The following is a 115343-nucleotide window of genomic DNA, read 5'->3' as shown; positions in this document are numbered from 1 at the left end:
ATGGTTGGTAGTGACATTACGCTCTCCACATTCATTAAACAACCCAAGTGCCGCATGAATGATCTTATCTTTGGTTTTCATGGAAATGACCGCTTTGATTTATAATAGTTCTGTTAATACTCGCACATTTAGTGCGAAATGACACAGTGTAATATCTCATTGTTAGAACATTCGCTCAACATTGATAACCTGCGAGTAGCAAACCCCAGTCAGACGCCTGCCATTTAAACGCAGTGTCTTTAGTTTGTTCTTTCACAAAAGAGCGTTTAAGCCGAGCTAGATTGGCTTGTTTCCAGCTATCTGCAGCAGGTTTAAACTTGCAGCGATCAAAATCGATCAACCACCACTTACCTTGCCCATCGAGAATAATATTATGAGTATTTAAATCTGCGTGCCATAAATCAACATCATGAAAGCGTTTGATCATAATACCAATCTGCTGATACTCAACATCACTCAACGCGCGCTCTTTTAACACAGCGACTAAATCTTTGGCTCCAGAGATCTTCTCGGTAATCAAATCAGCTTGATAAAACAGCCCTTGCTTAATGATCTGACCGGCAATGGGTTTTGGCGCGGGTAAATGTTTATCTACCAGTTGCTGCGTAACAACAAACTCTTGATAGGCACGGGTATTTTTAAGTCCAGTATAAATATAAGCATCTTTAATCAACTTGGCAATAAGGCCTCCACGGTGATAATGGCGTAGTACAAATTCATCATTGTTTATTTTAAAAAACCAGGTAATACCGCGACCAAACGCGGATCCAATTATCGCATTGTTATGTTGCCAATGTGCCCCGTCAAAATATTCAGGGGTGATCTCAGCGTTTAATTCGTCCTGAAAAAATAAGACTCGATTGCCTTGTGTCTGTATTAACATGTGCTCTCCAAAAAATACTTCACCGATAAATTTTACATTACCTCAAACGATTTGCATAATAGCCTTTTACATTCAACGACTAGAAATGATGAATATGACCCCTCCACAGAGTATCTGTATTTTACGTTTTTCCGCAATTGGTGATGTTTGCCATGCTGTTTCTGTTGTACAAGCAATTCAGCGACAATACCCTAACGCAAAGATCACTTGGGTTATCGGAAAAATTGAAGCCATGTTAGTTGGGGACATCGACAATGTTGAATTCATTATTTTTGATAAAAAAACCGGTTTAAAGGGTTATTCAGATCTGCGTAAAAAATTAAAAAACCGTCAGTTTGATATACTACTGCATATGCAAGTCGCACTCAGAGCCAGCATCGCGAGTTTATGCATTAAAGCCACACAGCGCTGGGGTTTTGATAAAACCAGAGCCAAAGAAGGCCAGTGGTTATTTACCAATCATAAAATAAAACCCCAATCACAACCGCATGTACTCGATGGCTTTATGGCATTTGCCGAAGCAATAGGTGTCCCAGTCGCACCACCACAATGGAACATCCCGCTTTCAACCCAAGATAATTTATGGGCGCATTCGCAGTTAAGCCACGAAAAGAAAAATTTTATTATTTGCCCATCAGCAAGTAACGCAGAACGTAATTGGTCAACCAAAGGTTATGCTGAAATAGCCAATTATATGCATGACAATAATTATCAAGTATCTATCTGTGGCGGCCCAACTGACAGCGAAAAACAACTTGCTAAAGATATCATTCAAATTGCGACAGCACCGATTAACAACCTTGTTGGTGACACATCGTTAAAACAATTACTCGCTATTTTAAAACATGCCGACCTGGTATTAGCACCAGATACCGGTCCAGCACACATGAGTACCACAGTCGGTACACCTATAATTGGATTATATGCGCACAGCAATCCAGGCCGTACAGGCCCTTACAATAACCTTAACGATGTCGCCGAAGTCTATCACCAACATTTACCCAACAGTGAATGGGGACAACGAGCGAAAGGCGCAGACTTAATGGAAAGCATCAGTATCGCAGCGGTTAAAAATAAATTAGCACGTTTTATATAAGCGTAATATAGCGCGATGCCTTATTTAAGGGCATCTATCCTGAACTAAATTTAAGTAGAGTAAAACTATCATGACAGTAAGAGTAATTTACCCAGGTACATTTGATCCCGTCACCAATGGTCATACCGATTTAATCGCGCGCGCAGCCAAATTATTTGACCACGTGATTGTTGGTGTGGCCTTTAATTCAACCAAGAAACCCTTCTTTGACCTTGAGGAACGCGTGCAATTAGCCAAAGACGTGACAACCCATTTAGCCAATGTGGAAGTGGTCGGGTTTAGCGGTTTGTTAGTTGATTTTGCAAAAGAATATAACGCGTCAGTACTGATCCGTGGATTACGTGCGGTGTCTGATTTTGAGTACGAATTCCAACTGGCGAATATGAACCGTCGCTTAAGTCCTGATTTAGAAAGCGTATTCCTAACACCGTCGGAAGAGAATTCATTTATCTCTTCAACACTGGTGAAAGAAGTCGCTATTCACAACGGTGATGTGGCTCAGTTTGTCGATCCCATTGTGTGCCAAGCCATTTTAGATAAAATTGCAGAAAATGCAGCCCGTTAAGTAAAGCTTAGGTTAGCGCTGGCATTGATTACAATAAATCGTGTTGCGCTGACCGATCTTCATCGCTTTTAATTCCTCACCACACTTGGGACACGGTTTGCCGGCTTTGCCGTATACCTGCAATTCCTGCACAAAATAACCGGGTTTACCATCGGCCTGGGTAAAATCCTTTAACGTGGTGCCGCCTTGCGCAATCGCTTTGGCTAATACCAGTTTGACTTCCTCAACAAGTACCTTGTAACGTTGTAAAGACACCTTACCTGCCGCCCGTTTCGGACTGATCCCCGCCGAGAATAACGCTTCGTTAGCATAAATGTTACCAACCCCCACAACAATATGGTTATCCATCAGAAATGACTTAACCGGTATTTTTCGTGTACGAGAACGGTCAAACAAACGTTGTGCCGTAAAATCATCTGTTAACGGCTCTGGTCCTAAACTGGCTAATAATTTATGTTCAAGTACATCACCAACTTGCCACAACACCGAACCAAAACGTCTAGGATCGTTCAGGCGAAGACATTTACCTGAATTCAACACGATATCTACATGATCATGCTTTTCGACTGCGACGCTTGAATCAAGCACTCTTAGACTACCTGACATGCCCAAGTGAATGATGATGGTGCCTTTTTCCGTCTCTAATAATAAATATTTAGCCCGGCGACGCACACTTATCACAGTACAACCCACTGCATCTTGCAACGCCATCGGCACTGGCCAACGTAATTGCCCATTACGCACGATTATCTGCGTGATCTGGGCGTTTTCAAGATAAGGAGCAATGCCTTGACGGCTTACTTCCACTTCCGGTAATTCAGGCATGGTGACATCCAATAGGTAACAATCTAACTCAACTAATGAGATCGATTAAAGCATCGACAACAATATAAAACGATTAACGAGGTAATAACACTTGTAATTCAGACTCATCGATGAGCAACAACTGACTCTGCCAATTTTGTAACAAATAACCGCTATTAATTTGATATAAGATCAGCGTAACAGGCTCGGCTAAGTTCGCCAATTCGAAGGAAATGTTAATACCATAAGCGAGATTCGCGATGACAACATCCTCAGCCACTGGTTTAAACGTGGCCGTTTCCCACGCTTTAATGATTTGCCGCAATTGCGGCTGTGACAAGCCCAGTTCTGGTTTAGTCGCCAACTGACTACCAACACGTTGAATTTGAATATTATCAAACTGCATCGACAATACGATCGCATTCAGGGGTAGCGCAGTTTGATAATAACGAGTTGTATTACCACCGCCTATTGTTTTTCCTGAATATTGAAATATCAGCATCATCGCCAGTATTGTAAATATTAATACGTTATTCCAACCTCGTCGTGATAATTGCACGCGCCAACCCTTTCTTGCTGATTTATCAATAAGTATATGCAAATTACGTGAAAACGCCGACCAGAGCAAGTTTAACAAGATAGAATTTTAGGCAAAAAAAAACTCAGCAAAAGCTGAGTTTTAAATATCTGTACATAAAACCAAAGATTACTTGATTTTACCTTCTTTGTACATAACGTGCTTGCGAACTACGGGATCAAACTTTTTGATCTCCATTTTCTCAGGCATGTTTCTTTTATTCTTAGTAGTGGTATAGAAGTGACCAGTACCAGCAGATGAATTCAAACGAATTTTATCGCGCATAATAGAGCTCCTTAAACCTTCTCACCACGGGCACGCATTTCAGCAAGAACTGAATCGATACCCTTTTTATCAATAATACGCATACCTTTACAAGTAAGGCGTAATTTTACAAAGCGGTTTTCGCTCTCAACCCAAAAACGATGTGTATGTAGGTTTGGCAAAAAACGGCGACGTGTGCGGTTTTTTGCGTGAGAAACGTTATTACCAACAGCTGGTTTTTTACCAGTAACTTGGCATATTTTAGACATGTCGTCTTCTCCAAATATTTTCTTGCTCGAGCAAATATACAGCGTCTTGTTGGCCGTCGCCCAAGACGCGTGCTAAAGGCCGCATTTTATACAGCAAATAGAAACATAGAGCAAGCTTTTTATATTTCAACGATGAGTGAAAATCACAATTTCACATCCACCCCCGCTCTGCAAAGCTTGCTATCTCACTGTCTCCTATAACAAAATGATCGAGAACTTTAACATCAATCAATTGTAAGGCTGAGATAAGTTTATCTGTGATCATACGATCGGCATGGCTGGGTTCAGCAATACCAGAGGGATGATTATGGGCAAAAATTACGGCCGCAGCGTTTCTTTCTAACGCTTTTTTAACCACCACTCTCGGATAAACACTAGCGCTGTCTATTGTGCCATAAAACAACTCCTCAAAGCGAATAACTCGGTGCTTATTGTCTAAAAATAATACCGCGAATACTTCATTAGGTTGATCGCGCAATTTAGCGCGGATGTAATCGCGACTTTCTTGAGGGCTGGTTAACACGTTACTCCGCTCCAATTTTTCGGCTAAAAAGCGGCGTGACATTTCCACCACGGCTTGTAATTGCACATATTTAGCCACCCCCAGCCCCTTAGTTTGGCAGAACTCATGTTCACTCGCCGCCAGTAACGCCCGCAAGGTGCCAAAATCAGCTAATATATTACTCGCCAGCGCAACGACATTGGTGCCTTTGATGCCAGTGCGTAAGAATATCGCCAACAATTCTGCATCCGATAATGAAGTTGCGCCTAATTTAACCAATTTTTCGCGAGGCATTTCATCCTTAGGTAATGCTTTTAATTTCATCTTTCCACTCACCATTTAACATAACATCCAGTTAGCTTAGTCATTAGGTGAATAAAAGGAGCGGCTAATGATAAAACAGTGAAACAGTTCAAATTTATGCATTTAATAATGCGGCATATAAAATTAATAACAAACCTTAGCATCTGCGAATTTAATTATGGTATTGTTATTACGTTATTAGAATATCCTTTCAGATTTCAACGTGGAATACACCATGACTGCTATTGCCAATAAACGCATTTTGCTCGGTATTACAGGTGGCATAGCCGCTTATAAATGTGCGGAATTAACCCGTCGATTAACGGAACGCGGCGCACAAGTCCGCGTTGTAATGACTCAATCGGCGCAAGAGTTTATTACCCCGCTTACCCTGCAAGCAGTCTCTGGATTTCCCGTTTCACATAATTTACTCGACCCCGCAGCCGAAGCAGGTATGGGCCACATTGAATTAGCTAAATGGGCAGATTTAGTGCTGATCGCGCCCGCCACTGCTAACTTTATCGCCAAGTTGACCGCCGGTATTGCCGATGATTTACTCTCCACGTTATGCTTAGCGACGCCAGCACCGATTGCCATTGCACCCGCGATGAATCAAGTGATGTATCAAGCGCCAGCAACCCAAGCGAATTTAGCCACACTCAAGCAACGCCAAGTCACACTTTGGGGCCCTGCTTCAGGCGCGCAAGCTTGTGGTGATGTAGGACCCGGAAGAATGGTTAATCCAGATGAATTAGTGACCGCGGTTGTTGATTACTTTATCGACCAAGCACAACCGCAATTATTAGCGGGTAAAAATATCATGATCACCGCCGGACCAACTCGCGAGGCGATTGATCCGGTGCGTTACATCAGTAATCACAGCTCCGGTAAGATGGGTTATGCCCTTGCCCAAGCCGCGCGTTCACTCGGCGCCAATGTGACCGTCGTAAGCGGTCCAGTGGCACTAGCCGCACCTGCCAAATGTAATCTGGTTAAAGTGATCAGTGCGCTGGATATGCACGATGCGGTCATGGCTGATATTAATCAGCAAGACATTTTCATTGCTTGCGCAGCGGTCGCAGATTACCGCCCAGCAACAATTGCCGAACAAAAAATCAAAAAGACCAATAACGACGAAATGATCGTACGTATGATCAAAAATCCCGATATCGTGGCCAAGGTCGCCGCGCTCGAAAATGCTCCTTTTACTGTCGGTTTTGCTGCAGAAACACAAGATGTTGAACATTATGCACGCGACAAAATGCAACGTAAAAATCTTGCTATGATCGCTGCTAATGACGTGTCACAATCGGGCCAAGGGTTCAATGCCGAAGACAACGCATTAACCGTATTCTGGCCCCAAGGTATGACGCAAATTGCATTAGCCAGCAAACAAGATGTAGCCGCACAGTTATTACAGTTAATTGCCACGCAGTTCAATGCGAATACCTCGCCATAATTAATTTTATATTCAAAAGTTTACCGTGTGTTGCGCTAACGCAAGGCACTGTCGAGCCATCAATTGATATATTCAGTGAAGCAAACAATGAAAAAAATACAAGTTAAAATATTAAATCCACGCGTGGGTACCGAATTTCCATTACCAAGTTATGCAACACCGGGTTCGGCGGGTTTAGATCTGCGTGCTTGCCTTGCACAACCATTAACGGTTAACCCAGGCGAAACACATTTGATCCCAACGGGTATTGCCATTCATATAGCCGACCCAAGCATGGCAGCAACCATTTTACCGCGTTCAGGCTTAGGCCATAAACACGGTATTGTATTGGGTAACTTAGTGGGTTTGATTGATTCCGATTATCAAGGTGAGTTAATGATCTCATGTTGGAATCGCGGTCAAGATAGCTTCATTATTCAACCGGGCGATCGTATTGCTCAAATGATGATAGTGCCAGTGATCCAAGCAGAGCTCATCATAGTTGAAGAGTTTGATAGTAGTGAACGCGGCGAAGGTGGCTTTGGCCATTCGGGTAAGCAATAACGGTTAACACCATTCTAGGATGAAAAAGATGTCAACAAGCACTAAAAAGAATCGTCGAGAACAGATTTTACAAGCGTTAGCACATATGCTGGAGACCCATCCAGGTCAGCGTATCACGACCGCAAAACTGGCGAAAGAAGTCGGCGTGTCAGAGGCAGCCCTCTATCGTCACTTCCCAAGTAAAGCGCGTATGTTTGAAGGTTTAATTACCTTTATCGAAGATTCAATATTAGCCGGTATTAATCAAATATTAAATGAAGAGAAAGATACCATTACGCGTTGTCATCACATCCTGCATCTGCTGTTGGTCTTTACCGAGCGTAACCCCGGCATCACCCGCATTATGACTGGCGATGCACTGCAAGGTGAGCACGAGCGGCTTAGCCAGCAGATCAGCACACTGTACGCAAAGATTGAAACCCATTTAAAACAAGTGCTACGTGAAAAGAAAATGCGTGACGGCACTGGCTTTAATTTAGATGAAAGTATGTTGGCAAACTTATTACTGGCGTATGCAGAAGGGCGTATTAACCAATTTGTACGCACCCGCTTTGCGTTAAAACCAACCACAGACTTTGATCAGCAGTGGGACTTCTTACGCAAGCAGCTATTACAAAGTTAATCATTACAACGTTCAATGTGTAATACCAATTGCGAAGTGTAAAAAAAACAAAGGCTACCGAGGTAGCCTTTATTTTTTATAGCCGCTATATATTCATCACCGCTCATGCCTAACCAACAACGTCTAACCTTGCGGTTAAAGATGCTGATTAGATACCGTAGTTTTCACGGTATGTTTTTACAGTCTCAAGATGCTGTTGCATTTCAGGCTTATCCGCTAAGAAAGAAACAAGATCAGCTAACGTCACAATTGATAATACCTTACAACCATAATCACGTTCGATTTCTTGGATTGCAGATAACTCGCCTTTGCCTTTTTCTTGGCGGTCTAGCGCAATTAACACACCCGACAGTTCCGCGTTATGGGCTTGAATGATGTCCATTGATTCACGGATTGCGGTACCTGCAGTGATCACATCATCAACCAGCATAATACGACCTTCAAGCGCAGCGCCGACTAATGACCCACCTTCACCGTGGTCTTTTTTCTCTTTACGGTTAAAGCAGTAAGGTGCATCAATATCATGATGATCGTTCAGCGCCACAACAGTTGTTGTCGCAATTGGGATACCTTTGTAGGCAGGACCAAATATCACATCGTATTCGATACCAGAATCAACTAAAGCTGCCGCATAGAAACGACCAAGACGAGATAAGTCACGACCCGTGTTAAACAAACCGGCATTGAAGAAATAAGGGCTAGTACGACCAGACTTTAGAGTGAATTCACCAAACTTAAGCACTTCTTTTTCTAAAGCAAACTCAATAAATTCGCGTTGGTAATCTTTCATCGTTTTCCCCTATTATGATTAGTTAGCTAAACGCTATTCTAACAAGCTTTACGCTTTAATCAAACTATCACCGAGTGCTTTCTTTTGTTCGATAATGATCATCTCGATACCCTCTTTCGCTAACGCCAGCATGTCTAACATTTCTTCGTGGCTAAACGGCACGCCTTCCGCAGTACCTTGAATTTCGATAAATTTACCGGTTTCAGTCATCACTACATTCATGTCTGTTTCAGCATCTGAATCTTCTGCGTAATCTAAATCGCAAACCGCTTCACCTTTATAGATACCCACAGACACAGCTGCGATCATAAATTTAATTGGGCTGACAGTTAATTTACCTTTACGGATCAGAAATTCAACCGCGTCAGCCAATGCCACACAAGCGCCTGTAATAGCCGCCGTACGCGTGCCACCGTCAGCTTGAATAACATCACAATCGATGATAATGGTGTGCTCACCTAATGACTCCAGATCGATACAAGCACGTAATGAACGCGCGATCAGGCGTTGAATTTCCATCGTACGTCCAGTTTGTTGGCCACGGGCGGCTTCACGCTGCATACGTTTGTGCGTAGAGCGCGGTAACATGCCGTATTCAGCGGTCACCCAACCTTGGCCTTTACCTTTTAAGAAACGTGGTACACCCTTTTCAACAGTCGCAGTACACAATACTTTCGTACCACCGAATTCAACTAAGACAGAACCTTCTGCATGCGCGGTGAAGTTACGGGTAATTGTTACAGGTCGAACTTGACCTAATGTTCTTTGACTCGGACGCATTATTTTGACTCTTCAAGGATGATTGACCAATATTATATGAGCTAAGCTAAACTATCGCTATAGCAAGTTGTAATAACCTACAGGTATAATTAGCTTAATTTACTTAATTAACGGATTTAACATGATTCATAGTATGACGGCATATGCCCGTAAAGAGTTTAAAGGCGATTGGGGTACAGCGGTATGGGAGATCCGTTCGGTTAACCAACGCTACCTCGAAACGTACATCCGATTACCAGAGCAATTTCGTGGTTTAGAAGCGGTACTACGTGAGCGGTTCCGTAAACAATTACAACGCGGCAAAGTTGAATGTAACCTGCGTTTTGAAGCCAGCTCAGCAAACAGCGGTGCATTACAACTCAATGAAGCATTAGCCGAAAAATTAATTGAAAGCGCAAATTGGGTATCGAAAAAAGCCGGTAAAGCCAAACTAAACCCGGTAGATATTCTACGCTGGCCTGGCGTAATGGAAGCCGAAGAAAAAGACATGGGTGAGTTATCAACCGACCTATTACGCTTTTTCAACGAAACCCTGACAGAATTTTTAGAGTCGCGCGCGTCAGAAGGTGAAAAACTGCAAGCGATGCTAGAACAACGTTTAGCCGGCATCACTGAACAAGCCGCGTTTGTGCACAGTAAAATGCCAGAGATCATCGAATGGCAACGTGAGCGCATTCAAAAGAAATTTGCCGATGCGAAAATCGAATTAGATGAAACCCGCGTTGAACAAGAGCTTATTTTAATGGCACAGAAGTTAGATGTGGCCGAAGAAATCGATCGCTTAAATGCCCACGTAACAGAAACGTACAGTATTTTGAAGAAAGGTGGCGCTTGTGGCCGTCGTCTTGATTTTATGATGCAAGAATTCAATCGTGAATCAAATACCTTAGGTTCAAAATCGATTAGTACAGATATTACTAAGTCAGCGGTAGAGCTTAAAGTTTTGATTGAGCAAATGCGTGAGCAGTTACAAAATATAGAATGATGTTTTGATTCGTTTTAAATAGTACAAAGCACACTGCAAAGCCCCGTAATTACGGGGCTTTCTTGTTTTCGCATGTTCTGGCATGTTCCACATAGTTCGTGGTAGAGTGATGACACATATGATGACACGATTTAATGTCATCATCAAATTGGATTGATTTACAACTCTGTGTCATCACTAAAGGCGTAGGCTAATGAACAATAAACAAATTGATGCTCTGATCAGAAAGTGTGAGCCAGTAATGCTCACCGTCGATACTGGTTTATACTTTCGTATTGCAAAAGGAAATCCGTCTTGGGTGGTAAAATACACGTTAGGAGGTAAGCGTAGTCAAATTGCATTACCTGAAGCTTACCCGCACTGCTCTATTGCCCAAGCTAAGAAAATAGCTGCCGAGATCCGCTCTCAGGTAAATACAGGTATAGATCCCAAATCAAAACGCCAACAAGATAAACAAGAAGTGATTCGTAATGTCGATGACCTGTTTCAAGATTGGTATGATAATGACATTTCAAAGCGTCTGAAACATCCCAGTATTCCCCATCGTATTTACCGTAAAGAACTAAAGCCCTACATCGGTAAGCTATCAATTAAAGACGTAAACCCTAGAAATATCAGATCTATCATTCAAGCCATTATGGATAGTCAGCGACGTTCAACAGCAAACCAAGCGTTGATGTATGCCAAGCAGTTATTTCGCCATGCGGTAAAGCTAAACTTAATCACCTACAACCCTGCTCAAGCTTTTACCCAATCAGATGCAGGTGGCGTTTGCGAGGGACGAGTTCGCGCTTTAAACATTGATGAATTAGAAACAGTATTTCGCGTATTTCGAGAACAACAAAATATATTCACTCGTGAAAACTACCTTGCTTGTTGCCTACTGTTATCACTTGGTGTTCGTAAAGGGGAATTGATATCCGCAAAGTGGCAAGATTTTGATATTAAAAAACGTCTATGGAATATGCCTGCGGAAAACAAAACAGGTGTAGCAATTACTATACCATTGCCACCAGCATGTATGCCTTGGCTTGAAGAGTTATATATACGCGCTTGTGGCGCTGATTATCTGTTTCCATCAAGAAGGGCTAGTAAGCGTCGATCTTATATATCAGATGACACCCTAAATCATGCACTGGCAAAACTATTCGGCCTAAAAGTAGATGGCAACAAGCAGCCTTATGACAACTTATTAGGCAATGCAGGTATTGAACACTTCACCATTCATGACTTGCGACGCACATGTCGTAGCCTATTAGCGGTGATGGATATACAAGGGCATGTTGCTGAACGCTGTCTCAACCACAAACTTAAAGGTGTTGAAGGTATTTATAACCGTCATGATTATTTGCCAGAACGTAAAGAAGCACTTGAAAAACTCGCAAATAGCCTAGCCCCAATCTTCAACTATCAAGAGGTTGATTTTAAAAATGCCTGATAACTGCATATTAACCACCATGGAGATCACCTAATAACATCGATGGAGATCACCCAATAACCTCAATCAAGATCAGCTAATAACATTCATGAAGATCACTTTTACCCTGAAATGTTATTGAGTGATCTCCATGAATGTTATTGGACAAACTTGCTTTTTTCACTGCCCTGTAGGTGTATTTAACCGTTATTCTGTTCATTTTGATGAAGGGAATGACTATGCCAACGGCACCTATATCTATGCGTAAATTAAAAGAGATCCTTAGACTCAAATACGGTTGTTCACTGAGCCATCGTCAAGTCGCTAAAAGTTTATCTATCTCCCCCTCAGTGGTATCTCGTTATGCCAATCGAGCAGCCCAAATGGGGATCACCTCATGGCCGTTATCTGAGGAATGGGATGATGTGACTCTTCATCAAAAATTTCTGCACACTACCGTCAAAACCAATCCCCAAATCACCACCCCAGATTGGTCGGTGATCCATCAAGAACTCAAGCCAAAAACAATGACTCTGCAATTACTATGGGAAGAATACAGAGAACGAAATAACAATAAATTCTATAGTTACAATCACTTCTGCCGGCTATATAAGAAATGGCTTGGTTGTCAAAAACCATCGATGCGACAACAGCATAAGGCGGGTGAAAAACTATTTATTGATTACTGTGGGCCGACGATGAACATTATTGATCCTACAACCGGTGAAATTAAAACGGCACAAATTTTTGTTGCCGTGATGGGTGCCTCTAATTACACCTATGCAGAAGCCACGTGGACCCAAGGTCTAGAAAATTGGGTGATGAGCCACGCTCGCTGTTTCACCTTTTTAGGCGGTGTTCCTGAGCTCTTGATCCCAGACAACTTAAAAAGCGGTACAACCAGATCGTGTCGCTATGATCCCGATATTAACCCGACGTATTCACAGATGGCTGCGCATTATAATACGGTCATCGTGCCGGCTCGCCCTTATAAACCCAAGGATAAAGCCAAAGCTGAAGTGGCTGTACAGATCGTAGAGCGCTGGATCATGGCCGCATTGAGGCATGAAGACTTTTTTTCTTTGCGACAATTAAATATCCGGATCGAAGAATTGCTACTTGAACTCAATCAACGGGCCATGAAAGTGCATCCTGGTACGCGTCATTCACAATTTATTGCCATTGATAAGCCAGAATTGAAACCCTTACCCCTTGAACCGTATATCTATACCCAAGTGAAAATGGTGACTGTACATATCGACTATCACATTGATATAGAAAAGCATTATTACTCTGTACCGCATTCACTGATAAAGAAAAAACTCGAAGCGCATATTACCGGTGAACTCGTCACAGTATACCATCAGGGAGAGTGTGTAGCGGTGCATCCTCGTTCTCACAAGATTGGTGGACACAGCACGCTTGATGCTCATATGCCTGTTTCACATCGAAAACAAGGGGAATGGTCACCGCAACGATTTGAGAAATGGGCGCAAGATATTGGCCCAAAAACAGAAGAGCTCGTCACTCTGTTAATGCAAGAAAGGCCACATCCTGAGCAAGCTTACCGCGTTTGCTTAGGATTGCTTGCGCTAGGTAAACAATACACAACACCGCGCTTAGAGGCTGCATGTGGACGCGCTTTACATACAGGAATAAGAAGATTAGCGGGTATCAAATCTATTCTTAAAAAAGGCCTAGATAACCAACCACTACCTGAACAACAGTTAGATCTATTAGCAGAAATAGAGCACAACAATGTGCGTGGCAATACGTATTATCATTAAGGGAAATGGAATGAAAACAATTTATAATCAACTGACTACGCTTGGTTTGTCCGGCATCAAAGACGCCCTCACATTACAGACGGAACAGCCGACGCATTACCGAGAACTCGCGTTCGAAGAAAGGCTAAGCTTACTGCTTGATAATGAGCTTAACGCACGTTCACAACGTAAAATAGCGCGCTTAACACGGCAAGCTAAATTCAGAGTTCATGCTGGCATAGAGCAGTTAGATTATCGTGCCAAGCGCAACCTGAATAAGTCACAGATCCGAACCTTGGCGCAGGGCGAGTGGTTGCGATTACATCAAAATATATTGATCACCGGGGCAACAGGGTGTGGCAAAACATACCTTGCCTGTGCCTTCGGGCATCAGCATTGCCAACAAGGGCAAAGCGTATTTTATTTTAGGCTGAAAGAACTACTCGAAAAAATGTTTTTTGCACAGGCTGACGGAACCTATCGAAAACTGATAGGAAAGTTAACCAATGCAGATTTACTGATCTTGGATGATTGGGGACTGGAGCCATTAAATGCACAGCAACGAAGCGATTTACTTGAACTGATTGATGCCCGATATGACAGTAAATCGACTTTAATTGCCAGTCAATTACCGCAAGAACATTGGTACAAAATGATCGGAGAATCGACGCATGCTGATGCAATTCTGGACCGACTGGTACATGGCTCGATAAAGATAGAATTAGAGGGCGAATCAATGCGAAAAATGACCAATAACTTGACTGATGGAGATCACTCAGTATAAATTAAACCTAGCTCTACAGACGGAGAAAAAAGTGATCTCCATGAATGTTATTGAGCGATCTCCTTCATGTTAATACGCAATAACAACGTAAATCGCGTAAAGATACCAAAAGGCGCATTAAATAAATTAGAACTGTGGTTTAAAGATGAAAATAGAGGCTACACCATTCTAGATGAGATGCTTGTGTTTGATTATCTATCAGAGCTTGAAGAGCGCCTTAGCTTATATAATTTCGCATTATTATGTGGTGGTAACTGCACTGATGATAGACGCTGGAAAAAAATTAATTGTAATGAACTGCGTGAAGAATCCGATGAGAATGCATTTATATCATTCCTAGATGAAACACTTGCTCAGTCAGAAATGACGCTCTTAAAAAAGCGCCCTCGAAGAGAAGCTTCCGAAAGTTATTTATGTAATCCATCTTCAAGCAATATGGAAATTAAAGACATTAGTATGATAAAGGGTGAATACTTGCCTTTCTATCAGGTGATGCACGAGCTGCAAAAAAATAATTCTCAACAGCTTGAGCCACCAGCATGGAGCGAAGCTCTTAGTGAGGAAGATATTCGTCAATATTCTCAAGCACAAGTAACAGCAACAAACCAAGCTGAATACCTGTGTCCAATGGAAACAGACCGTAAACAAATACTTTTATCATTCGACATCGAACATGCGACGAATGATAGTCTAATTAAACAACTCGCATCTTTATTACCAGAGATAAGAGAGATACTTGGCATACCGGAACCATCATCAACACATAAACCACACAATAAATTAGGTACGGTAAAAAAATTACTGTCTTATAAAGCTATTCAGTACTTAGACCTAAAGCTATATTGCATCCTCAATTCACCTCTAGGTGAAGAGTGGCAACTATCAGATGACTTCATGATGACGTGGCTTTTGATAGATAACAAAAATATAAATGTAGATAAAACATCTAAGGGGGCTGAAGATTTCAAGCAGTACCGTAAAGATTTCTACATGCCTAAATTGTTAAACCAAGCCTATCTAGATGACCTAATAACCACTACTCGCAGTGACCCAAATAACGCCCAATTACACATGAACCGCCTGTAATAATTAAGGGGGGAAAATTTACTTATTTTTTCCCCCCGACAATATTTTCCGCTTACCGCATTATTCATCCCAAGACAAACCTAAACCAATCTAAACCACTTGAGGCGAACCATGAGAAAGCTATTTGATCCAGAACGAATCATCCGTGAAGTTGACCGTCGTTACATTACATCCATTTCACGAACCAAAGCATGGCAATTAGAAAAAGAAGGGCTATTCCCAAAACGCATACGTTTAGGAAATCGGAGCGTAGGCTGGAAGCTGTCCGAGCTACTTGAATGGGTTGAAAACCAACCGCGAGTATAGATAATGGCAAAACGTAAACATTTTGATTACTGCCGTTTCATGACTGAAAGCAGTGGCATAAAGATCATCACTAAAAGTCAGTTAGCTGAGTTGCTAGGGGTAAGTCCATCAACAATTTATCGGATGATTAAAAGTGGGTTGTTACCACCACCGCTACGTAGTCCAAAAGGTTATATACAGGGCTGGTTAAGTGGCACCATTGAAATGTGGCAAAGTGATCATAATCAGTATTAGTGATTGAATTATACAAGGGCTTAACGGCCCTTTTTAATATCCATAAATGAACACATTTGCACTAACTTGAAGCAATAACACATCTTTATGTTCAGCCGTTTTTATTAAACAGCCCTTATTTCAAAAGCCTTCAAGTAATGACTCGGAATAATTAGTTGCAGGTTATTTATAATGTATGTGCCAGATAACTAAACATGAATCAAAGAAGTTTCTTGCTTACTATCACTATAACAATGAGCAGCAACTTATCTTTCACAAGAAGACAGGTATTAGAACAGAGATCCTCGAACAAGGATTTAAACAACTCGATATTATGATGACCGAATATTCTAAAGTCAGTGTGATCTTATTACAGCTGCACCCAGATAAATTCACTGAAGATAATGCAATCATCACTCAATTTTTAGTACGGCTTAAAAAGAAGATTAAAAAACAGTATAACTGCAAGATAGGTTATTTATGGGTGAGAGAGCAGAGCAGCGCTGAAGCTCAACATTACCACATGGTGATCATGGTTAACGGACACAAATGTAACAACGCTTATGCCATTGGGAAAATGTGTGATGAGATATGGGAAGGCCCAACTGATACCAACTTTTCATACCGTGTCAAAAACCGCTTGTATCGCATCGAACGCTACAAGGGCAATGACCACGAACTGCGTGCAGCTCGAATGAGAATGAGCTACATGGCTAAGAATGAAACTAAGGAGTTTAATAGAAATACAAATAGTTTTGGTGTGAGCAGGTGAGAACCAAATAAAGATTAATATGGTTCTTTTAATGAATTGATTTGATTACATAGTTAGCAGAATTTTTGATCACATTTGGAGAATGCTATACGTACCCTTAAAGTTAACGTAAGAGATTGAATGATATGTGTAAAACACCTGCAAAGGTTGGCTTGTATGATCACAATAATTAAAATGCCAGTTTTACCCTTATGCTACTTAAAACAAACTATTCAAAATAAAATATATTTATATTCAATGCTCTACAAAATCAACAATGGGGGCAGCTCTGTAAAGAGCCGAGAAATAATGGCTTTTTTTCTCTCAGGCGAAGATGCCGCGCGCGCGTTTACAGTAAGCGATAAAATAGACGCTAATATATTCTTTATTTTAATTTCAAATACGAGTTCGTTTCGTTGTATCTCACTGCACCAATCAGTAAACTACAAACCATTAAAGATAAGTAACTGTGTGTTTTAAACAGTCAGTCTGCTTGTCTTACCTTTCATTGCAATTTAGGCTCTCAAATGACCAACAAACTAACGCTTCAACAGCTCGAAAGCTTTTTATGGGAAACAGCAGATATTCTGCGTGGCAACATGGATGCCTCTGAATTTAAAGATTACATCTTTGGCATGATGTTCCTAAAACGTTTATCTGACGCTTTTGAAGAAGAACAAGAAAAGGTTATTCAATACTACCTAGGCAAAGGTAAGACCCAAGCCCAAGCAAAAGAGTTAGCGGAAGATGAAGACGAGTACGATGATACCTTCTTCATGCCTGAAAATGCCCGTTGGTCAGCCCTAAAAGACTTAAAGCACAATATTGGTGAAGCGCTGAATAAAGCAATGGAATCAATTGAAGAACACAACACAGCCCTTGAAGGCGTGTTGGTTACTATCGACTTCAACATCAAGAACAAATTATCCGATAAAAAACTACAGGACTTGCTATCGCACTTTAGCCAACATCGTCTTCGTAATGAAGACTTTGAACGTCCCGATTTACTGGGTACGGCTTACGAATACCTGATTAAAATGTTTGCCGACAGTGCAGGTAAAAAAGGCGGTGAATTCTATACGCCTTCTGAAGTTGTTTCATTATTGGTGGCACTGTTAAAACCCCATGCTGGTATGCGCATATATGATCCAACATCAGGGTCTGGCGGTATGTTAGTGCAGATGCGCAACCACTTAGCGGCTCATGGCGAGAACGCCGCCAACTTGTCGCTGTACGGTCAGGAGATGAACCTAAACACTTGGGCTATTTGTAAGATGAATATGTTCTTACACGGTGTGCAAAGTGCGGATATCCGTAAAGGTGATACTCTGCGAGATCCGCAACATACCAAAGGCGGTGAGCTGATGAGCTTTGACCGTGTTATTGCTAACCCGCCTTTCTCATTAAAAAAATGGGGTAAAGACGAGTGTGATGATGATGGTTTTGGTCGTTTCCCTTACGGTACACCACCGAAAGATGCAGGTGATTTAGCCTTTGTGCAACACATGATCGCCAGTCTCAATGCCGAAGGTATGGCGGGTGTGGTAATGCCGCATGGTGTGCTATTCCGAGGTTCAAGTGAAAAACTTATTCGTAAAGGTATTCTCGATGATGATTTGCTAGAAGCGGTTGTCGGTTTACCATCTGGTTTGTTCTATGGTACGGGTATTCCTGCTTGTTTACTTATCATCAACAAGAACAAAGCTGCGGAGCGTAAAGGCAAAGTATTATTCATCAATGGTGAATTAGAGTTTGAAGCAGGTAAGAACCAAAACAAACTGCGTGAACAAGACATAGCCAACATTGTTGATACCTTTGTTAACTACACTGAAATCAAGCGTTACTCTAAGGTTGTGTCTTATGCTGAGATTGCCGAGAATGATTTCAACCTGAATATTCGTCGCTATGCTGACACTTCACCACCAGCAGAAATTTTTGATGTACGCGCTATTTTGCATGGCGGTATTCCTGTACGTGAAGTTGAAAACGACTACATCCAAGAAGCGATTTTAGATGGCTTTGATGTGAGTGTCGTCTTTGACCGTAAGGATGAGGCTTACTTCACATTCAAGACCAACATCACCAGTAAAGAACAGATACGTGATATTGTGACAGCTGTAGATGTTGATGTGACTTCAGAAGTAATAGCTCAACTAGAGCGTTGGTGGGATAAATACCAAGTGTCATTGCATGAGCTGGATGCACAAGTAGCAGATGCAGAGCAAGTGATGCAAGGTTACTTGAAGGAGTTGGGTTATGGTAATTGAACGTTGGCTTAGTACTACCCTTGGAGAAATAGCAAGTACTGTGACCAGTGGTTCAAGAGATTGGGCAAAGCATTACTCTGATTCAGGAAGTAAATTTATCAGAATGACGAATCTTTCTCGAAATGGGATTTATTTGAAGCTTAAAGACATGAAATATGTGGATGTTAAGTCAAATTCTGCAGATGGCAAAAGAACATCTCTGACACATGGTGATATTCTCATTTCAATAACGGCAGAATTAGGGAAAATTGGATGGATACCACAAGATTTTGGGGAAGCTTACATCAATCAACATACAGCTTTAGTGAGAATCAAGAAAGCTGAAGCAGAATCTAAATTTGTTGCGTACTTACTTTCTTCAGACATGATTAATAGAGTTATTAACTTAGGAAATGATTCCGGTGCTAAGGCTGGATTAAATTTACCATCAGTTAAATCTGTAACTATTTGTCTCCCCCCACGTCCTGAGCAACAAAAAATCGCAGCGATTCTCACCTCAGTTGATGATGTGATTGAAAAAACACAGGCGCAAATAGACAAGCTCAAAGATCTTAAAACAGGCATGATGCAAGAGCTATTAACGCGCGGCGTTGGTGTGGATGGTAAACCACATACTGAATTTAAAGATTCACCAGTGGGAAGGATACCGAAGGGGTGGGATGTTGTTGAATTTTCAAAATTAATTTTATCTTCTAATCAAGGTGTAAATACAACCACAGAAAAAGTTACTTATAGTGAATATGGAATACCAGCAATTCGATCAAATAATGTAGATGAAAATGTTTTTGATATGAGGAATCGAAAATATGTAAGTTATGAAATTTTTGCGAGATTATCTGAAAAGGTAAAACCTAAATTTGGGGATGTACTCTATTGCAATATAGGTTCTGATTTGGGTGCAGCTGCAATTGTGGATGTTGATAGTGACTTTTTGATAACTTGGAATGTACTTCGAATTGTTTCAAATACAAAGATAATTTCACCTAAATTCTTTAGCTACTTACTAAATCATAATCGAAAAGAATTGAGAAAAAGTGCAACCGAATCTACGATGCCATTTATTTCATCAAAAGCATTAGCTAAATATGTTTTTCTTATCCCCAAACTAGATGAACAGCTAGAGATTATTAGTGTTCTAGAATCCTTAGATGAGCGAATTATAAAAATAATAGTAAAAATAGATCAATATAAGTCACTCAAAAAAGCCCTTATGCAAGATCTACTAACAGGTAAAGTACGGGTTAAGCTTGATAGCTAATCGCCACCAGCAACAATTCGAAGCGTAATGCGCTTCGGGTTGAACAAGCTTATTTACGATTACAGACTAGGAATACATGGAATTACCTAATGCTAAATGTAAACATGATTGAACCAGAAGCCAATGGTAAATATGTTATCAAGACCCCCTCATTTACGAGCTACTTCTTACCTTCTCAACAAGAAGTAAGCGCATTACTCGACTTGCCAGATAGCTTTAGAAAAATGATACCGCTAATAGAATATCATTCAGGTATTAAGTTAAATGTAGGTCGAAGCTCACGCGCAAAAATGCACACAGACGGTTTTGCTAAACCTACATTTAAAAAGCTTATTAGTTGGTTTCAGCAGCTGCCAATCTCTCTTAATAATGCTTTCTCTTATTCCTTACTTCGCAAAGTGATTAAAGCCGGACACGCCAATTCCAATGCTATTACTTGGTTCCCATTCCTCAACAGTGTAAATAACCAAAACTACAATGATGAATTTGTAGAATTACTAAGTTTCATTGAGGAAAGGGCGAATGCTGATTGCTTGATGCTTACTAGCTATAAGGCTCAAGTAAAGAAAGGTGACATCGATGAAAAATCCCTTATTGATAATTTCACTCACCAATTACCCATTTGGACTCAATCAAGTCTAATACCTGATGAGTTATTTTCAGATTACGGTGAAATTCTTAAATTGCATTTAACAGATCCAACCGAGGCGGAAAAACAAGCTTATAAGCTCCTACCAGCATTTATGGCTATGCGCTTTGATTTTTATTTAGCGGCTATCGCCAATTATGAAATAGGGCTAGCACTATACATACAGCGTAGTGGAACAGAGATTGATTGGGATTCTTTTGAAGGTTTTATGTGGCCAGTGATAAAAGTCTTCGCGGTATCTGAAGAATCTTGCCACTGTTTTGATGCGATGTTGGCCCATTTCAAATTTATATTATCTAAAAATGACGGAGAAATTAGCTGGCAAAAACTCGCATCTTATATTGAGATCAATGAATCAGGTACAGCTGAGATAACACTGAAAGATAAACAACGTCATCAACTCAATGACTGGCGAAGGAATGAAAACTTACCATCCGATAAAAAATTTAGAGCTTTTGTTGAGGCTGCAGTGAAACCGTTAGGTCACCACAGTATCGAACACATTTTAATTTATGCTCGTATATCCAGAGGCATCGATACTTTGGTTTCGCAAACATCCAGACAATTTCAAGGTGAACACATATTTCCAGCAATGGCAGATGCATTATCTCGATATCCTGAATATTTGGAATACTACAAACAGCAGGCTTTACTAAAACAAAACGTAGCGGCATAACAAGTATTGCCGCCAAACTTACATTAAAGGGCGTTTATTCGCTTCAGATACTCATCACCTAAAATATAAGGGTGATAGAATAAACCCTCTGGCACGCTTTCGATATCTTCAATTAAAGGGATACCATCAATTTCATAGTTGATAAACTTTTCTTTTTCATGATAAATCATACGTGTCGGATCAACTAACATGTAGTTTTCAAGAACTAACCAGCAATGAAGCGCTAAACCGCCCGTATTTTTACCTTTCAGCTCTCGAACTAGATAGTCATGATCAACTTCATACATATACTCCCCTACAAACTTGTAATCGCCAGTAACAACAATTGAACGAATGCCTAATTTATTCAGCTCTTGCTGCATAAAATGAGCAAGTAGCGAGCAATTTAATCTCGTTAAATTTCTATCCTGCCCTATCAAATCTAAAGATTTAATGATTTGTACAAATGCGACTTCAATCTTTTCTTTGACTTGTTTGTATTCATTCGATGAAATACTTTTAAATATAAATGTTGAGTCAAATGATGGATCTAAACCTAAATTTATAGTTCGCATAAGGGCTTCTTTCCATAACGACCAAAAATAATCTACACGATTCAATTTATATACCTCTGCATGGTGATTTTAATTGTGCACGAGTAAAAATACACGTGCACATATAGCGGTCGAATAACTTACTACTTACCACCCTGCTTTGATGAACCGTTTGAATTTTTTGCGCCAGCACTCGTTGCTCTCGCAGCAAAACCGCCCTTATTTACTGAACCACCATTTTGTTTCGCCGTTGAGCTTTGAATACGTGCAGCTGCATCCGATGTCATTGGTGTTTTGTTCTTACTCATATCATTTCTCCATAAAGTAAATTTAGTGTTGGTAGAAGCTCCCGCCAACAAGAGAGATAATGACAGGTTAAAAATGCCTTGAAAAAGGGTGAGCTTACGACAAGATAGCTCAACTTAACGTACAAATTTTGATTTACTTACTGCATCCCAAATTAGAGTAAGTAATATGACAAATCAAGACAAACTCAGCAGCCTTGCATCTGAATTTCAACAATGGCGCTTGACCCGACAATATCCCAGAGAAAAAACACCTCAGCAGTTGAAAGATAAAACCGTTGCACTGGCTCAATATTATTCATCGAGCCAAATTAAAACCGCATTAAACATTGCCGATTCAACCTTTCACCATTGGTGTAAACAAGCGACTTCCGTCAAAAAACCTAGCGAATTCATTGCTGTCCCTGACGAGCTGAATGCCAGTTCGGATGAGTTTAATATTACGCTCACTTGTAAAAATGGTAACCGGTTACAACTTTCTGGCCCGCTCTCGCCTGCGTTACTTGCCGTTATCACGGGGGCGCTGCTGGTATGATATTACTGACCGCGAATACGCCTATCTTACTGGCTATTCAACCCGCCGATTTTCGCTGTGGCATTGACGGATTTGTGGCGATTTGTCGTCGACAACTCGACCAAGACCCGCGTTCCGGCATTTTGTTTGTCTTTATTAACCGTAATAAAACCATGATCCGGGCATTAAGCTATGACGGGTCTGGTTTTTGGTTAATGACCAAACGATTATCAAAGGGCAAATTTTCCAACTGGCCAACCGCCAAGGAAGCCATCACCTCCATGCAGGCTAAGCATCTGCGACAGTTATTATCCGCGGCTCCGGTGGTACAAGTGGCATAAAATGCGATGTAATTCACAATATTACATTAATATCGTAGGATCTAAACGATCATGTTGACCGATCCTTTATGCCTGCAATAATCCATATTCGCTTAATTATAGACGAGCACACTGGACACTTATGTTGACTCAATCATTCACCGATATTGATAATGACGCACTCGATGCCTTAATTGAACGCGTGACAGAAGCCAAAGAGCATGAACTGGCGTTAAGCTCGGCTGATTGTCAGCTATTGCTTAATGCCTTGATGACACTGGCTAATTTGCAAGAAAACATCGCCAGTAAAGATGTGACGATACACAAATTGAAAAAACTCGTCGGTATCGTTAAATCGTCAGAAAAACTGGGGGCACTCATCAGTCAGCAAGGCGTTGCCGCAAAAGGTAAAAAAGCCCAACATAAACAAATCAAGCGCACTAAACCCAAGACCCAAAAAGTCAAACCGACAATCATTCACCACGCCTTAACAGTGCTGACCAAGGGTGAATTATGTCCTGAATGCGACTTGGGGAAACTCACCAAGTATGAACCAGCAAGCTTCTTGCGGATCACAGGGCAAAGCCCTTTTGTGCCAGAGCAACACATCATGGAACGACTACGTTGTAATGCCTGCGGTGCTTATTTTACCGCGCCACTGGCTGAAAACGTACAGGCCGATGGGCATGCCAAACAAAAATACGGCTACAGCGCACGCAGCTTAATGGCGATCAACAAATATTACGCAGGCACACCGTTTTATCGCCAAGGCAGTTTGCAAAACATCTTAGGCGTACCTATTACCGCGTCATCTATCTTCGATCAAACCGAATATGTGGCCAACGCCATTTGGCCTGTATTTAAGCACTTGAGAACAATTGCAGGCAATGCCAAGCATTATTATATTGATGACACCACACACCGTATTCTCGACCAAACCGCCATCATTAAAAAACAACGTAATAGCGATAAAGAACGTGTTAGAACTGGAGTTTATAGCTCGGGCATGATAGCAACCACTACCGCAGATCAAAAAATAGTGTTGTTCGAAACTAACATAGGTCACGCGGGTGAATTTATCGATAGCGTGCTGTGTTTGCGAGACAAAACAAGTTCACCGCCCATTATCATGAGCGATGCACTGGCCAGCAACCGCCCCTCCGTTGATGTCGAATTTATCCAGTCCTTGTGTAACAGCCATGCTCGACGGCAATTTGTGGATGTGCTTAGCCATTTTCCCGATGAAGTTGCAGGTATTTTAGATCGTTATGGCGAGATCTGGCATATTGATAATCTGGCAACAGAAAAACAGCTCAATAGTGAACAGCGGCAAGCTTATCATGATGAAAATTCGCGACCAATCATGGCTGAGATCCGCGCGTGGGGTCGCCAGCACTTAAGCGATGGCAGTGTTGAGGAAAACAGTGGGCTTGGCAAAGCGATCCGTTATTTTGATAAACATTACGCAGGCTTAACGTGTTTCTGCACGGTGCCAGGGGCGCAATTAGATAATAATTTAATGGAGGCTGAATTAAAATTGGTGGTCAGGGATAGAAAAAATGCGATGTTCCACAAAACGCTGTCTGGAGCCAGTATCGGTGATGTTATCACCTCAATCATAGCCACAGCCAGCTGGGCCGGCACTAATATTTTTGATTATTTAAATACGCTGCAACGAGAACAAGAAGCGGTGAAGTTGGCACCTGAAAATTATCTGCCTTGGAATTACCAGTAAAATAAACCATCATCCCGGCATATCTGCCGGGACTTGCCAAATTTCCTTAAGTCAAACTATATTGTCGTAAGCTCACGAAAAAGGGGGGAAGTCGTCCAAATTGAAAATAATTAAATTTATTTTGTTTAACTTCTATATTCCCAACATAATTGCTAGGTAAACATCTGTAATATAAACGCTATTATTAAAATTAAAGAGCAAGCAATATGCTAAAAGCAATTATCCACGGTAAGGCCGGTCGTATTGAACACAATAAGGATGATTCAGTTAGTTGGTCTAGCTTATTTAAGGCCCGTGAAGATTTGCTGACATCGACAGTCTTTGAGCGATTTTATTATCTCTCTGATGAAGTACAGAGAAGTATGCTGCAACATTGGTTTAAAGCATGCTTTGGTAGTATTCCAACTGACGTTGGTGAATTAGAAGATATTAGCTACTGGCCTCGCTTTACCCATGAACATGATAAAGGCTCCAACCAAGTTGAGCCTGACTTAATCCTGAATTTTGCAAAGTGCAATATCATTGTTGAGGTAAAGCCACCAGCTGGTGGTGATCAATATTTCAATCAATGGCAAAAAGAGATTGCCTCATTTCTACAATCTGAAGAATACCAAGGCAAACCTCTCTATTTCTTAGCGATTGGTCGAATTTCGGTATTCAATGTACAACAATGGGCAGCAGGTTTATTGAAACAGTACGTAGAATTAAATGGTATAGCGGCATTAGAATGGGCAGCAGTAACAGAACATATATTAACGTTAACCACAGATAAAAAATTAACTAAACAAGATGACCGTATTTTAAATGACATATTAGAAGGTCTTAGTTTATATGGCTTACAAACATCACCATTCAAATGGCTAGACCTTATTCAATACAATGACTTCCTCCCTTTATCATTAACTGAAACATATATTACTTCCAATCTTAAAAAGCAGATATTTTCCAATTCTGAAAATATGAATGAATTATTGAACCATTCATTTCAACCTCTAAATCTGCAACAATTCCAATCTAGTTTAAAGGCATAATAAACATGAATAATAAAACTGACGACCTGTTTGTCCAAGTCCGTACTGCACATCGTTTACTCGCTGCTTATTACCAGCGTTTATTACCGACCATCGAGCAGATTGCTCATGATGCTAATACTGAGTTCTATTTTTGGGCACCAGTACGCTTCAATAAGCCTGGTAGAAACCCATTCAAAAAATGGCAGTGGGACTTATTACCAGCAGAGTCAACTCGTTATGTATTTAAACATATTAATGACGAAGCTAAAGTTACCATCGATGATTATATTGTTGAGTTCATTGTTATTAATGACTCTGGTATTAATGATGAACAGTGCAAAGGGCAACCAGATGCATTGAACCTAAAAGTAAGTGTCGATGATGCCCAAAGCATATTACGAATTTCGATTTATCGCGCTATAGAAAGCGTTGATACTGGCTTCTATGATCGATGGGAATCTGGACGTTATCCTGATTACAGTACATCAGTTGATCTTGAGTTAGACAATGGATTTGTTAAATTCGGCTTTGAAACACCACTAGAATCGCTAATGACTGAAAGTGGGGTAGCTTCAATAAAAGAGACAATCGAGCATTATCTTACCAAGACCGAACAAGCAGTATTATCTCAGCAAAGTGAGTCTGAAAGATAAATGAAAAACAACGAATTCGATAAAGTAGAAATCCCTGCTATTAGCCAATTAGTTAAACTCGGCTGGTTATATATTCGCGGTAAGCACCTATCACCAGAACATGTCTGCGCTGACGGTAAACCTGAACGTGCTTCACTGCGTGATGTTGTCTTGGTTAAACGCCTAGAAACAGCCATCAAACGCATCAACCCGTGGATAAGTGACGAGAACTTACGTAAAGTTTCTCGTGATATAACCCACCCGAACTTTGCTGCATTGATGGAATATAACCACGCCTTTTATCAAACCATGGTTAACTACCTATCGGTAGAGCAAGACCTTGGCAAAGGCCGTAAAGGGCAGACAGTTAAACTTATCGACTTCGACCACCCAGCAAACAACGAATTCCTTTGTACCAATCAATTTAAGATTGAAGGTAATCAAAATATCATTCCCGATATTGTTTGCTTTGTGAATGGCATCCCTCTCGCAGTCATCGAATGTAAGTCACCTTATATCTCGGCACCAATGAGTGAAGGCATTGACCAACTACGTCGCTATGCCAATATCCGCAACCCTGAAGACCATGAAGGTGCTGAAAAGCTATTCTGGTACAACCAACTGATGATCTCGACCTGCCGTGATCAAGCCAAGGTAGGTACGATTAGCTCTAGTTCAGCACACTATGGTGATTGGAAAGATGCTTACCCATATACAGACCAAGTACTTGCCCAACAATCATTAACCAATAACGTCATAGACTTCCGCGCTAAGGTGGATATCGAAATGCCTGAGAATGCATTAGATGACAGTGAGGAGTTACCAGCGCTTGATAAAGTTGCCGACCCTTCAGCAGATTATAACCAGCAGCCAAGCTATGACGACTTAACCAAGGTAACGGCACAACAGCGTTTACTTGCTGGTATGTTCAGTAAAAATAACTTCTTAGACCTACTGCAAAACTTCATCATCTTTGAAACCGATGACGGGCGTATCATTAAAAAAGTTGCACGGTATCAGCAATTCCGTGCAGTAAACAAAGTTATCCAACGTCTAAAGACAGGCAAAGACCGTAAAGAAAAATCAGGCGTGGTTTGGCATACCCAAGGCAGTGGTAAATCATTAACCATGGTCATGCTTGCTGTAAAAATACGCCGAGATGCCGACCTAAAACAGTACAAGCTAGTCTTCATTACCGACCGAACACAACTGGATGAACAGCTATCTAATACCTTCCGTGATGCCCAAGGCGAAACAGTTTATAATGCAGGTTCAGTGGCACAACTAAAAGAACTGCTAAAAAAAGACAGCTCAGACCTTGTAACCGCAATGGTGCAAAAATTCTCTGACCTAGAAAAAGAACAAGAGAAGCAAAAAACAGTAGCCGAAGGCTTTGCAGACTTAAACCCAAGCGACAAAATTATCGTCCTAGCCGATGAAGCCCATCGTACTCAATTCGGTGGTTTAGCAATGACCATTAACGCCGCATTACCCAATGCGCCTAAAATTGGCTTTACAGGCACTCCGCTGCTTAAAACCCAAAAGATGGGGCAAGCCTTCGGTGGTTACATTGATGAATACAAGATCAACCAAGCCGTAGAAGACGGGGCAACCGTTAGTCTGTTGTATGAAGGCCGAGAGGTTAAATCAGAAGTTGCTGGTGAATCACTGGATAAACTGTTTGAAGAATACTTTGGTGATTACACAGAAGAAGAGCAGCGCGAAATAAAAAAGAAATACGGTGTAGAAAAAGCTGTTCGTGAAGCCCCTGCTCGTATCCGTTGGGTATGTATCGACCTGCTAAAACATTACAAAGAATGTATTCGCCCTGACGGCTTCAAAGCGATGATAGTCGTAGGTAGTCGTCACGCAGCAACCATCTTCAAGTCAACCTTAGATGAACTGGGTGCCCCACCATCAGAAGTGATTATATCAGGAGTTCACAACGATAAACCTTATATTGCCCAGTACACTGATAAAGTACACCAGAAGAAGGTTATTAAGAATTTCAAAAAGCCATTTGGACTCGACAAGCAAGGCACTGAAGAGAAAAATAAGAAGTTTGATAACACAGCCTTCTTGATCGTTAAAGACATGCTATTAACGGGTTTTGATGCCCCTATTGCACAAGTTATGTATATAGACCGTAAGTTACAAGACCATACCTTGATGCAAGCTATTGCCCGTGTGAACCGTACCTACAAAAACAAAACATGTGGTTATGTGGTCGATTATCATGGTTTAGCGACTCACCTTACCGAAGCACTGGAATTATTCACTAGCGAAGATGTCGATGGCTCATACCAAAGCCTGAAAGACGAGATACCCAAGCTACAAGCTGCGCATACTCGTGCAATGTCGTTCTTTAAAAGCGTAAAAAGCACTGACATTGATGATTATGTATTAATACTGAAAGACGAAGCTGTTCGTGCTCAATTTGATTTAGCTTTTAAGAAGTTTGCTAAACAATTAAATGTCATCTTACCCGACAACGCCGCAGCGCCTTTCATCGCTGATATGAAGTTATTGGGTAAAATCCACAACGCCGCAAAAACCTTATATCGTGATGCGGGTTTAGACATGAAAGAAATTGGTGAGAAGGTTCGTCAGCTAGTGGATGAGCATATCCTAAGTACAGGCGTAGACCCTAAGATCCCACCAGTGGATTTATTATCTGCCAACTTCAAGGAAAGCATTAAGCCCACTAAATCAGATGAATCTAAAGCCTCTGAGATAGAAAGTGCTATCAAGCATCACATTACGATTAACTTAGATGAAGACCCTGAGTACTACCGTTCATTAAGCTTACGTCTACGCGATATTATTGAGAAAACAGCAGGAGAATGGGCGCAACAACTCGACCTGTTGTTAGATTTGACAGGTGATATAGGTAATGCCCACCAGCAAGCCGCACAAGACGTAGGTTTATCTGAAACTGAATTCGCGTTCTACAATATCCTTATCTCCGAAGTCACCCAAGCCAGTGATGGTGATGTTATTGATGAATCAATACATGATGCGATCAAAGCAACCATACAAGCATTAGTTACCATTCTGGATGAAGCAACAGAGATCATCGACTTCTTCAATAAACAGAATGAAGTGAAGCGCATGAAGAGAGAAATAAAACGAGCGGTACTCGACCAACCTTTTGGTGATAAGGCTTTAGTAAATATCTTGCAAGAACGCTTTATGGACTTAGCTAAAACCAAATTTGGAAATAGATAGTGGTAATAAGTAAGTTGATGAAGATGCAAAACAATGAACCCGAGGTGATCCAAGGAAAAGGTTACCTCGTGGAGATAACAAGAACATCTCGCACTAAGACCGCATCATTAAAAGTTGAAGATGGTGTGGTAATGGTTGTTGTCCCTAAAAAGCTCGACATTACCAAGATTGAAAAGATAGTGGCAGATAGACATGTATGGATAATGAGTAAGATCGCCTTACATAGTACAGCTACACCCGCCAGTAATAAACAATACGTATCAGGTGAAGCTTTCCCCTACCTAGGGCGAAACTATCGCTTAAAAGTGCTTAAAGGTGATTTAGGACCAACAAAACTAATCAATGGGCGTATTACTGTATCCATCCCCGACATTACACAGCAACATCATTATATTCGCCGATTCTTAGTTAACTGGTATAAACGCAATGCTTTAAAAAAGATAACAGAAAAGGTACAGCGTTATGAGCCGCTAGTTGGTGTTGAAACCTCGGTAATACGTATCAAAGAATTTAAAAGTCGTTGGGGAAGCTGTACACCCTATGGTGATATTGAATTCAACTGGGTAATTGTCATGGCACCTAATCGTATTGTCGATTATGTCGTAGTACATGAATTGTGTCACCTACTCCACCACGACCACTCACCGCAGTTCTGGAAAGAAGTGGAGCGAGTCATACCTGATTACCAAGAGTGTAAAGAATGGCTCAAGGTTAATGGGCATGGGCTGGTGGTTTGAATGAAACCTACTTTAAAAGTTTTTAAAATCAATCTATTAATCGAAAACATAATGCAAATTTAAAATGCTTGTTAAATATCCATCTGTTATTATCTACCTATTTTGCATTACTTAATTGGAAGTTCAAATGTCAGATGATATAACAATAAATTTAGCAGAGGCGTTAAATGCAAGTGCTTGTGTCACAGGCACCCTACTCCAAGTACAGGCTAAGAAGCAGTTAAATGCGTTACTAAAAAAATTTGCAACACAATCTAAAAATATACAACAAGAAAAATATTCCTATGAAGAGTGGGAACTTGAATTTAATCCCCAAAGATATAACAACACCATTTTTATCAGTGGTCAGCGAGGAGCTGGTAAAACAACTTTCTTACGATCTGTTTTATTAGAGCAAGCCAAACCAAACAACAAGATGAAGATAAAACCAATCGCATTTATTGACCCCACTTTAATTGAAGTTCATGAGCATATCTTGGTACAAATTATTGCCAAAATTCAAGCCACGGTGATACATGCATTAAGTCGAACTTCTGATGAACGACAGCGGTATGACTTTCAGGCCTGTATGGAAGAGATGGCGGAAGGTCTTAAATTGCTTGGAAATGGTGATAAAAGTAAGGATCAAGATCCTGCTTTCTTTTTAAATAAAGCGTTAAAACATGCCGTTGGCGGGCAAAATTTAGAGCGTAAATTTAACGAACTTATTGATAAAGCGGCTGAAATTTTAAATGTAAATTTATTAATTATCGCTTTTGATGATGTCGATACTAAAACGACAGAAGCTTTTGAAATATTGGAACTAATTCGTAAATATTTAACTAGTCCAAAATTGGTGGTTTTAATCTCAGGGGACCCTTCTCTATACTGCCACATAGTACAAAGCCAGCGAGCAAAAGAGCTAAATAATGGCAATGATGCAATCAAAGGAATGGATGAATTATCTAAAAACTTACCAGAGATGGTTTCTCATTTAGAGCAGCAATATTTAGCAAAAGTTTTGCCAGTTGAGCATAGAATTGAGCTTAAGAACTTAGCTAATTTGATCGAGTACAAGGTAAAAATAAAGGTTAAATTAAAAGATAGAATCGAAGGGACAATAGATCCATCGATTGAAATAAAAGAGCATATTGAAAATGTTATAAGTGAAAGTCTTAGAATTAATAATAAGGATATTAAGCCTTATGTTAATTTCTTTTTAGAGCAACCCATTAGAACTATATTGCAAATATTAAAATCTGTAGATGAAAGCACCGAAGCAACAAAAATTAATTCTCAATCTTTATTTACAGCACTACGTGACAGTTATATCGGCGATTTACGCAAAGAAAACATACCTATTGAAAAATTATCAGATCAATCAATTCATCCTCATGTTATAGGCATGGCATTATTTAATCTTTGCAAAAATAACGGCGAATTAGAAACAGGGTTTTATGCAAGGCCCGATGGGAACTCATCTAGTTATAATTCTTCTATGTTTGTTTTGTCAAGCGTAATAAGTAACCACTTGAATCCCAAAGAAAGTAGCTTTAATCAATCCGCAGGAAGATTTTTACAGCTAATGCTTGCGGGACCTGCCGCTAGTACAATATTTATGAATAACGTTAGAGCTAAAATAAAAACCGAGCAGGAGGAAAAAAATTACATCGACTATATAGGGCTAAACAAAAGTCAAAACTCATTTAGTTTAGCAGCTCATTTTAGCCGACTTTTGAGTACATCTCGCATTGAGTTGGGAGTATTGAGGGTTCTTCGAACTACTCAAGCAGAAATAAATCATGCCACTTTAAAAAGAGAAATAAAGAAGACTTATGGACCTAATAAGGGAATCGCATTCGGGACAAGATCAGACATAGCTAAGTTTGGAATTGAAAAATTAGCTGAACTAGAAACTAGCTTATCTAGTAATAAAAAGCCACTAAAGAAAATATTTTTACTGTCAGCTAAAACAATAGCATTATCATCTCACTCTGTTTCTGTTGGTAATAATAAATTTGATTTTGTATCTATTCATTGTTTACTGGCTTCTCTATCGGAACTCCTTATTTGTAAAAAAGAAAACGTAAAAAATACAATAAGTACACTTTCTAAAATGCCAACTTATAGCTCACCTGACTTCATTAGCCCAAAATCGACTGATGATTCTTCAAAAGATAATGAAAAAGCAGAAATGGTTGGATCTTCTGAAATTGGACATGCAGAAGATATAGATGATATAGATGATATAGAAAAATATGTAATATGTTGGAAAGAAGCTAATGAAAACTCTCGAAATATGCTGTCTTCCTTATTACTTGGTAAAATATGGACTCGGATACATTATACCCTGCAAACAATATCAAGTAATATGAATATAAAAGAGCTACTTTTAAGTGAAGCGATGGAACGATTTATTTGGGTGATTTTAAATTCATTCCTAATTGAAGAAGCCTGTTATGTATTCAAAGGTGACGAAGCCATTATAAATAAATTAAGTAATGCTAAGAACGTAGCTTCAGCTTCCACTGCTTTAACACATAATATATCAAATGTTATTGAGGCTATAGCCGAAGAAAACAAAGTTAAATTAAATGAAAAACTCCCATTAACCTATCTGATGATGACTTGTCCTTTATTTTTACCGTTTTTAGCAACAGTAATACCCACAGATACAGACGTAGCTGAAAAAAAAGAAAAAGAACTAGAAGGAACACAATTATTAAGCTCAACACTAACGGATATAATACAGTCCATAGATAAAAAAGAAGAAGAAGAGGAAGAAGAAGAAGTCAAAAAAGCGAAAGAGAACTCAGAGAACGCTTTAGATTTGGTAGATAAAACTAAACTACAAAAAATTAAATTATTCAAATCTATAAAATCATTTATAGAACTTAATAGTGAAAAATCACAAAAGCTGACTTATCTAAAAGATATAGAGGACCAATCGGAACAAGCTATGTCGATTATTTCCCGATTTGTAATTATGGGGAAATTTGGAGATAAATAATGCCAAATCTTAACCAATATTTACTTTCAGAACCGAGATTTTTTAAGCCGCTTTGTAAGCAGTTAAAATTATTAATTCCTGGAGATCAACTTGCCCTTGATGACAATGAGCTTAAAAAATTAACTTATGCCTCATGGCAACAGAGGCATTTTAATTGGACCGATCAAGTTTTTCATGGTCACTGGCGACAATTAGATCAGCATAAGAAAGACAATGGCTGGTGCTATAGTTTGCTTGATCAAGCTGCGCGTTTCCATCTTGTTAACGATGCTCGTAGCCTTGCTGTTAAAGACGATAAATTTAACGATTGGCAATATTGGCTGTCCAATCAAAGTGGCTTTCCTGTTATGGCGTTACAATTATCTAAGCAATTAGATAAGCAAATAATCAATGATAAAAGCGCATTATCGGCGGCAATAAAAGAGCACATTGGGCTGCGCTGCATTATTTCACCATTCAACGGAAAAGTTGAAGATTATATTCACAATCAAGGTTTGCATGAAGCCCATTTGCATTTAAACGGCACCACTTTATTTGAGCAGTTGTGGCATGACACTATGATACAACCAAATGCTTTAATTGAAGAAATGATCGAAGCAGCTAAAAAAGAAAGAGTGCAATTACTTTATGCAAGTTACCCTTTTTTAGATACCCCTAAAAAGCTTTTACATATTTTTCACCTTGCAAGAAGACTAAGAGAAACCCTTTTACTTTGGTTAGTAAAGAATGAATCAAGTTTAGGGCTTACACATTATGATGACAGCTGTAAGAATTTATCTAAAATTTTAAGCTTTTCATCTATTTCTGAGCCAGTTAGTTTTATTGAAGAAGCAAAACGATTTCATGGTGTTGAGCAGCATTGGTCTCATATTGAAGAGTTAAACTGGCAAGTGAAATTGTTATATAGATTAAAACTAGAACCTGCACAAACACGAAATATTGCCGACGCATGTTATCTATTATATCTGCAATGCATGAATTGCTTTCGTCATTTACTTGTTCAACGATCTAATCAGTATGGTTTTGATCAATTTCAAAAATTTGCAGATAATGATGGTCGCAGTCAAATTGAAAAATCGTACAAAGCTCGATTTTTCCAATTGCACGGTCCTAAAATCAATGACAGACCAGATTTAAGCACACTTGAAGGACGATTTGCTCCCAAAGGAGAACAGAGTAAAAACATTGATTTAATAACAGATATTCTCACTGGTTTTTTACAATATGCCGGAGGTTTGAAACCGCTAGAGCTAGCGACTGATATTAATCAACTCGCAGAGAAAGTGTCCCAATTTAGTCGCCCCAATTTACGATTAGTAGCGCATTTCATCAAACAACCCTGGAGCGTTAAAGATGGTGGTTATCATTTCGAAAGTAGGAGAGACGATTTAGATGAAAAAGCATTTTTACTCTGTGAAATGCTAGATGCTCATCCAAATTTGCGTGCCATTATTACAGGCATTGATGCCGCCGCCAATGAGCTAGAATCTCCGCCTGAAGTTTTTGCGCCTGTGTATCGTTATTGTCGGTCTCGTGGCATTAGAAATTTCACCTTTCATACGGGAGAAGATTTCGAACATTTATTAAGTGGTATCCGCTCAATATACGACTCGATTAAATTACTCGGATTACAAGATGGTGACAGAATTGGACATGGCACCGCAATTGGAATTCATCCACAATTATGGCTCGATGCTATGCCAGATAAAATATATTTAAAACAAGCTGAATGGCTAAATGATTTATTATTTTTAAGAAAAATTGCATTAGATAAATTGAATTCAAAAATTCAGCTTGGGCGAATTGAAACTAAAATCCGTGAGTTATGTTTGAACATTTATGGTGAACTTTATCCGATTGAAGATTTACAAGAAGCTTGGAAACTTCGTGGTTTACGACCAAATATTATCGCCGATGTTTTAGCTAATGTAATGGGTCCATTAGAACATATTGGAATTCTAGCTATCGAATTTGAGTTGACCAAAAAAGTTGATAACCGTATTTTGAAATTATTAAAAATACAAACAAGCGATCAACGGGTTTTGACACAGAACGAGGCTGAGATTGAAGTAGACCTTAGTTATATAGACTTTGATGTTCTTCTAGAAGCACAACAATATACGCAAGCTTATGTAGCAAGACAAAAAGTTGTCATTGAAACGTTACCAACGAGTAATGTGCGTATCAGCCATTATAAATGCATTGAACAGCATCATGTATTTCGCTGGTTACAAGTACCAGAGAGAGCGATAGCTGACGATACCGAAATGCTGCTTGCTCTTGGATCTGATGATCCGGGAATTTTTGCAACGGATATGAGAAATGAGTTTTATCACTTATTTACTGTTTTGACACAGAAATTCAAATACAGTGAAAGGGATGCCTTAAATTTAGTTGCTTCAATTAATGAAAACGGCAGAATTTACAGGTTTGACGGCCCGCAGCAATTGGGTCGAATAGACGAAACAAAAGGCTTGGCTGAAAGTTATTTTAATAATAGATAATTTTTAACTTACAACTACCTGAATATAAACCCGAATAATTCAGGTAGCAACCATCCAACTGATGACACTACCGATGACACAGAGGCACATAACCACTATCAATACACGGTAAGCATCTGATACATATAAATTAAAAAACACCACCCTATAGTTAGTTACAAAATATTGAATAACGTCTACAGCGAGTTAAAATAACTAATAAAGCCCTACTAATTAATGATTAGCAGGGCTTTTTACGCGAAAGCGTCCTGATACACCTTCTCTACATCGCTAAATTTTTCGATACAATTCAACTTACTCAACGTTGTCAGTTTCATTGAATTGCGTATTGGTCGATGTGGAACATTCTCAATCGCGGCTTGTAGTATCAATGGATTACCTAACTCAAATAAGTAATAAAGCTCATTAGAGCTAGACTCTTTACCCGCTTGCACCGCACTGATAGCGAGCCTTGGTACTAACTTGACATTTTTTACTGGCCACAGCTTATCGATTTGCTTTGCACTCGAATTTTGATCCGATGTGATAGCTAAACCGAGATAGGTAATTTCATCCGCGATATGTTGTTTATATTTATCGAGAAACGTTTTTTGTGGCAAGTGATACCATTTAGCAGAGCCCTGCTTAAACGCAGCAAGATACGCTGGCTCTCGGCCTTTTCCACCGCCTAACGCAATCGTCATAGTTAAGTCAGAATAAAGCTTCTGTGCCATTCCATAATAAGGTATACGTGCCGCATCATTCACATACAAGGCTTCACTAATACTTGAAGAAGGGTAATTTGAATCTAAATTTCCTAATTGAGAAATTAGAAAGTTTTCTAGCCATTTACAATTACTATTGCCTTTTTCACTAGGCAGCAATGCAAAAGCACCGATGCCAATTTCTTGAATTGCTTCAGCATAAGGATTTGTTTTAGATTCTTGATCATAAAAACCCGGATACAAAGCAAAGGCACCAAAGACTGGGCGACTTTTACTTACGCTATCAGCTAATTTATTGATATGAATAAGCGCATCACGATAACGGTGCATCTGATTAATCGCATCGTCGGGAACAAAATCTTGGTTATCTACATCGTCATCATCAAACCGATTATTTTTAGTTTTAATACGATATTTAGCATCAAATAACCAGATGAATTTTTTACCATCTGGAAAGGTTACTTCAAGTAATATATCGGGCTTTTGGCTCACTAAGTATGAACGAATATTGGCACCGTTTTTGTTAAAAATGGGTTCATGCGCCAAACGCGCGGTCAGCCCATCTTCCCGTTTAAAACTAAATGCGCCAGCACCCGTTAACCCATCTTCTAACTGCAATTCAGAATACTTATTTAACTTGAGCTTGGTTTTATGATTTTCAACTTCCACAAAACCAAGGCTATCAGTTAATATCTGCCGCACAGTTAAAAAGCACCATATTTCATAGGTTTCAGCGACTGACTTCATTGATACCGTGGAATGCCGAGCAAACACATCTAAGTAGTACTTTAACTCCTGCCAAACGCGGTATACAGCGCTGTAACCTGTTTTCTGCTGTAAGACTAGCGACTCTCTTTGCTGGCCATTATAATCACCCACGTCCTTTAAAAAGCTTTGCTGCTGCATTCTCTGCAAGGGGTTCTGCCAACTTCGAAGCTGAGTTAAAAAATGTTCCGATAAACGGTACTTGTCATTATCAGTACTTTTAGCTTCGAGCTTTTTGGTTAACGTCTCTAACTCTCGCTTACACTGAGTGACCACCATTTTAATAAAACGATTTTCCGACGTATCAACACTGAGGTATTTTTTATCTTGTTGGTAACGGTTATCGAGACGGCCATTCATAATGTCGCTTTTAACGCGCTCTGCCAATTTATGACTTAACTTACCTTTCAAACGCGCAGCTTTAACATGACTGACTCTATTTTGTAAGCGGCTATGCGGTGAATTAGCGATCACCTTCAATGATGCTTCAAGCTGTTGCCGTAATACCTTAAACTGCGCCAACCAAAGCAGCGGAAAATGACCACGATGTCTACTTTTAGCCGCATGCTGCTCTGTCGTTTCGGCCAAACTAAAGCGCCACAATGGAAATGCGTTATCGATGCACTGATACATTGCCGGTAAATCACTGTGCAGTTGCATTTTGATCGGTAACACTTCAAGGGCAATCGTTAATAACTGCGCCTGTTTTCTAATGTGGTAAGTTAAAGGTAAATTGAGCTGGCCAACATCATTACCCATATTAATAGTGCCAATAAGACTTGGAGATCGCCCCCTGCGTTTCGGCACAAAACGAAAGGATTGCGCGATATGGCGCAAAGGATGCGCAATAGCAGCATCCTCTATGTCTTCATTTAAAAACACCCATTCAAATTGATACTGAGTATTTTCAAAAAACAACGGCTTGATAAGTGTTAATTCACTCACTGGCGAGCAAGGCGCCGCATTATCAAATACAGCTACATCCTCAAGATAAAAATCAAGAAGTTGAATTGGCGGCGTAAAGCAAAGTGTATTCGGCACGTGCTCATCTTTGCGACGTCGTAACATGTCAGAGTAAATCTTTTGCTTTGATTGCAGATTTTGGCAACTGATAGTCAGCTCCCAATCAGCGGTTTCTAAACGAATAAGTTCTTGCACTATCGCAACCTACCCTATGGCCAAAAGCTCGTAAACCCAGCTTGTAATTGCTGATTCATCCAATTTAGCTTGGCTTTACTTCGGCAAGCTATCTCAATCACTTCATCTTCATTGGCAATTATTTTTCGGTAAAGATCAGGACGATTTTGCGTATCCCAAACCATGTTTAACTGTGATTTAAGTACGGTCTCAAGCTGCTCAAGAATATTTTGTTCACTATTCGGCTTGGTCAACTTATCAATATCACCTTCTATGCGGGGTAATACCTTACACATTAAAAAGTCATCCCAAACAGCTTGCAGTGCGATTTCTGATTCAGGCTTCGTAGTGATCACGTTAAGCAATAATTCATTCAATGCGCGATAAGCTAATTTAAATGGCGTGTTTTCTAGCACAGAATTAATGCTGGTTAGAAATTGAATCGAAAGGTTACCCTCGGGATCGGCAGTATGTGCTAGTGCTTGTTTATTGCGGCCGTCAGAGCTGGTTGGATAACTCAGCGTCTTAGCCTTAATCTTAGGTTCAAAAAATGCATCAAAGTCGTTAGGGAAAAACTCACCAAAATCAAACGTCAGCGCCCTATCGATGACCTTACGTGAGAAGCCATGCGTGGTTTCATCCATGTTAACCGTGCCAGCAACAATAAGATTAAACGGGATAGCGATACCATGGTGTAAAAAATACTGCCAAATATCATTATCGTGTTTAATCTTTAAATCTAAGCCTAATTGTTTGGCGAGCCGATCTGAGGGTTTGTTGTCTTCGTCAACAGCTTCACTATCTAGCCCACTAAAAACATCACCTTTAATGAGCGGATCGCATTCATAGCAATAATCTAATCCAGTCTTTTCTAACTTATCAGGATCATTCCATTCGCGCGTCTCTAACACGGAGAGATAATCAGAAAAATACTGTTCAACAGGGGCTAAATTCATCTCATCCAGACACAACCAAAATGGTTTAATATCTTTTAAATCAAAACCTCTCCAATCACAGGGAGTCCCGTCATTATTAAAGGTAATTGACTTAATAATGCCTTTCCACGCTTTAACAATAAATTTCAGCACATCAGTAGCAATATACGTTGGCGAAGCCCCTATGCGCGAGACATACCCAAGTAAATCACTCGGCTCATGCCAATCTGGTCGAACAGAAGTCAAACAATAGGTTTCTTTCAAGCTCCCACTCGCTTTTGCTTGCTCACGCACAAAACGGGTTTTACCCGTACCAGAGATGCCAGCTAAAAGCAGGAAGGGTTTGGAGAGTACTGTATGATCATCAGTCTTCGGAACTACTACCTCTGGCACTTGAATTTCTAAGTTTATTGCGGAATATATATCTAGTATTTCTTTCAAATCTGACAGCAATCTATCGTCATCAGGTATCGAATCACTAGGATAAAATTTAGCGCCAGCTGTAGCTAACTCATAAGAACGACCTAAATCAGTACTTGACCGAAGATCAATACTTTCATTCCAATTTTCAAGCCTTTGGTCTTTACCACGAATTTGATTACGGAGCTCAGCGGCCTTATCTCTTCCACCTCGAGCCCCATATTTTTCCTTCAAATCAGTTGTCCCAAAACCAAGAGATAAATAGATGCCAGAGCCATCAGCGCGGAAAAGATAAACTGGATATATGCCTGATTGAGTTGATGTGGTAATTGTGGGGTTCAAAATAGCTAACCAAGGAACACTCGCCCAATTTCCAGCACCTGCACTTGATTTAACTAAATAAGATGAATTGGCGTCTTTAATATTAGCTTTAACTTCTTCGACTAATTCTTTGCGAATTAAATTAGCAATTGGGTGACCTTTAAACTCTTGTGTACTCGCGTCTTGCCAGCCATCTGCAATCGTCTTTAGTTTTTCTTTCAGATTCATCCTTTTTCCTTAAATCACTGCGGTACATAAGTAACAATTAAAACGAGTAGATTCAGCACCATGTTTTTCAATATATGATTGCCTAAAGCGGCTTTAAGTCAAGAGTAAACGGAGGTTAGAAGAATAACTAAAAAACTAATATATTTAGATGTTTATACTCTTTCATGCATATTATCAGTTGATGGTAATTAGACAAGTATTGCGTAAAAACTTTCAGCGATTACGAAGCAAACTGAGAGCGCTTTGATGTGTGGCAACGTAAGGGAACGTTACCGCTGAGTATCATTGATACCGTAGACTTAGCGCCAATTTCAGCGTTGAAATCACTGAATGTTGGTCGATGATGACACGCAACATCGCGACAGACCCTGTCGTGACTTTTATTGTTTTTTATTCGTTAACGTTTTCACCGCATCTGCTAAATCTTGATCAACTTGGCTTGGTTTTAAATCAATCACCCGTCTAAATTTATCGTACTCTTGTTTGGCTTTTTGCTTTGCTTGTTCTGCCGATATTTCTCCGGCATGAGTCAATACATCAAAATCACTTAATTTAAGAAAATCATTTAACTTATTTGCCCAATCAGCCATCTTCATTAATTTACCGTTACGCGCTTGCAGCTCTGCAAATTCAAGGTAAGAGGTTACCAAACGGTTTAATGTTTCAAGTTCATCTACAGACAAATAATTTTTGCCGACTATCACTTCTTTGCGTATAGGTTCTTTACCAGAATCTTTACCTGGATAATTTGTTAAGCCTAAATGAGGTTTATTGGCATCAATACGTTGGTGAACTACTTCAGCAGCTGTATGGCCATGGGCTGCCCAATGCATTTTATTTTGAACTTGAGAAAAAAAATGGATACTTGATTGTGTTTTACCGTCATAGTCGATACTGGTTGCGTAGATATCACATACCTTCCGCCAGAATATTTTTTCTGAAGAACGAATATCGCGAATACGATTAAGTAATTCTTCAAAGTAAGCGCTAGAGTTGGGCTGTTTTAAGCGCTCGTCATCCATAACAAAACCTTTAACCAAATACGATTGCAAGGTTTTAGTTGCCCATTGTCTAAATTGAATGCCTTGAGGGGAACGAACTCTGTAACCAATAGCAAAAATTGCGTCTAAGTTATAATACTCAAGTAGCCTCGTTACCTCTCTCTCACCCTCTATTTGAACTGTTGCATATTTTGCAATGGTTGCTTTTTGTACTAATTCAGCGTCATCATAAATATTTTTAAAGTGCTTAGAGATAACAGACTTGTCGCGTCCAAATAAAGTAGATAACTGGTTAAGGTTCAGCCATAACGTATCATTTTCAAGTCGACACTCAACTTTAGTTTGTCCGTCAGCGCTCTTAAATAGAAAAAACTCTCCACTAGGCGCATTGGGTATTAAATTATTACTCATTAATTACTCCGTTATTGTTCATATTCTACGGTGTCGGTATCTATAAAGTTTTACACCAGCAATATTAATAATTAATGTTAAACGTAAAACTGTGAGTCAGCAGTGGCTGAACCTGTAGCTCTCGCGGTACTTTGACCCCATCAACATACATTCTCGGATCAAGCGTGACAAAACCCCAGAATTGCAAAAATCGCGTTATAAAACGAGACTCAATGATAGTCGCTAACTGCTCCTGAGATGAAAAATGATCCTCCCTTGGCAGCGACTTTAATAAGTCGGGAAAAGCACGGCACACTTCATCACTTAATGTCTCCATTGAACCATGAGTTTGCAGACGCCAGAGCATAAACACCCAGAACGTACGCACATCGACCTCTGAAGACCATGCATCCATGTAGCCCCAGTTATATTGGCTAGTAGCTGCCTCTAACATAGGCAAGAAGAACGCGCTAATACCCTGCTGTTGATATTGTTTTTGCGCTACTTTTTTCACATGAAAACGCCCGCCTTTTAAATACAGGATCCCGGCGAGTTCTGCTAATACACGGGTATAATGCAGCGCATTAAATTTATCTTCGTTACTGCCTGTGTATTCGCTAATGCTCGGCAAAGTCTGATATTTAGCCACTGCAAATTCTGGTAATAACGCGCTGGCTTGCTTAACCAGTTTGGTGGGAAGATTGCCTTTTGCGGTGGCTTTTATCGAGCCAGCTTGCTGCATTGCGTCTTCTAAGAGCAAAGCCAAATACTGCATTACCGGACTGGTTGCCAAGTCCTCAGGCGTAGTGATATTAACGTCCTTTAATTCGCTAAACGGTGCATACAACCAGTTGGCCATTTGCGTTGGTGTGAGGCCACAAAAATCCTCATTAGGGCGGTTATTACGCTCAGCCGTTTTACGCTGAATGACCAGATTCAAATCATCGATGCTGAGGTTCGGATTCATTGCCATGGTTTGGCTGATGTCATCGAGTATTTCTGTGTGTTGTTTTACTGTCGCGTCCATACAGCAACGTTTGTATTTTTTACCACTACCACAGGGGCATTGGTCATTGCGTCCTACTTTCATTTTATCGCCTTTTAATTTTTACACGCTACAACCGTTAAAAACGTTTGGTATCGACACTGAGTAACAAACTCTATGCAGTGTAAAATTCATATACAAAAGCCTTATCTATCGAGGTTTTTATTTATAAATACGAAAATCAGCCTGCAACTTCTGCCAATGTGTCCTCAACGCTTCTTTATGTTCATCCTGCATAGGTAACGTATTTAACATTTCAGGCCACGTTGCTCTTGCTATCTTAATCGTCTCAAGTAAATGTGGTTTTATAGCAGGCCAAGGTAGTTTTGCATCTTTAGTCCAGCGCTCAAAATGCGCTAACGTCATCTCATACCATTGTTTAGAGCCTGACATATTTAACGCTAACTTATCATCAGTAATATAGGGAATAGTGAAAACCACATCGTATAACGGCGATAACCGCGGCGTACGGCCATCAGGATAAATCATGGTCCAGTTTTTTAAGTGTGCATCGCCATTTCCCAATAATATATTAAGTAACAACCTGCGAGCCATCTCTTGAATATCATGTAATCGCTCATGACTAGCTCGATACAAAGCACTCGCTAGCAGCTCGCAATTCACTTTTTGGTATTTATCAGATGGATACAAACCAAATACTTGCGCAAAATCTTCGGTATGAATTCGTCCCTCAGCACTGCGGTCGAAACGCTGAATACCATAAGCAAATTCTTCATCCGGTAATCGAATATTAGGTAAACCATCTAACTCATCTAATTTAATTAACCGTATTGCAGGGACACTAACACCGACAGATTCAGCCAATCTCATACAGGTATATTCATTTACTGGCACCCCCTTATGCACAGTAGAAGGTGTTTTGATGATCCACATATCACCCGTTAACTCTTGATCAATATGATAACGGCCATCCAGATGAGATGAAGAAAACTTCATTTGTACACCCGCTAAAGAAAACTTAGTATTAGCATGCCTAACTTCTATTTGTACTGGTTCTGTAGACAAACGATGCTCTAAAGCCCAAAGTGGTAAATCGCCCGCTTTAATTGGAGTAGCAATAATGGCACCGGGTAGGTTTAATCCTAAATAGGCTAAAATAGAGAATTCATTATTCGGATGACAATTTAACGACTTAGCCGTCAAATCTCGTAGAATACCTTCGGGAAGTAAATTTGATAATACAGGTGGTATTTTTTCAGTTCTAATTTGCAGCTTAAATAAATAGTTAGGATCAATAATTTGGCGTAATGAAAATACAGGTCTTTCACTTTCTGGTGTCGCCACAAATTCAGGGTTAAAACTGAGGATGTTTTTACCTCCTGCATAATGCGCAATAACCGCAATATTAACGCCGTGCAAACTAATATTTAATCCTTCGACCTGCTCTATTTGTTTGCTCATTTGTTATCCTCAGAGCCAAACCAGAAATCGAGGTCGTCGGTATCATCTTCTAATGACTGAATACTATCAATATTTTCTAATTTAGTTTGCTGAAGGTGCTTTGATTTATTCTTCGGAGTAATTGAAAGTTCAAGATCAAGTCCTTCCAACACACGCAATAATGTTGAAAGCTTAATATCACTGCCTGCTTCAATACGCTGGTACTGCTGCTGCTTCATACCAATACGCATATACATATCAGCTTGTTCCATGCCAAGTTCTTTACGTCTATCGCTAAGTAGCTTAGTAATATTCTCAATCGTATCCATTATAACCTCAAACAACTTTAGCGTTGTAAACTCAACCTTGTACAACATATTAGTTGTAAAGGTTAATTAAAACAACCCGTATGTTGTATAATGTTAATTAAAATAACCTATACGTCGTATGAAATTACATTTTATCACGAAATTATCGATACAAATTATTCCCCCTATAAAATAAATTATGACGACTATAAAAATCACCCACTAAAAAAGGCGATAACTTTCGTTATCGCCTTCGACTAAAAACCAATTATCTCATTTTAACTTAGTATTTTTTAAGTATCTCGATAATGTCAGCGTTATTGTCCGCTGCGATAATAGCTTCAATATCATCATCGTTTTGGAATAACTCAGCAAGTTTCATGATGGTATTAATATGGCTGTCTGAATCCATTGCCGCTAATGTGATCGAGAAGTACACATCACCATTATCTGTCGAACCCAGATCCACACCGGTAACTTGTAATGCCGCTTCATTCACGCCATCTTCTGGACGCGCATGCGGGGTGCTAATACATAATACGGACCAATTTTTTTATGTGCAGCTTTAATTGCATCCACATAACTGGTTTCAATTTTACCGCTAGCCAACAATGTCGAGCAGGTCAAATCTAATGCTGCATCGACAGTCAGGTTTTCCTCAGTCGTAATAACAATGCCGTCATTACCAATTAAATCAAACAGACTCATGACACCATCCAGCCAAGAACCAGACCAACAACACCAAAAATATTAATCCCTGACGTTAAACGCGAAGCTTTGTTTGAGTAACGGCTGAACCTGTAGGTCTCGCGGTACTTTGACCCCATCAACATACATTCTCGGATCAAGCGTGACAAAACCCCAGAATTGCAAAAATCGTGTTACAAAACGAGACTCAATGATAGTCGCTAACTGCTCCTGAGATGAAAGATGATCCTCTCTTGGCAGCGACTTTAATAAATCGGGAAAAGCACGACACACTTCATCACTTAATGTCTCCATTGAACCATGCGTTTGCAGACGCCAGAGCATAAACACCCAGAACGTACGCACATCAATATCAGAAGACCATGCATCCATGTAGCCCCAGTTATATTGGCTAGTAGCTGCCTCTAACATCGGCAGGAAGAACGCGCTAATACCCTGCTGTTGATATTGTTTTTGCGCGACTTTTTTCACATGAAAACGCCCGCCTTTTAAATACAGGATCCCGGCGAGTTCTGCTAATACACGGGTATAATGCAGCGCATTAAATTTATCTTCGTTACTGCCTGTGTATTCGCTAATGCTCGGCAAAGTCTGATATTTAGCCACTGCAAATTCTGGTAATAACGCGCTGGCTTGCTTAACCAGTTTGGTGGGAAGATTGCCTTTTGCGGTGGCTTTTATCGAGCCAGCTTGCTGCATTGCGTCTTCTAAGAGCAAAGCCAAATACTGCATTACCGGACTGGTTGCCAAGTCCTCAGGCGTAGTGATATTAACGTCCTTTAATTCGCTAAACGGTGCATACAACCAGTTGGCCATTTGCGTTGGTGTGAGGCCACAAAAATCCTCATTAGGGCGGTTATTACGCTCAGCCGTTTTACGCTGAATGACCAGATTCAAATCATCGATGCTGAGGTTCGGATTCATTGCCATGGTTTGGCTGATGTCATCGAGTATTTCTGTATGTTGTTTTGCTGCCGCGTCCATACAGCAGCGTTTGTATTTTTTACCACTACCACAGGGGCATTGGTCATTGCGTCCTACTTTCATTTTATCGCCTTGTAATTTTTACATGCTACAACCGTTAAAAACAATTTAACACGCTATAACAGGTAAATTTTATTTCATCTCTACTTATTAACTTTCGTCCCTTTAAGTTCTGACTTTCAATACCGGTTCTGTCGTCGCATGCAAGAATTTACGTATTATTGTCAACCAGTAGCCATAAGGTGCGCCAAGTACCAATAGCGCCAACGTTTGGATCATAGCTGCCTTAGCAATACTCGGTATATCCATGCCGACACTCAGTAAAATGACGATATACAACGGCAATTGAAAAGTGATATTAGCAATTATATCACCGGCTACTTGTCGCCCTTTATTCGATTTACTGCGACTTAATCTAGCGATAATTTTATCACGATAAATCCCATACATACGACCGGTTAAAATATTCACCGGTTGACACAATACCCGCGACATGATGGATTGTTGCAAGGTCATGCCGATAATAGCCACCTCGATAAACATGCCAGTAACAATAGTAAAAGACATCAAGGCTAAAGTATCAGCCAGCCATAGACGGTTAATTTTCATATTTTTGATACTTATGTTCAATTTAAAATTTAGAGTCGACGACAGTACCAATAACTGCAGTGCGATTTAGTGTTGAGTTAACAGGCAGTAATGGCAGTATTTATCGTAAAAAACAGCAATGCAGCGGCCTCCAAATAGTGGCCTTGGCGCATCTTGATATGTAAAGCGAGGATGATTAAATAGTGCTGCTTTCATTGGTTTGATTAAAATCCAGCATGGCGTTACGGTGTGCCGATATTATAAATTCCACTATCAGTGTAAAGCAATGTTAATATTGCCGATGTTGAATTAATATGCTTAAAATGATCTAAATATCAAACAACAACCAAAAAAACCAACCTATTTCAACAACAAATACAGGGTCCTATCAATACAATAGGCAAAACCACCATAAATCGTCCATACTAGCTTCTAAGTTCCTTTTAAATTTGTAGGCTTTTTGCAACTCGAGAGTCTGCAAAGGAGGTCAAAATGGACCACGCGTATGATGATACTAAACAGCTGTTTAGTAATCCTGCGGGGACCGAAGGCTTCGAATTTGTCGAATTCTCGTCTCCCGATCCAAAACAGCTTGCCATGCTTTTCCAACAGTTGGGGTTTCATCCTCATGCCCAGCACAAAACACGCCCGTTAACTTGGTTCAAACAAGGTGATATCCATTTTTTAGTCAGTACAGAAGGTCGTGGTTTTGCCTCTGAATTTGCTAAACAACATGGTCCTTCCGCCTGTGCCATGGGTTTTAAAGTCACCGATGCTGATAAAGCCTATCAACATGCGTTAAACCGTGAAGCCAAACCGTGTAAGCGTAAAATTCTGGAGTTCGGGGTACCGGCTATTTACGGTATTGGCGAAAGCCTGCTGTATTTAGTCGATGATGAGGTGAGGAAACGGCTTTATCAGGAACAGTTTCAATTAACGGGCGAAACTGAAGATGCAGCTACATCGGCAGGGCTCACTTATATCGACCACCTGACTCACAATGTGCAATGTGGACATATGGATCCGTGGGCTGAATTTTATGAGCGCGTCTTTAACTTTCGAGAAATCCGTTATTTTGATATTAAAGGTTCCATGACCGGGTTGCGCAGCCGCGCCATGACCAGCCCGTGCGGAAATCTGCGCATTCCCATTAATGAAAGCAGCGATAACAAGTCACAAATTGAAGAATTCTTGCAGGAGTACCACGGCGAAGGGATCCAACATATCGCCTTAGGCACAGATGATATTTATCAGACTGTTTCGACGTTAAGGGCTAACGGTATCGAGTTTTTGGATATCCCCGACACCTATTACGACATGATCACAGAACGTTTGCCCGGTCATCATGAAGCGATTGAGCAACTAAGAAAAAATCGTATTCTCATTGATGGCCATATCGAATCGGGCAAATTAGTCCTTTTACTGCAGATCTTCACCAAGACCGTGATCGGCCCTATCTTCTTCGAAATTATCCAACGTAAAGGGGATGAAGGATTTGGCGAAGGTAATTTTCAAGCTTTATTCGAATCCATTGAAAGAGACCAGCTTGCGCGCGGTGTACTTTCGACAAAATATAAATAAACCCAGTGGCTAACAGGAATAACTATGATCCGTAGAATCAGCTTTCCACTACGCAAAGGCACCTATTCTCGGCAGGCGCATGCAGATCTGCCCGAACAAGGTATATTTGAGCGCGAAATCAGTCGGGAAGGTTTCTATGGACCCGCAACACACCTGCATCATAAACATCCACCGACAAGCTGGAGTGCATGGTCAGGTAATCACCGGCCAAGGGCATATAACCTATTAAAACTGTCCTACTCGCAAATATCGCCTTGGGATGCGCCACTGCTGTTACACAATGCCAATTGTCAGATCCGCTTCTGGCGATGTAACGAAAAAATGCAAACTTTGGTCAGAAATGCAGACGGGGATGATCTGTTATTTATCCATCAAGGCCACGGCGAATTGTTTTGTGATTACGGCCATTTGAGTATTAAACAAGGCGATTATGTATTAATTCCACGTTCTTGTTTATGGCGCTTAGAACCTGTCGAACCCATCACATTACTGATGATCGAAGCCACTAATGATTATTATGGTTTACCGGATAAAACCATCGTCGGCCAGCATGCAATATTTGATCAAGCGGTATTGGATACCCCAGAAATAGACGCTGCCTACCTGCAACAACAAGACGAACAGCCTTGGCAAGTGGTGCTTAAACGTTTTAATGCACTGTCGATTATTGGGTACCCTTTCAACCCGCTTGATGTGGTTGGTTGGCATGGCGATGTGTCGGTAGTCAGGATCAATTGGCAAGATATTCGCCCGTTAATGAGCCACCGTTTTCACCTGCCCCCCTCTGCGCATTCCACTTTTGTGACCAGTCGATTTGTGGTGTGTACTTTCGTGCCCAGACCAATGGAAACCGATCCGGGCGCATTGAAAGTGCCCTTTTACCACAACAATGATGACTTTGATGAAGTTATCTTTTATCACCAAGGCGAGTTCTTTAGTCGCGACAATATTGAACCCGGTATGTTGACCTTCCACCCTTGTGGTTTTACGCATGGCCCTCATCCTAAAGCCTATCGCGCCGGTTGTAAGTCTCAGCGCAAAGCAACAGATGAAGTAGCGGTCATGATTGATACTCGCGATGGCCTGGATATTGGATCCCTGATGCAAGATGTGGAATGGCACGGTTATGTTGAAAGCTGGAAAGAATGACGTTATAAAAAATTAAACACTTAACGAACACATTGGCGAGAGGTTGAGATGAAATTAGCGACATTACGAAATGGTGCTCGAGATGGCAGCTTATATATCGTGAGTAAAGACCTACAAACGGCAGTGTGTGTTACCTCTATAGCGGAAAACTTACAATGGGCACTAGAGCATTGGTCTGCCGTCGAACCCCAGTTACAAGCTCATTATACACAATTAAATAACCGGGCATTAGACGATATTATTCAATTTTCACATTGCCCACTGGAGTCGCCACTGCCCAGAGCATACCAATGGGCTGACGGCAGTGCTTACGTTAATCATGTCGAATTAGTGCGTAAAGCCAGAGGCGCTAAAATGCCCGACTCGTTTTGGTCAGATCCGTTAATGTACCAAGGCGGTGGGGACAGTTTTTTAGGCCCCAAAGACAATATCCCCCTGCTAGACCCAGATTGGGGGCTGGATTTTGAGGCTGAAGTAGCCGTGATCACCAGCGATGTAAAACTGGGCGTAAGTACTGCCGCTGCCAGTCAGGCTATTTTATTAATTACCTTAGTCAACGACGTATCATTACGTAATTTGATCCCCAATGAATTAGCCAAGGGTTTTGGCTTCTTTCACAGTAAACCCTCCACCGCCTTCTCTCCGGTTGCCGTTACCCCAGATGAACTCGGCAATGCCTGGGACGGCGCTAAATTGCATTTACCGCTATACAGTTATCTCAATGACGCCTTATTTGGCAAACCTGACGCAGGCACAGACATGACATTTGATTTCCCGCGCTTAATTGCGCACGCCGCCAAAACCCGCACCTTAACAGCGGGCACCATTATCGGTTCTGGCACAGTGTCTAATTGTGACCGCACGGTTGGCTCATCCTGTATCGCAGAAAAAAGAATGTTAGAAAAAATCGCCACAGGTGAAATTAACACACCCTTTCTGCAAGATGGTGACAAGGTAAAAATTGAAATGCTTGATAATAAAGGGCTATCCATTTTCGGCGCGATAGAACAAAGGGTGGTAATGCAAGATGAAACTTTATAGTTATTTCCGTTCAACGGCAGCTTACCGCGTTAGGATCGTATTAAATTTAAAGCAGATCAATTATACCATAGTGTCGGTACATTTAGTACGTAATGGCGGAGAGCAACACTCGGTAGAATATCTGAATATTAATCCTCAAGGTCTGGTGCCAAGCCTTGATATCGCAGCACCGAACTTTGATGTGGTAGGTCCAGAGTCTAAACCACAAATAATCACGCAGTCAGGCGCGATTATTGAATATCTAGAAGAAGCGTTCCCACAACCAGCCTTATTGCCCATTAATTTAACCCAGCGCGCTTATGTACGTACATTAACGCAAATCATTGCCTGCGATATGCATCCACTGAATAACTTACGGGTATTACATTATATCGAAGAGTCTTTCGACTGCGATGATACCGAAAAAATGACCTGGTATCACCATTGGCTGACCAGCGGTTTTGCCGCCATTGAAGTACATCTCATCAGCAAAGGCAGTAGCCACTATTGTTACGACGACCAACTGACCATCGCAGATGCCTATTTGATCCCCCAAGTTTATAACGCGCTGCGGTTTAAGCTTGATATGACCCCCTATCCTGCAGTCAACCGTATCTATCAACACTGTATTCAATTGCCTGCATTTAGCGACGCGGCGCCAGAACTGCAACCTGATGTAGACAAATAGCCAGACACAGAAAGATAACGCTACGCAGAAAAATGGCCAACGCAGAGTCATCGCTAAACTGCTTATATAAATGACTAAACGACGTATGTTAATGAATACGTTTTCTTTCTTCATCAAGTCCTTGCCAAAACGCATAGACACCATCAAGCATTTCGTTACCACTGACAATAAAGTGTTGTTCATCGACCTCATTATTAAAATAATAAGCCTCGAGCTCTTCCTGAGTATGATTGGCATGATTGGCTTCGAGTTTGGCATGCCAGGTAAAAAAGGTCAGCGGTAAATCTTTCAAATCACGCGTTTGGCGGTAATTATTAAACCCAGCAACGAGTTCATCCCAGAACCCTGCTGCTGCCCAGTTCTCAACGGCATAAGAGGCTGCCGTTGACGTGGCATAACTTGCCGAGCCATAGAGCCGCACTAATTCATCACAAAAGAACAAGGTCTTGGCCGAACCAAACTGGCGTCGTCCAATTTGATTAAAGCCGATCCCAAAATAATCAGCTAACTGGCTTAACAGTTCAAAATGCGCGGCTTTAAAATGGAACGCGCCACCATCAATACTGCCTTCTATATCACCAAAATCACGTTCCTCTTGGGTCAGTTTCGTAGCTCGGTTGCGCTTCGGATTTTTGTACACGACACCGATTTCATTGGCTAAGATTTCTTTCGAGGCGCGCATCTCTTCAAGGGTTTCGGCATTCAGCATTTTTTCCAGCTGTGCGACGAGGAATTGATTGGAAAAAACCGAGAATTGCACGATCAACTGTTTAATCTGCACATCATTGAGTGACGCATCGCAAAACCACTGGGTATAGGGATTAGCCGTGATCACCTTGTGATTAAGTAATTCGTTATTGATACGCGTTTGAAAAGCGAGAAAAGCTTGCGCCTTGTCTAAGTCAAAATGGCCCGATTGGATCTCCTCAACCGTGTGGTAAGTGAGTTGTTCCAATCCATGGTCTTTACGGTATGCTTCGATGACAGAATTATCTCTCATACGGTTCCTCCTCCCGAATGTGCCGTCCAGCGAGACTGATTAATTTAAGCCTCGCACATGAACACGTCTCAGGAACGCTAAAATGGTGATCGAACATAGGTTTTTTATACCCTAGCAACTAATAGTTTAGTTGCTAATTTCCCCGGTGTCAGTCAAGCCTCGTTAGCGGGTTGTACAAGCATAATTATTTTTATCATCTGAATGCAAACAACCACGATGATAAATATTAATAGGAGAGTAGAACGGGGCGACACAATTCGGCTATCGAGAGATATTAATGAGGTTATAACCCTATCAAGCTGCCATTTTCCCGCAGCCTTTAAGGGGTACGGATTAGTTAGTTATTGGTGCCATGTTTTCGATCGGAACTGGTCAGGAAGGCGTGATGAACGGCCATCATGGAACAGGGTTGATCAAACGATACACAGACGCGTTGAACAAAATTTAAGTTTTTCATGTGTACCTCCAGTTAACTAATTAATCCAAAACAAAGATGTGAGATAAATGTTAAATCACATAAGGGAGTCTAAGCGAAATCACGTATTCTGCAACCGTAAATAAACGCTTAACAATAAAACAAAGTATTATGCTAACAAATTGTTTTATTGTGTCTTTTTACAAAATATCCAGCTGGTAAATCGCCACGACATTATAACATCACCCTCGCCTTCTCAATACTTTCACAGATAGTTTCCCTTACCCACTTATGCCCGGGTTCATCATTATTACGTTCATGCCATAACAGCACATACACCAATGACGAAAAATCAATTGGCAGAGGTAACTGCACCACATCATATAATTTCTGCGCTTGAGGCACAAAACTCGACGGTAAGGTCAATACCAGATCACTGTGCGCACACACACTCGCGGCACCATAAAAATCTGGTAACGTCGCACAGATATGGCGATGCTGTCCTGATTCGGCTAATTGATAATCCAATAACCACCAGTCATTACCTTCACACCGGACTTGCACATGTGACATCGCTAAATAAGTCTCTAGATCCCAAGGTTCAACATTCTCATCCGCACTCTTATCCACATTCAGCGTCGCGAGCACGGGATGCTCACGACGCACTAGACACACCTGGTTATCAGTAAATAAGCGTTGATGGGCAATGCCATCAGGTAAATTATTCAAACGAAAATCCGCCGTTGGATGTAATTCTCTGGCGGTAATACCAAAATCAATTTGCCCTTGTTGTAAGTCTAATAATGATTTCTCATTCCAACCGTAAATTTCTAAATTAAGCTGAGGTGCTTGCGATAAGATCGGCCCGATATAATAAGGTAACGAGGTTTCATAGGCGCTTTCTAACATCGCAAACGAAAACTGCCGATGGCTGGTTGCTGGGGTAAAACTCGGCGGTAAACTGATCTGATATAAACCTTGTAATAGGGTTGGTAGTTGAGTTTTTAATTGCAACGCATGGGCCGTCGGTTTCAGGCCATGAGCGGTACGTAAAAATAACGGATCACCCAAGGTATCCCGCAAGCGATTAAGGCTTTTACTTAACGCCGACTGACTCAAATGCAAGCGACTCGCAGCGCGGGTAACGCTTTCTTCTTCTAATAATATTTGTAATGTCACCAATAAATTAAGATCTATTTTGGCGAGGTTATCTAGATTCACAAGATATTCCTTAAAGGAAATTCAGTATTGAAATTATACCACTTCTATTCATACCATGTATTACGTAAACTGGCGCGCATTAATCCATGCTTTATTTGAGAATAACAATGCGCCGAAATATATTACCTATTTTAATGGTCATGGTGGTGTTAAGCCCCCTCGCTATCGATATCTACCTGCCCTCAATGCCAACCATGGCAACCGAGTTTCAAGTGTCCTCAAGTGACATGCAATCAACGTTAATCTTATTCTTATTTGCCATGGGTGTTGGTCAGATATTAATTGGGCCACTGGCCGATCGTTTGGGCCGCCGTCCTGTCGCGATTGGCGGGGTCATACTGTATTGCTTAAGCAGTCTGCTTGCCGCTGGCGCCGCTGAATTTCATTGGCTACAAATAGCCCGTGTATTACAAGGTATCGCCGCGTGTGCCACTTCAATCGTGGTGTTTAGTGCCGTACGTGACAGTTTCGATTCGAAGAAAAGCGCGCATTATTACAGTTATTTAAACGGGGTGATTTGTGTTATTCCGGCACTGGCACCCACCTTAGGTGGTCTGTTAGCATTGCAGTTTGGCTGGCGCTCTACTTTTATCTTTATGGCGATATACGGCTTAATCATACTGGCGCTGATCATTAACAAGTTACCAGAAACGCGTCCCGATAATACCGATACCTCGGGTTCGCTGTATCACTGGGATCGCTTTAAACCAGTGTTACACAATGCACATTTTATGTTTTACGCCATTGCTTGCATGGTGGGCATGGCTGCTATTTTGACCTATGTATCCTATGCACCCGATTGGCTGATCCGTCACTTAGGCATCGCAGAATTAGAGTTCAGTGCTTTGTTTGGTCTGAATGCCATCGTTAATATTACCGCATGTTTTGCTGCACCTTTAGTGATCAAACGTTTTGGCAATCGTCCCACGGTTATCATTGCCCTGCTGGCCTTGTTATCATCGGCAGCATTACAATTGGCGGTTCAACAATGGGGACCAACAGCGGGTATGGCTGCGGCCTTTAGCTTTATGTTACCGATGATGTTGCTTTGTATTGGCTTTGCCTTATTGCTAGGGCCAGCAACAAGCATGGCATTAGCCGCATTTGGCGAACGCGCGGGTACGGCTGCAGCAATGCTAGGTTGCATCCAAATGAGCGGTGCAGCATTGCTTGCCGGATTAATCCAACAAACTGATTTAACCGCCCCTTACGCGGTGATCGTATTGATGGGTGGTTTATCCTTGGTATTACTGGCGATAATGTTGACCCCGCGTCTCGATCATTGGCATCAAGAACCAACAACGCATTAAATGCCGCCATGAACGGGTTCGACTACACTGAATAATCCGTTCATGCTAATACCGCGCTCACCAAATATAAAAATTATTTCATTTTATTCAAGATAGTTCGCGATCCCGAGAGTCACAGTATCAACGTATATTTTTTTAAACTGTGCAGGTGTTCCTCCAGCATCATTCGCAAAGCATAAACGCATAACAGCGCTAAATTGAATACTCATCAGTAAGATAAATTGTTTTAATTCTAGCTTATTTATCGGTGTCGCTACTTTCAATACTCGTTGATAAATTTTATCTGCTTTAACATAACTATGCTGCGTAGCAAGGTTGATCAGATCGACATTAATCGCATCAAACCAAAGTTGGCGTAATGCCGATTCATTTGTATGTAATAAATAAATATCATCAAAATTATCATTTAAAACCTGAGCGAGGTCCTGGATAGAGTGGAGTTCCTGAATGTGCTTATCAATAATAACATGGATCTTTGCCATGAAATGCTCAGCCAAAGACAGGATAATCGTCTCTTTATCTGAAAAATATTGGTAAATAGAGCTCGGCGAGGTATTCGCACGCTTGGCGATATCATTAATTTTAAGATTAGCGATGCCATTCTCTTCAATCAAAGCTTTTACTGCCTCAAGAATAATCGCAACGCGTTCTTTACTGCGATTTTGGCGTGGATTGCGACGGTTAGTGGCTTGTTTTAAATCCATAAAATTGAACTCTTATTAAAGTACATGGGGATATACTTACAAGATTGTAACACATAATATTTCGACCCTCATTTCGTGACGCTAGACACAAATATAAACATGAATAATGAGATGAAACAAATTCATTATTTTATGTTTTTAAAGGAAGGAAAATATGTTTTTATTTGAATCAATCCCTTGGTACAGCGCAGTCGCTGGTTGCCTTGGCTTCATGGCGTTACGTTACATTAAACATCGCAATGAACGGATTCGACTAAACTAAAAGGATCCGTTCATCCCTACAAGGTCATTATAATGCAGAATGAAAAACACCCTTTAACCCATGAATTTCCAGAACACGCCATCGATATCGCCACATTAAAAAGCGATGATCCCGAATTTGCCGCCCTCGCCAAAGAATATCATAAACTCGATCATCATATTTACGGCCTCGAAGCCAGTGATATCCCCACCACAGACAGTCACTTTAGCGAATTAAAAAGTCGCCGTGTCGCCTTAAAAGACCAGATTTATCAAAAACTAATTCAAGGCGATTTTTAACTTATCTACTTCCATTTAATAATAAAAGCCTTACACTAAAGTTAACAGTTCAAGGCATGAAAGGAATGCACAATGACGGAAGAAAATAGCCAAGATAAACACCAACAAAAGATGCAGAAGATCCAAAGCACAGTCGCTAAACGTGTTGATAAAGCCACGGAAGAACGAGGTATTTTGATCGTGATGACGGGCAATGGTAAAGGTAAAACCTGCGCGGGTTTTGGTAATATCATTCGTTGTATTGGCCATGGTTTTAATGCCGGCGTGGTGCAGTTCATCAAAGGCACTTGGGAAGCAGGTGAAGTTAAATTTATCCAGCAAGTACGTCCAGATATGCCTTATCACGCCATGAAAACCGGATTTACCTGGGATACCCAAGATAAAACCGCAGATATCGCTGCCGCAGAAGCTGCATGGGTTCATGCTAAGGCGATGTTAGCTAATCCAGATCTTCAAATGGTGCTATTAGACGAACTGACTTACATGCTCAGTTACCAATATTTAGATCTGGACGAAGTACTTAGCGCTATTCGCAACCGCCCTGTCGATCAAACAGTTATTGTCACCGGCCGCAGCGCCCACAAAGAGTTAGTCGCAATCGCCGACACAGTGAGTGAAGTCAGAGAAGAAAAACACGCCTTTCGCTCAGGTATTAAAGCGCAAATAGGGATCGACTGGTAATGGATGAACTATCACTACACGAAACCCGCGTATTAGGCGCGTTAATCGAAAAAGAACACACCACACCGGATAACTACCCACTGTCGTTAAACTCATTAACCTCGGCCTGTAATCAAAAAAGCAGTCGTGAGCCAGTATTGTCATTAAGTCAAGACGACGTACAACACATTGTGGATGACTTAGTCAAAAAACGCTTAGTGGTGAATGACGAACATGGCGGTAAACGCAGCGCTAAAATTCGCCATCGTTTTGGTAATACCGCGTTCAGTAAAATTCGTTTTAACCCTCAACAATTAGCGATCCTAACATTGCTATTTTTACGTGGTCCACAAACCCCAGGCGAACTAAGAACCCGCTCTGCACGTCAATGTCAGTTTAACGATGTGCACGAAGTTGAAACCGCATTAGACCAGCTGATTAACCATGAGTTATATCCATTTGTAGTGAAGTTGGCGCGGGTGCCAGGACAAAGTGCCTGTCGTTACGCGCATCTATTTAGTGGCCCGGTAACGTCGACAGCGATTGTGGCTGCAACCACAACCGCTAACCCCGTACTTAGCGCCGATGAAAACGCGGTGTTATCTGTACGAGTAGCCGAATTAGAGCAAGAGGTGGCAACGCTAAAGGCACAATTAACTGACTTACAAGCAACAAGCCGCATTAACTGAATAACCGTCTTAGTGCTGCAAAATAGCCACAGAGCGGCGCTAACTGTCGACGCTCTGTTTATGTCCTGCCAACAAACGAGATTATGGCAACGTGACGGCCAGTTCTTTCGCTAAATAGTCTACCAACATACGTACTTTCGGCGATAAATGACGATTCTGTGGGTATAACGCCCATACCGCATCATCTGGCTCGCGGTAGCTCGGTAGTAATTCAATGAGCTGACCTTGATTAATGTGTTCCTGCACATAATAATCTGGCAATTGCACAATACCCATCCCCTTCAGGGCCGCATCCACTAATACTGGGCCACTATTACAACTAAAGTTCCCTTTCACGCGAATATTACGGGCTTTACCTTTGTCCTGAAAACGCCAGTAGTCTAACGTGCCTGACAAGCAGTTATGACGATCTAGTTCTGACAAGGAATGGGGCGCACCAAACGCACTTAAATACTCAGGTGCCGCACAAACATATTGTTTACGGGTTGCCAGTCGTTTAGCGATCATTGTCGAATCACCTAACTGACCCAAACGAATTGCTAAATCAAAACCTTCATCGATTAAATCAATTTGTTGATTGGATAATACCAGTTGTACTTCTAATTCCGGATATTGCGTCACGAAGTTATTCACTAATGGCGCAACACTGCGTTCACCATAAGTGATCGGCGCGGTTATTTTTAATTTGCCCTTTGGGGTACTTTGTAAATTGGTGATCGCGCGCTCGGCATCGGCCAATCCATCCATGACCTGGCGACAATGCTGATAATAAATGCCACCAACTTCAGTCACCGATACCTTACGGGTGGTACGGTAAAACAATTTTGCCGATAACCGCTCTTCAAGTGCAGCGATCTGTCGGCTCACTTGCGCAGTTGAGATCCCTAAACGCTTTCCCGCCGCGGTAAAACTTGCTGTTTCTGCAACCGCAACAAATTCACTGACACCAGACCAATCACTCATTTATCCATTCTCTTATTCAACCGTTAGGTAACAATTATAAGTTACTTCTCGTAATAAACCTACATTATTACAACTCAGTAAAAGTGATTTGCTTATCAAGCTCATTATCATTATCGAATAACTCCAATATAATCGCGCCTCATTTACTGATATCCAGTAACGCTAACGAGACAGATTATGTTATCCACGATCAAGCGATTATCGCCATCAGCTTAGGGCTTGGTGCCGCACTATTAATGCCGGAATGGCAGCCGCTTGTGGAACCAGTGACCGTCGCAGATCACATCAGGCTTATCGAACAAGATACAGTCACAGGCTCCAGCATTACCGCTAAGTTACTGGCCATGGCATTAGTGAATCCGTTTTCAGCCTTGGTTAACGGCAACTTATTAGCAATAGTCCTATTCTCATTGTTATTTTCGGTATCGTTATTATTATCATTACCACCAAAACATGTGGTATTTGATGTTATCGCTGGTTTGAATAAAGGGTTAAATAAATTAGTCCAAGGCATTATCCGTCTCGCCCCGATTGCAGTATTTTCTATCGTATTTGAATTTACCGTCAGCGGTAATACGGGTTTATTTGGTCAGTTGGCGTTGTTTGCATTACTGGTATTGGTACTCACCCTTATTCATGGTCTGATTGTCTTACCGACCTTAGCCAAAATTTTTACCGGTATTAAATTTAGCACATTATTTAAAGCCATATCAGCTCCACTAGCGATGGCGTTTGCAACCTCATCAAGCTCGGCAACACTACCGTTATCAATGCAAGCGGCAGAGCAAGAACTGGGTATATCGCAAAGTACCAGTAGTTTTGTATTACCACTTGGCGCAGTTATGAACATGGATGGTACCGCGTTATTTGAAGGGGTTGCCGCTATCTTTCTGGCCCAGTTATTTGGGATTGATTTAAGTACCACTGGCATCGTGATGATATTTATCATGGCAATGGTATCGTCAGTCGGCGCACCGGGTATGCCATCAGGCTCTATGTCTGGAATGCAATTAGTCATGCTAGCGGCAGGTATTCCGCTCGAAGGTATCGCTATTTTACTTATTATCGAACGCCCGCTGGATACATTCAGAACCGCGGTTAATGTCGAAGGCGATCTTGTCGCTGCGCTGGTTGTTGATAAATGGCAGCAGAATAAAAGCTAATCAGCATTCGTTCATCACAACGATCAGCACAATTATAATTACAGGATTTAATTAACACGGATGATTTATTACTTGAGGTTCCAATGAATATAGACATAAATCCGATTTCATCGAATAACACAGTACGGATTGATAATAATAAACAAGGTAATGCTGCTATTTTACAGACGGCAAAAAACATAATGATAACGACTTTATTATGTTTATCCGTGATAACAGTACAACGATTAGATTATTTCTGGTTAGAAAATTCATTAGGTGAACAATCCATTACTGAATTATTACAGGCAGTATTGTTATTATTTTCAATACTGTGCTTTTATCAACTAAAACGCGCTAATTACCTACCACGAGCAACAATGTTAGTCAGTGGTTTTTTTGCGGTGTTACTGATCAGAGAATTTGATGCCTACTTTGACCTTATCTTCCATGGGTTTTGGATTTATCCCGCTTTAAATGTCACTTTTGGGTGTGTGGTGTATGCGTTGCGGGAAGGTAAGTTAGTCGAGCAAATGTCGACCTTACTCGCTGATAAAAACATGCAGGCTCTAATTACTTTTATTGTTTTGTTATTCGTATTTTCACGGCTTTATGGTATGGGTGATTTTTGGGAAGCGGTGATGGCGGAACACTATGTACGTGATGTAAAAAATATTTCCGAAGAGACAATCGAGCTACTTTGTTATGCTTTCATTGCTTTTTACGCGCATAAAGTTAAGCGTCTTTACATGTAGTCCTCCTAACGATTGCATTTAAAGACGATCGGTCATAGAATAACCAAATGCCAAGACCTAAACAAAACGAACATACCCGCAAAGCCCTGATTGAAGTTGGTATCAAGCATATCTCTCAACACGGTTATCACGGCACTGGGATAAAACAGATCCTAGATGAGCTGAAAGTACCGAAAGGGTCCTTTTATAATTATTTTAAGAGCAAAGAAGCCTTTGTTGCCGAGCTAATCGAAGCCGACATGCACGCGCAAGCGCAACAAATGCAGCCGCTATTGGATGATGCAAACTTGAACCCAATTGAAAAATTGCGCGCGCTGTTCGAAAAAGGTCGTCAAAAATACAGCGAGCACCAAGGTAAACAAGGTTGTTTAGTGGCGAGTGTGGCTAACGATATTGGTGACTCGAGTGCGTTATGCCAACAAGCAATGCAACGCTCGGTGAACGCGCTGAACACATTATTATCTGGATTGATCAGTGATGCGCAAGCACAGCAATTGATCCGCACTGACTTACCCGCAAAGCAGCTGGCGACATTAATGTGGACAGCGTGGGAAGGCAGTTTAATCGAAATGAAAATCGCCGGTAATACCGATAATCTTACGCAGATCACTGATTTCATTTTTGATGACATTTTAAAAACCAACTAGCTAACTTAACAAGCAGACGGCGATATTATCAGTCTCATTGTAATATCGCTTTTTTCGGCCCGCACTTAAGACGACCGGTCTAATTATTTATTTACCGCAGGATTAATAATGACAACAGCAATTACATTACAGCAAGGTTTCACCTTAAAAAATGGCACTCATATTAAAAACCGTTTATTTAAATCTGCAATGAGTGAACAGCTAAGCGATATTAACCATAATCCATTACCTGGGTTAGCAACGCTTTATCACGCTTGGGCGTTAGGTGGTTTAGGGCTATCGATTACGGGTAATATCATGGTTGATCGCAAGGCATTAGGTGAGCCAAAACAAGTGGTATTAGATGAACAAAGTGATTTAACTGAATTTAAAAATTGGGCACAACAAGGCAGTGTTAACGATACCCAGTTGTGGGCGCAGTTAAATCATCCCGGCAAACAAACACCAAACTTTATTAATGCACAGCCTGTTGCACCCTCGGCCATCGCACTGACCAATGGTTTGGAAAAAGGTTTTAATACCCCACGCGCGCTGACGGAATCAGAGATATTAAACATTATTGGTCAGTTTCAAACCAGCGCCAAATTGGCCAAACAAGTCGGGTTTACTGGCGTACAAATTCACGGAGCCCATGGCTATTTAGTTAATCAATTCCTGTCACCACGCCACAACCAACGTGATGACCAATGGGGCGGCACAATTGAAAACCGCATGCGCTTTGTATTATCTATCTATCAAGCAATACGTGCCGAAGTGGGTGACGCCTTCCCGATTGGTATTAAACTGAACTCTGCCGATTTCATGCACGGTGGCTTTACCGAAGTAGAATCCATGCAAGTAGTCGAAGCATTATCAGCTGCAGGCATCGATCAAATAGAGATAAGTGGTGGGACTTATGAAAGCCCAACCATGACTGGCCACAAGGTGAAACAATCCACGTTAGCGCGTGAAGCTTACTTCCTCAGCTATGCTGAAAAAGTACGTGCGATTACCGATACTCCGTTAGTAGTGACCGGTGGGTTCCGTTCCAGTAAAGCCATGCTTTCCGCACTACAAAGTAATGCGACAGATTTTATTGGACTGGCGCGTCCTATGTCGTTAGACACCCAGCTACCGAATAAATTAATGGCATCTGATGATCATAAAATTAGCTTACCTAATTTAACCACAGGTGTTAAAGCCATTGATCGCATCGCCATGTTAGACATTACCTGGTACGAAGCCCAACTCGCACGTATTGCCAAACAACAACAACCAAAAGCCAATTTAGCCACTTGGCCAGTGTTTTTAAAAACCCTCTATGGCGCCGGGATCTACGCATTTAGAAAACGCCGCGCTTAATCACTGCGATCGCATTTATATCGATCTGCCCTGCTTTGCTTTTCTTTGATATAAAAAATAAAAATAAAAATAACAATAACTAATCAGGTCTGCGCCTAGCTCCCTCGTTGATGTACAGCAAGCGTCGCGCTGGACGTCGCCTAATAGGCTATAAATGTGTTAGCATACCGAAAAATTCACCCCATTTTCACAAGGTATTTATTCATGAAAGTTGTTCGCTGGTTACTAGGCCGTCTTATTTTAACGCTTAATTTCATCTTTTCACCAAAAAGCATGAAACGTCCTGCGGATGAACAAGCAAAGGTTGATAGTGAGATTAATAACATGTCACTTTACCAATTTGAGGCTTGCCCATTTTGTGTAAAAGTACGCCGTAGCATGAAGCGTTTAAACTTAGATATCACCGTACGTGATGCGAAAAACGATGCCACGTTTGGCAACGAACTCGAGCAACAAGGCGGTCGACGTAAAGTACCTTGTCTGCGTATTGAAGAAAACGGTCAAGTACAATGGATGTATGAATCAAGTGACATTATTGCGCACTTAGAAAAGAAATTTGCTTAATTTAGCCACTTCTTTTTAACTCAATCAGTGTGCTATCCCAATGGCAATAAATCCGTGGTTAACGGGTTATTGTCATTGGAAAAATTGGGTAACAATAAATAATTATATGTAAGCAACAGCTAAACAAGGGTGAACAACTCGATAACGCGATTAAAAATATCGGTAACTAACCGGTCAACACCACCACACACCCATTCAGTCGTTGCTGGAGTCACATAGTAAGTGCACAGTTTACCACTATTTTTGGTGGCTGTGACTGAGTAAAACATTAAAGCAGTTTAATTCCCCCCTGTATTTATGCTATATTGGATCGCTTTTAACGCTCATCAAAGGCTCACTATGGCACGTAAAGGCACTCTATTTATTGTATCCGCTCCAAGTGGCGCAGGAAAATCAAGTCTTATCAAAGCACTTTTAGATGCAAACCCAAGCAGCGATATGAAAGTGTCAGTTTCTCACACGACTCGAGCAATGCGCCCTGGTGAAGTTGACGGCATTCACTATCACTACATCCAAGCAGCTGATTTCAAACATAAAATAGAAAACGACGAGTTTTTTGAATGGGCTGCAGTATTCGGTAATTACTACGGCACATCACGCGTGATGATTGAAAACACATTAGCACGTGGTATTGATATTTTCCTCGATATCGATTGGCAAGGTGCTCGTCAGATCAAAGCACAAATGGCTGATGCGCGTGGTATTTTTATCCTGCCACCGAGCCGTGAAGAATTGGAACGTCGCCTGAATAGTCGCGGTCAAGACAGTGATGAGATCATTGCCAATCGCATGGCCGAAGCAAAAACTGAAATGTCACACTATAATGAATATGATTACCTTATAATTAACGATGATTTTGCGACTGCACTCGACGATTTGCACGCGATTGTACGTGCCGAACGACTCGGTTCAGCAAAGCAAGCAGCAAAAAACAACGTAATAATGAAAGATTTGCTGGTTAATTAGGCAAAAATAAAGTATAATTTATCGTCATTTTTTAGACTTAATTCACTGGGAGATCCTGCATGGCACGCGTAACTGTAGAAAATGCTGTACAACAGGTTGGTAATCGTTTCGACCTAATATTAATGGCGGCACGTCGCGCTCGTCAATTACAGATTCATGGTAAAGAACCTCTAGTAGCACCAGAGAATGATAAGCCGACTGTAATCGCCCTTCGTGAAATTGAAGCAGGTCTAATTACTAACGAATTGATGGATGCTGGCGATCGTCAAGAACAGCAAGAACACGAAGCACAGCAAATTGCAGCAGTAGCAGCAATCGCTGAAGGTCGTGGTTAATACCGAATCATATTTTTGATGATTTTATAAAAAAGGTGCATATTGCACCTTTTTTAATACCTATGATCCAGCCAAAAACAGGTTTATACTTTTTTATATTCCAAATACCTAAATTGCTAATTCAAGATTGAGTTGGCAAAAATATGACGAAGATGTAAATTTAAAGGTGCAATTGCTCGCACTTTTGATTATCTTGCTAATAATACCATCTCATTTATATCAACTTTTCAGTAACGAGGCTGTACTTGCATATATTCGCAAATTTAAAAGCAACGACATCAACCTATCTATCGGTTGAACAAGTCGAACTCATTGAGCATGCTTATTTAGTCGCACGGGAAGCGCACCTACCTCAAAAAAGAAGTACGGGTGAACCTTATATTATTCACCCCGTTGCCGTTGCTGAAATTCTTGCTGAAATGCGTCTTGATCATAAAACTATTATGGCAGCCCTGCTCCATGATGTGATTGAAGATACCCCAACAACGCAAGAAGACCTTGCGTCATTATTTGGCAGCACAGTGGCTGAATTGGTTGAAGGTGTCTCTAAGCTGGATAAACTAAAATTCCGCGATCGCAAAGAAGCACAAGCAGAAAATTTCCGCAAAATGTTCATGGCGATGGTGCAAGACATTCGCGTTATCTTAATCAAACTTGCCGATCGCACCCACAACATGCGCACCATAGGCGCATTACGGCCTGACAAACGCCGCCGTATTGCTAGCGAAACATTAGAAATTTTTGCCCCGATTGCTAATCGCCTTGGTATTCATAATATAAAAAATGAATTAGAAGAACTTGGATTAAAAGCCATGTATCCAATGCGTTACCGTATTCTTGCTGAATCGGTCAAATCAGCGCGTGGTAATCGTAAAGAAGTCATGTCTAACATCCGCCAAGAAATTGAAGGCCGTTTAGCCGAAGCCGGTGTACCAGCGACAACTTATGGCCGCGAAAAGCTGATCTTTAGTATCTACAATAAGATGAAAAAGAAACGCGTTCAGTTCCACGAAGTTGTCGATATTTATGCGTTTAGGATCATCGTTGAAGACCTTGATACTTGTTATCGTGTGCTTGGCCAAATGCACAGTTTGTACAAGCCAAAAATAACCCGCTTTAAAGATTATATTGCCATTCCAAAAACCAATGGTTATCAATCTCTGCATACTTCCTTGGTTGGCCCACACGGCGTACCGCTGGAAATTCAAATCCGAACCAAAGATATGGATCTAATGGCTGACCGTGGTATTGCTGCCCATTGGTCATATAAACAAGGTGCAGACAAAATTAATACCACCGCACAATTACGTGCACAGAAGTGGATGCAAAGCTTACTCGAATTACAGCAAAGCGCTGGTTCATCGTTTGAATTTATCGAAAGTGTGAAAACCGATCTGTTCCCCGATGAAATTTATGTGTTCACCCCGAAAGGTAAAATCATCGAATTACCACGCGGTGCCACTCCAGTAGACGTGGCTTATTCAATCCATACCGATGTCGGTCATACTTGTGTAGGTGCGCGTGTAAACCGTCAACCACACGCACTTAGTCAACCGTTGAAAAATGGTCAAACAGTCGAAATTATTACCGCACCAGGTGCGCGTCCAAATGCAGCATGGTTAAACTTTATTGTCACCGGTAGAGCGCGTGTTAGTGTCCGTCAACAATTAAAAAACATGCGCACCGAAGATGCGATTATCCTTGGTCGCCGTCTCTTAAATCATGCCCTCAACGGGGTTAAAATTGATGATATTGCCGCAGACAATTTAACCCAAGTACTGGCCGATACGAAGTGCGAAAACTTAGATGCCCTGCTTATCGAGATCGGTTTAGGTAACATGATGAGCATTGTCATTGCCCGTCGTTTACAAGGCCGAGTAGATGAACTTACCGACCTGACACCGCGCTCGGAAGAACAAGGCAAAATGCCGATTAAGGGTGCAGAAGGCATGCTGGTTAGTTTTGCTAATTGCTGTCACCCCATTCCAGGTGATGCCATTGTTGCCCATTTAAGCCCAGGTAAAGGTCTGGTGATACATATTGAAACCTGTCGTAATATTCACGGTTATCAAAATGAACCGGATCGTTATATCCCTGTTGAATGGGATGAAAATATCGACCCGAGTCAAGAGTTTAAAACCGAGATCCGTATTCAAGTGGTTAATCACCAAGGTGTATTAGCAAAACTGACTAATACCGTAGCCTCGACTGGCGCCAATATTCATAACATTGTTACCGACGAAAAAGATGCCCGTGTGTATAACGTCGATATTCTTATTACCGCGAAAAACCGCAAACATGTGGCCGATGTGATGAAAAAAATCCGTAAATTACAAGACGTACTAAAAATATCACGCAGTTACAACTAAGCCTGCAACGGCCAATGTAATGCGTGTATAACAAAGTGTTCGTTCAATGATAGCGAAGCCGTTGTGAAAGACTGCTTCGCTATGCAAGCCTCATTCAACCGTCCCAAACCCGCCTAAGCTAAATTCTGATACTCGCATTAGCCCGTGATTTGGGTATAATACCTCGCCAATTAAATCTGATAGAGTAAGACCATGACCCCAGAACGTCTCGAACGCATTACTAAAATGCTCCAACGCCGCCAACCAGACCTGACTGTGTGTATGGAATCTGTGCATAAACCACATAACCTTGCCGCCGTAGTCAGAACTTGTGATGCAGTGGGTGTCAACAATGTTCACGCGGTATGGTCGGTACGTCCAACAAAGGTATCTGGTGGCACTGCAACAGGCAGCCAAAACTGGGTGAAAGTACACTCTCACGATAACATTGCTGCAGCAATCAAAGAATTAAAAGCCCAAGGCATGCAAGTACTTGCAACTAACCTGTCTGACACAGCCGTAGATTTCCGTGACATTGACTATACCAAACCAACGGCGATCTTAATGGGTCAAGAAAAGACCGGTATCAGTGCCGAAGCATTGGCACTTGCCGATCAACATATCATCATCCCGATGGTTGGCATGGTGCAATCGTTAAACGTATCAGTCGCGACGGCGACTATCTTGTATGAAGCACAGCGTCAACGTGACAATGCCGGCATGTACCAAGGCGAAAGCAAACTATCCGCTGAAGAGCAGCACAAAATTTACTTTGAAGGCGGCCACCCTGTCTATGCGAAAGCATGCAAGCGTAAAGGTTTAGCTTACCCTGAGTTAGATGCAGAAGGCCAAATTGTTGCTGACGAATCGTGGTGGGATGCACTACGTAGTTCAAACTAGGCTAGTATAATCCGAATCTTCTGATAATATATGTTTATATATACAGTAGATTCGTGAGTAATTATGCGATTAGATAAGATCCCGGTTATCGAATTAAAAGGTGTTGGCGCCAAAATGGCCGACAAGTTAGCGAAGCTGAACCTAAAGACGGTTCAGGATCTGCTTTTTCACCTGCCAAGTCGCTATCAGGATCGCACGACCATCTATCCTATCCAAGACCTATTACCCGGTCTGCATGGCACTATCGAAGGCGAGATCGTCAGCTGCGATGTCACCTTTGGTAAACGCAAGATCATGTCTTGTAAAGTCAACGACGGCACCGGTATCATCACGTTATTATTTTTCCATTTTAATGCCGGACAAAAAAACAGTTTCAGTGTCGGTAAAACCATTACCGCATTTGGCGAATTCCGCCGTGGTCGCTTTGGTTATGAAATTGTCCATCCTGAATATAAACTCGCGCATGCAACTAGCTCAGCGATGAGTGCAGAAACGCTGACACCAATATATCCTTCCACAGAAGGCTTAAAGCAATTAACGTTGCGTAATCTGACCGACCAAGCACTACAGCACCTCAGCCAAACCACATTACAAGAATTACTACCGAAAGGACTGTATACTGGGCAAATCGAGTTAAATCATGCCATCCAATTATTGCACCGACCAACACCCGATGTATCGCTTGAGCTGTTAGAGCAAGGTAAGCACCCAGCGCAACAACGCCTGATTATCGAAGAACTGCTGGCGCAAAATATCAGTATGCTGCAATTGCGCAAGAAAATGCAGCAGCATCCGGCCATCAAATTGCCAGCGAGCAACACCATTACCGATAAATTTTTAGCGCAATTGCCTTTTACGCCAACCAATGCGCAACAACGTGTGGTCGGTGAGATCCAGCAGGACCTCCAGAAAAACTATCCTATGATGCGATTAATCCAAGGTGATGTAGGGTCAGGAAAAACCCTTGTCGCAGCGCTAGCGGCACTACAGGCTATCGGTAATGGCTATCAAGTGGCATTGATGGCACCCACTGAAATATTAGCCGAGCAACATGCGCTTAATTTCAAAGGCTGGTTCAATCAACTGGGCATCAAAGTCGGTTGGTTATCTGGTAAACAAAAAGGCAAAGCCCGAGAAGCAGAGCTCGCATCGATTGCCAGTGGCGAAACGCAGATGATTGTTGGTACCCATGCCATTTTCCAAGCGGCGGTGAAATTCTTCAATTTAACCTTAGTGATTATTGATGAGCAACATCGCTTTGGTGTAGAGCAACGTCTGGCCCTACGTGAAAAGGGAGCAGTCAATGGTTTATACCCGCACCAGTTGTTTATGACCGCGACTCCGATCCCGCGCACTTTAGCCATGACCGCTTATGCGGACTTAAATACCTCGGTTATTGATGAACTACCACCGGGGCGAACGCCAATCACCACAGTCGTTATGCCCGATACCAAACGCAGTAAAATCATTGAACGCGTCGAATTAGCGGTTAAAAATGAAGGTCGTCAAGTCTATTGGGTCTGTACCCTAATTGAAGAGTCGGACGTATTAGAAGCGCAAGCGGCTGAAGATACTGCCAATGATTTACAAAAACAGTTACCCGATTTACGGATTGGCTTAGTGCACGGCCGCATGAAATCCATTGAAAAACAATACGTCATGGACGCGTTTAAAACCAAAAAATTAGATTTACTGGTCGCCACCACCGTGATTGAAGTCGGGGTGGATGTACCGAATGCCAGTTTGATGATCATCGAAAATCCAGAACGTTTAGGTTTGGCACAGTTACATCAACTGCGCGGTCGTGTGGGCCGTGGTAAAGTCGCCAGTCACTGTGTATTGCTTTATCACGCACCGCTGTCCGATACCAGCAGTAAGCGTTTATCGGTATTACGGGAAACCACCGACGGATTCAAAATTGCACAACGAGACCTCGAGATCCGTGGTCCTGGCGAAATGCTCGGGAGTAAGCAAACCGGGATTGCTGATCTAAAAGTGGCGGACTTAGTCCGTGACCAACACTTGATCCCATTGGTACAAAATATTGCTCGCCACTTGCTGCAGCACCACCCTGATAATGCCAATGCGATTGCCCAACGTTGGATGGCAGACAAAGACATTTATTCCAATGCATAACCACGGCTATGTGCGCAACTGCGCGGATATGTCAGCCTTGAGTTATGCATCTACCGGCATAACCACAAAAGTCGCACTAAAAATAGCGGCCAATTTCGGACCACTATAAACGTCAACTTCAACTTCAAGTTTAGCGTTACGTCCCTCGAATAATTCCAGCAAACTGCCCTTCATTCGGTATTTATGTGCAACTGCAAAGGGCGCCTGATTAACGGGTCGTTTATAATGAATATTGCCTTTCGACAACACGATATTTCCCAGTAACCCCTGCTCTTTTAACATTAACCAGACTAATCCCCAGCCAGTTAGCGTCGCCTGACTATAAATACTGCCTGCAAACATGGTATCGTGGACGTTCACATTGGCATTTAATGGCGCTGCAGTTTCAAATCGCCAGCCGCTATATTGACGAATATTAATGCCCATGTGCTGGCTAATCGGGATCTTAGTTGCCCACTCTTGTTGCAGCTCAGCACACCATTCTGGATGGCGTAAGATCTTATCCATGGCGTTCACTTCTTTAATCATCTGCCGATGACGAACACCCTCACTGATTTGGCCACTACCAACCAAAGAAAAGCCACATTTTTCATAAAACGGTACCGATTCAACACGCGCATTCATGACAATTCGTTCGCTACCCGCTTTATACGCTTCATCTTCCAATGCCGAGATTAGCAAACTACCTAAACCTTGCTTACGATGTTTGGGATCAACGGCCATATAGTGAATTTGTGATTCATCCGCACCAGCGGTATAGATCCGGCCACACGCGATTGGCCTGCCGCTATTATCCAAGATCATACGATGTTCACTGTGTTCATCATAAATGTCTTTCTCGGTGCCACGCGGACGCTGTAGTGGCGCTCTTAACAACGACCAGCGTAAATGATAATAATCTTCTAACTCTTGTTCCGTTTCAGGTACATGCACGTGAAACATAGTCTCTCCTTGTCTATTTATCACTCATGATCTGCGATCTACACTTGCAGCCAAAAAGTAACTGGACCATCATTGACTAACGACACTTGCATATCTGCAGCAAAGCGTCCAGTTTCTGTCGTTATTTGTTTCTGCCGACATTGACCAACAAAATATTCATATAAATGGTTGGCATCCGCAGGCGCGGCAGCCGTTGAAAAGCTCGGACGGGTACCTGAGTTGGTATCCGCTGCGAGGGTAAATTGCGAAACTACCAACAACTCACCGTTAACTTGCTGCACATTTAAATTCATTTTATCATCGCTATCACTAAACACCCGATAGGCTAATAACTTCTCACTCAAACGTTTTGCTTTCGCTTCGGTATCGCCTTTTTCAACGCCTAATAACACCAATAAACCTTGGCCTATGTTACCGATAACTTCATCTTCAACGCTTACATCTGCTGTGCGCACACGCTGGATCAATGCGATCATGCCTTGCCTCAATAATCATGTTGAAATTTTAATGTTATTGATAATACCGAAACGGCTTAAATTAATCACTGACAAACTCAAAGTCGATAATCTCAGCCATGAGTTTTGTCGCTTTGCGTAACGCATCAATCATTCTAGGCTCACAGTCAAAGTGCCCCGCATAAGGCACGATAAACAGCTGAGCTAACGGCAAACGCTGACATAATTCATAAGCTGGCCCGAGTGGATTCGAGATATCAAAACGACCGTGCACCATAATCATCGGCACTTGCGCTAATGAATCTAAGCACTTAAAAATATAGTTATCAGCAATAAAACAGTTCTGAGAAAAATAATGGCATTGTAATGTCGACATGCTTAAGGCCACATTGGCATCAATCAAGTCGACCTTGCTGCGAAACTCTGGATGCGGATTACCAATTTGCGCCTGCCATTCCACCCAAGCCTTTGCCGCTGTCATTTTTTCAATATCATTATCACTGACCAATAACTGACTATAAGAGGATAGTAGTGCAGCATAATCATTGCCATTCGCACGTCGAATAAAATGATCAAAATGATCGGGGAATAACTGCGCTGCACCACCGGATGCTGAGAATTGCCAGGTGAGGTCCTGATTACGCGCCAAAAATAAACTGTGTAATATTAACCCCTTAACCTTATCGCAATGGAGCAAATTATACAGTAACGCTAACGTCGCCCCCCAACCTTCTCCAAACAAAACACAGCGCTGAATATCGAGCAACCTTAAGATAGCGCTAATATCCTGCAATAAATGTTGGGTGGTATTATCTTTAATACACGCATACGGTTTTGAGCGCCCACAACCACGCTGGTCGAACAAAATTATACGATATAGCTCTGGGTCGAATAAGCGCCTATCATCGGCCATAATCCCTTTACCGGGACCATCATGCAGGAATAATAACGGTATACCGTCTGGGTTACCGACTTCTTCAATATAAAGACAATGACGATTAGCTACAGGTAAGTAATGTTCAGCATAATGCTGAATGGCGGGGTACAGTCCAATCATAGCAATATCAACCTCCTTTCTCACAGCAAGTACACCAAAAATTGATAGTTGAACCTAACGTGAATTCAATGTAATTATTAGCCAGTTGGCGACTTAAATTACCTTGCTTAGTCAGAACTGTCATCCATAGATAAGTGTACTCGTTGCTGATCTTGTGACTGTTTTTGTCATTCCAACTGTGCTTTTTTATGTTTTAACTGGTCATTAAACTCTGTTAATGATGCCGTGACTTCAGCCCCTAACAACACAATTAACCAGCACAGATAAATCCAAACCAATAAGATAGGTATAGTTGCTAATGCACCATAAATCACTTCATAAGACGGAAATTGTACTAAATACCAAGTAAAGGCACGTTTAATACTTTCAAACAAAAAGGCACTAAAGCACGCGCCTATAAATGCATAACGCAGCGGTACTCGGCGATGTGGGATCACCACATACATAACAAACAAACCCAGTGTACCTAACAAGGCTGGCACCAGTTTTAAGAAGCTCACCGTGCCCGTCACTTCGGTCATATCAGTGACAAATGACAGTGATAATAAATAAGAAGAAACACCTAAACTAATGGCAATAAACAGTGGGCCAAAGGTTAAAATTAGCCAATATACGGCGAAAGATAAAAAGAAACTACGTTCTATTTTACAACGCCAAATATGATTAATGTGTTTATCTATGGTGTTAATCAGTAACAAGGCCACGATGAATAATGCCCCCGAACCGATTGAGGTCATCTTGCCGGTATTGGCGACAAAATCATGTAAGTACTTTTGAATAGTACCTGTCGCATGCGGTACAAGATTGGCATACAAAAACGATTCAACGCTCTGTTGCCAAGTTTCAAAAATAGGAAACGCAGACATAACAGAAAACAACACCGTAATTAAAGGCACCAGAGAAAGCAGTGTTGTATAGGCCAAAGAGCTGGCATTAACCGTGAGTCGATCATCACTGATGCGGTGACCAAGATAGCGCAGAAAGGCAAAGCAAGTGAGTAGGAACGACCACATATTGATTTTTGTTTTGGCGAGTAATAGCAAGGCTTGTTGATTTGGAAATTTAACCACAGGTTCCCTCCTTGGGTATAAAAAAAGGTGATACCTAAGTATCACCTTTTTTTGAAATAGCGCCAAGATTATTAATTCATAATCTGGTTAACTATTATTATTTAGCTGGACGGCTAGCACGTTTACGTTCGTTTTCTGTAAGAAGTTTCTTACGGATACGAATGCTTTTTGGTGTTACTTCTACTAACTCATCAATATCGATAAATTCAAGCGCTTGCTCAAGAGTAAAGACGATTGCTGGTGAAAGCGTTTGTGCTTCATCAGTACCAGAAGAACGTACGTTAGTAAGTTGTTTACCACGAATACAGTTAACAGTTAAATCGTTAGAACGGTTATGAATACCAACAATTTGACCTTCGTATACTTCTGTTGCGTGACCTAAGAACAGACGACCACGATCTTGTAAGAAGAATAGAGAGTAAGTAACGGCTTTACCAGTTTGGTTACAAACTAATACACCATTCTGACGTTGACCAATTGTACCGCCTTTATGTGGACCGTAGTGATCGAAGCTATGGTATAGAAGACCAGAACCAGATGTCATTGTTAGGAATTCAGTTTGGAAACCGATTAAACCACGGCTTGGGATCATGAAGTCTAAACGAATACGACCTTTACCATCTGGAATCATGTTAGTTAGTTCCGCTTTACGGATACCTAACTGTTCCATTACAGAACCTTGATGTTGCTCTTCACAATCAATAGTCAATGTTTCCATTGGCTCATGTAGCTTACCGTCAATCATACGTTCGATAACTTCAGGACGAGATACTGCTAGCTCGAAACCTTCACGACGCATAGTTTCAATTAAGATACCTAGGTGAAGTTCACCACGACCAGATACTTTGAATTTATCTGGATCAGCAGTTTCTTCTACTTTAAGTGCAACGTTGTGTACTAACTCTTTATTCAAACGGTCAAGAATGTTACGTGATGTAACAAATTTACCTTCTCTACCACAGAATGGTGAGTTGTTTACTTGGAACGTCATTGTTACAGTTGGTTCATCAACTGATAATGGTGGTAGCGCGTCAACATTGTTCTGTGCACAGATAGTGTCAGAAATTTTAAGATCGCCTAAGCCAGTTATTGCAATGATATCGCCCGCTTCTGCGAGTTCAACATCATGACGTTCAAGACCTAAGTAACCTAATACTTGGCCAACTTTACCTTTACGCTGTTTACCGTCAGAACCAACAACAGTAACTTGTTGATTTACTTTAACAGTACCACGCGTTATACGGCCAACACCGATCACACCAACATATGCGTTGTGATCAAGTTGCGAGATTTGCATTTGGAAATCACCGTCACGATCGCCTTCAGGTGGAGCAACATGGTCAACAATAGCTTGGAACAAAGGTTCCATGTTTTCAGTTGGTTCTCCTGACTCAGAATTAGCCCAGCCATTTAGTGCAGAAGCGTAAACAACTTTAAAGTCTAACTGTTCATCAGTTGCGCCTAAGTTGTCGAATAAATCAAAGATTTGATCCATAACCCAATCAGGGCGAGCACCAGGCTTATCCATTTTGTTAATAACAACAATTGGCTTAAGACCGTGTGCAAATGCTTTTTGTGTTACGAAACGTGTTTGTGGCATAGGGCCATCAACTGCGTCAACGATCAAACATACACTGTCTACCATAGACATGATACGCTCAACTTCACCACCGAAGTCGGCATGCCCTGGAGTATCTACGATGTTGATGCGGTACTCATTCCACTGAATTGCTGTATTTTTAGCAAGAATTGTAATACCACGTTCTTTCTCAAGATCGTTAGAATCCATTACACGTTCTACATTACCACCACGTGTTTTTAAAGTACCTGATTGTTCTAATAACTTGTCAACTAAAGTGGTTTTACCATGGTCAACGTGAGCGATAATCGCAATGTTGCGTAGTTTATCTAGCACTGTGATGCCTCTGTATATTTTATATGGGTAAAAATTAGGCGGTATTGTAACCGCCTCGCTGTGATCTACCTAGCAAAATTTTGGCTCAGAGTAAAATGATTGCAATTTATTTTATTGAAAAATCGTACGATAAGCAAAAAATTAGTTCATTGTACACAGACAAAATGAATTTAGACTTTATTCAGGTGGTCATTGATGAGGCTTAATATCGCCGGTATTTTATCAATAGCATTTGAAGACGATTTTACTGGTAATCACTGAAAATAAACCATAATATCGATATCAGTAATACCGAATGTATGAGTTTAATGGCGGTAATTACCATTGCACCAAAAAGGTGCGGTAAACGCACAGCATTCGTGCAGCGGCGGACTACACCAACCAACAACATGTACATTAAAACTTTTAAATCAACAACTTAAATAGTTGGCACGTATATGGCATTATTTAGATCATGATTGTTTACAGTCAACCACTTTAAATGAAGCCATCATATTGATGACACCGGAGGTTATTTATTATGTCAGCAGAAAGCGTATTAGCTCTAATTAAAGAACAAGACGTTAAATTTGTAGATTTACGTTTTACAGATACGAAAGGTAAAGAGCAGCACGTTTCTCTACCACATCATCAGATTAATGCCGGCTTCTTTGAAGATGGCAAAATGTTTGATGGTTCATCAATTGAAGGTTGGAAAAGCATCGACGAATCAGACATGATTTTAATGCCCGATCCAGCAACAGCCGTACTTGACCCATTCACAGAAGTAACCACTCTGAACATACGTTGTGACGTACTAGAGCCTGCAACAATGCAAGGTTATAGCCGTGACCCTCGTTCAGTAGCAAAACGAGCACTTGCATATTTACGCTCAACCGGTATCGCTGATGATGTATTCTTCGGTCCGGAACCAGAGTTTTTCCTATTTGATGATGTTAAATACAAAACTGACATGTCCGGTAGCATGTACAAAATTGACGCTGAAGAAGCAAGCTGGAACTCTGATAAAGAGTACGAAGGCGGCAACATGGGTCACCGTCCAAGCGTTAAAGGTGGTTACTTCCCTGTATCACCGGTTGACTCTGCACAAGACATCCGTAGCGCAATGTGCCTAATAATGGAAGAAATGGGCTTAACAATTGAAGCTCATCACCATGAAGTTGCAACTGCAGGTCAAAACGAGATCGCAGCACTATACAACTCAATCGTTGAAAAAGCGGACGAAGTTCAAATTACCAAATATGTTATCCATAATGTGGCTCACGCTTACGGCAAAACAGCAACATTTATGCCTAAGCCACTGGTAGGCGATAACGGTTCAGGTATGCATTGTCACCAATCACTACAGAAAAATGGCGAAAATATTTTTGCTGGTGATCTGTATGGCGGCCTATCTGAAATTGCACTTTATTACATTGGTGGTATCATCAAACACGCAAAAGCAATTAACGCATTTGCTAACCCAACAACTAACTCGTACAAACGTTTAGTTCCTGGTTTTGAAGCACCCGTAATGCTAGCTTATTCAGCGCGAAACCGTTCTGCATCAATCCGTATCCCAATCGTACCATCACCGAAAGCGACCCGTATTGAAGTACGTTTCCCAGATCCAGCAGCAAATCCATATTTAGCATTCTCTGCAATGTTAATGGCGGGTATTGACGGTATTAAAAACCGCATTCACCCTGGTGATGCCATGGATAAAGATTTATACGACCTGCCAGCAGAAGAAGCAGCTGAAATTCCACAAGTTGCCTCTTCACTACAAGAAGCACTATCCGCACTCGATACTGACCGTGATTTCTTAACGGCTGGTGATGTAATGGCTGACGATACTATCGATGCTTACATTGCAATAAAAGCACAAGAAGTTGAAAGACTGAACATGACAACTCACCCAATTGAGTTTGAAATGTACTACAGCGTATAATTTGTTATTCATACAAATTAATCTAAAAAAACCCGCTATTTAGCGGGTTTTTTATTTGTTAATTTCATGTAACTAGGTGAGAATAACCATATAAATCAATAAAAACAGACAGGATGTCGCTATGCAACACGTTATGTTATTAATATTAATACTCACAAGCCATGCCAGTGTCGCCGCTATTTATCAATGGACTGATGAACAAGGTATCACCCATTTTTCTGATAACGAAAGTAAACCTGAATCTGCCACAGAAATTGATGTGAAACTCACACCGCCGTCTATAGCATCACTGATTCAATCAAGAACACCAGCAGCAAGTGCTGCAAATACAAGTAATACTGACATGCTTTTAATACCGATTGGCGTTAGTATTAACAGCCCTATCGATCAACAAACCTTACGCAGCAATAGCGGTGAGATAACCGTATCTGCAACACTCAGTGCCACGCTAACCTACGGTTTAAATATTCGCTTATTAATTGATGGCGTGATCCATAGCGAACAAATAGACAACCAATTTAAGGTCCGTCATATACCCGTAGGTACACATACATTACAGCTACAAATAATTAACAATTTAGGCAAGGTAATTGCATCATCAGAGTTAATTACTGTTTATTTGCATCGTTTTAAGGCCAACTAACTCATTATTGCTTTAATTTTATCACGCTGTACAGTAATATTTTAGAGTTAGCACCAAATCGGTGCGTTCGGTTATGGGATATTGATCCTAATAAGGAAGTACCATGATAATGATCCCTGAACCCCAACAATCATTACTGAATAACCTCGTCTCTTCGGTGTTTGTACTCGATCATAAACTGCATATTAAATATATTAATCCTGCAGGTGAACAACTGTTAGGCTCCAGTGCTAGTCGAATATTGGATGTTAAGATAACCGACATTATTAAACACACAAGCTTAGACCCTTCGTTACTGGCAAGCATGATAAAAACCGGGCAAGGCTTTACAGACAACGAAGTATCACTAGTGATTGACGATCGTCAGCTATTAGTTGAAATATCAGCAACCTTGACTAACTTTGGTCCAGAAACCTGTATTTTAATTGAAGCCAGACAAATCGACTTACAAAAGAAAATCAGCCAGGAGCTTTATCAACATGTACAACAACAAGCAGCGCAAGAGCTAGTTCGTGGTCTCGCCCATGAAATTAAAAATCCATTAGGGGGATTACGTGGTGCGGCGCAATTATTAGAAAAAGAATTACCCACCGCTGAATTAAAAGAATATACCAGTATTATCATCGAGCAAGCCGACCGATTACGGAGCCTTGTTGACCGTTTATTAGGACCACAAAAACCCGGTAAACAAACTATTTTAAATATTCACTCCGTGATTGAAAAAGTAAAACAATTAGTCGAATTTGATTTACCACCTGGCATTATTATCGAACGCGATTACGATCCATCCATCCCTGATTTTGAGATGGAACCAGACTTATTACAGCAAGCACTACTGAATATCATTAGCAATGCCATTCAAATACTGAAAGAGCATGGCACCATCAAAATTATTACTCGAACAGCGCATCAAGTGAATATTCAAGGCCAGAAATATCGCTTATGTGCCGAAATAAAAATCATCGATGACGGGCCTGGTATTCCTGAACACATTAAAGATACCCTGTTCTACCCGATGGTCACTGCACGTGAAGGTGGCACCGGACTTGGTCTTTCTATCGCTCAAAACTTGATTAAACAACACAAAGGTAAAATTGAGTGCCATAGCTGGCCTGGTCATACCGAATTTTCCATTTATCTGCCACTAAGAAAATAAAGGATTAGACTATGACAACATCTACAATTTGGATTGTCGACGACGATAGTTCAATCCGCTGGGTTCTCGATAAAGCATTAAAGTCACAACAGTTTGAAACCTCTGTGTTCAGTGATGCACATGCCTTATTAAACAAACTCGAATTCGAACAACCAGATATTATTATTTCTGATATCCGCATGCCCAAAATGAGCGGACTAGAGTTAATGGCTAAAGTGCACGCTACTCATCCGGATCTGCCGATTATCATTATGACTGCGCACTCCGATCTCGACAGTGCCGTGAGCGCTTACAAGGCCGGTGCATTTGAATACCTGCCAAAACCATTTGATATTGATGAAGCAGTTTCCTTAGCCACCCGCGCCGTGACTCACGCCAGAGAACAAAGCAAAAATCGCCGAAAAAATAATAAAGTGGAACCCGTGCCTGAAATCATAGGTGAAGCACCAGCCATGCAGGAAGTATTCCGGGCTATTGGTCGGTTATCGCGTTCATCCATCAGTGTGTTAATTAATGGTGAATCTGGCACGGGTAAAGAGCTTGTCGCACAAGCGTTACACAAACACAGCCCACGCGTAAACAACGAATTCATTGCTTTAAACATGGCGGCTATCCCCAAAGATTTAATTGAATCAGAACTCTTTGGCCATGAAAAAGGCGCATTTACCGGTGCCACGGGTGTGCGTAATGGCCGTTTTGAGCAAGCCAATGGTGGCACACTATTTTTAGATGAGATCGGTGATATGCCGATTGATATTCAAACTCGGCTGCTGCGGGTATTGTCGGATGGTCAATTTTACCGTGTCGGTGGTCATTCGCCAGTGAGTGTCGATGTGCGAATCATTGCCGCCACGCACCAAAATTTAGAACAGAAAGTGGCTGATGGTAGTTTTCGTGAAGATTTATTTCATCGTTTAAATGTCATTCGTATCCATATTCCGTCACTCAATGAACGTCGTGAAGATATACCTAAATTGGCCAATCATTTTTTGATCAGTGCAGGTAAAGAACTCGGTGTCGAAACTAAAATACTCAGTAAAGAAGCAGAAACTTACTTAACCAATCACCATTGGTCCGGTAACGTCCGCCAACTCGAAAATATTTGCCGTTGGCTAACCGTGATGGCCAGCGGCCAAGAAATATTCATTGCTGACTTACCGCCGGAGATCACCAATGAACAACCGACTAAACTCAACAATCTTGGCGGGGCTCAACAAGGCGATTGGCGTAGTCAATTAAAAACCTGGACAGCACAACAATTCGCTTCAGGGCACCGCGACATTCTTGCAGAGGCAATGCCCGATTTTGAGCGTATCATGTTACAGACGGCATTGGAGTATACCCAGGGTCATAAACAAGATGCCGCAAAATTACTGGGATGGGGACGCAATACCCTCACCCGTAAGCTAAAAGAACTCGATATCAATTAATTTATATACTGAATAGATAACGTTAATGAGCCCCGTCATCATCAGCAAAAGCATGTGCAGATGAGATAGGGCTATAATCCTTCTAATAGCTGTTAATTGACGGCAATTAACAGCTAGTCTGATTCATTCGATGAATCATGGCGTTCAATAATATAATCATGCAATATCAACTCCAGTTCATTGTTGATATCAAATTTTAGCGCCAGCCCTTTACCATTATTATGTTCATTTTCAATCCGCACGACTCTGGCTTCAACAAAATGAAAACCACGCTGTGGGATCTTTAAATAAAAGCGCAGGTTATCGCCATCCTTTAAATTAAAGTCGAACGACGAAAATTGTTGCGCACTGCACAACACAAACAAACCCGACGTTGAGATATTCATCACCGCGCCAAGTAATGTTTCACCTTGTGGGTCAAATATTTTTACCCCTCGCGGATCGGCTAACCGCCAGTAACGTCCTTCACTACCGTTATGATCAATAATATCCGGTGGTCCTAACTCTTTTAGCTCACCATGAAAACCATCACTCACCAGATATAAGGGAAAACGAAACTCTTCCTGGTGATTCGATGTCACCAGTGCAATATCGTCAGAGTCAGTCAATCGGCTCAGCATCTGTTTAGATATATGCGATATAAAAACATCGTGATGCTCATCATTATCCTGACTATCAATCACTTCCTGTAATAAATTGAGTTCATCTTGGGTTAATACAGCACTCACTTTTTTGGCATTACATAACCTTTTATGCTTTTGCATACAAATATCCTTATCCGTCATACAAAACTCACCCATAATTGGTACTAAATTTACACTTAATTATACTAATCTTAGTAAACCAGAACTGATTTAATCTTGCAAATATAAAATCAGAAAGCTTGAAGTTAATACATAAAATAAAGCGTTAACAAAGCGCTATTTCTATAGCATAACAAGTAGGCCAAGCATGGACGTAAAGCAAGACGCTGTAAATAAAGAAATCAATACCATCGACACGATAGAAATAGCAGGTGAGTTCATCATGGAGCAACGTCACGGCTGTGAGCGACGGCAACGTAAATTAAATTATTGCTCCCGTTACGAGCGTCGGATCAGCTGTCGACGTAACGCCCGTAGTAATACGATTGATATTATAATCTAATGGTGATGTGGTTTGGCACGTCTAAAACTATGCGGTACTAACTCCAGCATAAAGCTACGCGCACCTCGACGTAAAAGACTAATCGCGAATAACACGGTGACAATCACTAAACTGACATAGCGCCACCAATCATCTTGCCAATGCGGTGCTAGCGTTAACCAAGGTTTAGGTAATTCAGGTACCCAATACATAATACCCAGACCCAATAACAAGGCGACAGTAACAATAGCCATCACCACTGCGACTGCGATGTGCTTACCTTGATTATCTTTAATAAAGCGATACAAATCGAGGTTAAGTGTCGGTCCAACGAGACTGAAGGCCACAACTGCACCAGGTGATACGCCGGCAATGAGCATAATCGCTAATACCGGGGTAATACCCGTGGCACAGAAATGGAAGGGTAATGCAATCATAATGGCGAGCACCACTTGCAACCAAGGTGCTTGCTGTAAGAATTGCCAACCAATTGTCGGGGTAAATGTGGCCGCGGCAATTAATCCAAACAACACCCAAGGCGCGGTGTGATCAATTAAATGGGTGAAACCGTGTTCAAAGGCATGCTTCAAGCGCGATGTTGATTGTTTTAACTGTTCTGGTGTGGCACTCGTGTCGGTGTTTAGATCATGTTTTTTAAACAATAACCCAATCAATAATCCCAGCGTCACAGCTAAAATAATCGCCATCACTAAACGAATACCAACCCATTCAACGCCTAATAACGGCAGTGAAATAAGTAATGCATCAAACCCAAGCACAGGTGATGCCACCAAGAACGAAACGGCTAATGCAGAACCACAACCCGCTTTAATCAATTGTTTATACATACCCGAGGCATCCGGAATACAAATCGGCAGGGGTAACCCGATTAAGGTGCCTTTTAATGCCCCAACCACTGAACTTGTACTGCGTAATTGACCCACCATGTTGAACGCTGGTTTCACAAAGTTAATCAGCCACGTCAGGAGGTAAGCGACTAATAATGCCGGTGCAGCATGTAACGACAAACTCACAAAGCGGAGTAAGGTCTCTGCCGTTTCACTACCGTGTGCTTGTCCCGCAAGGTCATCAGCGTGTAATTCAGATGAAACCGTTATTTGTGATATGGTCGTTTGTGATATGGCCACGTCTTCCGAATCGTGATCATGTGGCGCATAACCTAGCCAATGTGGCAGTAACACAGCCAACAAACAAGCAGCGCCAATTAAACTCCCGGTACCAGCGGCAAATTTGTCGCGTTGAGTTTCTTTACCGTATTCCTGTTTATACGGCTGGTGAAATACCACATGTAAAATAGAGCCCATCACTAACGCTTGGAACCAGATCAACCAGTTACCACTATCATGTGCAATCAGTTCTCCACCTAGCCAAGTACCAGCAACCGTTGCCACTGACATCGCCGTTAATACCGCTAGCGGTAACGCTCTGCCATAATGCGGACGTAACAGCCACCATACGGTAAGGCCAACGGGAAAGCGATGCAGTACCACACCGATTGCTAATAAATAAGCCGTTTGATCCTCTTCAATAGCCAGCGCACCACCATCGGTGAGCGCGTGTAAGACGAGACCGAATACGCCTAATATCAAGGTAATCGAATGGGTTTGTTTGGCGACTTTATGAAATACTTTTTCCACCATACCAGGGCCAAATAAGCCAACTAGCATGAGTCCAAGAACGGCAATACCCCCAGTTTCCAATAATTCCGGCAAGATATGGAATAACACCAAACCGCCAATGGAAACGAAGATAAAACTATCAAAGAAAGCAAAGCGATCAGATTTAGAGCCGACAAATTTACATAAATAAGGGCCAAGGAAAAGCGTCGCAATGCTCAGAAATAAAAGTACAGACATGATATCAACACGAGGTCAGTAAACAGGTGTTATAATATAACATAACACATAGCTTTAATCAGCCGTAGATGAGCATTATTTTACGACTTTAATGTTATGTTTTTCTAATAGATTTACATATTCTAACGACGCATCTTCATCAGTAATGACCATATCAACCTGATCGAATTGATATAATGGCGTATTGTGAACTTGACCAAATTTAGAAGAGTCCGTGATCACAATATTTTGTGCACCTTTCTCTAAGATAGCCACACCGACATCAGCACGCATCATATTACGACTGGTAAAGCCAGTATTTGGATGCAGACCATCGATGCCTAAGAAAGCTTTGGTGAAGTGAGTATGCTTAATACAAAGGCGCGTCAAGGTGCCCACCATGCTTTCACTTTCATGTTGGTAAAGACCACCTAACACGATGATCTTAACATCGGTTTCTTTCATTAAATGCGCAATGTAACTACTTGGTGTAATAATAGTAACGTCACTACGTTTACCTAATTCTTTGGCCAATAATGCGTTCGCACTACCGCCTTCGATCATCACTGTTTCACCATGTTCAACAAGGCTTGCTGCACAAATCGCCATTTTACGCTTGTGCTCATAATTGACCGTAATACGATGAGACACGTTATCGGTATTATGTGGTGTAGCACCGCCATGAACACGACGGATGAAACCTTCTTTTTCTAACTTGTTCAGATCATGACGGATCGTAACCTCTGAAACACCCAACTTATTCGACATTTCGCCAACAGATGCACGTCCCTTTTCATTTACAAGATTAATAATATCAGTATGTCGTTGCTGCATGATTGCTCATATCCCACACAATTTAAGTTACCTAATTAAACAGATAGTACCACTTTCACCTGAAAGTCATAAGTACTAATTAAAACTACAAATCGAAAAACTCAAATACATAGCATATCCGAGAGCTTCATCACTAATAACAAGTTTAGCTTACTGCACCGACCATGTTTTATCATGCCATGTTTGAATGATATAAGAAATCTCATACCAATCGTGCGCACAAGTGATTTTATCTCTAAACACTTTGTTATGCGGTTGTTTAATCATAATGCAGTGTTCAACACCGGCATTTTTCGCATCCACTAGATTGGCATATTTATCATCAACAAAAGCATGGATCTCGTGTGTTTCTTTAATTTTATTTAAGTAAGTGGCTTTTGACTCACCAAATTCAACAAAGAAAATGTCTTGAAAAATATTACCAAAGCAATGGTACATGTTTGCACGACGCAGCGCTTCGACTTGGGGATCACGACTACACGCGGTAATACAGAAAATGTCATAACCTTCTTGTATTAACTTAGTCAAGATCCGAGATGCGCCAGGCAATGCGTCCAATGCACCAAATTGCCAGCTAGATGCAAACTCTTTTAATATTGTAACATCCTGGCCTTCTTTAATACCCAACCATTCGCATAGGTCCCATGCTAATGGCTTGCCTGTCACTTGCTTATCATATTGATGATTAACAAACTCACGTAACCGAGAACCAAAGTCTAACACCGTATCGTCAATATCAACGACTATCGCTTTCATAGGCACGTTTTCCATATTTTGTGATCTTTTATATTCTGATAAGTAATATAAAATGACATAACTGAAGAGCAATATTACATACATACCAAGTTATGTATATTAATCTTCTATTAAATCAATTGATGAATACTAACTTTATAGTCAGAAAATCTGGCATACTAATTTACAGTAAGCACCATTAAAAAAGGCACCCTCAGGTACCTTCATATTAACGCATATCTTTCGACAACATTAGATCACACGAGAAAACTGTTGCTGACGTGCACGTTGACGTAAGTACACATCGAAACACATACAAATATTTCGGATCAATAGTTTACCTTTCGGTGCTACTTGTAGCATATTACCTTCAATAATAACCAGTTCATCGTTAATGAAAGTTTGTAATAACTTCATGTCTTCAGCAAAGTAAGTGGCAAAATTAAGGTTGAATGTCTCTGCAATCTTGTCCATATCCAGCTCAAAATTACACATCAATTGCTTGATCACAGCACGACGTATAGAGTCATCTTCATTCAAACCAACGCCACGCCATTGCGCATGACCAAGTTCGTCCACTTGCTTATAATATTTTTTCAGCTCTTTTTGGTTTTGCGAATAGGCATTACCAATTTGGCTAATTGATGATACACCTAAACCCAATAAGTCACTTTCACCTTGCGTCGTATAACCTTGGAAGTTACGGTGTAATATACCTTTACGCTGGGCAACCGCTAGCTCATCATCCGGTTTTGCAAAATGATCCATACCGATAAATTGATAACCGTTGTCAGTTAAAAATGCTATTGAATCTTCTAAGATCGCTAAACGCTCTGTCGGTGATGGCATATCTTCTTCTTTCATTTTACGCTGACCAGCAAACAAGCTTGGTAAATGCGCATAATTAAACACAGTTAACCGGGCTGGATCTAAATCCAGTACACGCTCTAAGGTTTTATGAAAGGTGGCTTTGGTTTGATGTGGCAAGCCATATATTAAATCAATATTGGTCGATTTAAAGCCGAGTTCATGTGCCCGTTTGATGATCGCGAAAATCAATTCTTCATCCTGCTCACGGTTTACTGCGACTTGCACTTTTTTATCAAAATCTTGCACACCCAAACTTAAACGATTAAAGCCAACTTCCGCTAATAAATCGATAGTACTCAGTTCAATTTCACGCGGATCAACTTCAATCGAAATTTCAGCATCATCATCAAAATTAAAACTGTCACGTAACACATCAATCAAACGCTGAATTTGTGGCTGCGTTAAAAATGTTGGCGTACCACCACCCCAATGTAATTGCGATACATTACGATTTTTGAAAAACGGTGCTTGTTGTTTGATCTCGGCCTCGAGTACATCAAGGTACTGATCGGCTTTATGCTGATGGCGAGTAATAACCTTGTTACAACCACAGTAATAACAAAGCTTATGGCAGAAAGGAATATGCACGTATAATGACAACGGCTTATCGGGCGACTCATCACAAGCAAAGCGAAAGTCTTGATAACCAAAAGACTCATCAAATTCCAACGCAGTTGGATAAGATGTATATCTTGGACCACTGTAATTATATTTTTCGATCATAGCCTGATCCCAGACTAATTTTTGATTTAGCATATTCAACCCCTAAGACAACTTACGGCAGTATGCCGAAAATAAACATCATGCTGTTTGTCTTACATCATAATATTAACGATTAACACCGTTATTCATTTACATTCAAACGTCGTTAAACGTGCTACGTCTTGTTGCACACGTTCTGCATATTCGCCTTCAAAACGAAAACGATCTAAGTCGAATTGCATACGGGCTTTTTTTGATAATTCACTGCGAGCATCCATGATCGGCATATGTTTTATTTTGTCATAAAATGCATGTAAATCAGGATATTGCTGCGTCAGATCCACAGGTTTAGCAGCTGGAATAGCCGCCAGTAACTTACTAATACGAATCGCGCCTTCTGACAGATCACATTCTTCACGTCCCATTGCTTTGGCAATGATCTGTACACTTTCAGTGATACGGACTTTACGGGCAGCAATGGCTTCGTTTTGTTGCTTAAGCTGCTGCACTTGTTGTGCTTTCACACGATACAGTAAACGTCCTGCATACACTGCTAATGCCAGAATGATCAGGCATCCTATGCCGATTAATATCATCCAACTCGCTTGCATTATTAGCCCTCAGCGTCGTTATTCTTTAACATCTTCTCTGTTGCTAAGAAGCGTTCATATAACTCATCTTCCGATAATTTTTCATGATTAGTGTGCAGTGCTTTAGCATCAAGTTCTGCCATCATCTCTTCATCCCACTCATCTTCGTCGTAATCTTCTTCAAACTCTTCATCATCAGCATAACCAAGTTCTTCAAGTAAGAATTGATGACGTTCCACACCTTGATCGACATAATCTTGATCATCACTATTTAACACTTCATTGTTATCTAAACGGAGCAATAGACCACTTAAGCGTGCATCATTTTCTAACTTATCAAGCTCTTGCTCAAACGTTAATACTGGTGCCACAGGCTTAACTTCAGCTTTAGGTTGTTTCACTTTAATAATCGCAGGTTGTGCAACTGGTGTCGGTGTCGTTAGCAATTGAATCGGTGCTTTACTGCCCACTCTTGGATCGCCAGACTTACGTGAACCACCCGTGCCTTTTTTGCCTTTTACAGCTTCAGTGGTTTTATTACCTGATACTAAACCTTTACGCTTTTTTAAACGTTTGTGCTTGCGTGCTTCTACCGCTTGGGTATTGGTTTCACGTTTTTTACGATCTGATTTAGCAATAGCCAACGGGCCGCCTGAACGTTCTTTTCTTTTACGAGTCATAGTTTTCTCTGTTTTAAATCTGTCTAATAACAAGGTGCACAATAAGCTTGTTTACAACATTGCTAATTAGCGGGTATCGTATTTCGCCTTATTTAAAGATAGTCAATTTACCGATCTTTATTAAGGACATAAGTAGGCAATTCTTTAAGTGAGCGCAGACTACCAAAAAAGCAAGGAAGAAAAAAGATAATTTAGATAAGATAAAAATAAAAAACTCAGCCGAAGCTGAGTTTTTGACGATATTAAAATGAATTCACTAAACAAACATGATTAGTGAAGACCACCTAGATATTTAGAAATCATTTCCATATCTGCTGGTTTCATTTTATATGCGATATCATGCATCATGCCGTTTAGGTCATTTGCACGTTCTTGGCTACTAAATTTCTCTAGTTGCGCTTTAATATAATCGGCATGTTGGCTAGATATTTTCGGGAACTTAGCCGTTTCACTGCCATTACCACGAGGGCCATGACATGCGGCACAAGCCGTAATGCCACGTTCGATATCGCCACCACGGTACAATAATTCACCAGCAGCAACCACGTCTTCAGGTGTTTCTTCAGGTTTCATGGTTTTCGACGCGTAAAACGCCGCCAGATCCTGGATGTTTTGTTCAGTTAACATTGCCGACATACCCATCATGGTTGGATCATTACGACCCTGTTCTCCACCGGTTTGCATCGCCAGTTGAAAATCTTTCAACTGCTTAACAATGTACGACGCATTTTGCCCCGCTAATTTAGGATAGATACTGGCTGGACTATTACCATCAGCACCATGACACGCAGCACATGTAGCGGAAATAGCTTCACCCGCAGCTGCATCCCCTGCAGCTTGAGCGGTACCCATTAATCCGATTAACATTGCAAAAGATAAGACAAGACTTTTCATAGCATTCCACTTGTTATTTTCAGCTTCCGATCCCATGTCACGGCGTGACATGTTACACTTATTATTATTCTATTTGACTATTTTACACATTTTCAAAAAAAAGTAATCATTTAACACAATTTCAATGAGAGATATTAGATTGAATAACAAAAAGATACACTTCGAAAACGCTGCATTTAGGATTAGTGCGCCAGACATTAGTCACCTAACAGATGATTCGGGCATTGAAATTGCTTTCGCTGGGCGATCTAATGCAGGAAAATCAAGTGCATTGAACACGCTAACACGCCAAAAAAGCTTAGCGAGAACCAGTAAAACCCCTGGCCGTACACAACTTATCAATGTCTTTGAAATCGAAGAAGGCAAACGCCTCATCGATTTACCCGGTTACGGTTTTGCTAAAGTACCTTTTGAAGTAAAGAAAAAATGGCAGAAAGCCTTAGGTGAGTACCTACAAAAACGCCAGTCATTAAAAGGCATCGTGGTATTAATGGATATTCGTCACCCATTAAAAGATCTGGATAAACAATTAATTCTGTGGGCAATCGACTCTGATATCCCGGTGATGGCGCTATTAACCAAAGCAGATAAGTTAAAACAAGGCGTGCGCAGTAAAACCGTTAAAGAAGTAAAAGAAGCCGTAAAAGAATTTGGTGGTGACGTCACAGTAGCACCCTTCTCATCATTGAAACATACCGGCATCGATGTACTGAAAAACAAACTATGCGAATGGTATGCTTTAGAACCAGCAACAGGCATTACCAGTGACGACGATAACGAAGACTAGTTCGAACTCTGAATTTTAGGCAAAAAAAACGCCTCGTCAAAACGTGACGTGGCGATGAATAATAAATTCAATTTGAAACAAAAGATTTGAAATATAATTTCGAACCTCTATACCCTACCCCACTAATATACGGCAAACTTATTTCCACCGAAAGTAAAATACGTTATTTAGTTACATTTTTTGTGACAGAGCGCACCTGGAGCGTTGTTTTATGTATAAAAACAACAAAACCAGCCCTAAGACTGGTTTTAATTTCCTGCTTAATTTAATAATTGGAGTCGATTAGCGTTTAATCAGCGCTGCATTAGACATTAATGCGCTTCATCCCAGTTATTACCCACGCCCGCTTCAGCAAGCAGTGGTACATCTAACGACATTGCCGCCGCCATCAGTTCTTTAATCTTCACAACATAAGCTTCAACATGTTCTTCTTTAATTTCGAAGACTAATTCATCGTGCACCTGCATAAGCATACGAATAGAATCTGTTTCTACAGTCTCCATCCAACCGGCAACATTAATCATCGCTTTTTTGATAATGTCAGAGGCGGTACCTTGCATTGGTGCGTTGATCGCCGCACGTTCAGCCGCCATTTGGCGCATTTTATTACGCGCGTTAATTTCTGGTAGATATAAACGTCGGCCTAATAACGTTTCAACGTAACCCTTATCTTTAGCCACTTTACGCGTTTCGTCCATGTAGGTTAATACACCTGGGTAACGCTCGAAATAGCGCATCATATATTGCTTGGCTTCTTTTTGAGGGATGTTTAACTGACGACCTAAGCCGAATGCACTCATGCCATAAATAAGCCCGAAGTTAATCGCTTTGGCACTACGACGTTGATCACTGGTGACTGCATCAAGCTCAACAGAGAATACTTCCGCTGCTGTTGCGCGGTGAATATCTTTACCTTCCGAGAACGCCGTTAGCAGCCCTTTATCTTGGGATAAATGTGCCATAATACGTAATTCAATTTGGCTGTAATCCACTGCCACATATTTATAACCCGCTTCTGGAATAAATGCCTGACGGATACGTCGACCTTCCCCCGCACGCACAGGAATGTTCTGTAGATTTGGATCGCTTGATGATAAACGCCCTGTCGCAGTAACCGCTTGGTGATAAGAGGTATGCACCCGACCGGTTTTTTCTTCAATCAAGGTGGGTAGTTTGTCGGTATAGGTTGATTTTAGTTTACTTAAACTGCGGTATTCTAAGATGATTTTTGGTAATGGATAATTTAGTGCCAGTTCTTGTAACACGTCTTCGGCTGTCGACGCGGCACCTTTTGGCGTTTTCTTGATCACTGGCAATTCCATTTTCACAAACAGAATTTCTTGCAGTTGTTTTGGCGAACTCAGGTTAAATGGTTGCTCGGCAATTTCGTGGGCTTGCGCTTCCAGCTCTAGCATGCGAGAACCTAGTTCAACACTTTGCGCATCGAGTTTTGATTTATCAATCAATACACCTTGGCGTTCAACAGTTGATAAAATACTTACTAGTGGTAATTCAACCTCGTTAAACAACGCCACTAATGTTGGCTCTGCTTCAATTTTCTTCCACAATACATGGTGTAAACGTAACGTCACATCGGCATTTTCTGCTGCATACGGTGCAGCTTGCTCTAATTCAATCTGGTTAAAGGTTAATTGTTTTTTACCTTTACCGGCGATATCTTCAAAGCTAATGGTTTTATGACCTAAGTATTTATCCGCTAAACTGTCCATATCATGACGCGTGGCGATACTGTTATAAACGTACGATTCAATCATGGTGTCATACGCAATACCCGCTAAGTTAATGCCGTAGTTTGCTAACACTGATTTGTCGTATTTTAAATTTTGACCAACTTTTTTGGCATTACTGTCTTCAAGCAATGTTTTTAATGACGCTAATACATGGTCACGATCTAATTGCTCTGGTGCATCTAAATAATCATGGGCAACCGGTAAATAAGCGGCTTCGCCTTCTGCAACGGCAAATGACAGACCCACTAACTCAGCTTGTATATAATTAAGACTGGTGGTTTCAATATCCAGTGCAAACAGATCGGCTTTTTGTAACTTCTCTAACCAACGATCAAAATCTGCTTGGGTTAAAATAGTTTCGTAGTTGCTGCGATCGATTGTGCAAGGCGCAACAACGTCATCACGGCCAGACTCACTTGCCGCTGAACTCGCTTTTGCTGCTTTACCCGCATACACATGTTTAGTTGCATCAGCACCATCTAATAACGCCGCTAACCAACGTTTAAAGCCCATCTGCTGGTATAACTCAGCCAATGCATCGGTATCTGTTTCTGCGATCGCCAGATCATCAAGGGTTACACCAGTTTCAACATCGAGTTTGATCGTGGCTAATGCATAAGACATTTCAGCACTGTCTTGATGTTCGATCATCTTTTTAGCCAGCGTTTTCGAACCACGGAAACCTAAAGGGGCAATACCCTCTAAGTTTTTGTAGATATCCTTAATACTACCCAATCCCTGCAATAGACCTAATGCGGTTTTTTCGCCGACACCCGGTACACCCGGTATATTATCGGCCGTATCCCCCATGAGTGCTAACAGATCAATGATCAACTCTGGCGGCACACCAAATTTTTCTTCAACGCCTTGTGGATCTAACACCGTATCCGTCATGGTGTTGATCAACGTGACATTCTCATCAACCAACTGCGCCATATCTTTATCGCCGGTACTGATCAATACAGCCCGACCTGCGGCACTGGCTTGTTTAGCGATCGTACCGATCACATCATCGGCTTCCACACCCGAAATACAGATCAGCGGTAAACCCAGTGCTTTAACAGCGTTATGCACAGGCTCGATCTGACAACGGAGATCATCCGGCATCGGTGGACGATTAGCTTTATATTCTGGGTACATTTCATTACGGAAGGTCGGACCTTTGGCATCGAAGATCACCGCGATATGGCTAGGGTCAAACTGGGTTAATAAACTCTTTAACATGTTAACGACACCATACACAGCGCCCGTTGCCATACCTTCAGCATTGGTTAAATGCGGAGGCGAATAGAAAGCACGAAACAGATACGAAGAGCCATCGACAAGCACAAGGGGATTGTTAGGGATCGTAGACATAAAAATTAAACTCAATGAATTAAATGATGGATAGACTAAGCATGCCACAAGCCGCTAATTCACGCTATGTTGATGATTAAAATATATCTCGCGATCAGATCTTAACCACTCGATCATAGATCTTGATCTAACTGTGGATAACTCTGTTAACAATGACGATCAAAAAAATAGAAAATCTGTAAAGATCTTAATGTCTACAACTAAAAATCATTTAATAACAACCACTTACACAAATAACGCGTAAGATCAAAAGTTATTTCACGATTTTAGAATATGTGGAAAAGAATCTTACACCACGGTATTTATGTGTAAAAAGAAGTCATGCTGATTAAAAATAATACACTAGATAAGTATTGGAATGTTTGATTTATGTTAATAAAGAATGATTTATTGCAGAAAATAAAAAGCCGGTATCAATCAAACTTCTCTGTTATCGAGGGATAAGAAGTTTGATCTACCGGCCCGAAAAAATTCGGTTTACCCTGCAAGGAGTAATGGATTAAAATTAACCCGGAAGCAATGTGAGCAATGTCTTGTCCTACCGAAATAAATACTAACTTCCTGAAGAACAAGTTAATAATAACGATTCTCATTTGCGTTGGCAAGTGTTTATTTATATAACACCAAAATAATTGAAATTCATCACAAAAATTAAAAAGCCTCATATAAGTATCATGTTCAAAGACTGAAACACAGAATACCTGACGGCGTAAAGCGATGCGGATAATCGAGAATAGCGCGTTAATACAGAAGAGTTGAAATTATAAAGCTGCAGAAAATAAAAAGCCGGTATCAATCAAACTTCTCTATTATCGAGGGATAAGAAGTTTGATCTACCGGCCCGAAAAAATTCGGTTTACCCTGCAAGGAGTAATGGATTAAAATTAACCCGGAAGCAATGTGAGCAATGTCTTGTCCTACCGAAATAAATACTAACTTCCTGAAGAACAAGTTAATACTAATCATTCTCATTACCGTTTGCAAGTGTTATTAACAAAATAATTGTTTTTATAGGTAAATTTTTGCGGATAATAACAATATTGCCTGTAACGGTACCTTCTCTGTATCTACAACGTCAGGTATTGACCATTTCGCTTAGACTATCAATTTACCGATATTGCTATCACCACTGAGGTTAATGCATTGGGATTTAATTTAGGACTACGAAAAATATTTTAATCAGAGATAACCTGAGGCTATCTCTGATTATGATTATTTTCCTAACTGTTTTTCGACTGACTTAGCATAAGCAGCAAGCACTGTGGCATGTAACGCAGCCGGTATTGCTTGTAAGTGTGCAGCAAATTTAGCCCGCTGCTCTGCAGACACGCGACTTGCCGCTTGTATATAGGCCGCAGTTGCATGTAATTGCTCGGCGGCTAATAAATTAGTCGCATGCAGGTAATAATTCTTATCTATCGTTTGATCGATACGCTCAGCCAATTCATTCGCATCAGCAATATCATCGACAATGACGTCACCAAAAGTAATATTAACGTGACCTTTAAAACCGTTAATGCCTTTCACGATACTGTCGATGTCTTCAAATTCAGCTTTATTATACTCACCAGTTGTTGCTAATTGACAAAGCTCATTGGCTTTCGCCGCATCGTTTGGATCGTATTCATAAGAGATAGTCACTGGCACAATGTTTAATGATTTCATGTATTCTGGAAAGCTAATTTTTTGGCCCTTACCATGCATATACATCATTTTTAAAATCGCAGGGTCAGTTTGGTCATTGCCATCTTTAGCACGACCTTCTTTTTGGGCAATCCAAATCGACTGTTGCTCCGTTTGTATTGAATGCGCAATATAACCCGATAATGACTTAAATGCGGTCATCATTTCACGTACACCCTTGACTGAACGTTTGACGATGAAACTTTTATTTAAACGCATCAAGTCTGATACAAATGGCTTTTTCAATAAATTATCACCAATCGCAATACGCACAGTATCAAAACCATTGTGATGTAAGGCCCAGTTTAAAAATGCCGGATCCATGGCAATATCACGGTGATTAGAAATAAATAAGTAGTTTTTATCTTGGTCCAACTTCTCAGTCCCGTTAAAGGTAACCTGAGTGGTGGTGTTCGCAATCATTTTTTTCATATAAGCGATCACTTCGTGCTGAATGTCACTCACACTGGTGATGTGGCGACATTTACGGCGCAGAGCCATGCGGATCATTGGGAATATCACCCAGCTAAAATGCTTGATCAAGCGCGGAAACTGAAAATGCGCGATCGCAGTAATAAATTCGTTATCGTTAACTAAGCGTTCTACAACACTTGCTATTTCGTCATCATTAAAAGGACGAATATCATCATATAAACCCACGGCTATTGCCATTCGGCACCTCAATTGCGTGTAAATTAAAAGCGTAAAATCTCAAACCTCGCGATTATACCTTAAACTACGAATACAATACTGTACTAAAACAAAAAGGCGCTAAACTTTTCACTTATCGGTGAATTAGTTTAGCGCCTTTCGCCCTCGAGCAAAACTAAGTTGTATTAACTCAATTTTGCAGCTGAGTATTTGCAGTTATATTCGCTTGGAATGTAATAACACCTGCCAGTTTGGTTAATAACACACCATAAAGTGGTAAGAATATTATCAAACTAATCAGCAGTTTAAATCCATAATCAACCGTCGCAATTTCAACCCAGTTAGCCGCCATAAACGGATCGGTACTTTGATAAAATGCCACGGTGAAGAAAATGATAGTATCAATGAGATTACCAAATACTGTTGATAATACCGGTGCAACCCACCATTTTTTTAATTGTCTTAAACGATTAAAAACAACAATATCAAGTGCCTGTCCGAATAAATAAGCCAAAAAGCTTGCCAGCGCAATACGGCCAACAAAACGATTAAACTCGCTTAAACCGGCAAATCCCTGATAACTACCTTCAAAGAACACCACAGATAACGCATACGAGACCAACAATGCCGGTAGCATAACTTGCGCAATAATGCGTTTCGCCATACCAGCACCAAATACTCGAATAGTCAGATCGGTCGCTAAAAAGATAAACGGAAAAGTAAATGCTCCCCACGTGGTGTGGAAACCAAATATATTAATTGGCAGTTGGACTAGATAGTTGCTCGCTGAGATCACTAAAATATGAAAACAAGAGAGACAGATCAACGCTTGACGCGTCTGCATTGCAGTTAATTCACGCATAATAAACCTTTTTAGTTAAATTCATGGGGTAAGGGAACCCATGTAAATTGTAGCCGCCGTTTTCAAGTGAAAGGAGGCGGACGGGCATTATACCCAAGCCAGATAAGAATGCAAAAACTCATCGCTATCACAGTTTGAAAATAACATAACCGTAACAAACCATTCACTGATCTGGATCAGTTTGTTGGTTGTTTAACTTGCTATCATTACCCATAAATAAGTAACTAATATACTTACTCACATAATACGGTTTAATGACTGACAGAGGATTAACACGATGGAAATTTGGACTAAACTTTTAAGCGATCTTTTTTCTGATACTGTCGGCATTGCCTCAATCAGTACCATTGCCCTCACCTGTGTTGTTGCCACTGTGATCATCAGAATGTTTATTGTGAAAAGCCGATAACGACCTTGGGCGAATAGCTACACATTAATAATTATCAGCAAAAGCGACTATAATTAGTGCATAGTCATGAATGTTAGCCACTTGCACCCCCTAATTAATGCCTTAATGTAATATGAGTGCAAAAATTAAGGACATTCAACCACCCGGAGATGTCCATGATCACTATTATCAATCTATCTGCAGCCAACCTGTTTATTAACCTATCACAGACCATTACCCACAGTGATTATGAAACTGTATTAGAACCCGTACTTAGCGATATACGGAAACAGCACCCTCAAGTGAATGTTTGCGTGATATTCGCCGATGACTTTGCTGGGTTCGAACTACATGCCTTGGTCGATGATGCGATGATAGGGATAAAGTATTGGCAATACTGGCATAAAATAGCGTTAATTTCAGAACCTAAATGGTTACATGCCATTACGGCGGGCATTGCCGCAATCAACCCGATCACCATCGAGAGTTTCTCGACAATGTTAAAAGCGGAATTATGGTTTAACGAAGAAGAATATTTTTAATGGCCGAGGAAAACTAACTGCGTACCAGTTTTGCTGCTATTTCAACGAGAATACCCTGATCTTCTTCACGGGCAACCGCCAACCATGCACTGCAGGTGTAGTCTTCAAATTCAAATAATAAATTAATACCTTGGTATTCTAATACCCAGGCGTGACGGTCTGCACCCCAATTTTTTTCACACACACGCGCTGCTAATAGGGCCACTAATGTCGGTGCCAGCGTGGTAAAATTCTCAAAATTCAATGCCTCATGTTCTAACATCAAAATATTATCCGTCGCTTGCTGCGTTGCCAATGTCCAGTTCATGTTGTTATCCTTCGCTATTATTGTTCTATGCTATTAATCGTAAGCGGCTATTTTAGTCAGAAATTGACGACCGAAGCGTTCTAACTTCACATGACCGACACCGTTTATATCCAACATTTCCGCATCATTTTGCGGTTTTATCTCCGCCATTTCCGCTAATGACGCGTCATTAAACACCACATACGGCGGAATGTTTTCGCTGTCAGCAATGTCTTTACGTAACTTACGCAGCGCAGCAAAAAGTTTGCGATCATAATTAAAGTTAGCAATTCGACTACTGCGTTTTGGCGCTTTATCGACATTGGTGATCGGCTGTAATCGTGGTTCAGCTAATTCCAATTCTTGCTCACCACGTAATACCGGGCGGGCAGCTTCTGTTAATTGCAATACCGAACTACGGGTAATATTTTGTAATAATAACCCGCTATGCACTAGTTGACGTAACACACTTAGCCAATGCTCTTGCGATTTATGCTTACCAATACCAAACGTCGATAACTTGTCGTGACCCCGTTCTTTCACTCGTTGGTTTTTAGAACCTCTCAGAACATCAACGACATACGCCATACCAAATGCTTGGCCAACACGATAAACGCACGATAATGCCATTTGTGCATCTTTCGCACCGTCATAACGCTTCGGCGGATCCAAACAAATATCGCAGTTACCACAAGACCGATCATTAAACTCACCGAAATAGTTGAGTAATACCTGACGGCGACACGTTTGTGCTTCAGCAAATGCCACCATGGTATTGAGCTTATGCATTTCCACACGTTGCTGCTGTTCGTTTTCAGTTTGCTCGACCATATAACGCACGCGCATAATATCGGCCGGATCAAACATCAATAACGCTTCCGCAGGCAAACCATCACGCCCAGCTCGGCCGGTTTCTTGATAGTAGGATTCAATATTTTTCGGCAGATCATAGTGCACCACAAAACGCACATTGGGTTTATTAATGCCCATACCAAAGGCTACCGTGGCCACCACGATATCAAGTTCATCACGAATAAAGGTTTCTTGGGTATCTTGACGCTCTTGTTGCGACAACCCAGCATGGTAAGGTTTGGCATCAAACCCTGCTCGACTTAATCCTTCTGCCACTTCATCGACGCGTTTACGACTGGTGCAATAGACAATGCCACTGACACCATCTTGTTGTTTTACATAACGTTTCAACTGATCTAACGCTTTAAATTTCTCTACCAGCGAGTAACGAATATTAGGTCTATCGAAACTCGACATGCTCACTTTCGGATCATGCATTTTCAATTGATTGAGAATATCTAAGCGGGTGGCATCGTCTGCCGTCGCTGTTAATGCCATCAAGGGTACGTTCGGGAATAACTGCTTTAATTTACCTAATTCATTGTACTCGGGCCTGAAATCATGCCCCCAAGACGAAATACAATGGGCTTCATCAATGGCAAATAAACTGATCGGTAACTGCTGCAAGTATTGTAAAAAATCACCCACCATCAAACGCTCGGGTGATAAATATAAAACTTGTAAGCGGTTATTCTGTAAATCATTAAAAATTTGCGCAGACTCTTGTCTTGCCAACGTAGAATTCATATACGCGGCGGAAACCCCATTCGCACGTAAGGCATCAACCTGATCTTTCATTAACGAAATCAACGGGCTTAGCACTATCGTTAAACCACCGAGTACCAAGGCTGGTACTTGATAACATAGTGATTTACCGCCACCCGTAGGCATGATAACGAGACTATCGAGACCAGCAACTGCATGCGCGATCACCTCTTCCTGACCCATACGAAATTGTTGATAACCAAAGACACGCTCAAGCACTTCTTGCGCTGATGGTAGGGTAGAAACGGATGCAGTCATGGCGGTTCGATCTCAATATAAATAATTGGGTGTACGCAGTTCATCGAATCTGCGAATCCACGATTTTAGCAGTATATACATGCTGTAAACAAACACTAGTAAAAACAAAATAAGCATATGGGCATTAACAACATAATCCAGTCCAGAAAATTAGCCTAAGCTAAGTAGTTAATAGATAGTAACTCACTAATCGAAAAGGACATTCAACTTGAATATATTAAAACAGGTTATTTTAATTATTTGTTTTACTACTGTCGCACCGACGACTAACAGCCAAGTATTTCCATCGGCTGGTACTGCTTGGGTATTAACTGGCCAACACCAAAGTGCCACCGCACCAGATTGGCAACAACAATTTAGTACACCTGAAACCGTATCTCGCTGGGAAGAAACCCACGCTGATATTAGTATTGGCGGCCACTACCTACATCTAACAAAACAGATCGGTAGAATCGACTATATGTATAACCAAAAGTTAGAATGGAAAATGGGGGTCAAAGAACAATATCTACGCCATCAATTAGACCGAACCCAACAAGACTACGAATCACTGTTTTTACACTTCCAAAATGATACTGAGCTTGAACTACCGAAAAACACCAATGGTCATCTAACGCCCCTTTATGGTGTACCAGAAGTGGTCGCAATTAACAACACCGACCCACAAGCCACTCCAATTCAATTACTGGTTATGCCACTGACAAAACCGGTAACATTAGTCCACCAACAAACCCTGTACCTGCTTTCGTCAGAAAAGCTCGATGGCTTAACCCTGCAATTTAATATTCAAGACGAGAACGAGCAGCTTTCCTCTTCCAGCGTTAATATCGCCTACGCGACCAGTGCCATAGACAGTTCTGTATCTAATCCTACGAATGAATACCAAAATTGGCAGCCGTTAACTAAAAATACACTGAGTAATACCACCAAAATACACTGGCGACCACCCCAAACTTGGCCAAGAGTTGCATTTACCCCGGTATTAAACCCACAAATGTCAGTCGCTCACGCACGTTTTTTTGTAATCAAAATAACCATCAATACACCATCAGCAGGGCTGCAACTTACAGCCATAAATTTACCATCTTGGTATAAAATCCGCCTACATGGGGAAAAGCAGCATGTCACCATTTCAGGATGGGATCCCATTAATGATATCAATAAAGATAGTTATATTGATGATCGAGAATACGCGAAGCGTAAGAATAGACAAGCCAGTGCACGCTTCCCTTATCAAGCACGTCTCGTCCCGCTAGGACGTATGTGGAGCCCACAATCTTCATTTTGCTATACCAATTTGTTCACTGTCAGCAACCGTAAATTATTTGCTCAATATCTCACACAGCATTGGCAAGCACAGGGCTTTGTCGGTGCCTATAATGATGATTTATATCGGATCCCAGGAAAAGTGCAATTCCCGAGCATAAATGAAGGCACGGTATTGGAACTACAACTGCCTATCAAACAGGTAAGTCCATACTATTGGCAACAACTCAGCGCATTTACCCTACAATTACAACAAGCAGGAACTGAACGTTGGATAGGCGCTAATATTTCAAATTTGAACTTATTTACCGAACCCGATTTGCAACCGGTAAATAACGGGTTTAATTTCTTTGTGCGTGAAGATTATATTCACCCGAGCATGGGATTAATGCACCGGGATGGACTACTCCAACACTGGGAACATTTTGTTCTGGCTGCACAAGGGAAACGCAGCATACTGATGGCAAATATCCGAAAAGGGGGGAAAGTTAACTGGCAAGGTCATACGGCGGCCAATTGGGATCATGATAAAAGTACCAACCTAGCGATATTTTATTTATTTAATAATCCAACTCTCGATTTTTACCAGCAATGGAATAATAGCTTTTACTATTCTAGTGCCAATACCGAGACGGATAATTTCTATCAAGCAGGTATCCCTAAAAATATAGCTTACCAACCAACTAGCATGTTACGCCATGACATTGGCAAACCTATTGCAGCACCAGCTAATTATCCCGCTGTCAATTATATCGATACGGATAATAATATTATCGCCACCAGTAATGATAGCCAACTCAGCGTGAATAACCAGCTGTTACCGATTACGCCGAGCCATTGGTTTTACCTGCACCATCCAACGGCTAGCACATTCCCTTGGCAAAAAGACAAACCACCCAAGACTGCCGTGATCGCACGGCGCTATCAACAAGGGTTAATCCTCTACTACACCGATCGTCAGGGTAAAAATAAAATATTCAGTGAACAAGCAACAACGACCGTTGATTTACCGGGCCAATACCGAACGCTTAATGCGGACGGCAGCCTTGGTAAGGTTATCGATAAAATCACCTTAACCGGTTATCAAGGTGTCATTTTGATCCCAGAAAACCCATCAACATAAAATAAAATCAGCCTAAAACACGATTTCAGGTTCATAAACACTGAGACACCTTAACGTAACTCAGTGTTTATGAACAACAACGAAGCCTAGGCAGGACGCATGCCAACAATGACCGAGCAAGATGTAATTGACCAAGAACTCACTGAACAGCAAATGTTAGATTTCATCAGTGATATGTTTATAAACCAAATGCCATTTAACGATCTGCTCGGCATGCGAATTACGTATCAACATGGATGATCAGTTGATTGGTAATCCAATCCGAAAAATACTGCACGATGACGTGACTACAAGCCGCTTGATGTGGTCGGAGGCATGTTAGTCGCCGCAGCTGCCATCCCACAAATGACAATAAAAAGTGCTGCTAACTTCCATAAAAACCTAAGATCTCTGGGTACGATAGACTTACGGGTCGATTATTTACGCCCAGGTTGGGGCGATGAATTTACCGCCACCGCACAGATTATTCGTTCCGGTAATAAAGTAGCGGTAACACGTATGGAACTGCACAATCAAGAAGGGGGTTCATATTGCTTTTGGTACCGGCACTTACTTAGTCAGTTAAGTAATACTAAAGATTATTAATAGCACTATCGCTGATTATCCATCATTGTTATGCTAACCGACCTATTTATTCCTACAAAAGCCGCTGGTATAACCAATGACAACCAACAATGATACCAAGCAAGGGGTGATATTCGCCATCCTTGCTTATGTAATGTGGGGCATGGCTCCTATCTACTTTAAACAATTACACCAAGTACCAGCTTATGAAATCTTAGCCCACCGCGCGCTCTGGTCTTGCATCTTAATTGCGGTATTGCTGAGCCTATTTAGATTATGGCCGATGGTCAAGTCGGTATTATCCGTGCCGAAGAATGTGTTCTTGCTGATCTGCACATCCTTACTAATCAGTGTTAACTGGTTAACCTACATTTGGGCGGTAAATAACGATCATTTACTCGATGCTAGCTTAGGTTATTTTATTAACCCGATTATTAACGTGTTGCTTGGCATGGTGTTTTTATCTGAACGGCTGCGTAAGTTACAGTGGGCCGCTATTTTACTTGCGGTGATCGGGATCTTAATTCAAGTCATTACCTTAGGATATCTGCCTTGGGTAGCCTTGGTATTAAGTTGTAGTTTCGGCTTCTACGGATTATTACGCAAGAAGTTACATCTTAATGCACTGGTTGGCCTCTTGATTGAAACGATTATCATGTTGCCCGTGGCCGCGACGTATTTATTTATCTTCGCGGACTCTGCAACATCCGATCTGAGTGCCAACAGTATGCACCTTAATTTACTGTTACTCAGTGCCGCCTTTGTCACGACCATACCGCTATTATGCTTTAATCATGCTGCTATACGCTTACCTTTATCCACGTTAGGTTTCTTCCAATACATAGGTCCGACACTGATCTTTATTCTTGGTGTGACGCTTTATGATGAAGTCGTCAATACCGAAACACTGCTGACGTTTGGGTTTATTTGGGCTGGATTAGTGGTGTTTAGCATCGATGCTTTTAAAAACAACCGTCACCAACGAGCAAAATTAAAATCTTCATCGTGACGACTCGCGTCAGTAGACAAGTAGATATTTATCATAGCACCCGAGGTCAATTACAACCGGGTGCTTATTTTATTCGCTATCCGCATACAAATCATAATTTTCAATTTTCAAAAAAGTAACGGGAACATCAAATTGACCCGATACTAATTGACCAAACTTATTATAACCACCACCATCTAAGAATGAAATATTCACTGCCGATACCGAAAAAAATCTCGTCATAAATGGGATGCCAGTCTTCATCATACAAGAATCAGTATCGGTTTCACCTATAAATGTATTCGTCACTTTTAGCTCAATGAGTAATTCACAGTTATTACTAATACTTAACTGAGATTGAGTTAAACTCGCCAATACGTGCGGAGCATAATAAGCACCCGCAAAATCAGATGCGCGCGGAATAGAATAACTGTATAAACGAATTAAACCCGTCGGCGTGGCGACTAATTGTAAAATACGCTGACGAAATGGTTTTCTTGGTGAGCCTATAATACGGCCTTCGGCATATAACCATTCACCATCAATACGGTCTTGCCAAATAGGCAGCACTTGGAGGCCAATGTTAACTTTGCGTCCTTGAATAACATCGTTAGTCGATATATGGACGCCAACTAACCATTGCTTTAATAACGCGGTATTTTCTGATTTAAATACTGCAGTATAAGCAAATGAACTGAATAAGCACATTAGCGCGATGATACATCGTGATATCAAAATAACTCCCTGTAGCTATAGCCGCATGCGTACCGCTAACATCCAAGTTAGCGTTCAATATGCGATGATACTATCCTAAAAAATCGCGCAACTATACTATAAAAAGTTGAAGCTGACTATAGCGCCTGCAATCTAGCGTAAGATACTACCAACCATTTGCTGCCCAGTTGATCAAACTCAATTTGAATACGACATTGCGGACCACTACCTTCATAATTCATCACAATACCTTCACCAAACTTAGCATGCAGCACACGCTGACCTAATTGATAACCAGTCGACTCAAATGACATTTTTTCAGCTCCCGCACTAAAGCGCCCAAACTGGGTAGGCTGGCGAATTTGAGTTTTTAACCGGATCTCTTCAATGTACTGTTCGGGTATTTCACGAATAAAGCGTGATGGTCGATGATTCATCTCTTTACCGTATAAACGACGCGACTCTGCATAACTGATATACAGTTTCTTCATGGCACGGGTAATACCCACATAACAAAGACGGCGCTCTTCTTCCATACGTCCCGCTTCTTCCGTCGATTGCTGACTGGGGAACATGCCTTCTTCGACACCGACCATGAATACCACCGGGAATTCTAAGCCTTTTGCCGAGTGTAATGTCATCAATTGCACTGCATCTTCAAACTCATCGGCTTGGCCTTCTGCAGACTCTAATACCGCAAAAGCTAAAAAGGCCGATAACTCGGACATTTCTTCACTGTCATCGGGGATCTGAAAACTGCGGGCAGCAGACACCAGTTCCTCTAAGTTTTCGATACGTGATTGGGCTTTCTCGCCTTTCTCCAATTGATACATAGATTTCAGACCTGAGTATAAAACCACATGATCGATTTGTTCATGCAAAGCTAAGTCAGCAACATCGTTATCCAGCTCGGTGATCAGTTCGACAAACTTACGGATCGAACTCGCCGCCCGGCCAGCGATCAAATTGTTATCGAGTAGATAGATCGCCGCTTGCCACAAGGTTGAACCTTGTTCACGGCTCGCATCACGTAATAATGACAAGGCCCGATCCCCAATACCACGGGTTGGTTTGTTAATGATACGCTCAAATGCCGCATCATCATTACGGTTATTCTTCAGGCGCATATACGCCATCGCATCTTTAACTTCAAGGCGATCAAAGAAACGTAATCCACCATAAATACGGTAAGCTAATCGCTCCTGCAATAACGCATCCTCGAGCACTCGAGACTGCGCATTACTGCGGTATAAGATCGCACAGTCACTGAGTGTCCCACCTTGATCTTGCCACTCTTTAATTCGGCTGACCACAAAACGCGCTTCATCAACTTCATTAAATGCCGCATACAAGGAGATCGGTTCACCTTCTTTATCTTCTGTCCATAATTCTTTGCCCATACGCTCACTGTTATTAGCAATAAGTGCATTGGCGGCATTGAGAATATTACTGCTCGAACGGTAATTCTGTTCCAGCTTAATGGTTTTTGAACCTTTGTAGTCGGTTAAGAAGCGTTGGATATTAGCCACTTGCGCGCCACGCCAGCCGTAAATAGACTGATCATCATCACCTACGATCATTAAGTTACCGCGATCACCAGTCAACATACGTAACCATGCATATTGAATGTTATTGGTATCTTGGAATTCGTCCACTAAAATGTTAGAAAAACGATCTTGATAATGGGCTAAAATGTGTGGTTTGTGCAACCAAAGTTCGTGCGATCGTAATAACAACTCACCGAAATCGACTAACCCGGCACGATCACAAGATTCTTGATAGGCTTGATAAATCTTGATCCAGTTACGTTCAATCGGATCATAGGCTTGTAAATGCTCTGGGCGCAGACCTTCATCTTTTTTACCGCCGATATACCACATCGCTTGTTTAGCCGGCCACTGCTTCTCATCAAGGTTCATGGCTTTGATCAAACGTTTTAATAATCGCAATTGATCATCACTGTCAATGATCTGGAATTCAGCCGGTAAGCCCGCATCTAAATGGTGCGCGCGTAATAGGCGATGGGCGATACCATGGAAAGTGCCAATCCACATACCTTGCTGACGGCCTTCTAATAACTTATCAACACGGCCACGCATTTCTGCGGCAGCTTTATTAGTAAAGGTCACCGCTAATAAAGAATAAGGTGAGCACTGCTCCACCTGCATTAACCAAGCTAAGCGATGTACCAATACTCTGGTTTTACCACTACCAGCACCCGCTAAAATCAGCATACTCGATTGTGGTGCCGCAACAGCATCACGCTGTTTGTCGTTGAGGCCGTCCAGTAAGAGAGATACATCCATAATTTAGTCACCTTAGACTGTATATTTAATCAGTAGAATGGGGGGGATTATAACAGGCTTGTTAATTCATCCAAGTGGGTTATTTCAATATCCGGTAAATGACTGGCCTTGTTACTCGTCATTAGCGATTGTTGTTGGTCATTAAACCACGCTGACATAAAACCATTGCTGACTGCTCCAGCCACATCGGAGTTAAGATCATCGCCGACATGTAAGATATGTTGTGGCGGTAACGCTAATGTTTCTGCTGCTAATGAAAATAAATCAGGGTACGGTTTCATTCTCAAGCCATTACCGGGTTTTATCACTGCGGTAAAAAATGGCGTTAAACCAATTTTATCCGTATCGACATTACCATTGGTCACCGCAATTAACGGGATCTTACTCGCTAATTCAGCTAATACAGCCAAGGTATTTTCCGGCACGACAAAGTCACTGCGCACGGCCCGCACTTGGGTGGAAATAGTATTAGCGACAGACTCAGCATCTTGTTCGCTATAACCGTGACGTAAAAATAACGCGGTTAAACAAGCAATACGGATGCCACTGACATCATGTATCAAGTGCGATTGTTGATGCAGCACATGGCGCTTTAATTGTAACCAAGCATTATTATCTAAATGGGTAATGTGCGGATATTGACTGCGTAAATGCATGTGCATCCAAGCCTCGGCACGGCGCACTATCGGATAGTTATCATATAAGGTATCGTCAAGATCGAAGCTCATGGCTTTGATCTGGTGTAATCGTCGATAGAATTTCATCAGTCTTCTCTTTTCTTTTTCGCACGAGGATGAGCGGCATCATACACTTTAGCTAGATGTTGAAAATCCAAACTGGTGTAGATCTGGGTGGTGCTGATATTGGCATGCCCTAATAATTCCTGTACCGCACGTAAATCACCACTCGACTCGAGCATGTGAGTCGCAAATGAATGACGTAACTTATGGGGATTAACATGGCTAGTCAGCGTTTGTTGTTGGCCCCACTTTGCCATCCGGCTTTGTACACTACGGTGCGATATTCGACGCCGAAGCTGACTAACAAATAATGCCGGTTGCGCGTTGTCAGCATATTCACCACGTACTGCTAACCAGGCTTGTAATGCCGTGATCGCGATACTACCAACCGGTAACTGGCGCTGTTTATTACCTTTACCAATCACCCGCATGGTTTTTTCACGCAACTTAACGTCGGTTACATCCAAATTGACCAGTTCATCTAACCGCAAACCCGCCGAGTACATTAACTCCATCATGGCTTTATCACGTAACACTAAAAACGGGTCGTCAGACTCTACCGCATTAGAGACGGATAATAATTGATTAATTTCATCAACATCGAGGTTCTTCGGTAACGGTTTATGTTGGCGGGGAGCCGATACCCCTTTCGCAGGGTTGGCGGTGAGATCACCTTGTAATACCAAGTAATCACAAAAACTGCGCAGGGCTGATAATTTGGTTGCTAGACTGCGAGGTGATAAACCCAGTTTATGATTTAAGGCCGCTAACTTGCGTACCTGAGAGGCATTAAGCGCACGCCATTCCGTGATCGGTAACGTCAGCATTTGCTCGGCGAATAAGATCAGGTGGCGGCGATAATTACGGGAAGTATGTAGACTCAGTTGTCGTTCACTGGTGATATAACGTAAAAACCGTTCTATCGGTTTAAGGAGTTGTGCAGGCAGTTCACTACCTGCAGTGGTCTTATTTTTTAATGGCGTTGTCACGTGAAGGCATCAGTTGCGGTAACAGGGTAGAGATAATGCGGCAAAGCTGACCTAACAGCAAGTTATCCATGCCCACTTGATAATGATCGGCGTTAGCACTACCGATAGCGAGTAAACCATACTCCCCACGCTCGCCCAATGCCATCAATGCCATCGAGTTAACTAAGGCATCTTGACCAAACAGTAATGCTTTATCGGCGCCTGTAACAGGACCAAAATAATGATCACCCCCTGCAAACTGTTTTTGACGAATACGCACTAACTGTCCTGCTGAAATAGCGAGCGGCAGATATTGCGATTTAAGGTGAAAACAAGCTTCATTCAGATGCAAATTGACGGCCGCTAACGGCAATTGAGATTGGATCTGCGTCACCAGAATACGCTGCATTTGCATCACCGACGTGCAATTAAATAGCGCCGTATAAATATCGGCATAGATACGGAATAATTTATCATTGTCTGCAGCAATAGCGACTAACTGCTGTAACTGCAGCTCTAAATCGGCAATGCGTTGGCGTTGTCTTTCTAACCGCAATGTCACTAACGATACACAGCCTTGCGCACCATGCGATATCGCTAGCGTATCGACTAAGTCATTATTACGCACAAAAAAATCAGGATCAGCCTGCAAAAAAGCAATCACATTTTGCTCTGAAATAGCAGGGTTTGCCGCGATTAACATCGCAGCTTCAGCGTCGCTCATATATTAATTTGTCCATCGTATACATGTGTTGCCGGACCGGTCATAAATACCGGTGTACCTGGACCTCGCCATGAAATTTGCAATTTACCACCAGGCAGCTCAATACACACATCTTGGCCGAGCTTCCCTTGTAATTGACCCACAACCACCGCGGCACATGCGCCAGTGCCACAAGCTTGGGTTTCACCAACGCCACGTTCATATACCCGTAATTTGGCATGGTCCGGCGACAATATTTGCATGAAGCCAGCATTAACACGGTTAGGAAAACGCTCATGATGGGCGATCGCATGACCAAGATCGGCCAATGGTGCAGTTTCAATGTCATCGACGATGGTCACACAATGCGGATTACCTATCGACACGGCACCACAAAATACCGTGCTGTCTAACGCACGTAAAATATAGGTTTTTTCCTGCTTGGTGGCACGGAACGGAATTTTATCCGGGGCTAATTCTGGCACCCCCATGTTCACCGTAACCTGACCATCGTATTCAACCTGCAAGGAGATCTTACCGCCACTGGTACTTACCGCAATCTTGGTCTTATTGGTTAAGCCTTTATGGCGAACAAAACTAGCGAAACAGCGTGCACCATTACCACACTGCTCGACTTCGCTACCGTCAGCATTATAGATACGATAATGAAAATCAAGATCAGGATCATAAGGCGCTTCAACCACTAACAGTTGATCAAAGCCAATACCGGTATTTCGATCTGCCAAACGTCGGATATTATCATTATTAAAAAATACATTTTGAGTAACGCAGTCTACGACCATAAAATCATTACCCAGACCGTGCATCTTTGAAAACTGTATAAACATATGAACCTGTAACCCTTATTTCATTCAGTAGGTAAAATTTATTCCGCAGGTAAAATCGCTTCGTCTTTCCAGATCTCTTCCAGTCCTTCTCGACGACGGACCAAATGTGCCACATCACCATCCACCATCACTTCGGCAGGGCGACTACGAGTATTATAATTTGAACTCATGGTCGAACCATAAGCACCGGCAGAACGGACGACAATATAATCATCCATCGCGATCGTTAAATCACGGTTCTTACCTAAGAAATCGCCAGTCTCACAAATAGGACCAACCACATCATAGTTTAAACACTCACGCTCTAATGATTTGTTCACTGGTGCAATCGCTTGCCACGCACTATATAACGCAGGACGAATAAGATCGTTCATGGCCGCATCAACGATAGCAAAGTTTTTATGTTCCGTAAGTTTAATATACTCAACTTTACTGACCAAAATACCAGCATTGGCCATGATCGCCCGACCCGGTTCAAAAATAAGCGCCAGTTTACGTCCCGCTAATTTAGCTTTTAATGCCTGCACATATTCAGCCGGTTGTGGGGGTGTTTCACCATTATAAGGTACGCCCAAGCCACCACCAACATCGAGATGTTCAAGTACAATACCTTGCGCTGATAATTTATCAATTAATAGCAAAAGCTTATCTACCGCGTCTAAGAAGGGTGATAACTCGGTTAATTGTGAGCCAATATGGCAATCAACGCCTATTAATTTAATCCCCGGCATTTTACTTGCCACTTGATACACGCCTTCCGCCAAATCAATATCGATACCAAATTTATTTTCTTTCAGACCAGTCGAAATATAAGGATGGGTACCCGCATCAATATTAGGATTGACGCGAATCGATATCGGCGCCTGCACACCGCGACTCAGTGCAAGGTCATTAATACGTTCCAGTTCTGGCGTCGATTCGACATTAAAACAATGAATATTATGATCGAGTGCTAAATTAATTTCGGCGACGGTTTTACCGACACCAGAAAATACAATTTTACTTGGATCACCACCGGCTGCTATCACGCGTAATAGCTCACCACCAGAGACAATATCAAAACCCGAGCCCAAACGTGCCAGCACATTTAACACGGCAATATTTGAATTAGCTTTTACGGCATAACAAACCAAATGCGGATGCGAACCAGCAGCATCATTAAATGCATGCCAATGACGTTCAATCGTCGCTCTGCTGTATACATACGTTGGCGTACCAAATTTGTCTGCTACGTCTGCAACTGCACATTGTTCCGCAAATAACCGGCCATCATCCTGATAATTAAAGTAATCCAATGCTCTATTCCTTGTCTTTTAATTCGTAAACTAACTAACTCATTCACTGCACATCATGTGCCAATGTTATGTTTATTCTGCGTCGCTACTTAGCGTCTTACCAGCTGCGTCATTACGCTCTACACTTTCGGTAGCCGGTGTTGCTACCTGGATTTGTTTGGTTTTTTTGGCATCGGGTCCCGTGCCAGGTGCATATAAAGGACCTGAAATACCACAACCACTGAGTAAACCAGCGCTAAACATAAAGGCTAATGTAATAAATATTGTTTTTCTTGCTTGGCTCATAACCTACTCAATGATAAATTAATTCTATCCCTTATAATCGCACTGACAAAATTAAAAGCAATAGGATTAATAAAAAATGACTGATTCAGAATTCCACCAACAGGTTGACGAACTATTAATAAGCTTTGAAGAGATCATTGATGACAGTGATGTTGAACTCGATTATGAAAACAGCAACAGTATTTTGACTTTATACTGTCGTGATGGTTCGCAAATTATCTTAAACAAACAAACACCATTACACCAGATATGGGTAGCAACAAAAACCAATGGCCACCATTTCGAATTAATCCATGATGTATGGGTTGATAACCGCACTCAACAAGTATTGTCAGCAGTATTAACCGATGCAGTTAAAAATCAAGGCGGTGAAAACGTTAGTTTCTAATATGAAGTGAATACCTATGACTTAAATAATACCGGATTTACGTGACTGGTAGCGTTTATGTGATAGGTCTTGTTTGTGTGAAAGTAAATTTTAGGCAAAAGAAAAGGGCTGCACTAGTAACTAGTGCAGCCCTTTTCCGTTGTCGTAATAGCTCATATCCTTGAACTGATTGTGCTCCCTGCACTTAGACATTTACCTAATCCATTAGCTGATTTACTTTTCCCCAATCCTTTGAGTTGTTCCTTTGGCAATCCTAGCCTAACAAGTCATCCTAACCTGCTTCTCATCTCCGTCCTGGAGGTGTCCTTTATTCACTCTAAATCCGTGAGTGCTATCCTTGTAATCCACCACATCCTTGCGGTTTCATGTAGAGTGCTAAGTCATCATCCTGATGAGCTTCCTGCGTCTCTGAAAACAAATATAGCAAACCTAAAAACAATAAATAGCGATAAAAACAAATTAAATTAGTGCATGAACACTAATTATTCAGTGCGAATCGCGACAAATACCGCGAGAATAGGCTTTAAGCATGACAGTAATAGCAAAAAATCTATTCACACCCTCGGATCACACCTGAATATAGCGACGTTGTCTACCAACATAAATAGTCGATCTCTTACACGTCAATAACAACCAATAATCTCAACACCGGTATCGTATAAAGAAACCACAGTTAATCTGTGATCGTGATCACTCGATCTTATTAATCACCATGAATAATTAATCCCAACGGGGCTAACAGTTGTTCCTGCTGCCAACTGCAAATGGTCACACCGTGTAAATTAACCCGTCTTGGGTCGAGACCGGTGAGATCCACGTGACTTAAATTACAATGTTGAAGATTAAACTGCAGCCAACTCTCTTGCGAAAATTCACCACGGCTCAGATCCGATCCCTGTAATGAGGCCCCCACTAAATTACAGCCCGTCCAACGATTTTCATATAATTCACATTTTTCGAGCAGCTGATCAGCCAAATTGGCATAACTCAAATTACACTGAGTAATGTACGCAGAACAAAAGAAGGACTTTTGAGTAATGTAATTAGCAAAACTAGCGCGATTAAAGTCTACGCCTTTCAAATTACAGCCACGAAATTCAATGCCAAAACACTCAGCCCCAACAAACTGACTCATATTTAAATCGCAGTTCTTAAAACTCGCGCCTTTTAAATCGGCATAATCGAATCGGCAGCCTGAGATGTTACCAGATTCAAAAAATTGGCAATCAATAAACTGTGCATCACTGAGCTGCGCATGATTAAAATTACAACGGTAAAATGCACAGCGAGTAAAGATCATCGATTCTAAATCTTGATCTGTAAAATCTGCTTCAATAAAGGTATTATCGGTCGTCTTCATCATCTCGTTCTCTTGCTCGAATTAGCATCAGATTACTATCAATACAGGCATCTGACCTAGCACTATTATATGCGTTACTTTAAATAAATACAGGTTAATAAAACTGCCATTTTGAGTGGGGTAACTACGCTGTAGAGAAGATAAAATGAATATAACTGGATGGCAATCGAATGTTCAACAACTGTTCATGTAAGCGTTGTTAAGCACTATCACAGTGCATGGTAATAAATGAGCGATAACGGCAAGAGATCGTACGATAAACCAGCAAGGTACACGCCTGGTTATCATTGAAATAAAAGCAGAAATAAAACCGCAGATAAAAGAAAAGGACGGCATAAATGCCGTCCTTAAGTAGTCATGTAGCCCAATCCTTGAACTTATGTTGCTCCCTGCAAATTGACTTACCTAATTTCCTTTAGGTTTAACTCCCAATCCATCGGGTTTTTATTATTACCATCCTGGTACAATAAATCATGCCGATTTATTTCCTCTCCATCCTAGAGGTGTCCTTTATACTCATATCCGTTGAGTGTCCATCGCATCTTCATCCTGAAGACTTTTCCTTGCAACCACATCCTGTGGTAAATCCTATTCGATAATCCATATCTAGTCAGTAATCCTTACCAACTATATTATGCGTCCTTACGGATACCTACTATAGAGAAATCCAATATTACCGCAACACGGCAATTACATTATTTTCAAAATAAATACAAGATCTAGCTCACTAAAATAAACAAGACATTTAATATCAATGCTTTATAATTAAAGTAAGGGTGTATCTCATGAGTGAAAACGAATATGACTATAATAGATAAACGTCATATTCACATACTATAAATGGGCGATGTCTTACAGTACGTAAATAAACTAAAAAATAACGTTAGCCGTTTTCAATAAAACCAACTAAGTAGTGAAGATTATTTATATAAAATGGGGGTTATTTAGTAGATACGTAAGGAATGACTTTTAATTCTTTATTTTCGGAATAAACGATATCGTAAAATTGCGGTAAGTTGAAATTAGCAAAGGCGCCTTCGTTACGAGATTCTTCCTGAGAGTTGGTATAAAAACGGTGTACACCTTTGATCAGCTCATCTTTATTGCCACTTAAATGCTGGTAAGTTTCTACGCGATTTGCTTCATCAACAATATAAACGTTAAAGCCATTTTTATAATTCTCGAAAAAGAACTGCACTAACCCTTCTGATGAATGTGACTCCACCGCTAATGGCGTGCCTGCTGCCGTGGTGGTTTTATCAATGCGTAGCGGCATTTTCTGTAACTTACGCTCTGAAATATGGTTATACAGATCCAAAGAGTTTTCAAGTTTACGAATAGACACACCACGGCGCTCAAAATAAATGCCAAAACGGTCATCACTAATGGTGATAATTTTGACGATCTGATCTTTATCACGTTGTAAGCGGGTACTAATACAATCTCGCACCAAGCGTTCGAAACTATGCCGGATCAGACCACGAAAATGTAAACTGTAGCAAAATACTTTAATGGAATCGGGTTCAGTCGCATCTTGATGCATCTTGCCCATGATCGTGGTTAATGCATCAACAATACGTTCTTCACCAGAAAAATGCAGCGTGCGTACTTCATTCCAAGAATTACGATAAATCAGATCGATACTACCGACTAGGCAAGCTTTACAATCACCAAATGAGAATACATCACTGGTATTGGTATCAAATTCAATAATACGGCCACCCCAATGGTTAGTCGGGTCATATTCTAAATTCAAAAATATGGATAAGTCGCGGATTTCACAAGGGCGGCTTAATGCTTGATTCGATGCTAGTGTTGCTCGAATAGGAAATTTATTTTTAAGATCTTTGCAGAATGAATTCAATACATCGCTATTCATATCTGAATCTTGATTAAAAATATCAACTTGAGTGTTATCCACCATCAAGCCATTGAAGTAACTCCATGCCACCAACTTACTCAGATAACCGTTATGCTCTAAAGGTTTACGACCCACAATCTGCATTGGATCTAACGATGAGTTATATAAATACCAACCAGCATTATTAAAGCGGCCATTGGGTACTTGCACAAAACTGAGTTGTGGTTCGGATAAGTCTGGTGAGATCTGGGGGTTAATGTACGTCACTTTGCCCGGCAGAGACTCAAACGCAGCGTATAACTTACGCGATAAGATACCGATATCTGCTGGATTAATCGATTCACTAATATTATTACGACGGGCAAAACCAATCAGATTACGATAACCCTTCATCATGGCATCAAGTAATTCGGGATGTGCTTCTTGTACTTGTTCGATCTTCCAATTATCACGATTATCCAGATGGGCAATACGATCAGGGTGCCAATTCCATTCACTAATGACTTCAGCAACAGAGGTGCGATGCCATTCTGGGCGCGCTAGTTTTTCTGCCGCGCAATTACCACTGAACATTTTCAAGTAAAAACAGCGACGTAATAAATCAACGCGAGCATGATCACCGATTTTTTCTAGATAAGCCGTTACTTTGATTAAGATTTGGTAATAAGTGTCGTGCGACAGATCCAATTGTTGTGAAGACGCCAATTGAAAATTTTCTTTCATTATTTGCGATAA

Annotated in this window: 108 protein-coding genes and 1 pseudogene (2 of these 109 cut by a window edge); 55 read left to right on the top strand and 54 right to left on the bottom strand. The window is 41.2% G+C overall.

Annotation, left to right across the window (positions count from 1 at the left end):
• Window positions 1-81, bottom strand: the 5' portion of a protein-coding gene (locus MORIYA_RS14980) for a TetR/AcrR family transcriptional regulator (protein ID WP_112716392.1). The gene continues 594 nt to the left of window position 1, outside the view; the window shows 81 of its 675 coding nt (coding positions 1-81); the start codon lies at window positions 79-81; its stop codon lies off the left edge, out of view.
• Between the two features lie 94 nt (window positions 82-175).
• On the bottom strand, window positions 176-883 hold the full coding sequence (locus MORIYA_RS14975; RefSeq protein ID WP_112716390.1) for a 3-deoxy-D-manno-octulosonic acid kinase: 708 nt from the start codon (window positions 881-883) through the stop codon (window positions 176-178).
• A gap of 88 nt (window positions 884-971) precedes the next feature.
• Between MORIYA_RS14975 and MORIYA_RS14970 the strand changes: the two genes are divergently transcribed.
• Window positions 972-1979, top strand: coding sequence for a glycosyltransferase family 9 protein (locus MORIYA_RS14970; RefSeq protein WP_174216976.1), 1008 nt, complete (start codon window positions 972-974; stop codon window positions 1977-1979).
• Between the two features lie 70 nt (window positions 1980-2049).
• Window positions 2050-2544 (top strand): pantetheine-phosphate adenylyltransferase, encoded by a 495-nt coding sequence (gene coaD / locus MORIYA_RS14965; RefSeq protein ID WP_112716388.1) that lies wholly within the window; start codon window positions 2050-2052, stop codon window positions 2542-2544.
• 12 nt (window positions 2545-2556) lie between these two features.
• On the opposite strand, the gene mutM is transcribed toward coaD, so the two are convergent.
• The 5 genes from mutM to radC form a co-directional block, all read right to left on the bottom strand.
• Window positions 2557-3369 carry a bifunctional DNA-formamidopyrimidine glycosylase/DNA-(apurinic or apyrimidinic site) lyase gene (mutM, locus tag MORIYA_RS14960; RefSeq protein WP_112716386.1) on the bottom strand — a complete coding sequence of 271 codons (813 nt, stop codon included), beginning with the start codon at window positions 3367-3369 and terminating at the stop codon, window positions 2557-2559.
• Between the two features lie 73 nt (window positions 3370-3442).
• Window positions 3443-3907 carry a hypothetical protein gene (locus MORIYA_RS14955; RefSeq protein WP_112716384.1) on the bottom strand — a complete coding sequence of 155 codons (465 nt, stop codon included), beginning with the start codon at window positions 3905-3907 and terminating at the stop codon, window positions 3443-3445.
• 147 nt (window positions 3908-4054) lie between these two features.
• On the bottom strand, window positions 4055-4210 hold the full coding sequence (gene rpmG, locus MORIYA_RS14950) for a 50S ribosomal protein L33 (protein WP_112716014.1): 156 nt from the start codon (window positions 4208-4210) through the stop codon (window positions 4055-4057).
• Window positions 4211-4221: 11 nt separating this feature from the next.
• Window positions 4222-4458, bottom strand: a complete 237-nt coding sequence (gene rpmB / locus MORIYA_RS14945) for a 50S ribosomal protein L28 (protein ID WP_112716382.1) — start codon at window positions 4456-4458, stop codon at window positions 4222-4224.
• A 151-nt stretch (window positions 4459-4609) separates the two neighbouring features.
• Window positions 4610-5284 carry a RadC family protein gene (gene radC, locus MORIYA_RS14940; RefSeq protein ID WP_112716380.1) on the bottom strand — a complete coding sequence of 225 codons (675 nt, stop codon included), beginning with the start codon at window positions 5282-5284 and terminating at the stop codon, window positions 4610-4612.
• A gap of 214 nt (window positions 5285-5498) precedes the next feature.
• Between radC and coaBC the strand changes: the two genes are divergently transcribed.
• The 3 genes from coaBC to slmA all read left to right on the top strand — a co-directional run bounded on the left by coaBC (window position 5499) and on the right by slmA (window position 7887).
• Window positions 5499-6722, top strand: coding sequence for a bifunctional phosphopantothenoylcysteine decarboxylase/phosphopantothenate--cysteine ligase CoaBC (coaBC, locus tag MORIYA_RS14935; protein WP_112716378.1), 1224 nt, complete (start codon window positions 5499-5501; stop codon window positions 6720-6722).
• Between the two features lie 87 nt (window positions 6723-6809).
• Entirely contained in the window at window positions 6810-7265 is a 456-nt protein-coding gene (gene dut, locus MORIYA_RS14930) for a dUTP diphosphatase (RefSeq protein WP_112716376.1), read from the top strand.
• A 28-nt stretch (window positions 7266-7293) separates the two neighbouring features.
• The gene (slmA, locus tag MORIYA_RS14925; protein ID WP_112716374.1) at window positions 7294-7887 is read left to right on the top strand and encodes a nucleoid occlusion factor SlmA; all 594 of its coding nucleotides are present in this window, start codon (window positions 7294-7296) and stop codon (window positions 7885-7887) included.
• A 148-nt stretch (window positions 7888-8035) separates the two neighbouring features.
• Here slmA and pyrE read toward each other — a convergent pair whose 3' ends face one another.
• Both pyrE and rph read right to left on the bottom strand, forming a co-directional pair.
• Window positions 8036-8677 carry an orotate phosphoribosyltransferase gene (gene pyrE / locus MORIYA_RS14920; RefSeq protein WP_112716372.1) on the bottom strand — a complete coding sequence of 214 codons (642 nt, stop codon included), beginning with the start codon at window positions 8675-8677 and terminating at the stop codon, window positions 8036-8038.
• 48 nt (window positions 8678-8725) lie between these two features.
• A complete protein-coding gene (gene rph, locus MORIYA_RS14915; RefSeq protein WP_112716370.1) occupies window positions 8726-9457 on the bottom strand; it encodes a ribonuclease PH in 732 nt (243 codons plus the stop codon).
• A gap of 121 nt (window positions 9458-9578) precedes the next feature.
• On the opposite strand from rph, the gene MORIYA_RS14910 reads away from it, so the two are divergent.
• The 11 genes from MORIYA_RS14910 to MORIYA_RS14855 all read left to right on the top strand — a co-directional run bounded on the left by MORIYA_RS14910 (window position 9579) and on the right by MORIYA_RS14855 (window position 21615).
• Window positions 9579-10442: a YicC/YloC family endoribonuclease gene (locus MORIYA_RS14910; protein WP_112716368.1), complete on the top strand. Its 864-nt coding sequence runs from the start codon at window positions 9579-9581 to the stop codon at window positions 10440-10442.
• A 193-nt stretch (window positions 10443-10635) separates the two neighbouring features.
• Window positions 10636-11880, top strand: coding sequence for a tyrosine-type recombinase/integrase (locus MORIYA_RS14905; RefSeq protein ID WP_112716366.1), 1245 nt, complete (start codon window positions 10636-10638; stop codon window positions 11878-11880).
• Window positions 11881-12098: 218 nt separating this feature from the next.
• On the top strand, window positions 12099-13646 hold the full coding sequence (istA, locus tag MORIYA_RS14900) for an IS21 family transposase (RefSeq protein WP_112712098.1): 1548 nt from the start codon (window positions 12099-12101) through the stop codon (window positions 13644-13646).
• Between the two features lie 10 nt (window positions 13647-13656).
• Complete coding sequence (gene istB, locus MORIYA_RS14895) at window positions 13657-14409, top strand: IS21-like element helper ATPase IstB (RefSeq protein WP_112712100.1); 753 nt, start codon at window positions 13657-13659, stop codon at window positions 14407-14409.
• 66 nt (window positions 14410-14475) lie between these two features.
• Window positions 14476-15495: a DUF6387 family protein gene (locus MORIYA_RS14890; protein ID WP_112716364.1), complete on the top strand. Its 1020-nt coding sequence runs from the start codon at window positions 14476-14478 to the stop codon at window positions 15493-15495.
• Between the two features lie 111 nt (window positions 15496-15606).
• Window positions 15607-15801, top strand: a complete 195-nt coding sequence (locus MORIYA_RS14885; RefSeq protein ID WP_112716362.1) for a helix-turn-helix transcriptional regulator — start codon at window positions 15607-15609, stop codon at window positions 15799-15801.
• Window positions 15802-15804: 3 nt separating this feature from the next.
• Window positions 15805-16035 (top strand): helix-turn-helix transcriptional regulator, encoded by a 231-nt coding sequence (locus MORIYA_RS14880; protein ID WP_112716360.1) that lies wholly within the window; start codon window positions 15805-15807, stop codon window positions 16033-16035.
• A 175-nt stretch (window positions 16036-16210) separates the two neighbouring features.
• Window positions 16211-16786 carry a YagK/YfjJ domain-containing protein gene (locus tag MORIYA_RS14875; RefSeq protein ID WP_112716358.1) on the top strand — a complete coding sequence of 192 codons (576 nt, stop codon included), beginning with the start codon at window positions 16211-16213 and terminating at the stop codon, window positions 16784-16786.
• A gap of 506 nt (window positions 16787-17292) precedes the next feature.
• Window positions 17293-19032: a type I restriction-modification system subunit M gene (locus MORIYA_RS14865; protein ID WP_112716354.1), complete on the top strand. Its 1740-nt coding sequence runs from the start codon at window positions 17293-17295 to the stop codon at window positions 19030-19032.
• A complete protein-coding gene (locus MORIYA_RS14860) occupies window positions 19022-20290 on the top strand; it encodes a restriction endonuclease subunit S (RefSeq protein ID WP_112716352.1) in 1269 nt (422 codons plus the stop codon). The genes MORIYA_RS14865 and MORIYA_RS14860 overlap by 11 nt, the downstream gene beginning before the upstream one ends.
• Before the next feature lie 104 nt (window positions 20291-20394).
• Window positions 20395-21615 (top strand): hypothetical protein, encoded by a 1221-nt coding sequence (locus MORIYA_RS14855; RefSeq protein WP_162629279.1) that lies wholly within the window; start codon window positions 20395-20397, stop codon window positions 21613-21615.
• A 23-nt stretch (window positions 21616-21638) separates the two neighbouring features.
• Here MORIYA_RS14855 and MORIYA_RS14850 read toward each other — a convergent pair whose 3' ends face one another.
• Complete coding sequence (locus MORIYA_RS14850) at window positions 21639-22214, bottom strand: BTB/POZ domain-containing protein (RefSeq protein WP_162629278.1); 576 nt, start codon at window positions 22212-22214, stop codon at window positions 21639-21641.
• A 77-nt stretch (window positions 22215-22291) separates the two neighbouring features.
• Complete coding sequence (locus MORIYA_RS20950; protein ID WP_174216933.1) at window positions 22292-22456, bottom strand: hypothetical protein; 165 nt, start codon at window positions 22454-22456, stop codon at window positions 22292-22294.
• Window positions 22457-22622: 166 nt separating this feature from the next.
• Here MORIYA_RS20950 and MORIYA_RS14845 point away from each other — a divergent pair, with 166 nt between their 5' ends.
• The 9 genes from MORIYA_RS14845 to MORIYA_RS14805 all read left to right on the top strand — a co-directional run bounded on the left by MORIYA_RS14845 (window position 22623) and on the right by MORIYA_RS14805 (window position 36125).
• Window positions 22623-22988, top strand: coding sequence for a hypothetical protein (locus tag MORIYA_RS14845; RefSeq protein ID WP_112713287.1), 366 nt, complete (start codon window positions 22623-22625; stop codon window positions 22986-22988).
• Entirely contained in the window at window positions 22985-23308 is a 324-nt protein-coding gene (gene tnpB / locus MORIYA_RS14840; protein WP_112713285.1) for an IS66 family insertion sequence element accessory protein TnpB, read from the top strand. Before MORIYA_RS14845 ends, tnpB begins: the two co-directional genes overlap by 4 nt.
• 121 nt (window positions 23309-23429) lie before the next feature.
• A complete protein-coding gene (locus tag MORIYA_RS14835; RefSeq protein WP_112713283.1) occupies window positions 23430-25022 on the top strand; it encodes an IS66 family transposase in 1593 nt (530 codons plus the stop codon).
• A gap of 206 nt (window positions 25023-25228) precedes the next feature.
• Entirely contained in the window at window positions 25229-26053 is an 825-nt protein-coding gene (locus MORIYA_RS14830) for a hypothetical protein (protein ID WP_112716346.1), read from the top strand.
• Window positions 26054-26058: 5 nt separating this feature from the next.
• Window positions 26059-26688: a hypothetical protein gene (locus tag MORIYA_RS14825; RefSeq protein WP_112716344.1), complete on the top strand. Its 630-nt coding sequence runs from the start codon at window positions 26059-26061 to the stop codon at window positions 26686-26688.
• Window positions 26689-29895: a type I restriction endonuclease subunit R gene (locus MORIYA_RS14820; protein WP_112716342.1), complete on the top strand. Its 3207-nt coding sequence runs from the start codon at window positions 26689-26691 to the stop codon at window positions 29893-29895.
• Window positions 29895-30632, top strand: coding sequence for a M48 family metallopeptidase (locus tag MORIYA_RS14815; RefSeq protein WP_232011637.1), 738 nt, complete (start codon window positions 29895-29897; stop codon window positions 30630-30632). Before MORIYA_RS14820 ends, MORIYA_RS14815 begins: the two co-directional genes overlap by 1 nt.
• A gap of 127 nt (window positions 30633-30759) precedes the next feature.
• Window positions 30760-33621, top strand: a complete 2862-nt coding sequence (locus tag MORIYA_RS14810; RefSeq protein ID WP_112716340.1) for a hypothetical protein — start codon at window positions 30760-30762, stop codon at window positions 33619-33621.
• Window positions 33621-36125, top strand: a complete 2505-nt coding sequence (locus MORIYA_RS14805) for an amidohydrolase family protein (protein WP_112716338.1) — start codon at window positions 33621-33623, stop codon at window positions 36123-36125. The genes MORIYA_RS14810 and MORIYA_RS14805 overlap by 1 nt, the downstream gene beginning before the upstream one ends.
• A 233-nt stretch (window positions 36126-36358) precedes the next feature.
• On the opposite strand, the gene MORIYA_RS14800 is transcribed toward MORIYA_RS14805, so the two are convergent.
• The 10 genes from MORIYA_RS14800 to alaE all read right to left on the bottom strand — a co-directional run bounded on the left by MORIYA_RS14800 (window position 36359) and on the right by alaE (window position 47081).
• Entirely contained in the window at window positions 36359-38752 is a 2394-nt protein-coding gene (locus MORIYA_RS14800; RefSeq protein WP_174216932.1) for a restriction endonuclease-like protein, read from the bottom strand.
• A 14-nt stretch (window positions 38753-38766) separates the two neighbouring features.
• Window positions 38767-40635, bottom strand: coding sequence for an MrcB family domain-containing protein (locus tag MORIYA_RS14795; protein ID WP_112716336.1), 1869 nt, complete (start codon window positions 40633-40635; stop codon window positions 38767-38769).
• 380 nt (window positions 40636-41015) lie between these two features.
• Window positions 41016-42047 carry a virulence RhuM family protein gene (locus tag MORIYA_RS14785; RefSeq protein ID WP_112716334.1) on the bottom strand — a complete coding sequence of 344 codons (1032 nt, stop codon included), beginning with the start codon at window positions 42045-42047 and terminating at the stop codon, window positions 41016-41018.
• A gap of 64 nt (window positions 42048-42111) precedes the next feature.
• Window positions 42112-43116, bottom strand: a complete 1005-nt coding sequence (locus MORIYA_RS14780; protein ID WP_112716332.1) for a YecA family protein — start codon at window positions 43114-43116, stop codon at window positions 42112-42114.
• Between the two features lie 117 nt (window positions 43117-43233).
• Window positions 43234-44493 carry a type II toxin-antitoxin system HipA family toxin gene (locus MORIYA_RS14775; protein ID WP_112716330.1) on the bottom strand — a complete coding sequence of 420 codons (1260 nt, stop codon included), beginning with the start codon at window positions 44491-44493 and terminating at the stop codon, window positions 43234-43236.
• The gene (locus MORIYA_RS14770) at window positions 44490-44801 is read right to left on the bottom strand and encodes a helix-turn-helix domain-containing protein (RefSeq protein ID WP_112716328.1); all 312 of its coding nucleotides are present in this window, start codon (window positions 44799-44801) and stop codon (window positions 44490-44492) included. The genes MORIYA_RS14775 and MORIYA_RS14770 overlap by 4 nt, the downstream gene beginning before the upstream one ends.
• Window positions 44802-45063: 262 nt before the next feature.
• The gene (locus tag MORIYA_RS21090) at window positions 45064-45279 is read right to left on the bottom strand and encodes a PTS sugar transporter subunit IIA (RefSeq protein ID WP_197713392.1); all 216 of its coding nucleotides are present in this window, start codon (window positions 45277-45279) and stop codon (window positions 45064-45066) included.
• Window positions 45276-45488 carry a PTS sugar transporter subunit IIA gene (locus MORIYA_RS21085; RefSeq protein WP_197713391.1) on the bottom strand — a complete coding sequence of 71 codons (213 nt, stop codon included), beginning with the start codon at window positions 45486-45488 and terminating at the stop codon, window positions 45276-45278. Before MORIYA_RS21085 ends, MORIYA_RS21090 begins: the two co-directional genes overlap by 4 nt.
• A gap of 42 nt (window positions 45489-45530) precedes the next feature.
• Window positions 45531-46535, bottom strand: a complete 1005-nt coding sequence (locus tag MORIYA_RS14760) for a YecA family protein (RefSeq protein WP_112716326.1) — start codon at window positions 46533-46535, stop codon at window positions 45531-45533.
• 102 nt (window positions 46536-46637) lie between these two features.
• A complete protein-coding gene (alaE, locus tag MORIYA_RS14755) occupies window positions 46638-47081 on the bottom strand; it encodes an L-alanine exporter AlaE (protein ID WP_112716324.1) in 444 nt (147 codons plus the stop codon).
• 471 nt (window positions 47082-47552) lie between these two features.
• On the opposite strand from alaE, the gene hppD reads away from it, so the two are divergent.
• The 4 genes from hppD to maiA are packed head-to-tail and all read left to right on the top strand — an operon-like array spanning window position 47553 to window position 51498.
• Window positions 47553-48641, top strand: a complete 1089-nt coding sequence (gene hppD, locus MORIYA_RS14750) for a 4-hydroxyphenylpyruvate dioxygenase (RefSeq protein ID WP_112716322.1) — start codon at window positions 47553-47555, stop codon at window positions 48639-48641.
• A gap of 24 nt (window positions 48642-48665) precedes the next feature.
• Window positions 48666-49790 carry a homogentisate 1,2-dioxygenase gene (locus MORIYA_RS14745; protein ID WP_112716320.1) on the top strand — a complete coding sequence of 375 codons (1125 nt, stop codon included), beginning with the start codon at window positions 48666-48668 and terminating at the stop codon, window positions 49788-49790.
• A 48-nt stretch (window positions 49791-49838) separates the two neighbouring features.
• Window positions 49839-50831 (top strand): fumarylacetoacetate hydrolase family protein, encoded by a 993-nt coding sequence (locus MORIYA_RS14740; protein WP_112716318.1) that lies wholly within the window; start codon window positions 49839-49841, stop codon window positions 50829-50831.
• Window positions 50818-51498, top strand: coding sequence for a maleylacetoacetate isomerase (maiA, locus tag MORIYA_RS14735; protein WP_112716316.1), 681 nt, complete (start codon window positions 50818-50820; stop codon window positions 51496-51498). The genes MORIYA_RS14740 and maiA overlap by 14 nt, the downstream gene beginning before the upstream one ends.
• An 88-nt stretch (window positions 51499-51586) precedes the next feature.
• On the opposite strand, the gene MORIYA_RS14730 is transcribed toward maiA, so the two are convergent.
• Window positions 51587-52498, bottom strand: coding sequence for a hypothetical protein (locus MORIYA_RS14730; RefSeq protein WP_112716314.1), 912 nt, complete (start codon window positions 52496-52498; stop codon window positions 51587-51589).
• A 649-nt stretch (window positions 52499-53147) separates the two neighbouring features.
• Complete coding sequence (locus MORIYA_RS14725; RefSeq protein WP_112716312.1) at window positions 53148-54134, bottom strand: LysR family transcriptional regulator; 987 nt, start codon at window positions 54132-54134, stop codon at window positions 53148-53150.
• Window positions 54135-54241: 107 nt separating this feature from the next.
• Here MORIYA_RS14725 and MORIYA_RS14720 point away from each other — a divergent pair, with 107 nt between their 5' ends.
• Window positions 54242-55444 carry a multidrug effflux MFS transporter gene (locus tag MORIYA_RS14720; RefSeq protein ID WP_112716310.1) on the top strand — a complete coding sequence of 401 codons (1203 nt, stop codon included), beginning with the start codon at window positions 54242-54244 and terminating at the stop codon, window positions 55442-55444.
• An 83-nt stretch (window positions 55445-55527) separates the two neighbouring features.
• Here MORIYA_RS14720 and MORIYA_RS14715 read toward each other — a convergent pair whose 3' ends face one another.
• Window positions 55528-56148: a TetR/AcrR family transcriptional regulator gene (locus MORIYA_RS14715; RefSeq protein ID WP_112716308.1), complete on the bottom strand. Its 621-nt coding sequence runs from the start codon at window positions 56146-56148 to the stop codon at window positions 55528-55530.
• A 294-nt stretch (window positions 56149-56442) separates the two neighbouring features.
• On the opposite strand from MORIYA_RS14715, the gene MORIYA_RS14710 reads away from it, so the two are divergent.
• From MORIYA_RS14710 to MORIYA_RS14700, 3 genes are all read left to right on the top strand, one after another.
• Window positions 56443-56688: a YdcH family protein gene (locus MORIYA_RS14710; protein ID WP_112716306.1), complete on the top strand. Its 246-nt coding sequence runs from the start codon at window positions 56443-56445 to the stop codon at window positions 56686-56688.
• Between the two features lie 72 nt (window positions 56689-56760).
• On the top strand, window positions 56761-57369 hold the full coding sequence (cobO, locus tag MORIYA_RS14705; RefSeq protein WP_112716304.1) for a cob(I)yrinic acid a,c-diamide adenosyltransferase: 609 nt from the start codon (window positions 56761-56763) through the stop codon (window positions 57367-57369).
• Entirely contained in the window at window positions 57369-58037 is a 669-nt protein-coding gene (locus tag MORIYA_RS14700; RefSeq protein ID WP_112716302.1) for a YceH family protein, read from the top strand. The genes cobO and MORIYA_RS14700 overlap by 1 nt, the downstream gene beginning before the upstream one ends.
• Window positions 58038-58118: 81 nt before the next feature.
• Here the strand turns inward: MORIYA_RS14700 and MORIYA_RS14695 are convergent, their stop codons facing one another.
• Window positions 58119-59000, bottom strand: a complete 882-nt coding sequence (locus tag MORIYA_RS14695) for a LysR substrate-binding domain-containing protein (RefSeq protein WP_112716300.1) — start codon at window positions 58998-59000, stop codon at window positions 58119-58121.
• 83 nt (window positions 59001-59083) lie between these two features.
• Between MORIYA_RS14695 and MORIYA_RS14690 the strand changes: the two genes are divergently transcribed.
• From MORIYA_RS14690 to MORIYA_RS14670, 5 genes are all read left to right on the top strand, one after another.
• Entirely contained in the window at window positions 59084-60163 is a 1080-nt protein-coding gene (locus MORIYA_RS14690; protein ID WP_232011636.1) for a dicarboxylate/amino acid:cation symporter, read from the top strand.
• Between the two features lie 83 nt (window positions 60164-60246).
• Window positions 60247-60897, top strand: coding sequence for a hypothetical protein (locus MORIYA_RS14685; protein WP_112716298.1), 651 nt, complete (start codon window positions 60247-60249; stop codon window positions 60895-60897).
• Between the two features lie 47 nt (window positions 60898-60944).
• Window positions 60945-61544, top strand: a complete 600-nt coding sequence (locus tag MORIYA_RS14680) for a TetR/AcrR family transcriptional regulator (RefSeq protein WP_112716296.1) — start codon at window positions 60945-60947, stop codon at window positions 61542-61544.
• 108 nt (window positions 61545-61652) lie between these two features.
• Window positions 61653-62885 (top strand): NADH:flavin oxidoreductase/NADH oxidase family protein, encoded by a 1233-nt coding sequence (locus MORIYA_RS14675; protein ID WP_112716294.1) that lies wholly within the window; start codon window positions 61653-61655, stop codon window positions 62883-62885.
• A gap of 204 nt (window positions 62886-63089) precedes the next feature.
• Window positions 63090-63449 (top strand): glutaredoxin family protein, encoded by a 360-nt coding sequence (locus tag MORIYA_RS14670; protein ID WP_112716292.1) that lies wholly within the window; start codon window positions 63090-63092, stop codon window positions 63447-63449.
• A 119-nt stretch (window positions 63450-63568) separates the two neighbouring features.
• On the opposite strand, the gene MORIYA_RS20855 is transcribed toward MORIYA_RS14670, so the two are convergent.
• A complete protein-coding gene (locus MORIYA_RS20855; protein WP_162629277.1) occupies window positions 63569-63718 on the bottom strand; it encodes a hypothetical protein in 150 nt (49 codons plus the stop codon).
• Window positions 63719-63788: 70 nt separating this feature from the next.
• Between MORIYA_RS20855 and gmk the strand changes: the two genes are divergently transcribed.
• From gmk to recG, 5 genes are all read left to right on the top strand, one after another.
• Window positions 63789-64415 carry a guanylate kinase gene (gene gmk, locus MORIYA_RS14665; protein ID WP_112716290.1) on the top strand — a complete coding sequence of 209 codons (627 nt, stop codon included), beginning with the start codon at window positions 63789-63791 and terminating at the stop codon, window positions 64413-64415.
• A 59-nt stretch (window positions 64416-64474) separates the two neighbouring features.
• On the top strand, window positions 64475-64750 hold the full coding sequence (gene rpoZ / locus MORIYA_RS14660) for a DNA-directed RNA polymerase subunit omega (RefSeq protein ID WP_006030914.1): 276 nt from the start codon (window positions 64475-64477) through the stop codon (window positions 64748-64750).
• Window positions 64751-64995: 245 nt separating this feature from the next.
• Window positions 64996-67119, top strand: coding sequence for a bifunctional GTP diphosphokinase/guanosine-3',5'-bis pyrophosphate 3'-pyrophosphohydrolase (spoT, locus tag MORIYA_RS14655; RefSeq protein ID WP_112716288.1), 2124 nt, complete (start codon window positions 64996-64998; stop codon window positions 67117-67119).
• 192 nt (window positions 67120-67311) lie between these two features.
• Complete coding sequence (gene trmH / locus MORIYA_RS14650; protein ID WP_112716286.1) at window positions 67312-67998, top strand: tRNA (guanosine(18)-2'-O)-methyltransferase TrmH; 687 nt, start codon at window positions 67312-67314, stop codon at window positions 67996-67998.
• A 63-nt stretch (window positions 67999-68061) separates the two neighbouring features.
• Window positions 68062-70134: an ATP-dependent DNA helicase RecG gene (gene recG, locus MORIYA_RS14645; RefSeq protein WP_112716284.1), complete on the top strand. Its 2073-nt coding sequence runs from the start codon at window positions 68062-68064 to the stop codon at window positions 70132-70134.
• A gap of 42 nt (window positions 70135-70176) precedes the next feature.
• Here recG and MORIYA_RS14640 read toward each other — a convergent pair whose 3' ends face one another.
• The 5 genes from MORIYA_RS14640 to typA form a co-directional block, all read right to left on the bottom strand.
• Window positions 70177-71076 (bottom strand): bifunctional GNAT family N-acetyltransferase/hotdog fold thioesterase, encoded by a 900-nt coding sequence (locus MORIYA_RS14640; protein ID WP_112716282.1) that lies wholly within the window; start codon window positions 71074-71076, stop codon window positions 70177-70179.
• A 38-nt stretch (window positions 71077-71114) separates the two neighbouring features.
• Window positions 71115-71552, bottom strand: a complete 438-nt coding sequence (dtd, locus tag MORIYA_RS14635) for a D-aminoacyl-tRNA deacylase (protein ID WP_112716280.1) — start codon at window positions 71550-71552, stop codon at window positions 71115-71117.
• 61 nt (window positions 71553-71613) lie between these two features.
• Window positions 71614-72588, bottom strand: a complete 975-nt coding sequence (gene pip / locus MORIYA_RS14630) for a prolyl aminopeptidase (RefSeq protein WP_112716278.1) — start codon at window positions 72586-72588, stop codon at window positions 71614-71616.
• Between the two features lie 167 nt (window positions 72589-72755).
• Complete coding sequence (locus tag MORIYA_RS14625) at window positions 72756-73658, bottom strand: virulence factor BrkB family protein (protein WP_112716276.1); 903 nt, start codon at window positions 73656-73658, stop codon at window positions 72756-72758.
• A gap of 97 nt (window positions 73659-73755) precedes the next feature.
• Window positions 73756-75573, bottom strand: a complete 1818-nt coding sequence (gene typA / locus MORIYA_RS14620; RefSeq protein WP_112716274.1) for a translational GTPase TypA — start codon at window positions 75571-75573, stop codon at window positions 73756-73758.
• 520 nt (window positions 75574-76093) lie between these two features.
• On the opposite strand from typA, the gene glnA reads away from it, so the two are divergent.
• The 4 genes from glnA to glnG all read left to right on the top strand — a co-directional run bounded on the left by glnA (window position 76094) and on the right by glnG (window position 80732).
• Window positions 76094-77503 carry a glutamate--ammonia ligase gene (gene glnA, locus MORIYA_RS14615; RefSeq protein ID WP_112716272.1) on the top strand — a complete coding sequence of 470 codons (1410 nt, stop codon included), beginning with the start codon at window positions 76094-76096 and terminating at the stop codon, window positions 77501-77503.
• Between the two features lie 121 nt (window positions 77504-77624).
• On the top strand, window positions 77625-78146 hold the full coding sequence (locus MORIYA_RS14610) for a DUF4124 domain-containing protein (protein ID WP_112716270.1): 522 nt from the start codon (window positions 77625-77627) through the stop codon (window positions 78144-78146).
• Window positions 78147-78249: 103 nt separating this feature from the next.
• Entirely contained in the window at window positions 78250-79302 is a 1053-nt protein-coding gene (gene glnL, locus MORIYA_RS14605) for a nitrogen regulation protein NR(II) (RefSeq protein ID WP_112716268.1), read from the top strand.
• A gap of 11 nt (window positions 79303-79313) precedes the next feature.
• On the top strand, window positions 79314-80732 hold the full coding sequence (gene glnG, locus MORIYA_RS14600; RefSeq protein WP_112716266.1) for a nitrogen regulation protein NR(I): 1419 nt from the start codon (window positions 79314-79316) through the stop codon (window positions 80730-80732).
• Window positions 80733-80845: 113 nt separating this feature from the next.
• Here the strand turns inward: glnG and MORIYA_RS14595 are convergent, their stop codons facing one another.
• The gene (locus tag MORIYA_RS14595; RefSeq protein WP_112716264.1) at window positions 80846-81496 is read right to left on the bottom strand and encodes a PilZ domain-containing protein; all 651 of its coding nucleotides are present in this window, start codon (window positions 81494-81496) and stop codon (window positions 80846-80848) included.
• Between the two features lie 187 nt (window positions 81497-81683).
• On the opposite strand from MORIYA_RS14595, the gene MORIYA_RS14590 reads away from it, so the two are divergent.
• On the top strand, window positions 81684-81878 hold the full coding sequence (locus tag MORIYA_RS14590; protein WP_112716262.1) for a hypothetical protein: 195 nt from the start codon (window positions 81684-81686) through the stop codon (window positions 81876-81878).
• Here MORIYA_RS14590 and MORIYA_RS14585 read toward each other — a convergent pair.
• The 7 genes from MORIYA_RS14585 to MORIYA_RS14555 form a co-directional block, all read right to left on the bottom strand.
• Window positions 81875-83734 carry a permease gene (locus tag MORIYA_RS14585; protein WP_112716260.1) on the bottom strand — a complete coding sequence of 620 codons (1860 nt, stop codon included), beginning with the start codon at window positions 83732-83734 and terminating at the stop codon, window positions 81875-81877. The two genes, MORIYA_RS14590 and MORIYA_RS14585, sit on opposite strands and share 4 nt — an antisense overlap.
• Before the next feature lie 75 nt (window positions 83735-83809).
• Complete coding sequence (locus tag MORIYA_RS14580; RefSeq protein WP_112716258.1) at window positions 83810-84547, bottom strand: DeoR/GlpR family DNA-binding transcription regulator; 738 nt, start codon at window positions 84545-84547, stop codon at window positions 83810-83812.
• Window positions 84548-84697: 150 nt separating this feature from the next.
• The gene (locus MORIYA_RS14575) at window positions 84698-85387 is read right to left on the bottom strand and encodes a 5' nucleotidase, NT5C type (protein WP_112716256.1); all 690 of its coding nucleotides are present in this window, start codon (window positions 85385-85387) and stop codon (window positions 84698-84700) included.
• Window positions 85388-85534: 147 nt separating this feature from the next.
• Complete coding sequence (gene hemN / locus MORIYA_RS14570) at window positions 85535-86908, bottom strand: oxygen-independent coproporphyrinogen III oxidase (RefSeq protein ID WP_112716254.1); 1374 nt, start codon at window positions 86906-86908, stop codon at window positions 85535-85537.
• Between the two features lie 92 nt (window positions 86909-87000).
• The gene (locus tag MORIYA_RS14565; RefSeq protein WP_112716252.1) at window positions 87001-87465 is read right to left on the bottom strand and encodes a DUF2489 domain-containing protein; all 465 of its coding nucleotides are present in this window, start codon (window positions 87463-87465) and stop codon (window positions 87001-87003) included.
• Window positions 87466-87467: 2 nt separating this feature from the next.
• Window positions 87468-88124, bottom strand: a complete 657-nt coding sequence (gene yihI, locus MORIYA_RS14560) for a Der GTPase-activating protein YihI (protein ID WP_112716250.1) — start codon at window positions 88122-88124, stop codon at window positions 87468-87470.
• A gap of 270 nt (window positions 88125-88394) precedes the next feature.
• Window positions 88395-89018, bottom strand: a complete 624-nt coding sequence (locus tag MORIYA_RS14555; RefSeq protein ID WP_197713390.1) for a c-type cytochrome — start codon at window positions 89016-89018, stop codon at window positions 88395-88397.
• Between the two features lie 139 nt (window positions 89019-89157).
• Between MORIYA_RS14555 and yihA the strand changes: the two genes are divergently transcribed.
• Window positions 89158-89805, top strand: coding sequence for a ribosome biogenesis GTP-binding protein YihA/YsxC (gene yihA, locus MORIYA_RS14550; RefSeq protein ID WP_197713389.1), 648 nt, complete (start codon window positions 89158-89160; stop codon window positions 89803-89805).
• Window positions 89806-90116: 311 nt separating this feature from the next.
• Here yihA and polA read toward each other — a convergent pair whose 3' ends face one another.
• The 3 genes from polA to MORIYA_RS14535 all read right to left on the bottom strand — a co-directional run bounded on the left by polA (window position 90117) and on the right by MORIYA_RS14535 (window position 96108).
• Window positions 90117-92912, bottom strand: a complete 2796-nt coding sequence (gene polA, locus MORIYA_RS14545) for a DNA polymerase I (RefSeq protein ID WP_112716244.1) — start codon at window positions 92910-92912, stop codon at window positions 90117-90119.
• Window positions 92913-94124: 1212 nt separating this feature from the next.
• Complete coding sequence (locus MORIYA_RS14540) at window positions 94125-95267, bottom strand: 1-acyl-sn-glycerol-3-phosphate acyltransferase (RefSeq protein ID WP_112716242.1); 1143 nt, start codon at window positions 95265-95267, stop codon at window positions 94125-94127.
• Between the two features lie 169 nt (window positions 95268-95436).
• Window positions 95437-96108, bottom strand: a complete 672-nt coding sequence (locus MORIYA_RS14535) for a 7-cyano-7-deazaguanine/7-aminomethyl-7-deazaguanine transporter (RefSeq protein WP_112716240.1) — start codon at window positions 96106-96108, stop codon at window positions 95437-95439.
• A gap of 277 nt (window positions 96109-96385) precedes the next feature.
• Here MORIYA_RS14535 and MORIYA_RS14530 point away from each other — a divergent pair, with 277 nt between their 5' ends.
• Entirely contained in the window at window positions 96386-96517 is a 132-nt protein-coding gene (locus MORIYA_RS14530) for a DUF3149 domain-containing protein (RefSeq protein WP_112716238.1), read from the top strand.
• A gap of 155 nt (window positions 96518-96672) precedes the next feature.
• Window positions 96673-97038, top strand: a complete 366-nt coding sequence (locus MORIYA_RS14525) for a SpoIIAA family protein (RefSeq protein WP_112716236.1) — start codon at window positions 96673-96675, stop codon at window positions 97036-97038.
• Between the two features lie 13 nt (window positions 97039-97051).
• Here MORIYA_RS14525 and MORIYA_RS14520 read toward each other — a convergent pair whose 3' ends face one another.
• Together MORIYA_RS14520 and recQ are read right to left on the bottom strand one after the other, a co-directional pair.
• Complete coding sequence (locus tag MORIYA_RS14520; RefSeq protein WP_112716234.1) at window positions 97052-97345, bottom strand: DUF3630 family protein; 294 nt, start codon at window positions 97343-97345, stop codon at window positions 97052-97054.
• Between the two features lie 33 nt (window positions 97346-97378).
• A complete protein-coding gene (gene recQ, locus MORIYA_RS14515; protein WP_112716232.1) occupies window positions 97379-99199 on the bottom strand; it encodes a DNA helicase RecQ in 1821 nt (606 codons plus the stop codon).
• A gap of 208 nt (window positions 99200-99407) precedes the next feature.
• On the opposite strand from recQ, the gene MORIYA_RS14510 reads away from it, so the two are divergent.
• From MORIYA_RS14510 to rarD, 3 genes and pseudogenes are all read left to right on the top strand, one after another.
• Complete coding sequence (locus MORIYA_RS14510) at window positions 99408-101588, top strand: hypothetical protein (RefSeq protein WP_112716230.1); 2181 nt, start codon at window positions 99408-99410, stop codon at window positions 101586-101588.
• A gap of 99 nt (window positions 101589-101687) precedes the next feature.
• Window positions 101688-102153: pseudogene (locus MORIYA_RS14505) on the top strand (thioesterase family protein).
• A gap of 96 nt (window positions 102154-102249) precedes the next feature.
• The gene (rarD, locus tag MORIYA_RS14500) at window positions 102250-103161 is read left to right on the top strand and encodes an EamA family transporter RarD (RefSeq protein ID WP_112716228.1); all 912 of its coding nucleotides are present in this window, start codon (window positions 102250-102252) and stop codon (window positions 103159-103161) included.
• Between the two features lie 69 nt (window positions 103162-103230).
• On the opposite strand, the gene MORIYA_RS14495 is transcribed toward rarD, so the two are convergent.
• From MORIYA_RS14495 to lptM, 8 genes are all read right to left on the bottom strand, one after another.
• A complete protein-coding gene (locus MORIYA_RS14495; RefSeq protein ID WP_232011633.1) occupies window positions 103231-103875 on the bottom strand; it encodes a chromophore lyase CpcT/CpeT in 645 nt (214 codons plus the stop codon).
• A gap of 116 nt (window positions 103876-103991) precedes the next feature.
• Window positions 103992-106160 carry a DNA helicase II gene (uvrD, locus tag MORIYA_RS14490; protein WP_112716226.1) on the bottom strand — a complete coding sequence of 723 codons (2169 nt, stop codon included), beginning with the start codon at window positions 106158-106160 and terminating at the stop codon, window positions 103992-103994.
• A gap of 47 nt (window positions 106161-106207) precedes the next feature.
• Window positions 106208-106924 carry an HAD-IA family hydrolase gene (locus tag MORIYA_RS14485; RefSeq protein WP_112716224.1) on the bottom strand — a complete coding sequence of 239 codons (717 nt, stop codon included), beginning with the start codon at window positions 106922-106924 and terminating at the stop codon, window positions 106208-106210.
• The gene (gene xerC, locus MORIYA_RS14480) at window positions 106924-107889 is read right to left on the bottom strand and encodes a tyrosine recombinase XerC (protein ID WP_112716222.1); all 966 of its coding nucleotides are present in this window, start codon (window positions 107887-107889) and stop codon (window positions 106924-106926) included. The genes MORIYA_RS14485 and xerC overlap by 1 nt, the downstream gene beginning before the upstream one ends.
• Window positions 107867-108592 carry a DUF484 family protein gene (locus MORIYA_RS14475; RefSeq protein WP_112716220.1) on the bottom strand — a complete coding sequence of 242 codons (726 nt, stop codon included), beginning with the start codon at window positions 108590-108592 and terminating at the stop codon, window positions 107867-107869. The genes xerC and MORIYA_RS14475 overlap by 23 nt, the downstream gene beginning before the upstream one ends.
• Window positions 108589-109419 carry a diaminopimelate epimerase gene (gene dapF, locus MORIYA_RS14470; protein ID WP_112716218.1) on the bottom strand — a complete coding sequence of 277 codons (831 nt, stop codon included), beginning with the start codon at window positions 109417-109419 and terminating at the stop codon, window positions 108589-108591. The genes MORIYA_RS14475 and dapF overlap by 4 nt, the downstream gene beginning before the upstream one ends.
• Window positions 109420-109457: 38 nt before the next feature.
• Window positions 109458-110714 carry a diaminopimelate decarboxylase gene (lysA, locus tag MORIYA_RS14465; RefSeq protein WP_112716216.1) on the bottom strand — a complete coding sequence of 419 codons (1257 nt, stop codon included), beginning with the start codon at window positions 110712-110714 and terminating at the stop codon, window positions 109458-109460.
• A gap of 72 nt (window positions 110715-110786) precedes the next feature.
• On the bottom strand, window positions 110787-110999 hold the full coding sequence (gene lptM / locus MORIYA_RS14460) for an LPS translocon maturation chaperone LptM (protein ID WP_112716214.1): 213 nt from the start codon (window positions 110997-110999) through the stop codon (window positions 110787-110789).
• 76 nt (window positions 111000-111075) lie between these two features.
• Here lptM and cyaY point away from each other — a divergent pair, with 76 nt between their 5' ends.
• Window positions 111076-111387 (top strand): iron donor protein CyaY, encoded by a 312-nt coding sequence (cyaY, locus tag MORIYA_RS14455; RefSeq protein ID WP_112716212.1) that lies wholly within the window; start codon window positions 111076-111078, stop codon window positions 111385-111387.
• A 703-nt stretch (window positions 111388-112090) separates the two neighbouring features.
• Here the strand turns inward: cyaY and MORIYA_RS14450 are convergent.
• Both MORIYA_RS14450 and MORIYA_RS14445 read right to left on the bottom strand, forming a co-directional pair.
• On the bottom strand, window positions 112091-112747 hold the full coding sequence (locus MORIYA_RS14450) for a Qnr family pentapeptide repeat protein (protein ID WP_162629310.1): 657 nt from the start codon (window positions 112745-112747) through the stop codon (window positions 112091-112093).
• 940 nt (window positions 112748-113687) lie between these two features.
• Window positions 113688-115343, bottom strand: partial view of a class I adenylate cyclase gene (locus tag MORIYA_RS14445; protein ID WP_112716208.1) — the 3' portion only. The gene runs 831 nt beyond the window's last position; the window shows 1656 of its 2487 coding nt (coding positions 832-2487); its start codon lies off the right edge, out of view — the gene reads right to left on this strand; its stop codon occupies window positions 113688-113690.

The sequence above is a fragment of the Moritella yayanosii genome (assembly GCF_900465055.1).
Taxonomy (GTDB): Bacteria; Pseudomonadota; Gammaproteobacteria; order Enterobacterales; family Moritellaceae; genus Moritella; species Moritella yayanosii.
This window is presented reverse-complemented; position numbering and strand designations above follow the sequence as displayed.

What these genes read in the sequence shown, in the direction of transcription:
- MORIYA_RS14975 (WP_112716390.1), bottom strand. Translation starts at nt 883, where the DNA reads ATGTTAATACAGACACAAGGCAATCGAGTCTTATTTTTTCAGGACGAA.
- MORIYA_RS14970 (WP_174216976.1), top strand. Translation starts at nt 972, where the DNA reads ATGAATATGACCCCTCCACAGAGTATCTGTATTTTACGTTTTTCCGCA.
- coaD (WP_112716388.1), top strand. Translation starts at nt 2,050, where the DNA reads ATGACAGTAAGAGTAATTTACCCAGGTACATTTGATCCCGTCACCAAT.
- mutM (WP_112716386.1), bottom strand. Translation starts at nt 3,369, where the DNA reads ATGCCTGAATTACCGGAAGTGGAAGTAAGCCGTCAAGGCATTGCTCCT.
- rpmG (WP_112716014.1), bottom strand. Translation starts at nt 4,210, where the DNA reads ATGCGCGATAAAATTCGTTTGAATTCATCTGCTGGTACTGGTCACTTC.
- rpmB (WP_112716382.1), bottom strand. Translation starts at nt 4,458, where the DNA reads ATGTCTAAAATATGCCAAGTTACTGGTAAAAAACCAGCTGTTGGTAAT.
- radC (WP_112716380.1), bottom strand. Translation starts at nt 5,284, where the DNA reads ATGAAATTAAAAGCATTACCTAAGGATGAAATGCCTCGCGAAAAATTG.
- coaBC (WP_112716378.1), top strand. Translation starts at nt 5,499, where the DNA reads ATGACTGCTATTGCCAATAAACGCATTTTGCTCGGTATTACAGGTGGC.
- dut (WP_112716376.1), top strand. Translation starts at nt 6,810, where the DNA reads ATGAAAAAAATACAAGTTAAAATATTAAATCCACGCGTGGGTACCGAA.
- slmA (WP_112716374.1), top strand. Translation starts at nt 7,294, where the DNA reads ATGTCAACAAGCACTAAAAAGAATCGTCGAGAACAGATTTTACAAGCG.
- pyrE (WP_112716372.1), bottom strand. Translation starts at nt 8,677, where the DNA reads ATGAAAGATTACCAACGCGAATTTATTGAGTTTGCTTTAGAAAAAGAA.
- rph (WP_112716370.1), bottom strand. Translation starts at nt 9,457, where the DNA reads ATGCGTCCGAGTCAAAGAACATTAGGTCAAGTTCGACCTGTAACAATT.
- MORIYA_RS14910 (WP_112716368.1), top strand. Translation starts at nt 9,579, where the DNA reads ATGATTCATAGTATGACGGCATATGCCCGTAAAGAGTTTAAAGGCGAT.
- MORIYA_RS14905 (WP_112716366.1), top strand. Translation starts at nt 10,636, where the DNA reads ATGAACAATAAACAAATTGATGCTCTGATCAGAAAGTGTGAGCCAGTA.
- istA (WP_112712098.1), top strand. Translation starts at nt 12,099, where the DNA reads ATGCCAACGGCACCTATATCTATGCGTAAATTAAAAGAGATCCTTAGA.
- istB (WP_112712100.1), top strand. Translation starts at nt 13,657, where the DNA reads ATGAAAACAATTTATAATCAACTGACTACGCTTGGTTTGTCCGGCATC.
- MORIYA_RS14890 (WP_112716364.1), top strand. Translation starts at nt 14,476, where the DNA reads ATGTTAATACGCAATAACAACGTAAATCGCGTAAAGATACCAAAAGGC.
- MORIYA_RS14885 (WP_112716362.1), top strand. Translation starts at nt 15,607, where the DNA reads ATGAGAAAGCTATTTGATCCAGAACGAATCATCCGTGAAGTTGACCGT.
- MORIYA_RS14880 (WP_112716360.1), top strand. Translation starts at nt 15,805, where the DNA reads ATGGCAAAACGTAAACATTTTGATTACTGCCGTTTCATGACTGAAAGC.
- MORIYA_RS14875 (WP_112716358.1), top strand. Translation starts at nt 16,211, where the DNA reads ATGTGCCAGATAACTAAACATGAATCAAAGAAGTTTCTTGCTTACTAT.
- MORIYA_RS14865 (WP_112716354.1), top strand. Translation starts at nt 17,293, where the DNA reads ATGACCAACAAACTAACGCTTCAACAGCTCGAAAGCTTTTTATGGGAA.
- MORIYA_RS14860 (WP_112716352.1), top strand. Translation starts at nt 19,022, where the DNA reads ATGGTAATTGAACGTTGGCTTAGTACTACCCTTGGAGAAATAGCAAGT.
- MORIYA_RS14855 (WP_162629279.1), top strand. Translation starts at nt 20,395, where the DNA reads ATGATTGAACCAGAAGCCAATGGTAAATATGTTATCAAGACCCCCTCA.
- MORIYA_RS20950 (WP_174216933.1), bottom strand. Translation starts at nt 22,456, where the DNA reads ATGAGTAAGAACAAAACACCAATGACATCGGATGCAGCTGCACGTATT.
- MORIYA_RS14845 (WP_112713287.1), top strand. Translation starts at nt 22,623, where the DNA reads ATGACAAATCAAGACAAACTCAGCAGCCTTGCATCTGAATTTCAACAA.
- tnpB (WP_112713285.1), top strand. Translation starts at nt 22,985, where the DNA reads ATGATATTACTGACCGCGAATACGCCTATCTTACTGGCTATTCAACCC.
- MORIYA_RS14835 (WP_112713283.1), top strand. Translation starts at nt 23,430, where the DNA reads ATGTTGACTCAATCATTCACCGATATTGATAATGACGCACTCGATGCC.
- MORIYA_RS14830 (WP_112716346.1), top strand. Translation starts at nt 25,229, where the DNA reads ATGCTAAAAGCAATTATCCACGGTAAGGCCGGTCGTATTGAACACAAT.
- MORIYA_RS14825 (WP_112716344.1), top strand. Translation starts at nt 26,059, where the DNA reads ATGAATAATAAAACTGACGACCTGTTTGTCCAAGTCCGTACTGCACAT.
- MORIYA_RS14820 (WP_112716342.1), top strand. Translation starts at nt 26,689, where the DNA reads ATGAAAAACAACGAATTCGATAAAGTAGAAATCCCTGCTATTAGCCAA.
- MORIYA_RS14810 (WP_112716340.1), top strand. Translation starts at nt 30,760, where the DNA reads ATGTCAGATGATATAACAATAAATTTAGCAGAGGCGTTAAATGCAAGT.
- MORIYA_RS14805 (WP_112716338.1), top strand. Translation starts at nt 33,621, where the DNA reads ATGCCAAATCTTAACCAATATTTACTTTCAGAACCGAGATTTTTTAAG.
- MORIYA_RS14795 (WP_112716336.1), bottom strand. Translation starts at nt 40,635, where the DNA reads ATGAATCTGAAAGAAAAACTAAAGACGATTGCAGATGGCTGGCAAGAC.
- MORIYA_RS14785 (WP_112716334.1), bottom strand. Translation starts at nt 42,047, where the DNA reads ATGAGTAATAATTTAATACCCAATGCGCCTAGTGGAGAGTTTTTTCTA.
- MORIYA_RS14780 (WP_112716332.1), bottom strand. Translation starts at nt 43,116, where the DNA reads ATGAAAGTAGGACGCAATGACCAATGCCCCTGTGGTAGTGGTAAAAAA.
- MORIYA_RS14775 (WP_112716330.1), bottom strand. Translation starts at nt 44,493, where the DNA reads ATGAGCAAACAAATAGAGCAGGTCGAAGGATTAAATATTAGTTTGCAC.
- MORIYA_RS14770 (WP_112716328.1), bottom strand. Translation starts at nt 44,801, where the DNA reads ATGGATACGATTGAGAATATTACTAAGCTACTTAGCGATAGACGTAAA.
- MORIYA_RS21085 (WP_197713391.1), bottom strand. Translation starts at nt 45,488, where the DNA reads ATGAGTCTGTTTGATTTAATTGGTAATGACGGCATTGTTATTACGACT.
- MORIYA_RS14760 (WP_112716326.1), bottom strand. Translation starts at nt 46,535, where the DNA reads ATGAAAGTAGGACGCAATGACCAATGCCCCTGTGGTAGTGGTAAAAAA.
- alaE (WP_112716324.1), bottom strand. Translation starts at nt 47,081, where the DNA reads ATGAAAATTAACCGTCTATGGCTGGCTGATACTTTAGCCTTGATGTCT.
- hppD (WP_112716322.1), top strand. Translation starts at nt 47,553, where the DNA reads ATGGACCACGCGTATGATGATACTAAACAGCTGTTTAGTAATCCTGCG.
- MORIYA_RS14745 (WP_112716320.1), top strand. Translation starts at nt 48,666, where the DNA reads ATGATCCGTAGAATCAGCTTTCCACTACGCAAAGGCACCTATTCTCGG.
- MORIYA_RS14740 (WP_112716318.1), top strand. Translation starts at nt 49,839, where the DNA reads ATGAAATTAGCGACATTACGAAATGGTGCTCGAGATGGCAGCTTATAT.
- maiA (WP_112716316.1), top strand. Translation starts at nt 50,818, where the DNA reads ATGAAACTTTATAGTTATTTCCGTTCAACGGCAGCTTACCGCGTTAGG.
- MORIYA_RS14730 (WP_112716314.1), bottom strand. Translation starts at nt 52,498, where the DNA reads ATGAGAGATAATTCTGTCATCGAAGCATACCGTAAAGACCATGGATTG.
- MORIYA_RS14720 (WP_112716310.1), top strand. Translation starts at nt 54,242, where the DNA reads ATGCGCCGAAATATATTACCTATTTTAATGGTCATGGTGGTGTTAAGC.
- MORIYA_RS14715 (WP_112716308.1), bottom strand. Translation starts at nt 56,148, where the DNA reads ATGGATTTAAAACAAGCCACTAACCGTCGCAATCCACGCCAAAATCGC.
- MORIYA_RS14710 (WP_112716306.1), top strand. Translation starts at nt 56,443, where the DNA reads ATGCAGAATGAAAAACACCCTTTAACCCATGAATTTCCAGAACACGCC.
- cobO (WP_112716304.1), top strand. Translation starts at nt 56,761, where the DNA reads ATGACGGAAGAAAATAGCCAAGATAAACACCAACAAAAGATGCAGAAG.
- MORIYA_RS14700 (WP_112716302.1), top strand. Translation starts at nt 57,369, where the DNA reads ATGGATGAACTATCACTACACGAAACCCGCGTATTAGGCGCGTTAATC.
- MORIYA_RS14695 (WP_112716300.1), bottom strand. Translation starts at nt 59,000, where the DNA reads ATGAGTGATTGGTCTGGTGTCAGTGAATTTGTTGCGGTTGCAGAAACA.
- MORIYA_RS14685 (WP_112716298.1), top strand. Translation starts at nt 60,247, where the DNA reads ATGAATATAGACATAAATCCGATTTCATCGAATAACACAGTACGGATT.
- MORIYA_RS14680 (WP_112716296.1), top strand. Translation starts at nt 60,945, where the DNA reads ATGCCAAGACCTAAACAAAACGAACATACCCGCAAAGCCCTGATTGAA.
- MORIYA_RS14675 (WP_112716294.1), top strand. Translation starts at nt 61,653, where the DNA reads ATGACAACAGCAATTACATTACAGCAAGGTTTCACCTTAAAAAATGGC.
- MORIYA_RS14670 (WP_112716292.1), top strand. Translation starts at nt 63,090, where the DNA reads ATGAAAGTTGTTCGCTGGTTACTAGGCCGTCTTATTTTAACGCTTAAT.
- MORIYA_RS20855 (WP_162629277.1), bottom strand. Translation starts at nt 63,718, where the DNA reads ATGTTTTACTCAGTCACAGCCACCAAAAATAGTGGTAAACTGTGCACT.
- gmk (WP_112716290.1), top strand. Translation starts at nt 63,789, where the DNA reads ATGGCACGTAAAGGCACTCTATTTATTGTATCCGCTCCAAGTGGCGCA.
- rpoZ (WP_006030914.1), top strand. Translation starts at nt 64,475, where the DNA reads ATGGCACGCGTAACTGTAGAAAATGCTGTACAACAGGTTGGTAATCGT.
- trmH (WP_112716286.1), top strand. Translation starts at nt 67,312, where the DNA reads ATGACCCCAGAACGTCTCGAACGCATTACTAAAATGCTCCAACGCCGC.
- recG (WP_112716284.1), top strand. Translation starts at nt 68,062, where the DNA reads ATGCGATTAGATAAGATCCCGGTTATCGAATTAAAAGGTGTTGGCGCC.
- MORIYA_RS14640 (WP_112716282.1), bottom strand. Translation starts at nt 71,076, where the DNA reads ATGTTTCACGTGCATGTACCTGAAACGGAACAAGAGTTAGAAGATTAT.
- dtd (WP_112716280.1), bottom strand. Translation starts at nt 71,552, where the DNA reads ATGATCGCATTGATCCAGCGTGTGCGCACAGCAGATGTAAGCGTTGAA.
- pip (WP_112716278.1), bottom strand. Translation starts at nt 72,588, where the DNA reads ATGATTGGACTGTACCCCGCCATTCAGCATTATGCTGAACATTACTTA.
- glnA (WP_112716272.1), top strand. Translation starts at nt 76,094, where the DNA reads ATGTCAGCAGAAAGCGTATTAGCTCTAATTAAAGAACAAGACGTTAAA.
- MORIYA_RS14610 (WP_112716270.1), top strand. Translation starts at nt 77,625, where the DNA reads ATGCAACACGTTATGTTATTAATATTAATACTCACAAGCCATGCCAGT.
- glnL (WP_112716268.1), top strand. Translation starts at nt 78,250, where the DNA reads ATGATAATGATCCCTGAACCCCAACAATCATTACTGAATAACCTCGTC.
- glnG (WP_112716266.1), top strand. Translation starts at nt 79,314, where the DNA reads ATGACAACATCTACAATTTGGATTGTCGACGACGATAGTTCAATCCGC.
- MORIYA_RS14595 (WP_112716264.1), bottom strand. Translation starts at nt 81,496, where the DNA reads ATGCAAAAGCATAAAAGGTTATGTAATGCCAAAAAAGTGAGTGCTGTA.
- MORIYA_RS14590 (WP_112716262.1), top strand. Translation starts at nt 81,684, where the DNA reads ATGGACGTAAAGCAAGACGCTGTAAATAAAGAAATCAATACCATCGAC.
- MORIYA_RS14585 (WP_112716260.1), bottom strand. Translation starts at nt 83,734, where the DNA reads ATGTCTGTACTTTTATTTCTGAGCATTGCGACGCTTTTCCTTGGCCCT.
- MORIYA_RS14580 (WP_112716258.1), bottom strand. Translation starts at nt 84,547, where the DNA reads ATGCAGCAACGACATACTGATATTATTAATCTTGTAAATGAAAAGGGA.
- MORIYA_RS14575 (WP_112716256.1), bottom strand. Translation starts at nt 85,387, where the DNA reads ATGTATGTAATATTGCTCTTCAGTTATGTCATTTTATATTACTTATCA.
- hemN (WP_112716254.1), bottom strand. Translation starts at nt 86,908, where the DNA reads ATGCTAAATCAAAAATTAGTCTGGGATCAGGCTATGATCGAAAAATAT.
- MORIYA_RS14565 (WP_112716252.1), bottom strand. Translation starts at nt 87,465, where the DNA reads ATGCAAGCGAGTTGGATGATATTAATCGGCATAGGATGCCTGATCATT.
- yihI (WP_112716250.1), bottom strand. Translation starts at nt 88,124, where the DNA reads ATGACTCGTAAAAGAAAAGAACGTTCAGGCGGCCCGTTGGCTATTGCT.
- MORIYA_RS14555 (WP_197713390.1), bottom strand. Translation starts at nt 89,018, where the DNA reads ATGAAAAGTCTTGTCTTATCTTTTGCAATGTTAATCGGATTAATGGGT.
- polA (WP_112716244.1), bottom strand. Translation starts at nt 92,912, where the DNA reads ATGTCTACGATCCCTAACAATCCCCTTGTGCTTGTCGATGGCTCTTCG.
- MORIYA_RS14540 (WP_112716242.1), bottom strand. Translation starts at nt 95,267, where the DNA reads ATGGCAATAGCCGTGGGTTTATATGATGATATTCGTCCTTTTAATGAT.
- MORIYA_RS14535 (WP_112716240.1), bottom strand. Translation starts at nt 96,108, where the DNA reads ATGCGTGAATTAACTGCAATGCAGACGCGTCAAGCGTTGATCTGTCTC.
- MORIYA_RS14530 (WP_112716238.1), top strand. Translation starts at nt 96,386, where the DNA reads ATGGAAATTTGGACTAAACTTTTAAGCGATCTTTTTTCTGATACTGTC.
- MORIYA_RS14525 (WP_112716236.1), top strand. Translation starts at nt 96,673, where the DNA reads ATGATCACTATTATCAATCTATCTGCAGCCAACCTGTTTATTAACCTA.
- MORIYA_RS14520 (WP_112716234.1), bottom strand. Translation starts at nt 97,345, where the DNA reads ATGAACTGGACATTGGCAACGCAGCAAGCGACGGATAATATTTTGATG.
- recQ (WP_112716232.1), bottom strand. Translation starts at nt 99,199, where the DNA reads ATGACTGCATCCGTTTCTACCCTACCATCAGCGCAAGAAGTGCTTGAG.
- rarD (WP_112716228.1), top strand. Translation starts at nt 102,250, where the DNA reads ATGACAACCAACAATGATACCAAGCAAGGGGTGATATTCGCCATCCTT.
- uvrD (WP_112716226.1), bottom strand. Translation starts at nt 106,160, where the DNA reads ATGGATGTATCTCTCTTACTGGACGGCCTCAACGACAAACAGCGTGAT.
- MORIYA_RS14485 (WP_112716224.1), bottom strand. Translation starts at nt 106,924, where the DNA reads ATGAAATTCTATCGACGATTACACCAGATCAAAGCCATGAGCTTCGAT.
- MORIYA_RS14475 (WP_112716220.1), bottom strand. Translation starts at nt 108,592, where the DNA reads ATGAGCGACGCTGAAGCTGCGATGTTAATCGCGGCAAACCCTGCTATT.
- dapF (WP_112716218.1), bottom strand. Translation starts at nt 109,419, where the DNA reads ATGTTTATACAGTTTTCAAAGATGCACGGTCTGGGTAATGATTTTATG.
- lptM (WP_112716214.1), bottom strand. Translation starts at nt 110,999, where the DNA reads ATGAGCCAAGCAAGAAAAACAATATTTATTACATTAGCCTTTATGTTT.
- cyaY (WP_112716212.1), top strand. Translation starts at nt 111,076, where the DNA reads ATGACTGATTCAGAATTCCACCAACAGGTTGACGAACTATTAATAAGC.
- MORIYA_RS14450 (WP_162629310.1), bottom strand. Translation starts at nt 112,747, where the DNA reads ATGAAGACGACCGATAATACCTTTATTGAAGCAGATTTTACAGATCAA.